Origin of the sequence: Aeromonas sanarellii (assembly GCF_000820085.1) — a bacterium.
GTDB classification, from domain to species: Bacteria; Pseudomonadota; Gammaproteobacteria; order Enterobacterales; family Aeromonadaceae; genus Aeromonas; species Aeromonas sanarellii.
This window is the reverse complement of sequence record NZ_CDBN01000021.1, coordinates 172,350-285,741: the sequence shown is the minus strand read 5'-3', so window position 1 is coordinate 285,741 and position 113,392 is coordinate 172,350. Positions and strand designations below refer to the sequence as shown.

The 113,392-nt window shown below is 63.6% G+C and carries 103 protein-coding genes (2 of these 103 only partly in view); 53 read left to right on the top strand and 50 right to left on the bottom strand.

Going from position 1 to position 113,392, the window contains the following annotated elements; all coding sequences use genetic code 11:
* The 8 genes from tyrR to pspA all read right to left on the bottom strand — a co-directional run.
* Positions 1–167: the 5' portion of a transcriptional regulator TyrR gene (gene tyrR / locus BN1132_RS04870; protein ID WP_042075514.1), read on the bottom strand. 1,381 nt of this gene lie to the left of the window's left edge; only the first 167 of its 1,548 coding nucleotides appear in the window; the start codon lies at positions 165–167; its stop codon lies off the left edge, out of view.
* Positions 168–309: 142 nt separating this feature from the next.
* Positions 310–648: a 4a-hydroxytetrahydrobiopterin dehydratase gene (locus BN1132_RS04865; RefSeq protein WP_042075512.1), complete on the bottom strand. Its 339-nt coding sequence runs from the start codon at positions 646–648 to the stop codon at positions 310–312.
* A 42-nt stretch (positions 649–690) separates the two neighbouring features.
* Positions 691–1,485: a phenylalanine 4-monooxygenase gene (phhA, locus tag BN1132_RS04860; RefSeq protein ID WP_042075510.1), complete on the bottom strand. Its 795-nt coding sequence runs from the start codon at positions 1,483–1,485 to the stop codon at positions 691–693.
* 172 nt (positions 1,486–1,657) lie between these two features.
* A complete protein-coding gene (locus BN1132_RS04855) occupies positions 1,658–2,683 on the bottom strand; it encodes a YcjF family protein (RefSeq protein WP_042075508.1) in 1,026 nt (341 codons plus the stop codon).
* A gap of 30 nt (positions 2,684–2,713) precedes the next feature.
* Positions 2,714–4,120 (bottom strand): YcjX family GTP-binding protein, encoded by a 1,407-nt coding sequence (locus BN1132_RS04850; RefSeq protein WP_042075506.1) that lies wholly within the window; start codon positions 4,118–4,120, stop codon positions 2,714–2,716.
* Between the two features lie 71 nt (positions 4,121–4,191).
* Positions 4,192–4,596, bottom strand: coding sequence for an envelope stress response membrane protein PspC (gene pspC / locus BN1132_RS04845; protein WP_042075505.1), 405 nt, complete (start codon positions 4,594–4,596; stop codon positions 4,192–4,194).
* Positions 4,593–4,829 carry an envelope stress response membrane protein PspB gene (pspB, locus tag BN1132_RS04840; RefSeq protein ID WP_042075503.1) on the bottom strand — a complete coding sequence of 79 codons (237 nt, stop codon included), beginning with the start codon at positions 4,827–4,829 and terminating at the stop codon, positions 4,593–4,595. The genes pspC and pspB overlap by 4 nt, the downstream gene beginning before the upstream one ends.
* Positions 4,830–4,832: 3 nt before the next feature.
* Positions 4,833–5,507 (bottom strand): phage shock protein PspA, encoded by a 675-nt coding sequence (gene pspA / locus BN1132_RS04835; protein ID WP_042075501.1) that lies wholly within the window; start codon positions 5,505–5,507, stop codon positions 4,833–4,835.
* A 197-nt stretch (positions 5,508–5,704) separates the two neighbouring features.
* Here pspA and pspF point away from each other — a divergent pair, with 197 nt between their 5' ends.
* The 6 genes from pspF to BN1132_RS04805 all read left to right on the top strand — a co-directional run bounded on the left by pspF (position 5,705) and on the right by BN1132_RS04805 (position 12,695).
* The gene (gene pspF, locus BN1132_RS04830) at positions 5,705–6,751 is read left to right on the top strand and encodes a phage shock protein operon transcriptional activator (RefSeq protein ID WP_042075500.1); all 1,047 of its coding nucleotides are present in this window, start codon (positions 5,705–5,707) and stop codon (positions 6,749–6,751) included.
* Between the two features lie 141 nt (positions 6,752–6,892).
* Positions 6,893–8,488 (top strand): ABC transporter substrate-binding protein SapA, encoded by a 1,596-nt coding sequence (gene sapA / locus BN1132_RS04825; protein ID WP_042075498.1) that lies wholly within the window; start codon positions 6,893–6,895, stop codon positions 8,486–8,488.
* Between the two features lie 73 nt (positions 8,489–8,561).
* Complete coding sequence (locus BN1132_RS04820; protein WP_042075497.1) at positions 8,562–9,521, top strand: ABC transporter permease; 960 nt, start codon at positions 8,562–8,564, stop codon at positions 9,519–9,521.
* Between the two features lie 149 nt (positions 9,522–9,670).
* Positions 9,671–10,564, top strand: a complete 894-nt coding sequence (locus BN1132_RS04815) for an ABC transporter permease subunit (protein ID WP_042075494.1) — start codon at positions 9,671–9,673, stop codon at positions 10,562–10,564.
* A gap of 210 nt (positions 10,565–10,774) precedes the next feature.
* Positions 10,775–11,773 (top strand): peptide ABC transporter ATP-binding protein, encoded by a 999-nt coding sequence (locus BN1132_RS04810; protein WP_042075492.1) that lies wholly within the window; start codon positions 10,775–10,777, stop codon positions 11,771–11,773.
* Positions 11,774–11,909: 136 nt separating this feature from the next.
* Entirely contained in the window at positions 11,910–12,695 is a 786-nt protein-coding gene (locus tag BN1132_RS04805) for a peptide ABC transporter ATP-binding protein (protein WP_042075491.1), read from the top strand.
* Between the two features lie 131 nt (positions 12,696–12,826).
* On the opposite strand, the gene miaE is transcribed toward BN1132_RS04805, so the two are convergent.
* Positions 12,827–13,585: a tRNA isopentenyl-2-thiomethyl-A-37 hydroxylase MiaE gene (miaE, locus tag BN1132_RS04800; protein ID WP_042075489.1), complete on the bottom strand. Its 759-nt coding sequence runs from the start codon at positions 13,583–13,585 to the stop codon at positions 12,827–12,829.
* Positions 13,586–13,678: 93 nt separating this feature from the next.
* The gene (locus BN1132_RS04795; protein WP_042075487.1) at positions 13,679–14,689 is read right to left on the bottom strand and encodes a LacI family DNA-binding transcriptional regulator; all 1,011 of its coding nucleotides are present in this window, start codon (positions 14,687–14,689) and stop codon (positions 13,679–13,681) included.
* 254 nt (positions 14,690–14,943) lie between these two features.
* Here BN1132_RS04795 and ascF point away from each other — a divergent pair, with 254 nt between their 5' ends.
* Together ascF and BN1132_RS04785 are read left to right on the top strand one after the other, a co-directional pair.
* A complete protein-coding gene (ascF, locus tag BN1132_RS04790) occupies positions 14,944–16,398 on the top strand; it encodes a PTS cellobiose/arbutin/salicin transporter subunit IIBC (protein WP_042075486.1) in 1,455 nt (484 codons plus the stop codon).
* A gap of 30 nt (positions 16,399–16,428) precedes the next feature.
* A complete protein-coding gene (locus BN1132_RS04785) occupies positions 16,429–17,859 on the top strand; it encodes a 6-phospho-beta-glucosidase (protein ID WP_042075485.1) in 1,431 nt (476 codons plus the stop codon).
* Positions 17,860–17,961: 102 nt separating this feature from the next.
* Here BN1132_RS04785 and purF read toward each other — a convergent pair whose 3' ends face one another.
* From purF to lrp, 7 genes are all read right to left on the bottom strand, one after another.
* Positions 17,962–19,482 carry an amidophosphoribosyltransferase gene (purF, locus tag BN1132_RS04780; RefSeq protein WP_042075483.1) on the bottom strand — a complete coding sequence of 507 codons (1,521 nt, stop codon included), beginning with the start codon at positions 19,480–19,482 and terminating at the stop codon, positions 17,962–17,964.
* Between the two features lie 18 nt (positions 19,483–19,500).
* Positions 19,501–19,992, bottom strand: a complete 492-nt coding sequence (locus BN1132_RS04775) for a CvpA family protein (RefSeq protein WP_042075481.1) — start codon at positions 19,990–19,992, stop codon at positions 19,501–19,503.
* A gap of 182 nt (positions 19,993–20,174) precedes the next feature.
* Positions 20,175–21,470 carry a serine--tRNA ligase gene (gene serS, locus BN1132_RS04770; RefSeq protein ID WP_042075479.1) on the bottom strand — a complete coding sequence of 432 codons (1,296 nt, stop codon included), beginning with the start codon at positions 21,468–21,470 and terminating at the stop codon, positions 20,175–20,177.
* A 343-nt stretch (positions 21,471–21,813) separates the two neighbouring features.
* Positions 21,814–23,151 carry a replication-associated recombination protein A gene (locus BN1132_RS04765; RefSeq protein ID WP_042075477.1) on the bottom strand — a complete coding sequence of 446 codons (1,338 nt, stop codon included), beginning with the start codon at positions 23,149–23,151 and terminating at the stop codon, positions 21,814–21,816.
* Positions 23,152–23,182: 31 nt separating this feature from the next.
* On the bottom strand, positions 23,183–23,791 hold the full coding sequence (gene lolA, locus BN1132_RS04760; protein ID WP_042075600.1) for an outer membrane lipoprotein periplasmic chaperone LolA: 609 nt from the start codon (positions 23,789–23,791) through the stop codon (positions 23,183–23,185).
* A gap of 71 nt (positions 23,792–23,862) precedes the next feature.
* Positions 23,863–26,364: a DNA translocase FtsK gene (locus BN1132_RS04755; protein WP_042075475.1), complete on the bottom strand. Its 2,502-nt coding sequence runs from the start codon at positions 26,362–26,364 to the stop codon at positions 23,863–23,865.
* Between the two features lie 189 nt (positions 26,365–26,553).
* A complete protein-coding gene (lrp, locus tag BN1132_RS04750) occupies positions 26,554–27,045 on the bottom strand; it encodes a leucine-responsive transcriptional regulator Lrp (RefSeq protein WP_005300047.1) in 492 nt (163 codons plus the stop codon).
* Positions 27,046–27,195: 150 nt separating this feature from the next.
* Between lrp and ald the strand changes: the two genes are divergently transcribed.
* The 3 genes from ald to BN1132_RS04735 all read left to right on the top strand — a co-directional run bounded on the left by ald (position 27,196) and on the right by BN1132_RS04735 (position 30,742).
* Positions 27,196–28,311: an alanine dehydrogenase gene (gene ald, locus BN1132_RS04745; protein WP_042075473.1), complete on the top strand. Its 1,116-nt coding sequence runs from the start codon at positions 27,196–27,198 to the stop codon at positions 28,309–28,311.
* Between the two features lie 181 nt (positions 28,312–28,492).
* A complete protein-coding gene (gene trxB, locus BN1132_RS04740; protein WP_042075469.1) occupies positions 28,493–29,443 on the top strand; it encodes a thioredoxin-disulfide reductase in 951 nt (316 codons plus the stop codon).
* A 57-nt stretch (positions 29,444–29,500) separates the two neighbouring features.
* On the top strand, positions 29,501–30,742 hold the full coding sequence (locus BN1132_RS04735; RefSeq protein WP_042075465.1) for a diguanylate cyclase: 1,242 nt from the start codon (positions 29,501–29,503) through the stop codon (positions 30,740–30,742).
* Positions 30,743–30,842: 100 nt separating this feature from the next.
* Here the strand turns inward: BN1132_RS04735 and BN1132_RS04730 are convergent, their stop codons facing one another.
* Positions 30,843–31,313: an outer membrane lipoprotein gene (locus BN1132_RS04730; RefSeq protein WP_042075463.1), complete on the bottom strand. Its 471-nt coding sequence runs from the start codon at positions 31,311–31,313 to the stop codon at positions 30,843–30,845.
* Between the two features lie 17 nt (positions 31,314–31,330).
* Here BN1132_RS04730 and aat point away from each other — a divergent pair, with 17 nt between their 5' ends.
* From aat to infA, 3 genes are all read left to right on the top strand, one after another.
* On the top strand, positions 31,331–32,038 hold the full coding sequence (gene aat, locus BN1132_RS04725) for a leucyl/phenylalanyl-tRNA--protein transferase (protein WP_042075598.1): 708 nt from the start codon (positions 31,331–31,333) through the stop codon (positions 32,036–32,038).
* On the top strand, positions 32,035–32,751 hold the full coding sequence (locus BN1132_RS04720; RefSeq protein ID WP_042075462.1) for an arginyltransferase: 717 nt from the start codon (positions 32,035–32,037) through the stop codon (positions 32,749–32,751). Before aat ends, BN1132_RS04720 begins: the two co-directional genes overlap by 4 nt.
* A 68-nt stretch (positions 32,752–32,819) precedes the next feature.
* On the top strand, positions 32,820–33,038 hold the full coding sequence (gene infA / locus BN1132_RS04715) for a translation initiation factor IF-1 (RefSeq protein WP_005300033.1): 219 nt from the start codon (positions 32,820–32,822) through the stop codon (positions 33,036–33,038).
* A 69-nt stretch (positions 33,039–33,107) separates the two neighbouring features.
* Here the strand turns inward: infA and clpA are convergent, their stop codons facing one another.
* Together clpA and clpS are read right to left on the bottom strand one after the other, a co-directional pair.
* Positions 33,108–35,360, bottom strand: coding sequence for an ATP-dependent Clp protease ATP-binding subunit ClpA (gene clpA / locus BN1132_RS04710; protein WP_042075460.1), 2,253 nt, complete (start codon positions 35,358–35,360; stop codon positions 33,108–33,110).
* Positions 35,361–35,420: 60 nt separating this feature from the next.
* Positions 35,421–35,738 carry an ATP-dependent Clp protease adapter ClpS gene (gene clpS / locus BN1132_RS04705; RefSeq protein ID WP_005325410.1) on the bottom strand — a complete coding sequence of 106 codons (318 nt, stop codon included), beginning with the start codon at positions 35,736–35,738 and terminating at the stop codon, positions 35,421–35,423.
* Positions 35,739–35,966: 228 nt separating this feature from the next.
* Here clpS and cspD point away from each other — a divergent pair, with 228 nt between their 5' ends.
* Positions 35,967–36,185, top strand: coding sequence for a cold shock-like protein CspD (cspD, locus tag BN1132_RS04700; protein WP_005300025.1), 219 nt, complete (start codon positions 35,967–35,969; stop codon positions 36,183–36,185).
* 131 nt (positions 36,186–36,316) lie between these two features.
* Here cspD and asd read toward each other — a convergent pair whose 3' ends face one another.
* Positions 36,317–37,429, bottom strand: coding sequence for an aspartate-semialdehyde dehydrogenase (gene asd, locus BN1132_RS04695; protein WP_042075458.1), 1,113 nt, complete (start codon positions 37,427–37,429; stop codon positions 36,317–36,319).
* Between the two features lie 337 nt (positions 37,430–37,766).
* Here asd and sugE point away from each other — a divergent pair, with 337 nt between their 5' ends.
* Positions 37,767–38,081 (top strand): quaternary ammonium compound efflux SMR transporter SugE, encoded by a 315-nt coding sequence (sugE, locus tag BN1132_RS04690; RefSeq protein ID WP_042075456.1) that lies wholly within the window; start codon positions 37,767–37,769, stop codon positions 38,079–38,081.
* A gap of 123 nt (positions 38,082–38,204) precedes the next feature.
* Here sugE and BN1132_RS04685 read toward each other — a convergent pair whose 3' ends face one another.
* Positions 38,205–38,903: a B3/B4 domain-containing protein gene (locus tag BN1132_RS04685; protein WP_042075453.1), complete on the bottom strand. Its 699-nt coding sequence runs from the start codon at positions 38,901–38,903 to the stop codon at positions 38,205–38,207.
* 291 nt (positions 38,904–39,194) lie between these two features.
* On the opposite strand from BN1132_RS04685, the gene ycaO reads away from it, so the two are divergent.
* The 3 genes from ycaO (at position 39,195) to pflB (ending at position 44,510) form a co-directional block, all read left to right on the top strand.
* Positions 39,195–40,955 carry a 30S ribosomal protein S12 methylthiotransferase accessory factor YcaO gene (gene ycaO, locus BN1132_RS04680; protein WP_042075451.1) on the top strand — a complete coding sequence of 587 codons (1,761 nt, stop codon included), beginning with the start codon at positions 39,195–39,197 and terminating at the stop codon, positions 40,953–40,955.
* Between the two features lie 382 nt (positions 40,956–41,337).
* Positions 41,338–42,186, top strand: a complete 849-nt coding sequence (gene focA / locus BN1132_RS04675; RefSeq protein ID WP_042075449.1) for a formate transporter FocA — start codon at positions 41,338–41,340, stop codon at positions 42,184–42,186.
* A 41-nt stretch (positions 42,187–42,227) separates the two neighbouring features.
* On the top strand, positions 42,228–44,510 hold the full coding sequence (pflB, locus tag BN1132_RS04670) for a formate C-acetyltransferase (protein ID WP_042075596.1): 2,283 nt from the start codon (positions 42,228–42,230) through the stop codon (positions 44,508–44,510).
* Positions 44,511–44,798: 288 nt separating this feature from the next.
* Here the strand turns inward: pflB and BN1132_RS04665 are convergent, their stop codons facing one another.
* Entirely contained in the window at positions 44,799–45,233 is a 435-nt protein-coding gene (locus BN1132_RS04665) for a YcgN family cysteine cluster protein (protein WP_042075447.1), read from the bottom strand.
* Positions 45,234–45,575: 342 nt separating this feature from the next.
* Between BN1132_RS04665 and BN1132_RS19890 the strand changes: the two genes are divergently transcribed.
* On the top strand, positions 45,576–45,788 hold the full coding sequence (locus tag BN1132_RS19890; RefSeq protein WP_157005320.1) for a hypothetical protein: 213 nt from the start codon (positions 45,576–45,578) through the stop codon (positions 45,786–45,788).
* A 227-nt stretch (positions 45,789–46,015) separates the two neighbouring features.
* Here BN1132_RS19890 and sucD read toward each other — a convergent pair whose 3' ends face one another.
* The 8 genes from sucD to sdhC all read right to left on the bottom strand — a co-directional run bounded on the left by sucD (position 46,016) and on the right by sdhC (position 55,594).
* The gene (sucD, locus tag BN1132_RS04660) at positions 46,016–46,888 is read right to left on the bottom strand and encodes a succinate--CoA ligase subunit alpha (protein WP_005300222.1); all 873 of its coding nucleotides are present in this window, start codon (positions 46,886–46,888) and stop codon (positions 46,016–46,018) included.
* On the bottom strand, positions 46,888–48,054 hold the full coding sequence (gene sucC, locus BN1132_RS04655; protein WP_042075444.1) for an ADP-forming succinate--CoA ligase subunit beta: 1,167 nt from the start codon (positions 48,052–48,054) through the stop codon (positions 46,888–46,890). The genes sucD and sucC overlap by 1 nt, the downstream gene beginning before the upstream one ends.
* A 104-nt stretch (positions 48,055–48,158) precedes the next feature.
* Positions 48,159–49,349, bottom strand: coding sequence for a 2-oxoglutarate dehydrogenase complex dihydrolipoyllysine-residue succinyltransferase (odhB, locus tag BN1132_RS04650; protein ID WP_042075442.1), 1,191 nt, complete (start codon positions 49,347–49,349; stop codon positions 48,159–48,161).
* Positions 49,350–49,436: 87 nt separating this feature from the next.
* Complete coding sequence (gene sucA / locus BN1132_RS04645) at positions 49,437–52,247, bottom strand: 2-oxoglutarate dehydrogenase E1 component (RefSeq protein ID WP_042075441.1); 2,811 nt, start codon at positions 52,245–52,247, stop codon at positions 49,437–49,439.
* A 118-nt stretch (positions 52,248–52,365) separates the two neighbouring features.
* Positions 52,366–53,082 carry a succinate dehydrogenase iron-sulfur subunit gene (locus BN1132_RS04640; RefSeq protein WP_042075439.1) on the bottom strand — a complete coding sequence of 239 codons (717 nt, stop codon included), beginning with the start codon at positions 53,080–53,082 and terminating at the stop codon, positions 52,366–52,368.
* A gap of 16 nt (positions 53,083–53,098) precedes the next feature.
* Complete coding sequence (sdhA, locus tag BN1132_RS04635; protein WP_042075436.1) at positions 53,099–54,865, bottom strand: succinate dehydrogenase flavoprotein subunit; 1,767 nt, start codon at positions 54,863–54,865, stop codon at positions 53,099–53,101.
* Position 54,866: 1 nt separating this feature from the next.
* Positions 54,867–55,211, bottom strand: a complete 345-nt coding sequence (gene sdhD / locus BN1132_RS04630; protein ID WP_042075434.1) for a succinate dehydrogenase, hydrophobic membrane anchor protein — start codon at positions 55,209–55,211, stop codon at positions 54,867–54,869.
* The gene (sdhC, locus tag BN1132_RS04625) at positions 55,205–55,594 is read right to left on the bottom strand and encodes a succinate dehydrogenase cytochrome b556 subunit (protein ID WP_042075432.1); all 390 of its coding nucleotides are present in this window, start codon (positions 55,592–55,594) and stop codon (positions 55,205–55,207) included. Before sdhC ends, sdhD begins: the two co-directional genes overlap by 7 nt.
* A gap of 423 nt (positions 55,595–56,017) precedes the next feature.
* Here sdhC and BN1132_RS04620 point away from each other — a divergent pair, with 423 nt between their 5' ends.
* From BN1132_RS04620 to BN1132_RS04610, 3 genes are all read left to right on the top strand, one after another.
* Positions 56,018–57,304 (top strand): citrate synthase, encoded by a 1,287-nt coding sequence (locus tag BN1132_RS04620; protein ID WP_042075430.1) that lies wholly within the window; start codon positions 56,018–56,020, stop codon positions 57,302–57,304.
* Positions 57,305–57,400: 96 nt separating this feature from the next.
* A complete protein-coding gene (locus BN1132_RS04615) occupies positions 57,401–57,715 on the top strand; it encodes a DUF4377 domain-containing protein (RefSeq protein ID WP_042075428.1) in 315 nt (104 codons plus the stop codon).
* Between the two features lie 104 nt (positions 57,716–57,819).
* A complete protein-coding gene (locus BN1132_RS04610; protein ID WP_042075426.1) occupies positions 57,820–58,314 on the top strand; it encodes a GNAT family N-acetyltransferase in 495 nt (164 codons plus the stop codon).
* 71 nt (positions 58,315–58,385) lie between these two features.
* Here BN1132_RS04610 and fabB read toward each other — a convergent pair whose 3' ends face one another.
* Positions 58,386–59,597 carry a beta-ketoacyl-ACP synthase I gene (gene fabB, locus BN1132_RS04605; protein ID WP_042075423.1) on the bottom strand — a complete coding sequence of 404 codons (1,212 nt, stop codon included), beginning with the start codon at positions 59,595–59,597 and terminating at the stop codon, positions 58,386–58,388.
* 90 nt (positions 59,598–59,687) lie between these two features.
* Between fabB and mnmC the strand changes: the two genes are divergently transcribed.
* Positions 59,688–61,718 carry a bifunctional tRNA (5-methylaminomethyl-2-thiouridine)(34)-methyltransferase MnmC2/FAD-dependent 5-carboxymethylaminomethyl-2-thiouridine(34) oxidoreductase MnmC1 gene (gene mnmC, locus BN1132_RS04600; protein WP_209428949.1) on the top strand — a complete coding sequence of 677 codons (2,031 nt, stop codon included), beginning with the start codon at positions 59,688–59,690 and terminating at the stop codon, positions 61,716–61,718.
* Between the two features lie 70 nt (positions 61,719–61,788).
* Here mnmC and BN1132_RS04595 read toward each other — a convergent pair whose 3' ends face one another.
* On the bottom strand, positions 61,789–62,394 hold the full coding sequence (locus tag BN1132_RS04595; protein ID WP_042075419.1) for a DUF922 domain-containing protein: 606 nt from the start codon (positions 62,392–62,394) through the stop codon (positions 61,789–61,791).
* Positions 62,395–62,715: 321 nt separating this feature from the next.
* Between BN1132_RS04595 and dcuC the strand changes: the two genes are divergently transcribed.
* The 5 genes from dcuC to BN1132_RS04570 all read left to right on the top strand — a co-directional run bounded on the left by dcuC (position 62,716) and on the right by BN1132_RS04570 (position 69,236).
* The gene (gene dcuC, locus BN1132_RS04590; protein WP_042075417.1) at positions 62,716–64,068 is read left to right on the top strand and encodes an anaerobic C4-dicarboxylate transporter DcuC; all 1,353 of its coding nucleotides are present in this window, start codon (positions 62,716–62,718) and stop codon (positions 64,066–64,068) included.
* A gap of 88 nt (positions 64,069–64,156) precedes the next feature.
* Positions 64,157–65,806, top strand: a complete 1,650-nt coding sequence (locus BN1132_RS04585) for a bifunctional metallophosphatase/5'-nucleotidase (RefSeq protein ID WP_042075414.1) — start codon at positions 64,157–64,159, stop codon at positions 65,804–65,806.
* Positions 65,807–66,080: 274 nt separating this feature from the next.
* Positions 66,081–67,724 (top strand): hypothetical protein, encoded by a 1,644-nt coding sequence (locus tag BN1132_RS04580; RefSeq protein WP_042075411.1) that lies wholly within the window; start codon positions 66,081–66,083, stop codon positions 67,722–67,724.
* Between the two features lie 173 nt (positions 67,725–67,897).
* Entirely contained in the window at positions 67,898–68,401 is a 504-nt protein-coding gene (locus BN1132_RS04575) for a M48 family metallopeptidase (protein ID WP_042075408.1), read from the top strand.
* Positions 68,402–68,423: 22 nt separating this feature from the next.
* Positions 68,424–69,236, top strand: a complete 813-nt coding sequence (locus BN1132_RS04570; protein WP_084202579.1) for a DUF2927 domain-containing protein — start codon at positions 68,424–68,426, stop codon at positions 69,234–69,236.
* Between the two features lie 158 nt (positions 69,237–69,394).
* On the opposite strand, the gene BN1132_RS04565 is transcribed toward BN1132_RS04570, so the two are convergent.
* Entirely contained in the window at positions 69,395–69,649 is a 255-nt protein-coding gene (locus BN1132_RS04565; RefSeq protein WP_042075405.1) for a DinI family protein, read from the bottom strand.
* A 226-nt stretch (positions 69,650–69,875) separates the two neighbouring features.
* On the opposite strand from BN1132_RS04565, the gene BN1132_RS04560 reads away from it, so the two are divergent.
* The gene (locus BN1132_RS04560; protein ID WP_042075404.1) at positions 69,876–70,145 is read left to right on the top strand and encodes a type B 50S ribosomal protein L31; all 270 of its coding nucleotides are present in this window, start codon (positions 69,876–69,878) and stop codon (positions 70,143–70,145) included.
* A complete protein-coding gene (gene ykgO, locus BN1132_RS04555) occupies positions 70,142–70,267 on the top strand; it encodes a type B 50S ribosomal protein L36 (RefSeq protein ID WP_010674479.1) in 126 nt (41 codons plus the stop codon). The genes BN1132_RS04560 and ykgO overlap by 4 nt, the downstream gene beginning before the upstream one ends.
* A gap of 68 nt (positions 70,268–70,335) precedes the next feature.
* Here ykgO and araC read toward each other — a convergent pair whose 3' ends face one another.
* The 4 genes from araC to BN1132_RS04535 all read right to left on the bottom strand — a co-directional run bounded on the left by araC (position 70,336) and on the right by BN1132_RS04535 (position 74,975).
* Entirely contained in the window at positions 70,336–71,247 is a 912-nt protein-coding gene (gene araC, locus BN1132_RS04550) for an arabinose operon transcriptional regulator AraC (RefSeq protein ID WP_042075403.1), read from the bottom strand.
* Between the two features lie 132 nt (positions 71,248–71,379).
* The gene (araH, locus tag BN1132_RS04545; RefSeq protein WP_042075402.1) at positions 71,380–72,381 is read right to left on the bottom strand and encodes an L-arabinose ABC transporter permease AraH; all 1,002 of its coding nucleotides are present in this window, start codon (positions 72,379–72,381) and stop codon (positions 71,380–71,382) included.
* A 48-nt stretch (positions 72,382–72,429) separates the two neighbouring features.
* Complete coding sequence (gene araG, locus BN1132_RS04540; protein WP_042075401.1) at positions 72,430–73,926, bottom strand: L-arabinose ABC transporter ATP-binding protein AraG; 1,497 nt, start codon at positions 73,924–73,926, stop codon at positions 72,430–72,432.
* 65 nt (positions 73,927–73,991) lie between these two features.
* A complete protein-coding gene (locus BN1132_RS04535) occupies positions 73,992–74,975 on the bottom strand; it encodes an arabinose ABC transporter substrate-binding protein (RefSeq protein WP_042075400.1) in 984 nt (327 codons plus the stop codon).
* Positions 74,976–75,335: 360 nt separating this feature from the next.
* On the opposite strand from BN1132_RS04535, the gene BN1132_RS04530 reads away from it, so the two are divergent.
* The 3 genes from BN1132_RS04530 to araA are packed head-to-tail and all read left to right on the top strand — an operon-like array spanning position 75,336 to position 79,236.
* A complete protein-coding gene (locus BN1132_RS04530; protein ID WP_042075398.1) occupies positions 75,336–77,027 on the top strand; it encodes a ribulokinase in 1,692 nt (563 codons plus the stop codon).
* Positions 77,024–77,722 carry an L-ribulose-5-phosphate 4-epimerase gene (locus BN1132_RS04525; protein WP_042075397.1) on the top strand — a complete coding sequence of 233 codons (699 nt, stop codon included), beginning with the start codon at positions 77,024–77,026 and terminating at the stop codon, positions 77,720–77,722. Before BN1132_RS04530 ends, BN1132_RS04525 begins: the two co-directional genes overlap by 4 nt.
* Positions 77,723–77,736: 14 nt before the next feature.
* The gene (gene araA / locus BN1132_RS04520; protein WP_042075395.1) at positions 77,737–79,236 is read left to right on the top strand and encodes an L-arabinose isomerase; all 1,500 of its coding nucleotides are present in this window, start codon (positions 77,737–77,739) and stop codon (positions 79,234–79,236) included.
* 71 nt (positions 79,237–79,307) lie between these two features.
* On the opposite strand, the gene BN1132_RS04515 is transcribed toward araA, so the two are convergent.
* On the bottom strand, positions 79,308–80,198 hold the full coding sequence (locus tag BN1132_RS04515; RefSeq protein WP_042075394.1) for a LysR family transcriptional regulator: 891 nt from the start codon (positions 80,196–80,198) through the stop codon (positions 79,308–79,310).
* A 114-nt stretch (positions 80,199–80,312) separates the two neighbouring features.
* On the opposite strand from BN1132_RS04515, the gene BN1132_RS04510 reads away from it, so the two are divergent.
* From BN1132_RS04510 to BN1132_RS04485, 6 genes are all read left to right on the top strand, one after another.
* Entirely contained in the window at positions 80,313–81,464 is a 1,152-nt protein-coding gene (locus BN1132_RS04510) for a methionine aminotransferase (protein WP_042075393.1), read from the top strand.
* Positions 81,465–81,472: 8 nt separating this feature from the next.
* The gene (locus tag BN1132_RS04505; RefSeq protein ID WP_042075392.1) at positions 81,473–82,288 is read left to right on the top strand and encodes a carbon-nitrogen hydrolase family protein; all 816 of its coding nucleotides are present in this window, start codon (positions 81,473–81,475) and stop codon (positions 82,286–82,288) included.
* 53 nt (positions 82,289–82,341) lie between these two features.
* The gene (locus tag BN1132_RS04500; RefSeq protein WP_042075391.1) at positions 82,342–83,112 is read left to right on the top strand and encodes an ABC transporter substrate-binding protein; all 771 of its coding nucleotides are present in this window, start codon (positions 82,342–82,344) and stop codon (positions 83,110–83,112) included.
* Between the two features lie 198 nt (positions 83,113–83,310).
* Positions 83,311–84,021 (top strand): metallophosphoesterase, encoded by a 711-nt coding sequence (locus BN1132_RS04495; protein ID WP_042075389.1) that lies wholly within the window; start codon positions 83,311–83,313, stop codon positions 84,019–84,021.
* Between the two features lie 210 nt (positions 84,022–84,231).
* On the top strand, positions 84,232–85,659 hold the full coding sequence (gene sbcB, locus BN1132_RS04490; protein WP_042075593.1) for an exodeoxyribonuclease I: 1,428 nt from the start codon (positions 84,232–84,234) through the stop codon (positions 85,657–85,659).
* A gap of 148 nt (positions 85,660–85,807) precedes the next feature.
* Positions 85,808–86,314, top strand: a complete 507-nt coding sequence (locus tag BN1132_RS04485) for a hypothetical protein (protein ID WP_042075388.1) — start codon at positions 85,808–85,810, stop codon at positions 86,312–86,314.
* 73 nt (positions 86,315–86,387) lie between these two features.
* Here the strand turns inward: BN1132_RS04485 and BN1132_RS04480 are convergent, their stop codons facing one another.
* Positions 86,388–88,103: a glycoside hydrolase family 36 protein gene (locus BN1132_RS04480; protein WP_042075387.1), complete on the bottom strand. Its 1,716-nt coding sequence runs from the start codon at positions 88,101–88,103 to the stop codon at positions 86,388–86,390.
* A 131-nt stretch (positions 88,104–88,234) separates the two neighbouring features.
* On the opposite strand from BN1132_RS04480, the gene BN1132_RS04475 reads away from it, so the two are divergent.
* The 3 genes from BN1132_RS04475 (at position 88,235) to cdd (ending at position 90,446) form a co-directional block, all read left to right on the top strand.
* The gene (locus BN1132_RS04475) at positions 88,235–88,594 is read left to right on the top strand and encodes a CidA/LrgA family protein (protein ID WP_042075385.1); all 360 of its coding nucleotides are present in this window, start codon (positions 88,235–88,237) and stop codon (positions 88,592–88,594) included.
* Between the two features lie 58 nt (positions 88,595–88,652).
* A complete protein-coding gene (locus BN1132_RS04470) occupies positions 88,653–89,339 on the top strand; it encodes an LrgB family protein (RefSeq protein ID WP_042075382.1) in 687 nt (228 codons plus the stop codon).
* Positions 89,340–89,564: 225 nt separating this feature from the next.
* A complete protein-coding gene (cdd, locus tag BN1132_RS04465; protein ID WP_042075380.1) occupies positions 89,565–90,446 on the top strand; it encodes a cytidine deaminase in 882 nt (293 codons plus the stop codon).
* Between the two features lie 79 nt (positions 90,447–90,525).
* On the opposite strand, the gene BN1132_RS04460 is transcribed toward cdd, so the two are convergent.
* From BN1132_RS04460 to BN1132_RS04450, 3 genes are all read right to left on the bottom strand, one after another.
* The gene (locus tag BN1132_RS04460) at positions 90,526–92,190 is read right to left on the bottom strand and encodes an AMP-binding protein (protein WP_042075377.1); all 1,665 of its coding nucleotides are present in this window, start codon (positions 92,188–92,190) and stop codon (positions 90,526–90,528) included.
* A 99-nt stretch (positions 92,191–92,289) separates the two neighbouring features.
* On the bottom strand, positions 92,290–92,568 hold the full coding sequence (locus BN1132_RS04455) for a YfcL family protein (protein WP_005332956.1): 279 nt from the start codon (positions 92,566–92,568) through the stop codon (positions 92,290–92,292).
* A gap of 107 nt (positions 92,569–92,675) precedes the next feature.
* Complete coding sequence (locus BN1132_RS04450) at positions 92,676–93,791, bottom strand: ATP-NAD kinase family protein (protein ID WP_042075375.1); 1,116 nt, start codon at positions 93,789–93,791, stop codon at positions 92,676–92,678.
* 118 nt (positions 93,792–93,909) lie between these two features.
* Here BN1132_RS04450 and BN1132_RS04445 point away from each other — a divergent pair, with 118 nt between their 5' ends.
* The gene (locus tag BN1132_RS04445) at positions 93,910–94,632 is read left to right on the top strand and encodes a TerC family protein (protein ID WP_408853338.1); all 723 of its coding nucleotides are present in this window, start codon (positions 93,910–93,912) and stop codon (positions 94,630–94,632) included.
* 95 nt (positions 94,633–94,727) lie between these two features.
* On the opposite strand, the gene aroG is transcribed toward BN1132_RS04445, so the two are convergent.
* The 5 genes from aroG to BN1132_RS04420 form a co-directional block, all read right to left on the bottom strand.
* Positions 94,728–95,783, bottom strand: coding sequence for a 3-deoxy-7-phosphoheptulonate synthase AroG (aroG, locus tag BN1132_RS04440; RefSeq protein ID WP_042075370.1), 1,056 nt, complete (start codon positions 95,781–95,783; stop codon positions 94,728–94,730).
* Between the two features lie 197 nt (positions 95,784–95,980).
* Positions 95,981–97,264, bottom strand: a complete 1,284-nt coding sequence (gene aroA, locus BN1132_RS04435; RefSeq protein WP_042075368.1) for a 3-phosphoshikimate 1-carboxyvinyltransferase — start codon at positions 97,262–97,264, stop codon at positions 95,981–95,983.
* A 172-nt stretch (positions 97,265–97,436) separates the two neighbouring features.
* A complete protein-coding gene (gene serC / locus BN1132_RS04430; protein WP_042075365.1) occupies positions 97,437–98,525 on the bottom strand; it encodes a 3-phosphoserine/phosphohydroxythreonine transaminase in 1,089 nt (362 codons plus the stop codon).
* Positions 98,526–98,749: 224 nt separating this feature from the next.
* On the bottom strand, positions 98,750–99,679 hold the full coding sequence (locus BN1132_RS04425) for an electron transfer flavoprotein subunit alpha/FixB family protein (RefSeq protein ID WP_042075363.1): 930 nt from the start codon (positions 99,677–99,679) through the stop codon (positions 98,750–98,752).
* 97 nt (positions 99,680–99,776) lie between these two features.
* Positions 99,777–100,526 (bottom strand): electron transfer flavoprotein subunit beta/FixA family protein, encoded by a 750-nt coding sequence (locus BN1132_RS04420; protein ID WP_042075592.1) that lies wholly within the window; start codon positions 100,524–100,526, stop codon positions 99,777–99,779.
* A 126-nt stretch (positions 100,527–100,652) separates the two neighbouring features.
* On the opposite strand from BN1132_RS04420, the gene BN1132_RS04415 reads away from it, so the two are divergent.
* The 3 genes from BN1132_RS04415 to BN1132_RS04405 all read left to right on the top strand — a co-directional run bounded on the left by BN1132_RS04415 (position 100,653) and on the right by BN1132_RS04405 (position 104,284).
* On the top strand, positions 100,653–102,296 hold the full coding sequence (locus BN1132_RS04415; protein ID WP_042075360.1) for an electron transfer flavoprotein-ubiquinone oxidoreductase: 1,644 nt from the start codon (positions 100,653–100,655) through the stop codon (positions 102,294–102,296).
* 445 nt (positions 102,297–102,741) lie between these two features.
* Entirely contained in the window at positions 102,742–103,689 is a 948-nt protein-coding gene (gene corA / locus BN1132_RS04410; RefSeq protein WP_042075357.1) for a magnesium/cobalt transporter CorA, read from the top strand.
* Positions 103,690–103,822: 133 nt separating this feature from the next.
* On the top strand, positions 103,823–104,284 hold the full coding sequence (locus tag BN1132_RS04405) for a DUF2919 domain-containing protein (RefSeq protein ID WP_042075354.1): 462 nt from the start codon (positions 103,823–103,825) through the stop codon (positions 104,282–104,284).
* Here BN1132_RS04405 and BN1132_RS04400 read toward each other — a convergent pair.
* Entirely contained in the window at positions 104,278–105,030 is a 753-nt protein-coding gene (locus BN1132_RS04400; RefSeq protein WP_042075353.1) for a hypothetical protein, read from the bottom strand. The two genes, BN1132_RS04405 and BN1132_RS04400, sit on opposite strands and share 7 nt — an antisense overlap.
* Positions 105,031–105,244: 214 nt before the next feature.
* Here BN1132_RS04400 and BN1132_RS04395 point away from each other — a divergent pair, with 214 nt between their 5' ends.
* From BN1132_RS04395 to BN1132_RS04375, 5 genes are all read left to right on the top strand, one after another.
* Positions 105,245–106,480 carry an MFS transporter gene (locus tag BN1132_RS04395; protein WP_042075351.1) on the top strand — a complete coding sequence of 412 codons (1,236 nt, stop codon included), beginning with the start codon at positions 105,245–105,247 and terminating at the stop codon, positions 106,478–106,480.
* Between the two features lie 60 nt (positions 106,481–106,540).
* The gene (locus BN1132_RS04390) at positions 106,541–108,514 is read left to right on the top strand and encodes a siderophore amonabactin TonB-dependent receptor (RefSeq protein ID WP_042075349.1); all 1,974 of its coding nucleotides are present in this window, start codon (positions 106,541–106,543) and stop codon (positions 108,512–108,514) included.
* Positions 108,515–108,592: 78 nt separating this feature from the next.
* Entirely contained in the window at positions 108,593–109,609 is a 1,017-nt protein-coding gene (locus BN1132_RS04385) for an amonabactin ABC transporter permease subunit 2 (RefSeq protein WP_042075347.1), read from the top strand.
* 12 nt (positions 109,610–109,621) lie between these two features.
* Positions 109,622–110,671: an amonabactin ABC transporter permease subunit 1 gene (locus BN1132_RS04380; protein ID WP_042075346.1), complete on the top strand. Its 1,050-nt coding sequence runs from the start codon at positions 109,622–109,624 to the stop codon at positions 110,669–110,671.
* 43 nt (positions 110,672–110,714) lie between these two features.
* Positions 110,715–111,518 carry an ABC transporter ATP-binding protein gene (locus tag BN1132_RS04375; RefSeq protein WP_042075343.1) on the top strand — a complete coding sequence of 268 codons (804 nt, stop codon included), beginning with the start codon at positions 110,715–110,717 and terminating at the stop codon, positions 111,516–111,518.
* A 75-nt stretch (positions 111,519–111,593) separates the two neighbouring features.
* On the opposite strand, the gene BN1132_RS04370 is transcribed toward BN1132_RS04375, so the two are convergent.
* Entirely contained in the window at positions 111,594–112,325 is a 732-nt protein-coding gene (locus BN1132_RS04370) for a 4'-phosphopantetheinyl transferase family protein (protein WP_042075340.1), read from the bottom strand.
* A 185-nt stretch (positions 112,326–112,510) separates the two neighbouring features.
* Between BN1132_RS04370 and BN1132_RS04365 the strand changes: the two genes are divergently transcribed.
* Positions 112,511–113,392, top strand: the 5' portion of a protein-coding gene (locus BN1132_RS04365; protein WP_042075338.1) for an ABC transporter substrate-binding protein. The gene runs 57 nt beyond the window's last position; only the first 882 of its 939 coding nucleotides appear in the window; the start codon lies at positions 112,511–112,513; the stop codon falls past the right edge of the window.

Here is a 113,392-nt window from a genome sequence, read left to right as displayed (position 1 = left end):
GGCATCAGGTGCTGGAAGTCGCGAAACTCCAGCTCGGGAAAGTTGAGATAGATGATGCCTGAGGTATCGATTTCGATGCCGCGCAGATCGATGTTGTGCTCCACCAGTCGGTCGAGCAATTCCCGGGTCAGGCCCAGACGGTCTTCACAGCTGACTTCAAGACGCATTCGGCACACACTTCCTAGCTAACATTCTGAATGACCGGATAATACAGACTCGATCCCGCCAGTGCGAGCGCTGCCCCATAAAAATGCGGGCCCGCCCCGTTTTCACCGGGCAGGCCCATCTTGTGCCGTGTTTTGGCGGCGATTACTTCAGCAACTCGTCGGTGCGTGCCGCCATGATGAAGTCGTTGCGATGCAGCCCACCTATCTTGTGGGTCCACCAGCTGACGGTCACCCTGCCCCACTCCGTCAGGATCGCCGGGTGGTGAAACTCCGCCTCCGCCAGCTCGCCGAGCCGATTGGTGAAGGCCAGCGCCTCCTTGAAGTTGCGAAACACGAATTCGCGCCTCAGCTGCAGCTCGCCGTTGACCACCAGGGGCTGCCAGTCGGGGATGAGGTGCATCAACTCGCCCAGCTCCTCGTCGCTCACCTTGGGGGCGTCGGCGCGGCACGCCTCGCATCGTTGACTCGCCAGTTCAGACATTCGGGACTCCTTTCATTACTGCATCGTGGGGATGGAAACGGGTTAGCTCGCCTGCTTGCCGGAAACGGGCGCAAAGCGGGGCGGACGCAGGCCGAGGCGACGGGCCTGGGCGACGGCGTCCATGATGGACTGGGGTGCCAGACGATAGAGGGTATCCAGGCTAGGCAGCACGAAATAGACGGGCTGCATGATGTCGATGCGATAGGGGGTTCGCAGTATTTCCAGCAGATCGAAGGGTTGCAGCTCGGGTTTGCCGGAAAGCGCGTAGGCGGTCTCGCCGATGGAGGAGAGGATACCGCCGCCGTAGATACGCAGCCCCTCGCCCCCCTGCAAGAGCCCGAACTCCACCGTAAACCAGTAGAGCCGAGCCAGAAAGACCCGCTCCTCCTTGCTGGCACCGAGCCCGAGCCGGCCATAGAGGTGGGTGAAATGGGCGAAGGCAGGGTTGGTCAGCATGGCGCAGTGGCCGAAGATCTCGTGAAAGATGTCGGGCTCCTGCAGGTAATCGAGCTCGTCCCGGCGCCGGATGAAGGTGGCCACCGGAAACTGGCGATCCGCCAGCAGGGCGAAGAAGCGGTCGAAGGAGATGAGCGCGGGCACCGCAGTCACCGACCAGCCGGTGGCTGGGGTCAGGGCGGCGTTGATCTCGCCCAGCTGCGGGATGCGATCCCGGGGCAGCGCGAGTCGCGCCAACCCTGCCCGGTATTCGTCACAGGCCTTGCCCTCCAGCGCCGCGAGCTGGCGTTCGATCAGGATCTGCCAGGTGCCGTGCTCCTCGTCCGTGTAGTGGACCCTGCCCTGTGCATCCGGTTGATGCGCCGTGTAGAGACTTGCCATGAATGCTTCCATCCTCTGGGTGCCGACCCCGCCCTTCGGGCGGTGACTCGCCTGCGAGCCATGGGATCATGGTAACGGTTTGCCCCCCAAAAAAGCAGCCGACCCAAGGGTCGGCTGCTGCGGACATTTGTAAATAATTTGTGACAACCACAATCGACCCCTGGCCCGCCACTCACCCCTTGTTGAGGTAGCCCGCCAGCTGGCCGATCAGCCGCTTGCGCAGCTCGCCCAACTTCGGCTTCTCGTCCGCGCACCAGGGCAGCGGGCGACACGCCTCCATGGTGCGCAGGCCCAGACGGGCGGTGAGCAGCCCTGCCCCCACCCCCTGCGCCGCGCGGGCGGAGAGCTTGGCGGTGAGCTCGGCGCCCAGCAAGTCCATGCCCACCTCGGTCACCAGCTCGGTGGCGCCCGCATAGAGCATGTTGCGAAACACCTGGCGAATGAGGCGAATGCGGCTCCAGTAGCCGAGCTCGATGGCGTAGACGTCGGCGATGTCCTCGATCATCCGCAGGTTGCGCCACAGCATCAGCATCATGTCGACGGTGGCGAGCGGGCTCAGGGCCACCAGCACGGCGGCCTCCCCCGACCATTTCGCCACCCTGGCCTGTGCCAGCCTGTCCCGCTCGGTTAGCACCAGCTGGCTGTAGAGGGTCAGCACCTCCCGATCGCTGTGGCTCTCGTCGAGCTGGGCGAGCCAGGTGCGATACCCCTCCCGCCCCTTGTCACCACTGCGCTCGGCCAGCTGCTCGCAGAATGCCTGCCCCTGCCCGACACCCTGATGGGCGAGCAGGTCTTCGGCCCGCGAGCGCACGTCCTGGCGTTTTTTAAGGGTGCGCAGACGCAGCCATTCGCGCCCTGCCACGCCGGCCGTGCCCACCGCCACCAGGCAGCTGGCGAGCAGCCAGGCGCCGCCCCAGAACGGAGACGAGGCAAACTGATCGACGAGGAAGGTGCCGAACTGGCCCAGGGAGAGCAGACCGACCGCCCCCAGCCCCCAGGCTAGCAGGCGGTGGCGGCGGCGCGGCCTGGGGGTGAGGGCGGGCTCGACCTCGGTGAGTTCGTCCAGCGCCTCGAGACGCTCGAAGCTCGCCTCCTCCAGGCGCTGGGCGGGAGCCGGTGGCCGCTCTTCCTGCGCCGCCAGGGCGGGTTCCAGGATCACCTTGCCTTGCAGCGGTGCCGGTTTGATCTGATCGTTCATCTTGTTGTCTGCTCCTTCGGACGATGCCGGTTATTCGAGGTGATCCCCGAGCAGAAACTCCAGCGCCGCGTCGAGCCGGATATGGGGCAGCGCCTGATGGGCGCTCATGGGCAGCGGGCGAAATGCCTGAAAATCGAAGCCCTGAGTGTGCCACCACTGGGCCGGCGGTATCTGGGAGGGCACCTCCCCCGGGAAGACGAGCAGCGGCTCGCCGGCGAGGCTGGTGCCGCGAATGGCCGGGAACTCGCGGCCATTGGCCATCCCCTTGCCGACCTCGGTGGCCTTGATGGCGGCGAGCGCCAGACACTCGGTCTCTATCCCCTCGAAGCGGGCCTGACCCCGGCCGCGACTCACCAGGTGCTGCAAGAGGGAGACCAGGGGAGCGTGCTGCTCCGGGGTGACGTGATCCGCCTTGCTCGCCACGAACAACAACTTGTCGATGCGCGGGGCAAACAGCCGCCGCCACCAGTTGCTCTTGCCGTAGGCGAAGCTCTCCATGATGCGGGCGATGGCCTGCTGCATGTCGCCGAAGCTGGCGGCGCCGGCATTCAGGGGTTGCAGGCAGTCCACCAGCACGATCTGGCGATCAAAGCCCGCGAAGTGCTGCTCGTAGAAGCCCTGCACCAGGTGCTGCTTGTACTGCTCGAAGCGCTGCTTGAAGGTGGCGTAGAGGGTACCGTCGGCCGGGGTCCGGGCCGGGGCATCCCAGACCCAGGGCACGAACTGCAGCAGCGGCGCACCGGCATACTCCCCCGGCAGCACGAAGCGCCCCGGCTGGATGAGGTGCAACCCGAGCTCCCGCTTGCAGGCGTGCAGATAGTCGGTGTAGCGGGCCGCCAGCTCGCTGGCCGCTCGCTCCTCTAAGGGCTGATCCGCCTGCCAGCCGGGCGTCAGCCAGCCCGAGGCCAGGGCCTGCAGCTCGGGGCGGCGCAGTTGCCCACGCACCTGCTCGCTCCACTGCTCGTAGTCGAGATCCAGCAGCGGCAAGTCCAGCAGCCACTCCCCCGGGTAGTCCACCAGATCCACATAGAGGGTGGAGATCTCCCCCAGGTGCCGACGCACCGGGTGGCGGGTGCGATAGCGGATCTCGAGGCGCACCTCGGCCACCCCGCGGGTGGGCTCCGGCCAGGCGGGCGGCTCGCCAAACAGGGCGTCCAGGCCCCGCTCGTAGGGAAAGGTGGGGATGTGGGCGTTTTGCTGGGGCACCCGGCGGGCCCCCAGGATCCGCCCCTGGCGCTGGGCATCCCAGAGCGGCAGCCGGCCGTCGATGGCCGCGTGCTCCAGCTGGTTCACCAGCGCCGTGATGAAGGCGGTCTTGCCGCTGCGGGAGAGGCCGGTGACCGCCAGCCGGATGTGGCGATCCCGGGCCCGGTTCACCACCTCGAAGGCCTTATGCTGCAGCACGGACCAGGAGTGTTCGAGTTTGTTACGTATCAAGGCGGGTCTTTGCCTCCTTGTTGTCAGGTCGGGCGCAGGGGCCACGAGGCATCACCCTCGGGCCCAGGGCATTACAGCTTGCTGAACTCCCGCTGCAGGGTGAACTCCTTGGAGGTCACCAGCTTCTCGAGGCGCTGCACCCTGGGCTCCAGGCTGTCGAGCTCACGGGCGATGCGGCCCAGGGCCTGATGGGGGGTGATCCCCGCCTGCCAGCTGCGCGCCTTCATGCGCACCTCGGCAAACTCCTCCTCCTGCTCCCCGTAGAGGGTGACCGGCTTCTTGTCGAGCAGGAACCAGGCGGCGATGTAGGCGGTGAAGGTGATGAAACCGGCGAAGATGAGGCCGCTGATAGCCAGCAGCCGCACTATCCAGGTCTCGACGCCGAAGTAGTCGGCAAGACCGGCACAGACGCCCGCTATCTTGCCCCGCTGGGGGTCACGATAGAGATTGCGTTTCTCTCTGCTCCACTGTGTCATACCCTGCTCCTCCAGCCCGGGACTTCAGCGTCCAGAATCGACTCCAACGCCCCGACCCGCTCCTGCATCTTCTCGGCACGGGCCAATAACCCCTGCAACTGTTCCCGCTCGCTGTCGGCAAGGCCTGCACCGATCCGCCCCTTGGCGCGGTAGTGCAGCACCAGCCAGATGGGGGCCACCACCACCATGAAGACCACCATGGGAACCATCAACACACCCAGCAGATCTTCCATCTGTTACTCCCCCTGTTTGCTGTCGCTCTGACCGAGTTTCTGGCGCATGGCCTCGAGCTCGCGGCTGATCTGATCGTCGGCTTCCAGCTCGGCAAACTGCTGGGCGAGCGCCTTGTCGGACTGGCCCAGATCGGCGCGGGCCTCCATCTCGTCGATGCGGCGCTCCATGCGCTCGAACTTGCTGACCACGGACTGGCTGCCGCCACGGGCCACCTGGCTCTGGACGTTGAGGCGGCTGCTGGCCGCTTCGCTGCGAATGGCCATCGCCTTCTGGCGGGCACGGGCGTCTTCCAGCTTGGCTTCCAGCTGGCGGATCTCCTCCCCCAGCTTGTCGATGCCGCTGTTCACCGCCTGCAGCTCCCGTTCGAGGGTGTCGGCGAGCTCGGTCTGCTTGCTCTTCTCGATGAGGGCGGCCCGGGCCAGATCCTCGCGCCCCTTGGTCAGGGCCAGCTCCGCCTTGCCCTGCCACTCGGCGACCCGCTCCTGATGGCGGCTCACCTGGCGGCCGATCTCTTTCTGGTTGGCGAGGAAGCGGGCCAAGTTGGAGCGCTCCTTCACCAGTTCATCTTCCATCTCCTGGATGATCAGACGCACCATCTTCTGGGGATCTTCCGCCTTGTCGAGCAGGGACGTCAGATTGGAATTGATGATGTCGGCCAGGCGGGAAAAAATGCTCATGATTGTACTCCTGTGATAGGCATCGGGTTGTTTCTCCATTGACAATGGCAACTTGTGTGCCAATCTGGAACAATTATTAACTTGTTGATTTATATGGGCACTCCCGTTGACATTCAAGTGCCCCAGAAACAAGAGATGATTAAAATAACCAACTTTTGGTAAGATTAACCAGATTTTTCAACGATACAGGGGCAGGGATGACCACGGCCACGGAAAGTCTGTTGGGTGAATCCAACGCGTTTCTAGAAATCATCGAGCAGGCCTCGCGCCTCGCGCCCCTGCGCAAGCCCGTGCTGATCATCGGCGAGCGGGGGACCGGCAAGGAGCTCATCGCCCACCGCCTACATTATCTCTCGGATCGCTGGGATCAAAGCTTTGTCACCATCAACTGCGCCACCTTGAGCGAGAGCCTGCTGGAGACCGAGCTGTTCGGCCACGAGGCGGGCTCCTTCACCGGCGCCGCCAAGCGCCATCAGGGCCGCTTCGAGCGGGCCGACGGCGGCACCCTCTTCCTCGACGAGCTGGCCACCACCAGCGCCCGGGTGCAGGAGAAGCTGCTGCGGGTCATCGAGTACGGGGAGTTCGAGCGGGTGGGTGGCGCCAAGGCGCTCAAGGTGGACGTGCGGCTGGTGTGCGCCACCAACGAGGATCTGCCGGCGCTGGCCGACAAGGGGCAGTTTCGCCACGATCTGCTGGACCGGCTCGCCTTCGACGTCATCACCCTGCCCCCGCTGCGGGAGCGGCGCGAGGACATCCTGATGCTGGCGGAGCACTTCGCCCACGGCATGACCCGGGAGCTGGGCTATCCGCTGTTTGCCGGTTTCTCCCGCAAGGCGACCCAGTTGCTGCTGGACTACCCCTGGCCCGGCAACGTGCGGGAGCTGAAGAACGTGGTGGAGCGCAGCCTCTATCGCCAGGGCAACCCCCAGTTGCCGCTGGCCGAGCTGGTGCTCAACCCCTTTGACTCCCCCTGGCGCCCCAATGCCACCGGCAAGACCGTGGGCGCAGCCCCCGAGCCGACACAGGTAAACGGTGCCCCTGCCCCGAACCTGCCGCTGGATCTCAAGGGGGCGGTGGCGGAATACGAGATTAATTTACTCAAGCAAGCGATGCAGCAATCCCAGTATAATCAGCGCAAAGCGGCCCAGTTGCTGGCCCTGAGCTACCACCAGTTCAGGGGCATGCTGCGCAAATACCAACTGCTCGACGGGGATGACAACAGTGGCAACCTGGAGCTGGGCTGATGCCCAAGGCCAGGTCTGTGCGTGTGGACTGCGCAGCGCGACGCACGCCAACCCCGATGGGAATGCCCGCCCGGCAGGCTCCCGCAACGCGCCCGCCCCATGGCGGGCAACTTTGTCTGACAACATGGTTCCAACATGAGAATGCTCACCCCCCTGCTGATCGGTGTCCTGGTACTGGTCGGCGGCTGTCAAAAACGCGATGAGGCCTCCAAAACCGGGCTCATCTATTGCGCCGAAGGGGCTCCCCGGACCTTCAACCCGCAACTGGCCAACTCGGATGCGACCCTGGATGCCAGTGCCCGCCCCCTCTACGATCGCCTGCTCGAGGTCAATGCCAACACCCTGGACATCGAGGGAGGGCTCGCCACCCGCTGGCGGGTGAGCGAGGACGGCCTCTCCTATACCCTGACCCTGCGCAAGGGGGTGACCTTCCACCACACCCCCTGGTTCAATCCGACACGCCACTTCAACGCCGATGACGTCCTGTTCACCTGGCAGCGCCTGCTGGACGAGCAGCACCCCTTCCATCACGTCTCCGGCGGCGAGTACCCCTATTTCTACGGGCTGGGGCTCAGCAGCCTCATCAAGCGGGTCTACAAGAAGGGCCCCCGGGAGGTGGTGTTCGAGCTCAGCCGGCCTGACGCTTCCTTCCTCGCGACCCTGGCCAGCGACTACGCCATCGTGCTGTCGGCGGAGTATGCGCAGCAGATGCAGGAGGCCGGCACCCCGGACCTGCTGGACAGCAGGCCCGTCGGCACCGGCCCCTTCAGCTTCAAGGAGTACCGCCACAACGAGTTCGTGCGCTATCTGCGCCATCCCGGCTACTGGGGGGGCGAGGCCAGGATGGAGCAGCTCGTCTACGACATCACCCCCAAATCCTCCAAGCGGCTCGCCAAGCTGCTGACCGGCGAGTGCGACGTCATGAGCACCCCCTCCGCCAGCCAGCTGTCGGTGATCGACAAGGACTCCCACCTGGATCTGTCGGTGCAGTCGGGGATGAACGTCGCCTTCCTCGCCCTCAACACCCGCAAGGCGCCCTTCAACAAGGTGCAGGTGCGCCAGGCGCTGGCCAACGCCATCAACGTGCAGAACCTGCTGCAGGCGGTCTATTTCGAGACGGGCCAGAGCGCCGCCAGCCTGTTGCCGCCGCTCTCCTGGGGTTACAACCCCTCCCTGCCCCAGCGCAAGCAGGATCTCAAGCTCGCTCGTCAGTTGCTCAAGGACGCGGGCTACCCGAACGGCTTCGAGATGCAGGTGCTGGTGCAGCCCGGCGCCCGCCCCTACAACCCGGACGGCCTCAAGACCGCCCAGCTGATGCGCAGCGATCTCGCCAAGATTGGGGTGAGCCTCAAGATAGTGCAGCAGGCCTGGCCGGTCATCGAGACCCGGCTCGCCAAGGGGCAGTACGACAGCCTGCTCTCCGGCTGGATCGCCGACAACGCGGATCCGGACAACTTCTTCCGCCAGTTGCTGAGCTGCGCCGCCGTCGAGCGGGGCAACAACTACAGCCGCTGGTGCAGCCCGGCCTTCGATCAGCTGCTGGACGACGCTGTGACCACCCCGCAGCTCGCCTTCCGCCTGCGCAACTATTACTATGCCCAGTCCCTGCTCAACGAGCAGTTGCCGCTCATTCCGCTGGCCCATGCCCTGCGCACCCAGGTGAGTCGCAACGACATCCAGGGGCTGAGGCTCATGCCCTTCGGGGGCACCACCTTCAACCAGGCCTATCGGGAGTGACGATGACTGATACCCATCCCATCGGCGGCGGCCGTCGGCGCCCATCGGCGCAGCCGCACCTGGAGGCATAAGCATGTTTTTCTATATTCTGCGCCGCATCACCCTGCTGGTGATCACCCTGCTGGTGCTGACCCTGGGGGCCTACCTGCTGGAGTTTCGCCTCGTCACCCAGGTGCTGGACTTCTGGCACGGCTATCCTGACTTCCTGCTGCGGATCTTCGCGGGGGACTTCGGCCTCTCCAGCGTCTCGGGCCAGCCGGTGCTGGACGAGATCCGCCACTATTTCCCGGCCACCCTGGCGCTCTGTCTCGCGGCCTTCGCCATCTCGCTGCTGGTGGGGATCCCGCTCGGAACCCTGGCGGCCATCTACCAGGGGCGCGGACTGGATCTCTCCATCATGGCCGCCGGCCTCGTCGGCTATGCCGTGCCCGTCTTCTGGCTGGCCCTGCTGATGGTGATGTTCTTCTCCCTGGATCTCGGCTGGCTGCCCTCTTCCGGCCAGATCAGCCTGCTCTACGACGTCCCCTCCATCACGGGGATCGCCATCGTCGACGTGCTGCTGAGCGAGGAGCCCTGGCGGGAAGCGGCGCTGCATGACGCCCTGCGCCACCTGGTGCTGCCGTCTCTGGTGCTGGCCGTGGTGCCCACCACCGAGGTGATCCGCCACGTACGCAGCTCCCTCATCGACGTGATGAAACAGAACTACATCAAGGCGGCGGCGAGTCGTGGCCTCTCCCGTCGCCAGATCGTCTGGCGCCACGGCCTCAAGAATGCCCTGCCACCCGTACTGCCCCTGCTCGGGCTGCAACTCGGCAGCGTGCTCACCTCCGCCATGATCACCGAGGTGGTGTTCGACTGGCCCGGCATCGGCCGCTGGCTGGTGAGCAGCATCGCCCTGCAGGACTATGCCGCCATCCGCGGCGCCTCCCTGGTGGTGGCCAGCTTCGTCATCTTCATCAGCGTCAGCACCGAGCTGCTGACCACCATCATGTATCCGGCACGGCGCAAAGAACTCTATGCACGACAAGACTGAACACAGCAGCCGAATGACGCCTTTCGGCACCAGCGCCACCCGCTCAGCACCGCACGGCTCACCAACATCATGCGGTATCCGGCACGGTGCAAAGAACGCTATGCACGACAAGACTGAATCCGCTGACGGCCAGGGCGGGAGCCTGCATCATGCACGATAAATCGAACATCTATCCGGAGCTCAGGATCCTCTCCCCCCTCGAGCAGACCTGGGCCTCCTACCGGCGCAACCCGCTGGCCATGGCGGGGCTCTGGTGCTTTGGCCTGCTGCTGCTGGTCACCCTCATCGGGCCCCTGGTGATCCCCTACGGCATCGACGATCAGCACAGCAACCGCCTGCTGCTCGCCCCCTCCTGGGCCAGCACGGGCAACATCGACTACTTCCTCGGGACCGACGATCTGGGTCGCGACATCCTCTCCCGCCTCGTCGCGGGCGCCCGCCTCACCTTCGGCAACGCCCTGCTGGTGGTGGTGATCGCCCTCGTCGTCGGCTCGGCCATCGGCATCCTCGGCGGCATGAGCAAGGGGGTGAAGTCGAGCGTGCTCCATCATCTGCTCGACACCCTGCTCTCCATCCCCTCCCTGCTGCTGGCCATCATAGTGGTGGCCATCCTGGGGCCTGGATTGTTCAACACCCTGATCGCCATCACGCTGGCGCTCATTCCCCCCTTCATCCGGGCGACCTACAACGCGGTCCACGCCGAGATGCAGAAGGAGTACATCATAGCCAGCCGCCTCGACGGCTCGCCGCCCCTGCGGATCATGCGCCTGGCCATACTGCCGAACATCGTCGAGACCCTGGTGACCCAGACCACCCGTACCCTGTCCGCCGCCATCCTCGACATCTCGGCGGTGGGTTTCCTCGGCCTCGGGGCCCAATCCCCCCAGCCGGAGTGGGGCGCCATGCTGGCCGACTCCAGCGATCTCATCTACCTCGCCCCCTGGACCGTGACCCTGCCGGGCATGGCCATCCTGTTCAGCGTGCTGGTGACCAACCTGGTGGGTGAAGGCATTCGCGAAGCGCTTAAAGAGGGGAACGACTGATGCAATGTTCTATGCCGAAGAAAGGCATGTTCACCCTTGTTCTCCGCCCATTGCCGTACGGCGTGCTGGTCAACCCATCGCTGGTGGGCGAAGGGATCCGCGAAGCGCTCACAGAGGGGAACGATTGATGATACTGCGGCTCTATACCATAAAGGACGGCATCACGCCGATGCAGCACGCCGTGCCACACCCTCATGAGGAGCGCCACTGATGCCCTTGCTCGACATACGCAACCTCACCATCGAGATTGACACCCCCCAGGGCAAGGTCAAGGCGGTGGACAGGGTCAGCCTGACCCTGAACGAGGGGGAGATCCGCGGCCTGGTGGGGGAATCCGGCTCCGGCAAGAGCCTGGTCGCCAAGGTGATCGTCGGCATCCAGAAGGACAACTGGACGGTGCGCGCCGACCGGATGCGCTTCAACGACATGGACCTGCTGACCATGGCCCCCAAGGAGCGGCGCCGCATCATGGGCCGGGAGATCGCCATGATCTTCCAGGACCCCATCAGCTGTCTCGACCCCTCGGAGGAGATCGGCACCCAGCTCGAGGAGGCCATCCCCACCAGCGCCTTCGCCGGCAAGTTCTGGCAGCGCTTCCAGTGGCGCAAGAAGCGGGCCATCGCGCTCTTGCACCGGGTCGGGGTCAAGGATCACCGCAAGGTGATGCGGGCCTATCCCCACGAGCTGTCGGACGGCATGTGCCAGAAGGTGATGATCGCCATGGCGATCGCCAACCAGCCGCGTCTGCTGGTGGCGGACGAGCCCACCAGCGCCATGGAGTCCACCACCCACTCCCAGATCCTGCGTCTGCTGGACAAGATGAACAAGCTGGGCAACACCACCATCCTCATCATCAGCAACGACATCGCCGCCATCGCGAACCTGACCGACACCATCAACATCATGTACTGCGGCCAGATGGTGGAGGTGGGCACCCGGGAGCAGATCCTCGAATCCCCCCACCACCCCTATACGGATGCCCTGCTCAAGTCCATCCCGGACTTCGACAAGCTGGTGCGCCACAAGTCCCGGCTCGAGACCCTGCCCGGGGTAATACCGCCGCTGCAGCACCTGCCCATCGGCTGCCGTCTCGGCCCCCGCTGCCCCTATGCCCAGAAGCAGTGCGTGCAGACGCCGCTGATGAGCAAGGTGAAGGGGCATCAGTTCAGCTGCCACTTCCCGCTGAACATGGAAGAGCAGAAGAAATGAGCCGGGGTCATCACCAGCCCATGTCCGCCCGACAAGCCCAAGGGGCATCCATGCCCCAGCTGCCGCGTCCCCCTGAACATGGAAGAATCGAAGAAATGAGCCCGACCATGAGTGTCACCATAAAGGAGCCAAGCCTGTGATCGAACCCGCCCTGCTGCAGGTCAGGGGCCTGTGCAAGACCTATCAGAATCGTACCGGCCTGTTCCGGCGCCGCGCCGTGGAGGCGATCAAGCCGCTCTCCTTCGATCTCGGCGTCGGCCAGACCCTGGCCATCGTCGGGGAGGCGGGCTCCGGCAAGAGCACCCTCGCCCGTATTTTAGCGGGCATGATAGAGCCGAGCGGCGGCGAGATCGCCGTCGAGGGGCAGCCCCTGGTCCACGGCGACTACCAGACCCGCTGCAAGCTGCTGCGGATGATCTTCCAGGATCCCAACACGTCGCTCAACCGCAAGATCCGGGTCGGCCAGATCCTGGAGACGCCGCTGCGCCTCAACACCGAGATGACCGAGGAGGAGCGCCGGGAGAAGGTGATCCAGACCCTGCGCATGGTGGGCATGCTGGCGGATCACGCCCTCTTCTACCCCCAGATGCTCTCCGCCGGCCAGCAGCAGCGGGTGGGGCTGGCGCGGGCGCTGATCCTCAACCCGAAAATCGTGGTCGCGGATGAGGCTCTCTCCACTCTGGACATCTCGGTACGCTCCCAGATCATCAACCTGCTGCTGGAGATGCAGGAGACCATGGGGCTGAGCTATGTGCTGGTGGCCAACGATCTGGGCATCGTCAGCCACATCAGCGACGAGGTGCTGGTGATGCACGAGGGCCGGGTGGTGGAGCGCGGCAAGACCCTCAAGGTGTTCGCCGATCCCCAGCACGAGGTGACCCGGCGCCTCATCCAGAACTACAACAACGAGTACCGCCGCTGATCCCCGCCGCGCCCCCTTCCCCCCTAGCGCAGACATAAAAAAACCCGGCTTGCAGGCCGGGTATTGCGCTCAAAAAAGTGATTGCGTCGCTCGTAGTAGGAACAGGGCAATGGTAGGCAGCCCCCGTCACCTCAACAACTGTCAGATCTGACAGGCAGTCCGCTATGGAACCTGAACTGCGGATCCGGCGAGCGGATGAGCTCCGCCTCCAGCTGGCCGAAGAAGGCCACCCGTTCGCTGATGTCCTCTCCCGCATACTGCTCCGCCAGGGCCAGATAGTCCTGATAGTGGCGCGCCTCCGAGCGCAGCAGGGAGACGTAGAAGCGGCCAAGCTCCTCGTCCAGATGGGGCGCCAGCCTGGCAAAACGCTCGCAGGATCGCGCCTCGATATAGGCGCCGATGATCATCTTGTCCACCACGGCGGCCGGCTCGTAGGTGCGCACATGGGCCAGCAGGCTGCGGGCGTAGCGGGAGGCGGTGACGGGGCCGTAGGGAATGCCGCGGGCCTGCATGATCTCCAGCACCTGCTCGAAGTGGTGCAGCTCCTCCTGGATGAGCCGCACCATGGGGAACAGCAGGGGATTGCGCTCCAGCTCGGCGAACACAGTGCGCTCGGCCTCGCCCATGGTGCGCTTGCCGAGGATCTCCGCCTTCTCGGGGATGGCGTCCAGCTCCCGGTAAAACGCGAGCTTGGGCAGCAGGTGGCGCTTCTCCTTGGGCAGGCAGTAGCGGCGCACCAGGCTGTGGGCGGTCAGGGCCGCCTTGTTCTCGCAGTTGGCGTGATCGATGAGCAGGGTCGGCAATTGGGCGGGATCCCGCGCCATCTCCACCCACTCATCCGGGGTCTCGCAATGCAGGAATTGGCGCACGGGGGCTAACAGGTCATCCATCTGAACTCTCATCTGTTGATACGACACGCGGCGCCGGGACGCCGGGGCGCCTATGCTAACGGATCCCGCAGGGCCTGCCCACCGCCATCATGATCACCTCGTCAAGCGCCTGAGAGAGTCACGGCTGATCAGGGTGCCGCTGAACGAGAGCAGTGCGTCACTCCCCCCCTCCTCCACCATGGTGATCAAGCGGCTGATGGTCTCCTGGATCATCCCGGTCACCGGCATCTTGACGCTGGCAAGCGAGGGAATGACATAGGGAGCCAGGGCGATGTCGTCAAACCCCACCACCGAGACTGCATCAGGCACAGCCACGCCAGACTCGTGCAGCCGTTTGATGGCGCCGATCGCCATGTCATCGTTGCTGGCCACCAGGGCGCTGAAACGGATCCGCCGCGCCAGCAGGGTCGAGACGGCGGCCGCGCCGCAGGCGGGTGTCCATCTGCCGGGCGCGATCAATGCGTCCTGCACGGGGATGCCGTGCCGTATCAGCGCCTCGCGGTAGCCGGCCAGACGCTCGACGCCGGTGGGCGAATCCGCCGAACCGGCAATGAAGGCGATCTCCCTGTGCCCCATGGCCACCAGCGTGTCCACCACGGCCGCCGCCGCCGCCTGCTGATCCGCATAGACGCAGTGGGCAGGATGACGTGGCAAGCGCCGGTTGAGCACCATGATGGGCTGGGGATGCTGCTCGATGATCTCGTCCATCTCCTCGACGCTGAGAAAACGCGGATAGATGATGACGCCGTCGCAGCGTGAGTCGAGCAGGTACTGGATGGCCTGGCGCTCCTCGTCGGCGCTGTGCTTGCCATCCGCCAGGATGAGCTGCCGCCCCCGCTCCTCCGTCATCCGTGCCGCATGGGAGAGCAGCTCGCTGAAGTAGACGCCGTGGTAGAGGGTGTTGGTGACCACCAGCCCCAGGGTCTGGGTATTCTTGGTCGCAAGCTGCCTCGCCACCAGATTGGGACGATAGCCGCTCTCCTCAATGGCCTGAAACACCCTGTCCCGGGTCTCCTGGCTGGTATAACCATTGCCCGACAGCACGCGGGAGACCGTCGCCTTCGACACCCCTGCCCGCTTCGCCACCTCCAGCATCGTCGTCATTCTTGTCCCCCTTGCGTTCGACGGGTCGCAGTGTACTGCACCCTCGCCGGCTTGTCGTAGCAAGAATGGCGCCATGGCCCGGGTTCAGTGATCCCATTCACGGATCTGCACAATGGGGGGCGGCCGTCTTGTGTCCCGACAGGAAACTGCGCATGCTATGTGGAACCGGTTCCACATTCAGTTTCATGCCTTCTCGCTCGCCATCAGCTGCGGCGAGCACGAGCGGGCCCACTTGGTTAAAAGGATCAACCTCGATGTCAAAGAACTATGCGGCCCTGGCCAGCACCGTCATCACCGCACTCGGCGGCGCCGACAACGTCGTCGCCGTGACGCACTGCATGACGCGGCTGCGCTTCGTGCTCAGCGACCCCGCCCGGGTCAACGCCCCCGCCCTGAAAGCCACCCAGGGCGTGCTCGGCGTGGTGCAGGCCGACAACCAGTGCCAGGTGATCATCGGCAACACCGTCTCCCACGCCTACCGCGAGGTACTGGCCCTGCTGCCCCAGGGCGGACAGACGCCGCCCCCCGCCCCCGCACGTGGCTGGAGCCTGCGACGCATGGGCGCCGCCATCCTCGACGCCCTGATCGGCACCATGTCGCCGCTGATCCCGGCCATCATCGGCGGCTCCATGCTCAAGCTGCTGGCCATGGTGCTGGAGATGACCGGCCTGCTGGAGAAAGGCTCCTCGACCCTCACCATCCTCACGGTGGCCGGGGACGGCGCCTTCTTCTTCCTGCCCCTGATGGTGGCCGCCTCCGCCGCCGTCAAGTTCAAGACCAACATGTCGCTCGCCATCGCCATCGCCGGCGTGCTGGTGCACCCCAGCTTCATCGAGCTGATGGCCCGGGCCGCCGAGGGGGAGCAGGTGACCTTCGCCCTGATCCCGGTCACCGCGGTGAAATACACCTACACAGTGATCCCGGCCCTGGTGATGACCTGGTGCCTCTCCTACATCGAGCGCTGGGTCGACCGCATCACCCCGGCGGTCACCAAGAACTTCCTCAAACCCATGCTGATCGTGCTCATCGCGGCGCCGCTCGCCATCCTCTTCATCGGCCCCGTCGGCATCTGGATCGGCACCGCCATCTCGGGCCTGGTCTACACGGTTCACGACTACCTAGGCTGGCTGTCGGTGGCCATCATGGGGGCGCTCTGGCCGCTGCTGGTGATGACCGGCATGCACCGCGTCTTCACCCCGACCATCATCCAGACCATCGCCGAGACCGGCAAGGAAGGCATGGTGATGCCCTCCGAAATCGGCGCCAACCTCTCCCTTGGCGGCTCCTCCCTGGCGGTCGCCTGGCGCACCCGAAACCCTGAGCTGCGCCAGACCGCGCTCGCGGCGGCCGCCTCCGCCATCATGGCGGGGATCTCGGAACCCGCCCTCTACGGCGTGGCCCTGCGCCTCAAGCGCCCGCTCATTGCCAGCCTCATCAGCGGCTTCATCTGCGGCGCCGTCGCCGGCATGGCCGGCCTCGCCAGCCACTCCATGGCGGCCCCCGGCCTCTTCACCAGCGTGCAGTTCTTCGATCCGGCCAACCCCATGACCATCGCCTGGGTGTTCGGCGTGATGGCGCTCTCCGTGGTGCTCTCCTTCGTGCTGACCCTGGTGATGGGGTTTGAGGACATCCCGGTGGAGGCCCCCGGCGAGAACGGTTCTCCCCAGCCCGTCGCGGCCAGCCAGGCACAGGCCACCGCCGGCGCGTGACTCCCTATCAGACATGACAAGAGGTAACCAATGTCGTTAGCAAGATTTCCCGAAGGCTTCCTGTGGGGCGGCGCCCTGGCCGCCAACCAGGCGGAAGGCGCCCATCTCGAGGGGGGCAAGGGCCTGACCACGGTGGACATGATCCCCCACGGCCCGAACCGCATGGCGGTCAAACTCGGCCAGGAGAAGCGCTTCTCCCTGCGGGAGGACGAGTTCTACCCGAGCCACGGGGCCATCGACTTCTATCACCGTTACAAGGACGACATCGCCCTGATGGCCGAGATGGGCTTCACCGTGTTTCGCACCTCCATCGCCTGGAGCCGGATCTACCCCAGGGGGGACGAGCGGGAGCCCAATGCCGAGGGCATCGCCTTCTACCGCGCCCTGTTCGAGGAGTGCAAGAAGCACGGCATCGAACCCCTGGTGACCCTGTGCCACTTCGACGTGCCCATGCACCTGGTGACCGAATACGGCTCCTGGCGCAACCGCCAGATGGTGACCTTCTTCACCCGCTACGCCCGCACCTGCTTCGAGGCGTTCGACGGCCTGGTGAAGTACTGGCTCACCTTCAACGAGATCAACATCCTGCTGCACAGCCCCTTCTCCGGGGCCGGGCTGGTGTTCGAAGAGGGGGAACACCAGGAGCAGGTGAAGTACCAGGCGGCCCACCACGAGCTCATCGCCAGCGCCCTGGCGACCCGGATTGCCCACGAGGTCAATCCGGCCAACCAGGTGGGCTGCATGCTGGCGGGGGGCAGCTTCTACCCCTACTCCTGCAAGCCGGAAGATGTCTGGGCCGCGCTGCAAAAGGAGCGGGAGAACCTGCTGTTCATCGACGTGCAGGCCCGGGGCACCTACCCGGCCTATGCGGCTCGCGTGTTTCGCGACAAGGGGGTGGTGCTGGTCAAGGAGCCGGGTGACGACGAGCTCCTCCAGCACACCGTCGACTTCGTCTCCTTCAGCTACTACGCCTCCCGCTGCGCCGCCGCCGACATGAACCAGGGCAACACCAGCGAGGCCAATGTAGTCAAGTCCCTGAAAAACCCCTACATCGAGGTAAGCGAATGGGGCTGGGGCATAGATCCTCTGGGCCTTCGCATCACCATCAACGCCCTGCACGACCGCTACCAGAAACCGCTGTTCCTGGTGGAGAACGGCCTGGGGGCCGTGGACGAGGTGAACGAGCAAGGAGAGATCGAGGACGACTACCGCATCGCCTACCTGCGGGAACACATCCAGGCCATGGGGGATGCCATCGAAGACGGCATCCCCCTCATGGGCTACACCAGCTGGGGCTGCATCGATCTCGTGTCCGCCTCCACCGGCGAGATGAGCAAGCGCTACGGCTTCGTTCACGTGGACAGGGACGACGCCGGCCGGGGCACCCTGGCGCGCAGGCGCAAGAAGTCGTTCTGGTGGTACAGGAAGGTGATCGCGAGCCACGGGGAAGACCTGGCCTGATCACGCATCGCCCGGGCATCCCGGGTGATGTACTAATGCAGTGGAAAATAACATGGGGGCCCAGGGCCCCCATGTGTTGTTTCAGCGCGACGCGGAAAACGTTTAACTGCCTTCGTTGAAAATTTCCAGGTTGCTGGTCCCTTCCTGCCACTCGCGCACCGCCTTGTTGTCGTCGCTGCGCAGGGCATTGAGGTGGTCCAGATAACCCTGATCCACGTCCGAGGTCACGTAGTGGCCGTTGAACACCGAGGTCTCGAAGTGGCGCAGCTCGGGGTTGATCTCCCGCACCGCCGCTTCCAGATCTTCCAGATCCTGGAAGATGAGGCCGTCGGCGCCGATGAGCTTGCACACCTCTTCCACTTCCCGGCCGTGGGCGATCAGCTCGTTAGCAGTGGGCATGTCGATGCCGTAGACGTTGGGGAAGCGAATTTCCGGCGCCGCCGAGGCGAAGTAGACCTTGGCTGCCCCCGCCTCGCGGGCCATCTGGATGATCTGCTCCGAGGTGGTGCCGCGCACTATGCTGTCGTCCACCAGCAGCACCTTCTTGCCCTTGAATTCGGAGCTGATGGCGTTGAGCTTGCGACGCACCGACTTCTTGCGCTGGGTCTGGCCCGGCATGATGAAGGTCCGGCCGATGTAGCGGTTCTTCACGAAGCCCTGACGATAGGGCAGACCCAGGGTGTGGGCGATCTCCAGCGCCACGTCGCAGGAGGTCTCGGGGATGGGGATGACCACGTCCACGTCGAGATCGTCCCACTCCCGGGCGATCTTCTGGCCCAGCTTGCGACCCATGTTGAGGCGGGCGGCATAGACGGAGACCTTGTCGATGCAGGAGTCGGGGCGGGCGAAGTAGACGTACTCGAAGATGCAGGAGCTCATCTGCGGGTTCTCCGCGCACTGCTCGGAGAAGAGCTGGCCCTGCTCGGTGATGTAGATGGCCTCGCCCGGCGCGACGTCACGCACCGTCTCGAAACCGATGGCGTCGAGGGCCACGCTCTCGGAGGCGAGCATGTACTCCACCTGGCCCTGCTCGTCGACCCGGCGACCCAGGATCAGCGGGCGGATGCCGTTGGGATCGCGGAACCCGATGAGACCGTGGCCGATCACCAGGGAAACCACGGCGTAGGCGCCGCGGATCTGCTGATGCACCTTGCGCACTGCGGAGAAGATGTCCTCCGGGCGCAGCGCCATCTTGTCGCACAGGTCCAGCTCGTGGGCCAGCACGTTCAGCAGCACTTCGGAGTCCGAGGTGGTGTTGATGTGGCGGCGGGCCACCTTGAACTGCTGCTCCTTGAGCTCCTTGGCGTTGGTGAGGTTGCCGTTGTGGGCCAGCACCATGCCGTAGGGGGAGTTCACGTAAAACGGCTGGGCCTCCGCGGCACTGGAGCTGCCGGCGGTGGGATAACGGACGTGTCCTATGCCGATATTCCCCTTGAGCCGCTGCATGTGGCGCACTTCAAACACATCCTTCACCAGACCGTTGGCCTTGCGTTGCCGGAAGTTTCCACTGTCAATGGTCACGATCCCGGCGGCATCCTGTCCCCTGTGCTGCAACACCGTCAAGGCGTCGTAGAGGGCCTGATTGACGGGGGTGGTGCCAACTATACCGACAATACCGCACATGTCTTTGCTACCTCGATGTCACTGTACCTGTTGAAGAAAACTGGACGAGTTCATCATGAACCCGAAAAACCACTGGATCACCGGCTTGAACTCGGGAACCAGCCTGGACGCCGCCCACCAGTCGCTCTGGGAGAGGCTGGTGAAGGTATCCATGAAAAACAGCAGGGCGCTGACGATCAGCACCCCGCGAATGGCGCCAAAACAGACCCCCAGCACCCGATCGGTCCCCGAGAGCCCCGTCTTCTCCACCAGCAGGCCCACCACGTAGTTGACCACGCTGCCAAGGATCAGGGTCGCCACGAACAGGGCCGCGATGGCGAGGCCGTTGCGCACCATGGCGTCGGAGAAGGAGGTGAAGTAGACGGCGAGATCGGGATAGAAACGGCTGGCAATGAAAAAGGCGACGAACCAAGTGACGAGGGACATGGCTTCCTTGAGGAAGCCCCGCACCAGGCTGATGAGGGCGGAAAAACCGACGATGCCCATGATGGCGTAATCAATCCAGACCATAGAAAAAGATGTCCTGCGAAATTGCGGCGCAGTCTAACAAAAACGATTGCGCAATGCTTGATAAAAATGTGTTAAACGCACGACGGGCGTGCCGGGACGGCGATGGGGCCCCGCTCACGCGGCCGGCGCCAGAATGCACAACGCCATGGCAAAGCCATGGCGTTGTCGTCTGCAACGAGCGCTTACCCGATGTGGGTCAGGCCGCCCATGTAGGATTGCAGCGCCGCCGGGATGGCGATGCGGCCATCTTCCTGCTGGTAGTTCTCCAGCACCGCCACCAGGGTGCGACCCACCGCCAGGCCGGAGCCGTTCAGGGTGTGGATCAGCTGCGGTTTGCCGTCGATGCGCACGCGAGCCTGCATGCGGCGCGCCTGGAAGTCGGTGCAGTTGGAGACAGACGAGATCTCGCGGTAGGTGTTCTGGGCCGGCAGCCAGACTTCCAGATCGTAGGTCTTGGCGGCGCAGAAGCCCATGTCACCGGTAGAGAGCGCCATCACGCGATACGGCAGCTCCAGCAGCTGCAGCACCTTCTCGGCGTGGCCCACCATCTCTTCCAGAGCATCCCAGGACTTCTCGGGGTGCACCAGCTGAACCATCTCGACCTTGTCGAACTGGTGCATGCGGATGAGACCACGGGTGTCGCGGCCATAGGAGCCCGCTTCGGAGCGGAAGCAGGGGCTGTGGGCGGTCATCTTGATGGGCAGTTCCTGCTCGTCGAAGATCTCGTCGCGGGCCATGTTGGTGAGCGGCACTTCGGAGGTCGGGATCAGGGAGAACTTGCGCATCTTGCCCTCGTCTTCCCCTTCCCCTTCGATACCGGTGTTGAACAGATCCTGGGAGAACTTCGGCAGCTGGCCGGTGCCGTACAGGCTGTCCGGGTTGACCAGATAGGGCACGTAGCACTCGGTGTAGCCGTGCTGCAGGGTGTGCAGGTCCAGCATGAACTGGGCCAGTGCGCGGTGCAGGCGGGCAATCTGGCCCTTCATCACCACGAAGCGGGCGCCGGAGAGCTTGACGCCGTTCTTGAAGTCAACGCCCTTGGCCGCCTCACCCAGATCGATGTGATCGCGCACCGGGAAGTTGAACTCGCGCGGGGTGCCCCAACGGCGCACTTCCACGTTGTCGTTCTCGTCGCGGCCCACCGGGGTGGTGTCGCTCGGCAGGTTGGGGATGGCATCGGCAATCCCCTTGAGCTGGGCCAGCAGGGCGTCCAGCTCGACCTTGCTGGTCTCCAGCTCGTCGTTGATCTTGGTCACCTGGGCCTTGAGCGGGGCAACATCTTCACCGCGACGGGCAGCCTCACCGATGGACTTGGAGCGGGCGTTGCGCTCGGCCTGCAGCTCCTGGGTACGGGACTGCAGATCCTTGCGTTTCTCTTCCAGAGCGTTGACCGCCGCTACGTCCAGAACGTAGCCACGTGTCGCCAGACGAGCGGCAGCTTCATCGATGTCGCTGCGCAGATATTTGGGATCCAGCATGGTTTACCTACTTTTTTTAATGGGATCTGGGCCCGGGTCGTCGTAACCGGGCCGGGAAACAGATCCGGAAGTTAACATCGGTTGGCACACCCCTGTCGTCTTTTGCATCGGGCCAGCAAGATGGGGCCTTCGAAATCAAGAAGATGGCACCAGGCCAAGACAAGCGGGGTCAGACGGGCAGTGTAGCAGACCGCCCCCCCGCCCGAACAGGGACTATTGCGGTCGTTTTGCCCTGTTTTCCGGGGGATGGCGACCCCGATGGAATCGGTTGGCCAATTAACGCACAATCGGTCCGGCCGGCCAGGCGCAGACCGCTCGTAGCGGGCCGACCCCGGCCTTGCCGCTATTTTTCCCGCCGCTTCGGGCTCTGCCTGTCCAGCTCGCGCAGGTAGTCGAGCTTCTGGCCGATCTGCTTCTCCAGGCCCCGTTCGGTGGGCTGGTAGTAGTGCTTGCCGGCGAGCTCGGGGGGGAAGTACTCCTCCCCCGCCGCATAGGCCCCCGGCTCGTCGTGGGCGTAGCGGTACTCGGCGCCGTAGCCGAGCTCGCTCATCAGCCTGGTGGGTGCGTTGCGCAGGTGCGGCGGCACCTCGAAGTCCGGCAGGTTTTTGGCGTCCGCCAGCGCCGCCTTCCAGGCGGTGTAGACCGCATTGCTCTTGGGCGCGCAGGCGAGGTAGACGATGGCCTGGGCGATGGCCCGCTCCCCTTCAGCCGGCCCGATACGGTGGAAGCAGTCCCAGGCCGAGAGCGCCACCTGCATGGCGCGGGGGTCGGCGTTGCCCACGTCTTCCGAGGCTATGGCCAGCAGCCGGCGCGCGATGTAGAGGGGATCGCAGCCGGCGCTCACCATGCGGGCATACCAGTAGAGGGCCGCATCCGGCGCCGAACCACGGATGGACTTGTGCACCGCCGAGATGAGGTCGTAGAAGTGATCGCCGCCCTTGTCGAAGCGTGCCACGTGATCCCCCACCACGGCGGCGAGCAGGGCGCTGTCGATCTGCTTGTGGCCGCTGCCGTCGAGCTCCGCCATGTCTGCCAGGAGCTCCAGGTAGTTGAGGGACTTGCGCCCGTCCCCGTCCACGGCTTTTGCCAGCGCCTCCTTCACCCCGGTGGCGAAGGTGAGGCTGGGGTCATTGAGGCCGCGGGGATCGGTCAGCGCCTGATCGATCATGGCGAGGATGTCCTCCTCCTCCAGCCGTTTGAGCAGATAGACCCGGGCCCGGGAGAGCAGCGCGTTGTTGAGTTCGAACGAGGGGTTTTCGGTGGTGGCGCCGATGAAGGTGATGGTGCCGTCTTCGATGTGGGGCAGGAAGACATCCTGCTGGCTCTTGTTGAAGCGGTGCACCTCGTCCACGAACAGGATGGTGCGCACCCCGCGCCAGCCGTTCTCCTTCGCCTTGTCGATGGCGGCGCGGATCTCCTTGATGCCGGAGGTGACGGCGGAGAGGCGCTCCACCTCCGCCTGGCAGTAGTGGGCCATCAGCTCCGCCAGCGTGGTCTTGCCGGTGCCGGGCGGGCCCCAGAGGATCATGGAGTGGCAGTGGCCGGCCAGGATCGCCTTTCGCAGGGGCTTGTCGGCCCCCAGGATATGCTGCTGGCCGATGTACTGATCCAGGGTCTGCGGCCGCATGCGAGCCGCCAGCGGTCGAAAGTCAGCGGAAAAGTCCAGCGACAGGTTGCTCATCGGCGTGGCTCGCTTGGGGTGATGCGGGTCATCAGCGCTGGTCGTCCAGCGCGACCCCCTTGGGGATCTTGAACACGAACTCGTTGCCCTTGAGCACCGGCTTGCGGTTGAAGTTGCTCAGGGTGAATTCGCTCCACTGCCCCTGGGCCTCCTTCACGTCGAAGCGGCTGATGTTGTTCTGGCGATCAAACGTGATGCGGAAGGAGGCGATCAGCTCGTCCTGGCTGCGGCTGGTGACGGTGTAGACATCCCCTTCCTGGGTCACGTCGTAGTTCTTCCAGAGGCTGTTGTCGTTGCCGGCGATGAGCACGAAGGGGGTGTTGAGCACGGCGTCCTTCATCTTGAGAGCGGTCACCTGCTCGACGAAGGGATCATAGACCCAGACGTCCTTGCCGTCGGCCACGATCAGGCTCTCGTCCGGGGAGGTGGTGTGCCAGTTGAAACGGTTGGGTCGCTGCACCAGCAGGGAGCCGCTCGCCTTTTGCAGCTCCTTGCCCTTGCTGTCATAGACGGTCTGGGCAAACTTGGCGGAGAAGAGGCTCACCCCTGCCAGCTTCTGCTTGAGATCGCTGGCCGTATCGGCCCACACCTGGCTGCTGGCGACCAGCAGCACGGAACCCATCAACAGTTGTTTTTTCATCAGGCTCTTCATAAAGACGTTCTCGATAAAAGGCCACGCCCGCAGAGGGCATGGCCAGGATGATGTGAGGCTTAATCCCGCACCGGCGGCGGTGCCAGCACGTCGCGCTGGCCGTTGCCACCCGGGGCGCTGACAATGCCCTGGTTCTCCATCTGCTCGATGAGACGAGCCGCCCGGTTGTAGCCGATCTTGAACTTGCGCTGCACGCTGGAGGTGGAGCCGCGGCGGGATTCCACCACGAAGGCCACCGCCTCGTCGAACAGGGGATCGAGCTCCTCGTCGCCACCGCCGCCGTAGTCGCCGCCACCGCCCTCGCCGTCCGACTCGCCGGAGAGGATCTCGTCGATGTAGTCCGGCTCGCCGCGCAGTTTCCAGTCCGCCACCACCTTGTGCACCTCGTGGTCATCGACGAAGGCGCCGTGGACCCGGGTCGGGTTGGAAGTACCGGCCGGCATGTAGAGCATGTCCCCCATGCCGAGCAGGGATTCGGCCCCCCCCTGATCCAGGATGGTGCGAGAATCTATCTTGCTCGACACCTGGAAGGAGATCCGGGTCGGGATGTTGGCCTTGATGAGGCCGGTGATCACATCCACAGACGGGCGCTGGGTCGCGAGGATGAGATGGATGCCAGCCGCCCGCGCCTTCTGGGCGATGCGGGCGATGAGCTCTTCCACCTTCTTGCCGACGATCATCATCATGTCGGCGAACTCGTCCACCACCACCACGATGTGGGGCAGCTTCTCGAGCTCCGGCGGCATCTGATCCATGGAGTCGCCCGGACGCCACAGGGGATCGAGCAGGGGATCGCCCGCCTCGATGGCGGCCAGCACCTTGTCGTTGTAGCCCTTGAGGTTGCGCACCCCGACCGCGGACATCAGCTTGTAGCGGCGCTCCATCTCGCCCACGCACCAGCGCAGGGCATTGGCGGCATCCTTCATGTCGGTCACCACCTCGGTCAGGAGGTGCGGGATCCCCTCGTAGACCGAGAGCTCCAGCATCTTGGGGTCGATCATGATGAAGCGCAGATCCTCGGGGGAGGACTTGTAGAGCATGGAGATGATCATGGTGTTCACCCCCACCGACTTGCCCGAGCCCGTGGTACCGGCCACCAGCAGGTGCGGCATCTTGGCGAGGTTCACCACCACGGGCTCCCCCGCGATGTCCTGGCCCAGCCCCATGGTCAGCGGATTGCGGCTGTCCCGAAACGCCTCGCAGTCGAGGGTCTCACGCAGGTAGACGGTCTGGCGCACCCGGTTGGGCAGTTCGATGCCGACATAGGTCTTGCCGGGGATCACCTCCACCACCCGCACGCTGCTGGCGGAGAGGGAACGGGCGAGATCCCGCGACAGGTTGGTGATCTTGCTCGCCTTCATGCCCGGCGCCAGATCCAGTTCGAAACGGGTGATGACGGGGCCCGGATAGACACCGACCACCTTGGCCTGCACGTTGTAGTCGGCGAGTTTCGCCTCCACCAGCCGGCCCATGCGCTCCAGCTCGTCCTTGCTCATCATCTGGGTCTTGGCAGGCGGCCTGTCCAGCAGCTCGATGCTCGGCAAGGGAGCCAGACCGGGCTGGGGACGGCGCTTGGCCTTGACCGGCGCCGGGGCGACCGGTGCCTCGGGTTCATCGTCCCCCTCGGCCCAGGGCAGATCGAGGTCGTCCTCATCCTCCTGGCTCACCACGGGGCGCTGACGGCCGCTGGCCACGCGTTTGCCCTTGGGGGCCGGGGTCTCGTCCTCATCTTCGTCGTCAAACTGTGGCTCGAACTGGAAGGTGTCCTCATCCAGCTCCGGCAGCCACTCGTCAGATTTTGTCTTTTGAGCCCGATTTTTAGCCTTGGGATTGCGCGTCCAGCTACCGTGGGGCTCGTCTTCGTCGTCCTGGTCGAAGGCGCCCACGCCCCCTTCCAGCAGGGGATCCGGCCCCTCATAACGGGGCTGACGCCAGCCCCCGGTCAGCCAGCGCCCCAGGGTGGTGGGGAAATGGTAGATGGCGCTGACGCTGCCGGTGCAGGCGGCACCGATCCGCTCGACTATGGTGAGCCAGGACCAGCCGGTGAACAGGGTGATGCCGGTCGCCACGAAGCAGAGCAGCATCAGGTTGGCTCCCACCCCGCCGAACAGCGGCACCACGGCGGAGGCGATCACGTCGCCCACCAGGCCGCCGGCGGAGAAATTCTGCAGGTCGTTGAAGTTCATGCTGGCGATGGCGGACATGCCGAGCACGGTGAGGATGAAGCCGATGATCCGCACCGACAGAGTGAGATAGTCCACCTCCAGCAGCTTGCTCGGCCGCCAGAACAGGCTCCAGCCAAGCAGCACCGTCAGCGGCGGCACCAGGTAGGAGAACGCCCCGAAGGTAAACATGGTGATGTCGGCGAGCCAGGCCCCGGCGCTGCCTGCCAGGTTCTTCACCTCCCCCTGCCAGGAGGTCTGGGACCAACCGGGATCGGCGGGGTGATAGGTCAACAGGGCAAGCAAGAGATAGGCAGCCATCAGGGTGATGGCGATCAATACGGCCTCGAAGATCCGTTGTGTACCTGATAAAGGAGTAAACAGCTTTTTATCGGCCAAACTCCGGCTCCTTTGTGAAAACATGAATGCGGGATAGGGGGCCTAGTATCCCTGAAAAGCCCACCGGTTGTCAGCCAGTGCCTGAAGGCGGGCCGTGAAACAGCAATAATGAAGAAACGAGCGGACCGGCCGCTCGTTTCTGACTATCGTGACTCGTCATGGAACGAGCAAGTCACAGCACAACCCCGCTTATCGGGTGCTGATCACCAGACGACTGCTCTGTTTGACCTCTTCCATCACCACATAGGTGCGGGTGTCGTTGACGCCGGGCAGACGCAGCAGGGTTTCCCCCAGCAGGCGGCGATAGGCGGACATGTCGCTGACGCGGGTCTTGAGCAGATAATCGAAATCACCGGACACCAGATGGCACTCCTGGATCTCCTCGAGCACCTGCACAGCCTTGTTGAACTGTTCGAACACGTCGGGGGCGCCGCGATTGAGGGTAATTTCCACGAATACCAGCAGAGACGCGTCCAGATAATGAGGGTTCAGAATGGCGGCATATCCTTCGATATAGCCTTGTCGCTCCAGGCGACGAACCCGTTCCAGACACGGTGTGGGACTCAGGCCAACTCGTTTGGACAACTCAACGTTCGAAATCCTGCCATCCTTTTGCAGTTCATTCAGAATGTTGCGGTCAATCCTGTCCAAATCCTTTAGCCGACTCTTAGCTTCCATCATTTAATTCCATCCTTTGGCTATTTTTTGGTAAGAATCACCAGTCATTTTATAATAATGGTCACAAATCCTGTCAATACCTGAATATACTAGGCGCAAATGTCGCTTAACATCTAGGCAACATAAACCACCAATCGATAGACGAGGGATAGCATGATTATCGGTGTACCTAAGGAAATAAAAAACCATGAATATCGCGTAGGCATGGTTCCGGCCAGTGTACGTGAACTGACAGCACGAAACCATACCGTTTTCGTCCAAAGCGGCGCAGGAAATGGCATTGGGTTCAGTGACGCAGATTATCTGGCTGCCGGAGCCGAGATCCTGGCCTCTGCGGCAGACGTTTTCGCCAAGGCGGAGATGATCGTCAAGGTCAAGGAACCCCAGGCGGTCGAGCGCGCCATGCTGCGTCCGGGCCAGACCCTCTTTACCTACCTGCACCTGGCGCCAGACCTGGCCCAGACCCGGGAGCTGGTGGACAGCGGCGCTATCTGCATCGCCTACGAAACCGTCACCGACGGCCGTGGCGGCCTGCCCCTGCTGGCCCCCATGTCGGAGGTGGCCGGACGCATGTCTATTCAGGCCGGTGCCCAGGCGCTGGAGAAATCCCGCGGCGGTAGCGGCGTGCTGCTCGGCGGCGTGCCCGGCGTGGAACCGGCCAAGGTGGTGATCATCGGCGGCGGCGTGGTGGGCTCCAACGCAGCCCGCATGGCCATCGGCCTGCGTGCCGACGTCACCATACTCGACAACAACATCGATACCCTGCGCCGTCTCGACAGCGAGTTCCAGGGCGCCGCCAAGGTGGTCTACTCCAACCGCGAGACCCTGGAGCGCCATCTGCTGGCGGCAGACCTGGTCATCGGTGGCGTGCTGGTACCGGGCGCCACTGCGCCAAAACTTGTCAGCCGTGACCACATTGCCCGCATGAAGCCGGGGTCGGCCATCGTGGACGTGGCCATCGATCAAGGCGGCTGCGTCGAGACCTCCCATGCCACCACCCATGAGGATCCCACCTTCATCGTCGACGACGTGGTGCACTACTGCGTGGCCAACATGCCGGGCGCCGTGGCACGCACCTCCACCGTGGCCCTGAACAACGCCACCCTGCCCTTCATCATCAAGCTGGCCGAACAGGGCTATCGCAACGCACTGCTCAGCGATCCCCACCTGCGGCACGGCCTGAACGTGATGGCGGGCAAGATCACCTGCAAGGAGGTCGCCGTGGCCCACAACCTGGCCTACACGGATCCCCTGACCCTGTTGAACTGATCGCGTCCCCGCGAGGGGAGGTAGATGAGTGAAAATCCGCCCGCGATGGGCGGTTTTTTTATGCCTGCCATCCCCCCTGCCCCTCTCTTTGGCGATTGCCCCAATCGATGCGCCGGCCTTTGACCGCGGATCACGAATTACCTACAATCGCGCAAACTCATCACGTCTCGGAAATCACATCATGAGCCAAGTCACTCACAGCAAACTGCTGATCCTGGGATCCGGCCCGGCAGGTTACACCGCGGCCGTCTATGCCGCCCGCGCCAACCTCAATCCCCTGCTCATCACCGGCATGCAGCAAGGTGGCCAGCTGACCACCACCACCGAAGTGGAAAACTGGCCGGGGGATGCGGAAGGGCTGACCGGCCCGGCCCTGATGGAGCGCATGAAAGAGCATGCGGAGAAGTTCGATACCCGCATCCTCTTCGATCACATCAATGAAGTGACGCTGACCGAACGCCCCTTCCGCCTCAAGGGCGACAACGGGGAATACACCTGCGATGCGCTGATCCTCGCCACCGGCGCCTCCGCCAAGTACCTGGGGCTGCCCTCCGAGGAGGCGTTCAAGGGCCGCGGCGTCTCCGCCTGCGCCACCTGTGACGGCTTCTTCTACCGCAACCAGGAAGTGGCCGTGGTCGGCGGCGGCAACACCGCCGTGGAAGAGGCGCTCTATCTGGCCAACATCGCCAAGAAGGTGCACCTCATCCATCGCCGCGACGAATTCCGCGCCGAGAAGATCCTGATCAAGCGCCTGCATGACAAGGTCGAGAGCGGCAACATAGTGCTGCACACCCACCAGACTCTGGACGAAGTGCTGGGGGACGACATGGGCGTGACTGGGGTGCGTCTGCGCAGCACCCGGGATCACTCCACCTCCGAGCTGCCGCTGATGGGGGTCTTCATCGCCATCGGCCACCAGCCCAACACCCAGATCTTCGAGGGCCAGTTGGCCATGGAGAACGGCTACCTGAAGGTGCGTGGCGGCCTGGAAGGGTTTGCGACCCAGACCAGCATCCCCGGGGTGTTCGCCGCCGGCGACGTGGCCGACCACGTCTATCGTCAGGCGATCACCTCGGCCGGGACCGGCTGCATGGCCGCCCTCGATGCCGAGCGATATCTGGACGCCCAGTAACCATAAAGATATAAAGGGCATGCCAACCGGCATGCCCTTTTCTTTTTAAGGAGCAGAATGAAACGGAAAATCATGATTGTGGAAGACAGCCTGACGGTTCGCCGCATGCTGACCCAGGCCATTGCGCAGCAGACCGGGCTGGAAATCGATGCGTTCGACACCCTGGAAGGGGCACGCGACTGTCATGGCGAAGAGTACGTGGTCGCCCTGGTAGATCTCACCCTGCCTGACGCCCCCGGCGGGGAAGCCGTCAACGTACTGCTGGCTCGCGGGTTGCCGGTGGTTATCCTCACCGCCGACATCAGCGAGGAGAAGCGGGAGGCCTGGCTGGAGGCCGGGGTGCTGGACTACGTGATGAAGGATTCACGCCACTCCCTGCAATACGCCGTCAGCCTGGTGCACCGCCTCTACCTCAACCAGGCCATCGAAGTGCTAGTGGTCGATGACTCGCTCACCTCCCGCCATCGCACCGCGGCCCAGCTGCGCAAGCAACTGCTGCAGGTTCACGAGGCCAACTGTGCCCGGGATGCCCTGGCCCTGCTCGAGCAGCATCCCGCCATCCGGCTCATGCTGGTGGACTACTACATGCCGGAGATCGACGGCATCAGCCTGGTGCGGATGCTGCGCGAACGCTACAGCAAGCAGCAGCTCGCCATCATCGGCATCTCGGTGTCGGACAAGCACGGCCTCTCGGCCCGTTACCTCAAGCAGGGGGCGAACGACTTTCTCAACCAGCCGTTCGAGCCCGAGGAACTGCAGTGCCGGGTCAGCCACAATCTGGAGGCACTGGAACAGTTCACCAGCATTCAGGAGTCGGCCAATCGCGACTACCTGACCGGGCTCTACAACCGGCGCTACTGGTTCAACGAGGGACAGAAGTGGTTCGAGGAGCATCAGCGTCAACAGGCACCGCTCGCCCTGTGCGTGCTGGACGTGGATCATTTCAAGCAGGTTAACGATCACTGGGGCCACGCCATCGGCGATCAGTTGCTCTGCCACCTGACCCGGCTGCTCACCCAGTTCTTCCCGGATGCCATGATAGCCCGCTTCGGAGGCGAGGAGTTCGCCCTGATGGTGCCCCACTGCTCCGTCCCCGTGCTGCTCAAGCGGCTGGAGGGATTGCGGCAACAGATGCGCCAGCAACCGTTGTCACGGGAGACACCGCTGTTTGTGCGCGCCAGTTTTGGCGTCATCAATGTCGGGCGGCTCTCCATGGACGAGGCGCTCTGCGAGGCCGATCGCCAGCTGTATCAGGCCAAGAACACCGGGCGCGACAAGATAGTCGCCCAGAACGCCTGACAATGCCTCACGAAAGACACTCCGTGTAGTTCCGCCCGGCGCCCCTTGCGGTGGCCGCCGGGTCATTTTCCTTCCCCAGGGCTCCCTGCCCACCGAGTCGTCAGTAAGTCTTGTCGACCCGCACCCCATCGTTGAAATAGAGGATGCGCACCTTGTCTCCCTGTGCAAACACCATGGCCGGATCGTAATCCTGGATCACGTTGATGAGCCTGTCCTGATCGCTCCTGATCAGGAGTTCCACCAGCTTGTTCTCCACCACGCTGCCCCCGGACTGGTAATGTTGCACCGCGGCCGCCCCCGCCAGCGCCCCGACGGCAGTGGCAATCTCACGCCCGTGGCCGCCGCCAAACTGATTGCCGAGCAGGCCGCCGAGCACGGCACCTCCCAGGGTCTTCCAGCCGGTATGCTCGGACTCCACCACCTGGCGCTGGGTGATGTTGCGCACCGTATCGACCTGGCCAAAGACCACCTGCTCCACCGGACGCGCCGTGTTGCGCTCATACACGGCGCCCCAGGCGGGTGCCGTGACAAAGCCAAGCAAGCTGGATACTATCAGGATAATGGCCTTCATCTATGAACCTCTGCCTTATGTCTCGCTATCTTACCGAACTGGATGATGAGCTGTGCTGGTTTCCCTCCCCCAGCCATGCGCTGGAAGAGCCCAACGGGCTGCTGGCGATAGGGGGGGATCTCTCCCCTGCTCGATTGCTGGCAGCTTACCACAGCGGGATCTTTCCATGGAATGAACCCCATCAGCCATTGTTGTGGTGGTCACCGGACCCCAGGGGAGTCATCGTGCCCGACGAACTCCACATAGGCCGCAGCCTGCAGAAGTGCATTCGCCGCACGTCCTTCGAGGTGTTCATCGATCGTGCCTTCGACGAGGTGATCGCGGCCTGCGCCGCCCCTCGTCGCGGTGCCAGCGGCACCTGGATCAGTGCCCCCATGATCGACGCCTATCGGCAACTGCATCGGCTCGGCCATGCTCACTCCGTCGAGATCTGGCAGGATGATCGGCTGCAGGCTGGGCTCTATGGTCTCTCCCTTGGCCGCCTCTTCTGCGGTGAATCCATGTTCAGCCGCATCGACAACGGCGCCAAACTGGCCATGGTGGCACTCTGCCGTCATTTCGCCCACCATGGCGGCGCCCTCATCGACTGCCAGATGCAGAACCCTTTTCTGGCCACCCTGGGGGTCCAGGAATGGCCCAGACACCGCTTTCTGGCCACATTGGCAAACCTGACCCGGCAACCACTGCGGGACGGTTGCTGGCAACCGAGGAGAATCAGCCTGTGAGTGAAGAAGTGATCCTCAAGGTAGGCCTGACCCCCCGGCATCCTTGCAGCTACCTGGGCCACGAGCAGGAGCAACTGCTGGTGCTGATGGACCATGAGCTGCTCAATGCCGCAGGCTATGAGCGGCTGCTGACAGCCGGATTCCGGCGCAGCGGCAACGACATCTACCGCCCTCACTGCCCGGCCTGCAGCGCCTGCCAGTCCCTGCGCATCCACAGCGAACGCTTCGTACCCAGCCGGAGCCAGAAACGCATCCGCCAGCTGAACCGTGACCTCGAGCTGGTGCTGAGCTACGACGACAAGCCCGAGTATTACCAGCTCTATGAACGCTACATCCGCGAGCGCCACCGGGATGGCAGCATGTATCCGCCGAGCCGTACCCAATATAAAGGCTTTTTGCACTGCGACTGGATGCCGCCTCTCTACATGGAGATACGCAAGGAGGGACGCCTCATCGGGGTGGCGACCACGGATCTGCTCCCCCATTCCCTGAGCGCCATGTATACCTTCTTCGATCCCGATTATGCCGACCGGTCGCTCGGCACCTTCGCCATCCTGAGCCAGCTGGAACTTGCCAGGCGCACCGGTCGCCAGTGGCTGTACTTGGGCTATCTGGTGGAGGCGTGCCGCAAGATGAATTACAAACGCCAGTACCTGCCCCACGAGTTGCTGGTGCAGGGGGAATGGAAAAAATTCGACGCCAAGCCCGAGTAAACTTTACACATAGCCTTAAATCCGGCATGATCCAGCGGTTTTTTGTTGTGGCTTATCAAGAGGATTCAATGGCTAAAGAAGACAGTATTGAGATGCAGGGTACCATTCTCGAAACCTTGCCCAATACCATGTTCCGTGTGGAACTGGAAAATGGTCACGTGGTTATCGCTCATATTTCCGGCAAGATGCGCAAAAACTACATCCGTATCCTGACTGGAGACAAAGTAACGGTGGCTCTGACTCCGTACGATCTCTCCAAGGGACGTATTGTTTTCCGCTCTCGCTAAGCCAGGAATTCAGCAAAAAACCCCAGCCTTTCGGTTGGGGTTTTTTGCTATTGCTGGCACTCGCACAGGTTAGTGGGATACAGCTTCAACGTTGACCTGAAAATCAAAGCTGAGGCTGTTGTTCACCAGTTCGACCCTCACCACACCGCCATCGACCAGTGAACCGAACAGGATCTCGTTGGCCAGAGGCTTCTTGAGGTGTTCCTGAATGACCCGTCCCATGGGTCTGGCTCCCATTGCCCGATCATAGCCCTTCTCGGCCAGCCAGTGTCGCGCCTCTTCCGATACCTCGAGCGAGACTCCCTTGGCGTCCAGCTGAACCTGCAGCTCGACGATGAACTTGTCGACGACCTGATGGATCACCGCCATGTCCAGATGGTTGAACCAGATGATGTGATCCAGCCGGTTGCGAAACTCCGGGCTGAAGGTCTTGTTGATCACCGCCATGGCATCGTGGCTCATGTCCTGCTGCTGGAAGCCGATGGACTTGCGCTGGGTCTCCTGCACCCCTGCGTTGGTGGTCATCACCAGGATCACGTTGCGAAAATCGGCCTTGCGCCCGTTGTTGTCCGTCAGGGTGCCGTTGTCCATCACCTGCAGCAGCAGGTTGAACACGTCCGGGTGCGCCTTCTCGATCTCGTCAAGCAGCACGACCGAGTGCGGGTGCTTGAGCACGGAGTCGGTCAGCAGGCCGCCCTGCTCGAACCCCACGTAGCCGGGAGGCGCCCCGATCAGGCGGGAGACGGTGTGACGCTCCATGTACTCCGACATGTCGAAACGCAGCACCTCGACCCCGAGCGCCTTGCCCAGTTGCTGGGTGACCTCGGTCTTGCCCACCCCGGTCGGGCCGGCAAACAGGAAGCAGCCGACAGGACGGCGCTCGTTGCCAAGGCCGGAGCGGGACAGACGGATGGCATCGGTCAATACCATGATGGCCTTGTCCTGGCCGAACACCACCATCTTGAGGTTGCGCTCCAGGTTCTTCAGCACTTCCTTGTCGGAAGAGGAGACGGACTTTTCGGGAATGCGGGCAATCTTGGCAACGATGGCCTCGATTTCCGGCACATTGATCACCTTCTTGCGCTTGCTGACCGGCAGCAGGCGTTGCCCAGCCCCCGCCTCGTCGATCACGTCGATGGCCTTGTCCGGCAGGTGGCGATCATTGATGTACTTGGCGGAGAGCTCCACGGCGGCACGGATCGCCTTGACGGTATAGCGCACGCCATGGTGAGACTCATAACGGCTCTTGAGCCCCATCAGGATGCGGGTCGTGTCATCCAGGCTCGGCTCGACGATGTCGATCTTCTGGAATCGACGGGCCAGGGCACGGTCTTTCTCGAAGATCTGGGAATATTCCTGGTAGGTGGTCGAGCCTACACAGCGCAGCAAGCCATTGGAGAGCAGCGGCTTGATGAGGTTGGCCGCATCCAGCTGGCCGCCGGAGGCTGCCCCTGCCCCTATGATGGTGTGGATCTCGTCGATGAAGAGGATGGCCCCTTCCTGGCGCTCAATCTGCTTGAGCAGCACCTTGAGGCGCTTCTCGAAGTCACCGCGGTATTTGGTCCCCGCCAGCAGGGAGCCCATGTCCAGGGAATAGATGGTGCTGCCCGCGATCACCTCGGGCACATCGCCCTTGACGATGCGATAGGCCAGCCCCTCGGCGATGGCTGTCTTGCCCACCCCGGCCTCCCCCACCAGCAGCGGGTTGTTCTTGCGACGGCGGCACAGCACCTGAATGGTGCGGTTGAGCTCCTGATCGCGGCCGATGAGCGGATCGATACGCCCCTCCAGTACCAGCTGGTTGAGGTTGGTGGCAAAACTCTCGATCTGGGCGGAAGAGACCTCATCGTCGGACTCGGCATTGCCGCCACCACTCTCGGGCTTGCTGTCTTTGCGCACCCCGTGGGAGAGGAAGTTCACCACATCGAGTCGGCTGACTTCGGCCTTTTTCAGGAAATAGGCCGCCTGGGACTCCTGCTCGCTGAAGATGGCGACCAGCACATTCGCACCGCTCACCTCGGTGTTGCCGGAGGACTGGACATGGAACACGGCCCGTTGCAGCACGCGCTGGAAGCCCAGGGTCGGCTGGGTTTCCCTGTCTTCATCATCACGGGGAATGAGCGGGGTCGTTTGATTGATGAATGCGCGGATCTCCTTGCGCATCTGCTCCACGTCCGCACCACATGAACTCAGCGCCTCATGGGCTGAGCTGTTATCCAGCAGGGCTAACAACAGGTGCTCGACGGTCATGAATTCGTGGCGCTCGTCACGGGCCAGCTTGAAAGCCTCGTTCAGCGTCTTTTCTAGATCTTTGTTCAACATAGGCACCTCCCCTCAGTACAGCAACAATGCGGTGTCGTTATCGCCATCAAGTCATCAGCTTCAAGCCTTTTCCATGGTACATAGCAGTGGATGTTCGTTGTTACGTGAATAGGTGTTGACCTGGACCACCTTGGTTTCGGCAATTTCGGCGGTAAAGGTGCCGCAGACTCCCTTACCACTATAATGCACGCTCAGCATCACCTGAGTGGCCTTCTCCAGATCCATACCAAAGAACCTTTGCAGCACCTCCACCACGAACTCCATCGGTGTGTAGTCATCGTTGTTCAGGACAACCTTGTACATGGGTGGCGGTTGCAGCTTCGTTTTCTCTGCTTCTGCAATCTCTTCATTAGCAAAGAGTTCTTTCTGCTTGCTCATAATTGTGCTTTGGTACCTCTAGATTACTACCGTCTCGTTCTCGATTGTCAATAGACTTGTTAACCAGATCACATCGGTTGTTAACAACTTCTTGACTCGCTTAAAAGTTGGACTAGATTGGTTACTTGCTAATCGGCGCCCGTCTGCTATGGGGTCATGCCCTAGTTATATAAGGCCGGCGCAGGTTACTCAACGACTTCAGGGTAATCAATAAAAGGATGTAGATGTATGGCAACCGGAACAGTCAAGTGGTTCAACAACGCAAAAGGATTTGGGTTTATCTGTCCGGAAGGCGGTGGTGAAGATATCTTCGCTCACTACTCCACGATTCAAATGGAAGGTTACAAGACCCTGAAAGCGGGTCAGGCAGTCAATTTTGAACTGCAGCAGGGGCCGAAAGGAAATCACGCCTCTGTCATCGTGCCAAACGAAGCACAGAACATGTAAGAGTCAGACTGGATAAATTGAAAAACGGCATCCTGCAGGGATGCCGTTTTTTTATTGGCCTTGCCGCCTCACACAACAAGAAAGGCCAGGCCTTCCTTGCTGTGCTTCGGGGACTTGCTCGCGGCCTATGCTCAGCGGGCCAACAGGATGTTGAGCATGCGGCGCAGCGGTTCGGCTGCGCCCCACAGCAGCTGGTCGCCCACGGTGAAGGCGGCCAGGTATTCCGGCCCCATGTTGAGCTTGCGCAGACGACCCACCGGGATGCTGAGGGTGCCGGTGACGGCGGCCGGGGTCAGCTCGCGGGCAGTGATGTCGCGATCGTTGGGGATCACCTTGACCCAGTCGTTGTGGGCAGCCAGCAGGGTTTCGATCTCGGCCAGCGGCACATCCTTCTTCAGCTTGATGGTGAACGCCTGGCTGTGGCAGCGCAGGGCGCCGATGCGCACGCACAGACCATCAACCGGAATGGCGGCGTCTTCTAGCCCAAGGATCTTGTTGGTCTCGGCCTGGCCCTTCCACTCCTCGCGGCTCTGGCCGTTGTCGAGCTTGGTGTCGATCCAGGGGATGAGGCCGCCGGCCAGCGGCACGCCGAAGTTGTCCACCGGTAGGGTGCCGGAGCGGGTCTTCTCGGTGATCTTGCGCTCGATGTCGAGGATGGCGGAGGCGGGATCCGCCAGCTCCACCGCCACTTCATCACGTAGAAGCCCCATCTGGGTAACCAGCTCGCGCATATGGCGCGCGCCCCCGCCGGAAGCCGCCTGATAGGTGGCCACGCTCACCCACTCCACCAGATCGGCCTTGAACAGACCGCCCAGGGCCAGCAGCATCAGGCTGACGGTACAGTTGCCGCCGACGAAGGTCTTGACGCCGTCATCCAGCGCCCGCTCGATGACGTCACCGTTGACCGGATCCAGGATGATGACCGCGTCCTTCTCCATGCGCAGGGAGGAGGCGGCGTCGATCCAGTAGCCCTGCCAGCCGGCGGCTTTCAGGCGCGGATAGACATCCTTGGTGTAGTCGCCGCCCTGGGCGGTGATGATGACGTCCTGTGCGGCCAGTGCCTCGATGTCGAAGGCATCCTGCAGGATGCCGGCATCGACGCCGAAGTTGGGGGCGGCCTCACCGGCCTGGGAGGTGGTGAAGAAGGTGGGTTGAATGCGGGCAAAATCCTTCTCTTCCTGCATCCGGCTCATCAGGACCGAACCCACCATGCCACGCCAACCGACCAAACCTACTTTTTTCATAATGTCCTACCCTGGATAGCTGCTATAGAAACCGTGTGTTGCACCCGTGCCCCTCGCCCGGCGCAGGCCGTTTACAAGGTGTTCACAAAATATGGGTTGCGAAGAATGTGTCTGTCCACATTACGGATTGTGACGGCGGGCGCAAGTCGAATTGCGCAATATTCTGTGCCGTTCGTTGCAATATCCGCCAGCCTGGCGTGTGGCCGAGCAACCCGCTGGCATCCGGTATCGTCTTGGGGCATCATTGAGACCGACCGGCAGCCCCGCTGCCCCTCGGGGACGACCCCGAGGCCTCCTGATGCGCAGGGACGACCCTGCTCCCTGCGGAACCTTCCTTATGTCCTGGTTGCTCCTGCTGCTGGCCGGCCTGTTCGAGGTCGCCTGGGCCATCGGCCTCAAGTACACCGACGGCTTCAGCCGCCCTCTCCCCACCCTGCTGACCCTGAGTGCCATGGCCGTGAGCGTGCTGCTGCTCGCCATGGCGGTCAAGCAACTGCCGCTCGGCACCGCCTACGCGGTCTGGACCGGCATAGGCGCGGTCGGCACCGTGCTGATGGGGATTTGGCTGTTCAACGAGCCGGCCACCCTGGCCCGGGTGCTCTGCCTGCTGCTGATCATCGGCGGCATCCTGGGGTTGAAGCTGATCGGTTGAGCCGCGGCGCTGCCCACGAAGTCAGACTCGAAAAACCACAACAAGCCGCGGGCGGTCAAAGCAGCCCCCCGCGGCTTGTGAGAGATATCTTTCTTGCCAGTGAGGCGGCAAGAGAAGCGCTGGTCATGCCCCGCCAGGCTCACCTATCAGGGTTCTCTCGATCCGGGCCTGCGGCATCATCTGCAGCAACCCCTCGATCAACCGATCTCCGGCCTGGTGCAACGCAGCCAGCGGCATGGATGGTAGGCTCTCCAGGATGAACCACATCTGCCCGCACTCCACACTGAGCCGGGTACGGACCCCCTGACGCCAGTTCCAGCGGCGACAGGTCACCCCTCTGTCGTCCCGCCACACCACTTCCCCGGGCTCAGGCCTCTCCTGGGCTGGCAGCCCTTCCTTTATGGTGTCAAAGCGTTCGCTGCCATCGGCGATCACCAAGCGGGGCTCCCCTTCATAGGCCGCCAGATTTTCCCCACCCACAGGAATTGCATATTCGATGCTCACCGCGTTGTAGAGATCGACCACGGGATCGATGCTGGGCATGACGCCATCGCGCAGCACCCGCTTGCGCAGTGCCTGCGCCGAACAGGGGGTACGCTGGGGTTTGGCACCAAACGACTTGAACACCTCGTCCCAGGCAGACAGATGCGCCTGAGCCCAGGGTGCCTCCCCTGCCTGCACGGCCTTGCACGCCCGCGCCAGGGCGGCGGCGCCGATCTCGGGGTGCGTCACCCCAGGAGTCTCCACCAGAATACTGAGGGCTCTGAATCCGGACACCAGGTGGGCGACGTCAGGGGCAATACGGGGGATCATGAAGGACATGGCGACTCCCGGTCAGCAAACGATGACCAATAACGAGAAAACACGGGGTGGCGAGGGGCAGCCCTCGCCACCAGACGAGGCGCCATGATGGAAGAAGCCTTCACGCAATCAAATCGACTTTCTCTTAAGGCACTTCAGAAAAACTGATGCGCCTCCCCCTTAGCGATGAATCCTTCATCACCCTGGCGCCGTGCAAGCGCGCGACGCGACCGCATTGCCCTGGCCGCTTTCCCCGTCACTCATGCTATTATCTGCGTCCAAACATGAGCCCATAAGAATCAGGATATTGTGATGACCGACCACACTTTTATTCCCGGCAAGGACGCGGCGCTGGAAGACTCCATCGAACGCTTCCAGACCAAGCTGCAAGCCCTGGGGTTTGATATCGAGGAGGCTTCCTGGCTCAACCCCGTGCCCAACGTCTGGTCCGTGCACATCCGGGACAAGGAGTGCGCCCTCTGCTTCACCAACGGCAAGGGCGCCAGCAAGAAGGCCGCGTTGGCCTCGGCCCTTGGCGAATACTTCGAGCGTCTCTCCACCAACTACTTCTTCGCCGACTTCTATCTGGGGGAACAGGTAGCGAACGGCGACTTCGTCCACTACCCGAACGAGAAGTGGTTCCCCATCGAGGGGGCTCAACTGCCGGCCGGCCTGCTCGACTCCTTCACCCGTAAGTTCTACAACCCGGACGGGGAAGTGACCGCCGACATGCTGGTGGATCTGCAATCCGGCAACGAGGAGCGCGGCATCGTCGCCCTCCCCTTCGAGCGCCAGTCCGATCACCAGACCGTCTACATCCCGATGAACATAGTGGGCAACCTCTATGTCTCCAACGGCATGAGTGCCGGCAACACCAAGACCGAGGCCCGCACCCAGGGCTTGTCCGAGGTGTTCGAGCGCCACGTGAAGAACAAGATCATCGCCGAGGCCATCAGCCTGCCGGAGATCCCGGCTGAGGTCATCGCCCGCTACCCCGGCATCAAGGCTTCCATCGATGCGCTGGAGGCCGAAGGCTTCCCCATCTACAGCTTCGATGCCTCGCTCGGCGGCCGCTACCCGGTCATCTGCGTGGTGCTGCTCAACCCGAGCAACGGCACCTGCTTCGCCTCCTTCGGCGCCCACCCGCGCTTCGAAGTCGCCTTCGAGCGCACCGTCACCGAGCTGCTGCAAGGCCGCAGCCTCAAGGATCTGGACGTCTTCGTACCGCCGTCATTCGACAACGAGCAGGTGGCAGACCATCACAACCTGGAGACCCACTTCATCGACTCCTCCGGCCTCATCAGCTGGGATCTGTTCAAGCAGGAGTCCGACTTCGAGTTCGCCGACTGGGACTTCCGCGGCAGCTCCCAGGAGGAGTTCGACCACCTGATCGGCATCTTCCACGAGCTGGAGCAGCCGGTCTATATCGCCGACTACGAGCACCTCGGTGTCTATGCCTGCCGCATCCTGGTGCCCGGCATGTCCGACATCTATCCGGTTGAAGATCTGCTGCTGGCCAACAACACCATGGGCGCCCACCTGCGGGAAACCATACTGGCGCTGCCGTCGCTTAAGTGGGACGCGGAGCAGTACATGGCGCTGTTCGACCAGCTGGATGAAGAGGGTCACGACGAGCGGACCCGGGTGCGCGAGCTGCTCGGCGTCGCCGCCGCCAAGGGCACCGCCCTGCACACCCTGCGGGTCGGTGAGCTGAAAGCCATGCTGGCGCTGGCCGCCGGTGAGCTGGAGAGCGCCCTGGATCTCATCGACTGGACCATGGAGTTCAACCAGTCGGTGTTCCCGGCCGATCGCGCCGCTTACTACCGCGCCCTGCGCGCCTGCGTCGAGCTGTTCCTGGACGAGGATCGCGACCCCGAGCAGTACCGCCCGGTATTCGCCCGCATGTTCGGGGAAGAGACCCTGGCACAGGCCTGGGCCAATGCCCGCGGCGAGGCGCGCTTCCACGGTCTGGAAGCCGCCGATCTGTCCCTCTCCCAGTTCCCGTTGCACCAGAAACTGCTGGCCGCTTACGAGAAATTGCAAAAAGCCAAACGAATCCATACCTGGAACTGATATGCTAGTGTGACGAAGGGGCCTTATGGCCCCTTCTGTTTTATGGTCTACGCTTTGGCTGGCCTTTATTCAAAGATGAAATAAAAGACAAAAAATACCTCTTAGGGGGTTGTTAATTTGATGCCCATGGGGCAGGGATTCCGCAAAGGTGCCTTGCCGGTACTTTTTTAGAGATGCCGTTTATAAGTTATTAAAAATCATAATATTAATAAACGCTTCACTTCTGTTTCACCTGAAACCTGGTGTAAAGAGAAGCTTCCGGACGACGAAAAATCCTGTAGTAAAATTACATTCACAATCTGTAATTCTTGATCGGAGTCAATTTTGGGGATCTGCCCCTTTGTTATGATTTCCACAGGCAAAATATGCAGGTACATGAGAATTGAAAGCAGAATCACCCTTTGATTGTCTCAAGCCCGAAGCCATCGCCGCACTGGCCGAAGACATTACCTATGCCAAGGCCACCAAGCCCGCATACAAGACTATTCCTCTGGCCATCACGGCAGGCGCCTTCATCGCCATCGCCTTCGTCTTCTATATCACCGTCACTACCGGCTCAAGCGGCATGTCCTGGGGTATGGCCAAGCTGGTCGGTGGTCTCTGCTTCTCCCTCGGCCTCATCCTCTGTGTGCTGCTCGGTGCCGAGCTGTTCACCTCCACCACCCTGACCCTGGTGGCCAAGGCGGCCAATCGAATCAGCTGGGCCCAGCTGCTCAAGAACTGGGGACTGGTCTACTTCGGCAACCTCATCGGCGGTCTCATCATCGTCGGGCTCATCATCATGTCGGCGGAATACACGGCGGCGGATGGCCAGTGGGGGCTGAACGCCATGAAAGTGGCCCAGCACAAGATCCATCACTCCTTCTTCGAGGCCGTGGCCCTCGGCATTCTCTGCAACCTCATGGTGTGTCTCGCCGTGTGGATGGCCTTCGGCGCCCGCAGCGCAACCGACAAGGTGATGGTGATGTTGCTCCCCGTCGCCATGTTCGTGGCCTCCGGTTTCGAGCACAGCATCGCAAACATGTTTATGATCCCGGTCGGTATCGCCATCCACAGCGTCGCGAGCCCGGAATTCTGGCAGGCCATCGGCCAGGATCCGGCGACCTTTGCCGACCTGACCGTGTCCAACTTCGTCCTGCACAACCTCATCCCTGTCACCATAGGTAATATCATTGGTGGTGGCGTCATGGTTGGGCTGACTTACTGGTTTATCTTCCGTCGCCATCATTAAGGATGGCGGCAGACACATAAATACCTTGAGAGGTAATGAAAATGGCAGAACTTAACGAACAGTTCCAAAAAGCATGGGAAGGCTTCGCAGCCGGTGAATGGCAGACCTCTGTCAACACCCGTGACTTCATCCAGAAGAACTACACCCCGTATGAAGGTGACGAGTCCTTCCTGGCTGGCGCGACCGAAGCCACCACCAAGCTGTGGGACAAGGTCATGGAAGGCATCAAGATCGAGAACCGCACTCACGCGCCGGTCGATTTTGATACCGACCTGCCCTCCACCATTACCGCTCACGATGCCGGCTATATCGATCAGAGCCTGGAGCAAATCGTTGGTCTGCAGACCGACAAGCCGCTCAAGCGCGCCATCATCGCCAACGGCGGTATCAAGATGGTCAAGACCTCTTGCGAAGTGTACGGTCGTCAGCTGGACCCCATGGTCGAGAAGATCTTCACCGAGTACCGCAAGACTCACAACCAGGGCGTGTTTGACGTTTACACCAAAGACATCCTGAACTGCCGCAAGTCCGGCGTCATCACCGGTCTGCCGGATGCCTACGGCCGTGGCCGTATCATCGGTGACTACCGTCGTGTTGCCCTGTATGGTATCGACTTCCTGATGGCCGACAAACTGGCCCAGTTCAAGTCCCTGCAGGCCGACCTGGAAAACGGTGTCAACCTGGAAGCCACCATCCGTCTGCGCGAAGAGATCTCCGAGCAGCACCGTGCCCTGGCCCAGATGAAGGTGATGGCTGCCAAATATGGCTGCGACATCTCCGTTCCGGCCAAAAACGCCAAAGAAGCCGTACAGTGGACCTACTTCGCCTACCTGGCGGCAGTCAAGTCCCAGAACGGTGCCGCCATGTCCTTCGGCCGTACCTCCAGCTTCCTGGACATCTACATCGAGCGTGACCTGCAGAAGGGTCTGATCACCGAGCAAGAAGCCCAGGAGCTGATGGACCACATGGTCATGAAGCTGCGTATGGTTCGCTTCCTGCGTACCCCGGAATACGATTCACTGTTCTCCGGCGACCCGATGTGGGCTACCGAGACCCTGGCTGGTATGGGCGTTGATGGCCGTACCCTGGTCACCAAGAACAGCTTCCGTATGCTGAACACCCTGTACACCATGGGCCCGTCCCCTGAGCCGAACCTGACCATCCTGTGGTCCGAGAAGCTGCCGGTCGGTTTCAAGAAGTACTGCGCCAAGGTATCCATCGAGACCTCTTCCGTTCAGTACGAGAACGACGACCTGATGCGTCCGGACTTCAACAACGATGACTACGCCATCGCGTGCTGTGTGTCCCCGATGATCGTCGGCAAACAGATGCAGTTCTTCGGTGCCCGTGCCAACCTGGCCAAGACCATGCTGTACGCCATCAACGGCGGTATGGACGAGAAGCTCAAGATCCAGGTCGGCCCGAAGACCGAGATGATCAAGAGCGAGTACCTGGACTACAACGATGTGATGGACCGTCTGGATCACTTCATGGACTGGCTGGCCAAGCAGTACGTCGCCGCCCTGAACATCATCCACTACATGCACGACAAGTACAGCTACGAAGCCTCCCTGATGGCGCTGCACGACCGTGACGTCTATCGCACCATGGCCTGCGGCATCGCCGGTCTGTCCGTGGCCGCCGACTCCCTGTCTGCCATCAAGTACGCCAAGGTTAAGCCGGTACGTGATGCCGATGGCGTCTCCATCGACTTCGAGATCGAAGGCGAGTACCCGCAGTTCGGCAACAACGACGCTCGCGTCGATGACATTGCCTGTGACCTGGTCGAGCGCTTCATGAAGAAGATCCAGAAGCTCAACACCTACCGCGGCGCCGTGGCGACCCAGTCCGTGCTGACCATCACCTCCAACGTGGTGTACGGCAAGAAGACAGGTAACACTCCGGATGGTCGTCGCGCCGGTGCGCCGTTCGGCCCGGGTGCCAACCCGATGCACGGTCGTGACCAGAAGGGTGCCGTTGCTTCCCTGACTTCCGTCGCCAAGCTGCCGTTCGCCTACGCCAAAGATGGTATCTCCTATACCTTCTCCATCGTGCCGAACGCCCTGGGCAAAGACATGGAAGCCCAGAAAGCCAACCTGGCCGGCCTGATGGATGGTTACTTCCACCACGAAGCCAACCTGGAAGGTGGTCAGCACCTGAACGTCAACGTGATGAACCGTGAAATGCTGCTGGACGCCATGGAAAACCCGGAGAAATATCCGCAGTTGACCATCCGCGTATCCGGTTATGCCGTTCGCTTCAACTCCTTGACCAAGGAACAACAGCAAGACGTCATCACCCGTACCTTCACCGCCTCTCTGTAATAGAGTCTCGGTGAACAAAAACCGGCGCCCAGGCGCCGGTTTTTTTATGCCTGCTCACCCTGGCCTGCCGACTTGGAGGCTGAGAGGCATCTGTTCTTTTATCCCTTCCCCATTATCAAGGGGAGGCAGGGAGGAAGCCGCCTTTCACTCAGCCACGGAATGCTGCGAGGACCAGGATGAGAGTCACAACCCTGTTCGTCCTCGTGACCACTGAATGCCACAGGGGCAGAAGAGTCTCCTCCCCTGCCCCTGTGGCAAATAGATGCTGTGGATGGCCTGAGCAGCCGCTTAGCTGGCCCAGGTGATGATATGGTCGGCCCAGTCACCGGCATAGGCTTCGTGCACCACCTTGCCGCGTACCGACTGGCCGGCCTGGTGCATGGCGCTGCGGCTGCCGGTGATGAGCGGATGCCATTCGGGCAGGCTCTGCCCTTCCGCCAGCAGGCGGTAGGCGCAGGTCGAAGGCAACCAGTTGAACTCGGCGATCTTGTCGTGGGTGATCTGCAGGCAGTCCGGCTCTTTTTTGAAGCGGTTGACGTAGTCGGAGCACTGGCAGGTCTTGGTATTGAGCAGGTTGCAGGCCACGTTGGTGAACACCAGCTCCTCGGTGTCCTCGTCGATGAGCTTGTTCAGGCAGCACTTGCCGCAGCCGTCGCACAGAGACTCCCACTCGGCCATGGTCATCTGCTGCAGGGTCTTTTCCTGCCAAAAAGGAGTTTGCATAGAAGGCTCGCTAAATACACTGACAAGCGCGTGGTTATACGCCCTATGGCCCGATTTTTCAAGGCAGAGGGTCAAGCCCAACGCCCATCGGCACTAAGCCTGCGCAGGCTGGGTTGACCGGCATCGACATCCAAAGTGGCACAATGGATCCACCTTTAATCATTTCATCGCATTTTTTGGCAAATTTGCCATGACGTTCTTGCCGTTGATTTCATAAGAGATCCCCATCATAAAGCCTCAAACGACTAGGGTTAGTGTCACCTCGGGTGCATTGTGACCCCTCAACAGGGCCTAAACTGATAACTCGAAGTCCAGCCCATTAGCTGGACAGAGGACGTTGTCATGAAGACGTTGAAACTTGCATTGCTGATAGCGGCATCGCTATTGCTCACGTCCTGCTCCTCCTCGGTGATCCCGGGAGAAGCGCCCGCAGCTGGAGGTGCCCTCCCATCAGGAGGAATGGAGCCTGCTTACGGCAAGGGAGGGGGTCGCAACAACTTTGCCGCCACCATGCCGCAGCATGGTCAGCAGGACATCTCTGTTTTAACCGAATAAGTGCACAGCCCTGGCCGCTTCCCCGGGGCCTCTTCCACCCGCACTTCAGGCAATGATCCATCGAACCGGCGTTTGCACTCTCATTCCGGCCCCATGCAGGTCGAGCTCCACCGATAGAACGAGGCATGATATCGGTTGGCACCCAGAGGCATGGAAACCCAGGACCATAAAAAAATGCCGGCCCCAGGGCCGGCATTTTTCTCTCGGTGAGAACGGGCTAGAACATCTTACCAGCCGGTCACTTCACGCAGGGCCTTGCCGATATCGGCAAGCGACCGCACGGTTTTCACGCCGGCATCTTCCAGGGCGGCAAATTTCTCGGCCGCTGTGCCTTTACCACCGGCGATGATGGCGCCCGCATGACCCATGCGCTTGCCAGCCGGAGCGGTGACACCCGCGATGTAGGAGACCACCGGCTTGGTGACGTGGGCCTTGATGTAGGCAGCCGCGTCTTCCTCGGCGTTGCCGCCGATCTCGCCGATCATCACGATGGCTTCGGTCTGCGGATCGTTCTGGAACATCTCCAGAATGTCGATGAAGTTGGAACCCGGGATGGGGTCGCCACCGATACCGACGCAGGTGGACTGGCCGAAACCCTCGTCCGTGGTCTGCTTGACCGCTTCATAGGTCAGGGTGCCGGAGCGGGAGACGATGCCCACCTTGCCCGGCTTGTGGATGTGACCCGGCATGATACCGATCTTGCACTCACCCGGGGTGATGACGCCCGGGCAGTTCGGCCCGATCATGCGCACGCCGGTCTCCTGCAGCTTCACCTTGACGTCCAGCATGTCCAGGGTCGGGATGCCTTCGGTGATGGTGACGATGAGCTTGATGCCGGCATCGATGGCTTCCAGGATGGCGTCCTTGCAGAACGGGGCCGGAACATAGATGACGGAGGCGGTGGCGCCGGTGGCTTCCACGGCGTCACGAACGGTGTTGAACACCGGCAGGCCCAGGTGGGTGGTGCCGCCCTTGCCCGGCGACACGCCGCCGACCATCTGGGTACCGTAGGCGATGGCCTGTTCGGAGTGGAAGGTACCCTGACCGCCGGTGAAGCCCTGGCAGATCACCTTGGTGTCTTTGTTGATCAGAACGCTCATTATTTGGCCTCCGCTGCTTTAACCACTTGCTGAGCTGCGTCAGTCAGACTCGTTGCGGCGATGATATTGAGGCCGCTGTCGGCCAGTTTACGGGCACCCAGTTCGGCATTGTTGCCTTCCAGACGCACCACCACGGGCACTTTCACCCCCACTTCCTTCACGGCACCTATGATCCCTTCCGCGATCATGTCGCAGCGCACTATGCCGCCGAAGATGTTGACCAGCACGGCTTGTACCTTGCTGTCGGACAGGATGATCTTGAAGGCCTCGGTCACGCGCTCCTTGGTGGCGCCGCCGCCGACGTCCAGGAAGTTGGCCGGTGAGCCGCCGTGCAGGTTGACGATGTCCATGGTACCCATGGCCAGGCCCGCGCCGTTGACCATGCAGCCGATGTTGCCGTCGAGCGCCACGTAGTTCAGCTCCCACTGGGCGGCGTGCGCTTCACGGGGGTCATCCTGGGACGGGTCGTGCATCTCGCGCAGCTTGGGCTGACGGTACAGGGCGTTGGCGTCGATGTTGATCTTGCCGTCCAGGCAGTGCAGGTTGCCCTTGTCGGTGATGACCAGGGGGTTGATCTCCAGCAGGGCGAAGTCGCAGTCCAGGAACATCTGGCCCAGACCCATGAAGATCTTGGTGAACTGCTTGATCTGATCGCCGACCAGACCCAGCTTGAAGGCCAGCTCGCGGGCTTGATAAGGCTGCGGGCCAACCAGGGGATCGATGGCGGCCTTGTGAATGAGTTCCGGGGTTTCGTGGGCGACTTTCTCGATCTCCACGCCACCTTCGGTAGAGGCCATGAAGACCACGCGGCGGCTGCCACGGTCTACCACGGCGCCCAGGTACAGCTCCTTGGCGATGTCGGTGCAGGATTCCACCAGGATCTTGGTGACCGGCTGACCGTTGGCGTCAGTCTGGTAGGTCACCAGGTTCTTGCCGAGCCAAGCTTGCGCGAAGGCGCGGATCTCGTCCTTGCTCTTGGCCAGCTTGACGCCGCCCGCCTTGCCGCGGCCACCAGCGTGGACCTGGCACTTGACGACCCAGGTATTACCGCCAATCTTGTCGGCCGCTTCGGCCGCTTCCTGCGGGGTGGCACAGGCATAACCTTCGGAGACCGGCAGGCCATACTCGGCAAACAGCTGTTTTGCCTGATATTCATGCAGATTCATAGATGCTCTATCCGTGTTGTAGGTATTTCCGTCCGGGGCTCGTGTTTCTCAATCCCCTGTGAATGGGGGCCTGGGCGGCCCCTCGTTATCTTTCAGTCAGTTGCTCAGACATCCAGCAGCAGACGGGTCGGATCTTCCAGCAGCTCCTTGACGGAGACCAGGAAGCCCACGGACTCGCGGCCGTCGATGATCCGGTGATCGTAGGAGAGCGCCAGGTACATCATCGGCAGGATCTCGACCTTGCCGTCGACGGCCATGGGACGGTCCTGGATCTTGTGCATGCCCAGAATGGCGCTCTGGGGCGGGTTGATGATGGGAGTGGACATCAGGGAGCCGAACACGCCACCGTTGGTGATGGTGAAGTTGCCGCCGGTCAGTTCGTCCACGGTCAGCTTGCCGTCACGGCCCTTGCCGGCCAGATCCTTGATGGCCTTCTCGATGTCCGCCAGGCTCATGCTGTCGCAGTCGCGCAGCACCGGGGTCACCAGACCGCGGGGGGTGGAGACGGCGATGCTGACGTCGAAGTAGTTGTGGTAGACGATGTCGTCACCGTCCAGCGCCGCGTTCACTTCCGGGTAGCGCTTCAGGGATTCGACCACCGCCTTCACATAGAAGGACATGAAGCCGAGCTTGATGCCGTGCTTCTTCTCGAAGATCTCACCGTACTGCTTGCGCAGCTTCATGATGGGCGCCATGTTGATCTCGTTGAAGGTCGTCAGCATGGCGGTAGTGTTCTTGGCCTCCAGCAGACGCTCGGCGATGCGCTTGCGCAACCGGGTCATGGGCACGCGCTTCTCGGTGCGACCGGCCAGGGGGGCAATGGGCGCAACCGGTGCGGCTGCCACGGCGGCGACGGGGGCTGCCGGCTTGCCCAGGTTCTTGATGAAGGCTTCCACGTCTTCCTTGGTGACGCGACCGCCCTTGCCGGTACCGGTCAGCTTGGCCACGTCGATGTCGTGCTCGGCCACCAGACGGCGCACAGAGGGGCTCAACCCCTCGCCGGCGTCATCGGCCACGGCCTCCACCGGCTTCTCCTTGGTCTCTTCGCCGGCCACCGGGGCAGGCTTGAGCATGGCGATCAGCTGGCGGGAGAGCACGGTGGCCCCTTCGCTCTGCAGGATGTCGCCCAGCACGCCGGCTTCCGGCGCGGGCACTTCCAGCACGACTTTATCGGTTTCGATGTCAACCAGCACTTCGTCGCGGGCAACCAGATCACCCGGTTTCTTGTGCCAGGTCGCGATGGTGGCATCCGCCACGGATTCCGGCAGGTCCGGTACCTTGATCTCGATAGTCATGTAATCAGTTCCTTGTTACTTCTTGGCCAGCAGGCTTATTCCAGGTCAGAGAGGGTCCCGACACGGGCCCCCTCATCCGCAACTCGTTTATTCCAGGGTCAGCGCGTCTTCCACCAGGGCTTTCTGCTGCTTGGCGTGGACGGACATGTAACCGACGGCCGGTGAGGCCGAGGCCGGGCGACCGGCGTAACGCAGACGGGCATGGCTTGGCAGCACGCTGTCGTAGTGATGACGGGTGCTGTACCAGGCGCCCTGGTTCTGCGGCTCTTCCTGGCACCAGACGAAGTCGGTGACATGGCTGTAGTCTGCCAGGATGGCGCGCACTTCCTCTTCCGGGAAGGGATAGAGCTGCTCAATACGCACCAGGGCCACGTCCTGCTGCTCGGCCTTGCGACGGGCATCCAGCAGGTCGTAGTAGACCTTGCCGGAGCAGAACACCACGCGTTTGACGCCCTTCGGATCCAGCGCATCGATCTCGCCGATGGCGTTCTGGAAGGTGCCTTGTGCCAGCTCTTCGAGCTTGCTCACCGCCAGCGGGTGGCGCAGCAGGGATTTGGGCGTCATCACGATGAGCGGACGGCGCATCGGGCGCACCACCTGGCGACGCAGCATGTGGAACACCTGCGCCGGGGTGGAGGGCACGCACACCTGCATGTTGTGCTGGGCGCACATCTGCAGATAGCGCTCCAGACGGGCGGAGGAGTGCTCCGGGCCCTGGCCCTCGTAGCCGTGGGGCAGCAGCATGGTCAGGCCGCACATCCGGCCCCACTTCTGCTCGCCGGAGGAGAGGAACTGGTCCACCACGACCTGGGCGCAGTTGGCGAAGTCGCCGAACTGGGCTTCCCAGATGGTGAGGCCGGCCGGCTCCGCGCTGGCGTAGCCATATTCAAACGCCAACACCGCGTTCTCGGTCAGCACGGAGTCGTAGATCTCGAACGGACCCTGCTCGTCGTGCAGGTTGCACAGCGGGGTGTAGGTGCTGGCATCGGTCTGGCTGTGCAGCACGGCGTGACGGTGGAAGAAGGTGCCACGGCCGGAGTCTTCGCCGGTGAAGCGAATGCGGGACCCCTTGTCCACCAGGGTGGCGTAGGCCAGGGTCTCGGCAAAGCCCCAGTCCACCAGCTTCTCGCCGGCGGCCATCAGACGGCGGTCTTCGTAGATCTTCTCGACCTGGCGCTGCAGCACATGGGTGGCCGGGTACTGGCTGATGCGCTCACCCAGGGCCTTCAAGTGATCCATGGGCACTGTGCTGTCATAGGCCATGGCCCAGTCGTGACCCAGATACGGGGTCCAGTCCACGGAGTGCAGCTCCATGGGGCGCCACTCCTTGCTCACCCGCTCGCCCCGATCCAGGGTGTCGCGATAGTCGTTCACCAGGGTGGTGGCCAGCTCCGGCGTGATGCTGCCTTCGGCGATCAGCTGATCGGCGTAGATCTTGCGCGGGGTCGGGTGCTGCTTGATCTTCTGGTACATCAGGGGCTGGGTCGCGCTCGGCTCATCCGCCTCGTTGTGGCCGTGACGGCGGTAGCAGACCAGCTCGATCACCACGTCGCGCTTGAAGGTGTTGCGATAATCCAGGGCAATCTGGGTCACCAGCACCACGGCTTCCGGGTCGTCCCCGTTGACGTGCAGCACAGGCGCCTGCACCGCCTTGGCGATGTCGGTGCAATATTCGGTGGAGCGCAGGTCACGCTGATAGGAGGTGGTGAAGCCCACCTGGTTGTTGATGACGATACGCACAGTCCCGCCCACGCCATAGGCACGGGTCTGGGACATGTTGAAGGTCTCGGCCACTACCCCCTGCCCCGCGATGGCGGAGTCACCGTGGATGGTGATGGGCAGGACGCTGGAGCCGTCCTTGTCGCCGCGTCTGTCCATGCGGGCACGCACGGAGCCGATGACTACGGGGTTGACGATCTCGAGGTGGGACGGGTTGAAGGCGAGCGCCAGGTGGACGTTGCCGCCCGGGGTGGCGAAGTCGGAGGAGAAGCCCATGTGGTACTTCACGTCCCCGGTACCCCAGGATTCGCCGTGCTTGCCGGCAAACTCGTCAAACAGGTCCTGGGCGCGCTTGCCCAGCACGTTGATCAGCACGTTCAGGCGACCGCGGTGGGCCATGCCGATGACGGCCTCCTTGCAGCCCTGCTCACCGGCGCGGCGGATAAGCTCTTTCAGCATGGGTACCATGGCATCGCCCCCTTCCAGGGAGAAACGCTTGGCCCCCGGGAACTTGGCACCCAGGTATTTTTCCAGCCCTTCGGCGGCGGTCAGGCTCTCGAGGAAGCGGGTCTTCTCCTCGATGCTGTAGCTGCCCTTCCCTTCGATGGATTCGAGCCTGTCCTGCAGCCAGCGCTTCTCCTCGGTGGAGGTGAGGTGCATGTAGTCGGCACCTATGCTGCTGCAGTAGGTCTTCTTGAGCGAGGCGTAGAGTTCGGAGAGCACCATGGTCTCGCGACCGATGGCGTAGGAGCCCACGTTGAAGGTGGCCTCCATGTCGGCCCCCTGCAGGTTGTGAAACGCGGGATCGAGCTCGGCGACCGGTTCGCGCTGCCACAGACCCAGGGGATCCAGGTTGGCATTCTGATGGCCACGGAAACGGAAGGCGTTGATCAGTTGCAGTACGCGGACCTGCTTGGCATCCACCTGGGGATCGGAGACGGGGGCGCTGTAACGGGAGGGTTCCTTGGCCAGGCGGCGGAAATAGTCGCGGACCTGGGAGTGGGGTTGTTCGACTGCATGTCCATTGACCTGGGGCAGCGCCTGGAACAGGCTGCGCCACTCGTCGGCCACGGAGTCGGGGTTTTCCAGGAAGGATTCGTACAAATCCTCAATGTAGCTTGCATTCGCACCAGCCAGGTGAGATGACTCCAACCAGGCCTTCATCACGCCGTTATGCATTTCTATCCCTTGTACATCTTGTTCACTGCAGCGCAGCTTGTAGGGTCATAGCCATCCCACCAGGGACGGGATGGCTATCCAGAGGTCGGGCCCGGCGCGTGGCGCCCTGGCCCTGATACTAAACAGCCCGGTTGAGCAGCATCGACTTGATCTGACCGATGGCCTTGGTCGGATTCAAGCCCTTGGGACAGACGTTCACGCAGTTCATGATGCCGTGGCAGCGGAACACGCTGAAGGCGTCGTCCAGGTTGCCCAGTCGCTCGGTCGCGGCGGTGTCGCGGCTGTCTGCCAGCCAGCGATAGGCGGCGAGCAGACCGGCCGGACCGATGAACTTGTCCGGGTTCCACCAGAAGGAGGGGCAAGAGGTGGAGCAGCAGGCACAGAGAATGCACTCGTACAGGCCGTCCAGCTTGGCGCGCTCTTCGGGGGATTGCAGGTGCTCACGCACGGGCGGCAGTTTGTCATCGTTGATGAGGAAGGGTTTGACCTTCTCCCACTGGGTGTAGAACTGGGTCATGTCGATCACCAGATCCCGGATCACCGGCAGACCGGGCAAGGGCCGGATGACGACCTTGTTGCCCTTCTTCAGCAGATCGGAGAGCGGGGTGATGCAGGCAAGACCGTTCTTGCCATTCATGTTGAGACCGTCTGATCCACAGACCCCTTCGCGGCAAGAGCGGCGGAAGGCGAGCGTGGGATCCAGCTCCTTGAGCTGGATCAGTGCGTCGAGCACCATCATGTCGGAACCTTCAGGAATATCAAGACGATATTCCTTCATATGCGGGACGTTATCAACGTCCGGATTGTATCTGTAGACAGAGAATGTGACGTTCATTGTGCTGGCTCCGCAATCAGTAAGTCCGGACCTTGGGCGGGAACGCCTCACGGGTCTTGGGTGACATGTTGACAGCGCGACGGGTCATGGACTCGGTGTCCGGATGATAGAGGCTGTGGCACAGCCAGTTTTCGTCGTCGCGATCCGGGAAGTCGAAGCGGCAGTGGGCGCCCCGGCTCTCGGTGCGGAAGTTCGCCGCCACCGCGGTGGCAAACGCCGTTTCCATCAGGTTGTCCAGCTCCAGGCACTCGATGCGCTGGGTGTTGAACTCCCTGGAGGTGTCGTCCAGACGGGCGGACTTGAGGCGCTCACGAATGACCTTGAGCTCCTCGAGCCCTTCGGCCATGGCATCCCCTTCACGGAACACGGAGAAGTTGTTCTGCATGCAGCGCTGCAGGTCCTTGCGGATCTGCACCGGATCTTCGCCACTGCGGGTATTTTCCCAGCGGTTGAAGCGGGCCAGGGCGGCATCGAGATCAGACTCGGAGGCATCGCGACCGTGATCCATCTCGCCCAGGGTGTTGACCAGGTGCATGCCGGCGGCACGACCGAACACCACCAGATCCAGCAGGGAGTTGCCGCCGAGGCGGTTGGCACCGTGCACGGACACGCAGGCGATCTCCCCTACCGCGAACAGACCGACCACCGGCACGTCGTTGCCGTTCTTGTCCTGGGTCAGGCACTGGCCGTTCACGTTGGTCGGCACGCCGCCCATCATGTAGTGGCAGGTCGGGATGATGGGGATGGGCTCTTTGACCGGATCCACGTGGGCAAAGGTGCGAGAGAGCTCGCAGATGCCCGGTAGGCGGGATTCGAGTACGTCCTTGCCCAGGTGATCCAGCTTGAGCTTGATGTGCGGGCCCCAGGGACCGTCGCAGCCGCGGCCTTCGCGGATCTCGATCATGATGGAGCGGGCCACCACGTCGCGACCGGCGAGATCCTTGGCGTTCGGCGCATAACGCTCCATGAAGCGCTCGCCGTCCTTGTTCAGCAGGTAGCCGCCTTCACCGCGGCACCCTTCGGTCACCAGCACCCCTGCCCCGGCGATGCCGGTGGGGTGGAACTGCCACATTTCCATGTCCTGCACGCCGACCCCGGCGCGCAGCGCCATGCCGACGCCGTCACCTGTGTTGATGTGGGCGTTGGTGGTGGACTGATAGATGCGACCGGCGCCGCCGGTGGCGAGCACAGTGGCCTTGGCCTTGAAGTAGACGACCTCGCCACTCTCCATGTCGATGGCGGTGCAACCCACCACGTGGCCGTCCTGGTTCTTCACCAGATCCAGGGCATACCACTCGGAGAAGACGGTGGTCTGGTTCTTGACGTTCTGCTGATAAAGCGTGTGCAGCAGGGCGTGGCCGGTACGGTCGGCCGCCGCCGCGGTACGGGCGGCCTGCTCACCGCCGAAGTTCTTGGACTGACCGCCGAAGGGACGCTGGTAGACGGTACCGTTGTCAAAGCGGGAGAAGGGCAGGCCCATGTTCTCCAGTTCATAGATGGCCTCGGGGCCGGTCTTGCACATGTACTCGATGGCTTCCTGATCACCGATGTAATCGGAGCCCTTGACAGTGTCGTACATGTGCCACTGCCAGTTGTCGTCGTGGGCATTGCCCAGGGCGACCGTGATCCCGCCCTGGGCGGAGACCGTGTGGGAACGAGTCGGGAAAACCTTGGAAAGCAGTGCGCAGCTCTTGCCGGATTGGGCAATCTGCAGCGCGGCGCGCATGCCGGCACCACCGGCACCGATCACGACCGCATCAAATTCACGAGTTGGAATAGTCACCTTACACACCCCACAGCACGACGAAACCCGTCATCACATAGACAAACAGCACCACCACCAGCACGAACTGCAGCGCACCGCGCAGCCCGACCGGCTTGATATAGTCGGTCAGTACCTGCCACAGACCGATCCAGGCGTGGATCAATACGCACAGGAGCGTCAGCAGGGTGAAGACCTTGGTGAAGGTGTTGGCGAAGAAGCCGGTCCACACCTCGTAGGTGATGTCGTTGAACGCGACGAAACCCACCAGATAGAGGACGTAGCACGTCATGATGAGGGCGGTAGCGCGGATCAGAATGTAATCGTGAACGCCGCTGCGCCCGAAAGTTGCAGAATTGGTTACCATACCAGCACCCCCGCCAATACCGCCAAAACCGCGGTGATCACGAAGGCCACACGGGCGCTCTGATTACCGGATTCCAGCTCTTCCCAATAGCCCATGTCCATGACCAGGTGACGCAGACCGCCCACGATGTGGTAGGCCAGCGCGGTCAGGATCCCCCACAGCACGAACTTGACCAGGACGTTGTCCATGATGGCAACGACAGATTCAAATCCTTCGGGAGAGGCGAGTGAAGTACCAAGCATCCACAGCAAGATGGCCAATGCCACAAAGGTGATGACCCCTGAGACACGGTGCAAGATGGAAGCGATGGCGGTGACAGGAAAGCTGATCGTCTGTAGGTCGAGGTTTACAGGTCTCTGTTTGTTTTTCACGGCTTTGCCCACTCAGCTCCATTGAGCACGTTAGTTATTGTTTTCACACGCTTTGAGGGCTAGGAGTGGCATTTGTTAGGTTTTTGTTACCAAAACAACTCAGGAAAGCCAAAAATAACATTTTAGATATCACATCTGGCTTTGCGAAAGCGTTTCAAACACCGACGACCATCACCCACGTGGCGCAGTATATCGGCGGCCTTAACCAATGACAATCAAATAGCTACACAGAAAATCCAAAACCGTAAACCAGATCCCACAACAGCTTTAACAAGTCATTAATGATCTTCCAGCAAAATTGACAAAGCTGTGGTTCTCTGGTTCAAATAGGGCGCTCCAGCCGCCGTGGTACGGGTAAGAACCTTTGCCAGCGTCATGAAAGTCGTAATAAAGTAGGGCTGGAACCAAATTATAAAAGAGCAAAGGAGACGTGCTATGGCTGATAAGATAGCCACCTTACATCTGCCCGGAAAAGAGCCGGTTGAACTACCGATCCTGTCCGGTACCGTTGGACCCGATGTGATCGATGTCAGAAAGCTGGGCGCGCAAGGGTACTTCACCTTCGACCCCGGATTCATGGCCACCGGTTCTTGCAAATCCTCCATCACCTACATCGATGGCGACCAGGGTGTCTTGCTGCACCGCGGTTACCCCATCGCCCAGTTGGCCACCCAGGCCAGCTACCTCGAAGTCTGCTACATCCTGCTGTACGGCGAAGCCCCCACCAAGACCCAATACGCGGAGTTTGAGCGTCTGGTGACTCGCCACACCATGGTGCACGAGCAGATCGCCTTCTTCTTCCGTGGCTTCCGTCGCGACGCCCACCCCATGGCCGTCATGTGCGGTGTGGTCAGCGCGCTGTCCGCCTTCTATCACGATGCCCTCGACATCAACAACGAGGAGCATCGCGAGATCTGTGCCTTCCGTCTGCTCTCCAAGATGCCGACCCTGGCCGCCATGTGTTACAAGTACTCCATCGGCCAGCCCTTCATGCAGCCGCGCAACGCCCTCTCCTATGCAGGCAACTTCCTGCACATGATGTTTGGCGTGCCGACCGAAGAGTACAAGGTCAACCCCATCGTCGAACGCGCCATGGACCGCATCTTCACCCTGCATGCGGATCACGAGCAGAACGCCTCTACCTCCACCGTGCGTCTGGCCGGCTCCTCCGGTGCCAACCCGTTCGCCTGTATCGCCGCGGGGATCGCCTCCCTGTGGGGTCCGGCCCACGGCGGTGCCAACGAAGCCTGCCTCAAGATGCTCGAGGAGATTGGCTCCGTGGATCGCATCCCCGAGTATATCGGCCGCGCCAAGGACAAGAACGACCCCTTCCGCCTGATGGGCTTCGGCCACCGGGTCTACAAGAACCACGACCCCCGTGCCACCGTGATGCGCGAAACCTGCCACGAGGTACTGACCGAGCTGCAGATCAAGGATCCGCTGCTGGACGTGGCCATGGAGCTGGAGCGCATCGCGCTGTCCGACCCCTACTTCATCGAGAAGAAGCTCTACCCGAACGTGGACTTCTACTCCGGCATCATCATGAAGGCCATCGGCATCCCCATGTCCATGTTCACCGTGATCTTTGCCATCTCCCGTACCATCGGCTGGATTGCCCACTGGAACGAGATGCACTCCGACCCGGACCAGAAGATCGGCCGCCCGCGCCAGCTCTACACCGGTCTGCCGCAACGCGAGTTCACCCCACTCGACCAACGCTGATCCGGCGTACCGACATGGTTTGTTACAAAGGCGGTCATTGACCGCCTTTTTATTTGCCGCTTTAATCGCGCCCTTTCGCACCAAGGAGAGACCCTGATGAAAGCCCCCCTGCTACTCTGTTCCACCCTGTTGCTCAGCGCCTGCCAGAGCACCCCGACCACCGAGACCCTCTATGTCCAGGACAAGCTCGCCGACTGCATCGGTGTCGCCCCCATGAAATGCATGCAGGTGCGCGGCCAGCCCGGCGAGAGCTGGAGCCTCTTCTATCAGCAGATCGAGGGCTTCACCTTCGAGCCCGGCTACCGTTATCAGCTGGAAGTCACCAAGGAGCAGCTGACCGATGTGCCGGCGGATGCCTCCTCTCTGCGCTACCGACTGATCAAGGTGGTGAGCAAGGAAGCCGTTCGCTGAACCTATAAGGGCGTCATATAACCCATTCCTGTTCAACTAATCAGCACCTTATGCTAGTCTGGCGTCCCGTCATGGATTGACCCACCGCAATAGCGCCACAGGTTATGATTAACATCCGCACCATAGGGATCCCCGACTGGCCAGCCATCATGGCCATCCAGCACCAGTGTTATCACCTGTTCGATCCCGAGCCCCTCGAGGTGATGCAGAACAAGACCGAGCTGGCCCCGGCCTGCTGCTGGGTCGCCGAGCACAGGGGCAAGGTGCAGGGCTACCTGCTCTGCCACCCCTGGCGTGCCCACGAGCCCCCGCCCCTCTCGGTGCCCATGCAGGGACTGGCTGGTGACGAGGAGTTCTATCTGCACGATCTCGCCGTCGCCCCCGAGGCGCGCGGCATAGGGGTGGGTCAACGCCTGCTCGCCACGGCGCTGGATTTCGCGAGCCGAGAGGGTTACCGCCATGCGGGTCTGGTGGCGGTACAGGATGCCCCGGCCTTCTGGCGCAGACAGGGCTTTATGCCCGCCGCCACGGAGAAGTCGCTGGCAGAGTATGGGGAGGGCGCAGTCTATATGCGCCTGCCCCTGGCCGAGCCGTGCTGAGCGTGCTGATGGCAAAAAACCAATAAAAAAGGCGCCTTTCGGCGCCTTTTTCCATCTCGACTCGGTGAGCATCAAGCCTTGAACTTGCTGAACACCAGGGAGGCGTTGGTACCGCCGAAGCCGAAGCTGTTGGACATGACGGTATTGAGGTCAGCCTCTTCGTACTCGCGCACTATGGGCAGGCCCACCGCCTTCTCGTCCAGGTTCTCGATGTTGATGCTGGGGGCGATGAAGCCGTGTTCCATCATCAGCAGGGAGTAGACGGCCTCGTGCACGCCGGCGGCGCCCAGGGCGTGCCCGGTCATCGCCTTGGTGGCGGAGAGCTTGGGCGCATCCGCACCGAACAGGGTCTGGATGGCTTCCAGCTCCTTGGTATCGCCAACCGGGGTGGAGGTACCGTGGGTGTTGATGTAGTCCACCTTGCCGACACCCTGCATCGCCATCTTCATGCAACGCACCGCGCCTTCACCGCTCGGGGCCACCATGTCGTAGCCATCGGAAGTGGCGCCGTAGCCGGTGATCTCGGCATAGATGTGGGCACCGCGGGCCAGGGCGTGTTCCAGCTCCTCGACCACCAGGATGCCACCACCACCGGAGATGACGAAGCCGTCGCGATCCGCATCATAGGTGCGTGACGCTTTTTCCGGGTTGTCGTTGTACTTGGTGGAGAGGGCGCCCATGGCGTCGAACTGGATGGTGGAAGACCAGTCCAGCTCCTCGCCGCCGCCGGCGAAGACGATGTCCTGCTTGCCGAGCTGGATCAGTTCCAGGGCGTGACCGATGCAGTGGGCAGAGGTGGCGCAGGCGGAGCTGATGGTGTAGTTGACACCCTTGATCTTGAACGGGGTGGCGAGGCAGGCGGAGGTGGTGGAGGACATGGTGCGCGGCACCATGTAGGGCCCCACGCGCTTGACCCCCTTCTCACGGGCGATGTCCGCGGACTCCGAGGTGTTCTTGCCGGAGGCGCCGCCGGAACCGGTGACGATGCCGGTGCGCTCGTTGGAGACCATCTCCTCCGGCAGGCCCGCATCTTCGATGGCCTGCTGCATGGAGAGGTAGGCGTAGGCCGCGGCGTCACCCATGAAACGCATGACTTTACGGTCGATCAGTTCAGACGGTTCGAGTTTGATGTTACCCCAGACACGGCTGCGCAGGTTGTACTGTTCAAACTGCTCGGAATAGGTGATGCCGGATTTGCCTGCTTTCAGGGAGGCCAGCACCTCTTCCTTGTTGTTGCCGATACTGGAGATGACGCCGATACCGGTGATCACTGCTCTTCTCATTAATTCATCTCGTCTGGAAAAACTGGCACCGAGTCTACCCGCTTTCGGCTGCCAAACTGGTCTGCTTTCACGTAGAATGCCCGCGATTTTGTGACGCGAGCAGAGGAAAACGTGAGTCAAACATCCTTACAACATGCCCGATTGGACTGGAATGAAGCGGGAACTCCAGTCTCCAGTGAGTTCGGGGATGTGTACTTTTCCAATGATAACGGTCTAAGTGAAACCCGCTACGTCTTTTTGCAGCAAAATCGGCTGCCGGAACGATTTTCGCATCACGATAGTGACAATTTCGTGATTGGTGAAACAGGTTTCGGCACGGGTCTTAACTTTCTGGCGACAATGGCGGCCTTTCTGGAGCAGGCGCCTCCCTCGGGCAAGGGCTCCCGGCTGCACTTCATCAGCTTCGAGAAATTCCCCCTTGCCCAGGACGATCTGCGCAAGGCCCTGGCGGCCTGGCCCGAGCTCGCGCACCTTAGCCAGCCGCTCATCGCCCAGTGGCCCCTGCCGGTATCGGGCTGCCACCGCCTGCTGTTTGCGGGCGGCCGCATCCGCCTCGACCTCTGGTTTGGCGACATCAAGGAGATGCTGCCCCAGGTGCCCCATCCGGCAGACGGTCTGGTGGACGCCTGGTATCTGGATGGCTTCTCCCCCGCCAAGAATCCCGAGATGTGGACCCAGGCGCTGTTCGACGGACTGGCCCGTCTCGCCCGCCCCGACGCCACTCTCTCCACCTTTACCTGTGCCGGCTTCGTGCGCCGCGGGCTGATCGCCGCGGGCTTTGCCATGAAGAAGGTGAAGGGCCACGGCAGCAAGCGGGAGATGCTGGCGGGCGCGCGGGAGGGCAAGTCCCCCGAGCAGAGCCTGGCCCCCTGGTATGCCAGGCCCGCCGGTCGGGACGGCGAGGTGCTGATCATCGGCGGCGGCATCGCCTCGGCCATGACGGCGCTCTCCCTGGTGGAGCGGGGCCGCAGGGTGACCCTATTGTGCCAGGATGGCGAGCCGGCAACCGGCGCCTCTGGCAACCGCCAGGGGGCCCTCTACCCCCTGCTCAACGGCGAACACGATGCGCTCTCACGCTTCTATTCCCTCGCCTTCGGCTTTGCCAGAAACCGGCTGCTGGCACTCGCACAGCGCCATCCGGTCGCGTTCGACCTGTGCGGTGTGGTACAGCTCGGCTATGACGACAAGTCCGCCGCCAAGCTCGCCAAGATGAGCCAGGGCCCCTTCCCCCCCGAGATGATGCACCCACTCTCGGCAGCGGAGGTTGAGCAGGTGGTCGGCCTGCCCTGCGGCGCGGGTGGCGTCGGCTATCCCCTGGGGGGCTGGCTCTGTCCGGCGGAGCTCACCCGCGCCGCCATCGAGGAGGCGCAGGCCAGCGGGCTGCTGGAAGTGGTGTTCAATGCCGCTGTGACCAGCATTGCCGAGGAGGACGATGGCTGGCACCTGGAGAGCCGGGATGGCCGCCAGTGGCACGCCCCCAATCTGGTGGTGGCGGCCGGGCATCAGTTGCCAGCCCTGCTCCCCTTTGCCGAACTGCCGCTCTATCCGGTGCGCGGCCAGGTGAGCCATGTGCCGACCACGGCCAGCTTGAGCCTCCTCAAGACGGTGCTCTGCTACGACGGCTACCTCACTCCGGCCCAGGGTGGCGCGCACTGCATCGGCGCCAGCTATGGCCGCAACCAGACCGATCTGGCGTATCGTCCCGAGGAGCAGGCCCAGAACCGGGACAGGCTGCTGGCCTGCCTGCCGGGCGAGACCTGGCCAAACGAGGTGGATGTGAGCGGCGGCGAGGCCAGGGTGGGGGTGCGCTGCGCCAGCCGGGATCACCTGCCGGTGGCGGGGCCCGTCGCCAGACTGGCGGCGTTGGCGGATCACTATCCGAAGGCACCTTGCGATCAGCAGAGTGCCCCCGCCCTGCCCCTGTATCCCGGCCTCTATGTGCTGGGCGCATTGGGTTCACGGGGTCTCTGCTCGGCCCCCCTGTGCGGGGAGCTGATCGCCGGCGAGATCTGCGGCGAGCCGCTGCCGCTGTCGACCGATCTGCTGGAGGCGCTGCATCCCGCCCGCTACTGGGTGCGCCGGCTGCTCAAGGGCAAGCCCCTGCGCGATCCGGCATCCTGAGCAGGGCCGGACCTCAGACAAAACGGGCTGCCCCTCTGGGCAGCCCGTTTTTGTTGTCCACCGACCCTGTTCAGGGTCGCTCTGGCCAGATGACCCCGAGCTTGCGCCCCCCATCGGTCTGCCTGGCCAGGGTGGCGAACCGCTCGCGGGTCGCCTCCAGCACCTCCTGCCCCGCCCGCCAGCCCTGATGCTGCAAGGCGGCACAGTCCTTGGTCACCGGCAACTGGGCGAGGCGCGTGCCGAGCTGGCTGACGCTCTCGAGCAGGATGTCCTTGTGACGACTCTCGTAGTCGAACATGGCCGCCACCAGCTTGTCCCACTTCTGGCGCTCCTTCGCGGGCGCCCTGGCCTTGTCCATCCAGTTCGGCACCCTGACCCTGATCCTGGCCGTCACGCTGGCCCGATCCAGCTCGCAGCGCGCCACCGCAGACCTCGTCTGCAACTGCCAGGAGAGCTGATAGCTAGCCCTGCCGATGTGGCCGTCCGCCTGGGCGGGGGACAAGGCGGTGATCTGACGCATCACGGCGGCCACATCGGCACCGGACACCCGGTAGAACTGGAAGTCGACCTTGATGTCAGGCGCCACCCGAATGCCTTCGTAATGGGATGGCACTGCACCGATCGACGCGGCATACATGAGGGTCGCCATCACCCCTGTCTTGCTAAAGAGTCCCATCTGCCCGCGACCTTGCCCCTTGTGAGTCCCAGCTTAATTTCAATTAATAATCAATGAATTAATAGTCAGATTGGGAGATTAACCGCGATCCCGGGCGCTGTCACCTGCTGTCGGCAGCGGGATGGTACAAAGGTGGGAAATATCACCCCGGTCGGGCGGGGATTTGCAGGCGAGATCACAGGCAGCCACCTAACCCGTGGTGAAATACTCCTTATGAGGTAATAATTCTGGCGTTTTTGTTGGCCCGTGTCGATGTAACCAGCACAACCCCCGGTTATCCCGTGACAGGCCCGGCATCACTTCACTCTCAGGAACCTGCATATGATGGAACTCCTTATTGGCACCCTGGTCACCCTGGCCGTGGGTCGCTACATCTTCAAGGGCTACTCGGCCACCGGAGTATTGCTCAGCGGCGGCCTGCTGCTGCTGGTCATCACCGCCCTGATGGGCAAGGCGGTGCTGCCCGCCAGCGTCACTTCCACCGGTCACGCGGCCACCGACGTGTTCGAGTACGTGCGCTTCCTGCTGGTGGACAGGGGCGGTGGTCTCGGCATGCTCATCATGGTGCTGTGTGGCTTCGCCGGCTACATGAGCCACATCGGCGCCAACACCATACTGGTGAAGCTGGCCAGCAAGCCGCTCGGCGTCATCAAGTCCCCCTACATCCTGCTGGTAGCCGCCTACCTGGTGGCCTGCGCCATGTCGCTCGCGGTGAGCTCCGCCACCGGCCTCGGGGTGCTGCTGATGGCCACCCTGTTCCCGCTGATGGTCAACATGGGGATCTCCCGCGGCGCCGCGGCGGCGGTGTGCGCCTCCCCGGCCGCCATCATCCTCTCCCCCACCTCGGGGGACGTGGTGCTGGCCGCCCAGGCCGCCAACATGGAGCTCATCGACTTCGCCTTCAAGCTGACCCTGCCCATCTCCCTCACCGCCATCGCCGCCATGGCGGTGACCCACTTCTTCTGGCAGCGCTATCTGGATGGGAAGTCCGGCGAACACAACGCGCCGGTCGCCCCGAGCGATCTCGTCACCGATGCCCCCGGCTTCTACGCCATCCTGCCCTTCACCCCCATCATCGGCGTGCTGCTGTTTGACGGCAAGCTGGGACCCAAGCTCGAGATCGTCACCATCATCGTCATCTGCCTGGTGCTGACCGCCCTGCTGGAGCTGGCGCGCAAGCGCAACGGCCGCGAGTTGCTGGACGGGCTGCAGGTGTGCTGGCGCAGCATGGCCGACGCTTTCGCCGGCGTGGTGATGCTGCTGGTGGGAGCCGGGGTCTTCGCCCAGGGGCTGATGGGGCTCGGCTTCATCGCCAACCTGCTGGATCTGGCCCAGAGCTTTGGCACCGGCGGCATCGTCATCATGCTGATGCTGGTGGTCATCACCACCCTGGCTGCCTTCACCACGGGCTCGGGCAATGCCCCCTTCTACGCCTTCGTGGAGCTCATTCCCCATCTCGCCACCAGCCTCGGGGTCAATCCCGCCTACCTGGTGATCCCCATGCTGCAGGCCTCGAACCTGGGCCGCACCATCTCGCCGGTTTCCGGGGTGGTGGTCGCCTGTGCGGGCATGGGCAACCTGTCGCCGTTCGAGGTGGTCAAGCGCACCTCGTTGCCGGTCGCGGTCGGCCTGCTGGTGGTGATCCTCGCCACCCAGATCATGGTACCTGCCTGACTGGTCGCCAGCCCGGCACCCGCCGGGCTGGCATCCCCCCCGCCCCATGCAGTAGACTCGGTGCTCTTTTTCTCTAGGGAGGACCGAAATGAGTATTACGGTTCAACTTGCCCACTTCAGCGACTGCCACTCCCACTTCGACGGCGCCCCCATGCGCTTCTCCCCCGTCGGCGAGTCCGAGTGGCGCACCCAGTGTGGCGGCTACGCCCGCATCCTGAGCAGGCTCACCACCCTGCGCCAACAGGCCGAAGCGGCCGGCCAGACCTGCCTCTTCCTGCACGGCGGCGACACCTTCCAGGGCTCCCTCTATTTCAACCGCTTCAAGGGGCGGGCCAACGCCGATCTGCTCGCCTTGCTGCGGCCGGATGCCATGGTGATCGGCAACCACGAGTTCGATCTCGGCAACGGTCCCCTGGTGGAGTTCCTGCGCCAGCTCGACTTCCCTGTGCTGGCGGCCAACCTCGACAGTCGCCAGGAGCCCGCCGATGCACCCCTGCGGCTACAGGGGCTGCCGAGGCTCCATGACGCCAGCCGCCCCTGGCACAGGCGCGTCATCGACGGCGTTCCCTTCGCCCTGCTCGGCATCACGCTGCCGCAGATGGCGGCCATCGCGAATCCGGATCCCCACACCCGCTTCCACGGCATCGAGGAGACCCTGGACGCCGCACTCGGCGAGATCAGGGCCGAGGGGATCCAGCACATCATCTTGCTGAGCCACCTGGGACTTGAGCAGGACAGGCGGCTGGCCGAGCGCTTCCCGGCCCTCAGCCTCATCGTCGGTGGCCACACCCACAGCCTGCTGGGGGATCTGGCCCCCCTCGGGCTCGAGAGCGAGGGGGAATACCCCTTGATGGTCAACGACGTCGCCATCCTGCACGCCGCCCACAGCGCCCTCTGCCTCGGGGTGTGCGAGCTGGCGTTTGACGAGCACGGCCGTGTGAGGCGAAGCCGCGGCCGGCTGGAGTGGCTGCCCTGGCAGCCCTGGCCGTTCGACTCCAAGCCCCCCGCAGGGCTGCACTTCTGTGAGCCGGCCCCCGAGATAGAGCAGCATCTGGCCAGGCGCTATCGCCCCGAGCTCGAGACCATGACCCAGCGCGTGGTGACTCGGCTCGACGGACCCCTGCACCATCAGCGCCTGCCCGATACGACCCTGCCCGCCGGCAGCCAGGTGGCGCCCCTGGTGGCGCAGGCCATGCTGACCGCCGCCCGCGAGCAGGTGGGGCAGGTGGACTTCGCCCTGCACAACGCCGGCGGCGTGCGCTGTTCCCTCGAACCCGGGCCGCTCAGCGAAGCGGACATCGCCGGTCGCCTGCTGCCCTTTGCCATCCCCCTCACCCTCTACCGGGTGCACGGTCACGAGCTGGCGGAGGCGCTGGAGGGGGCCATCGACAACGCCACCAACAACGGCGTGGTCGGCAACGGCAGCGGCAGCTTCCCCTACACCGCCGGGGTGCGCTTCTGCTATCGGGCCGACAGGCCGAAAGGGAGCCGGATCACCCGCCTCGAATGGGAGGCGAGCCCTGGCCAGTGGCAAGGGATCGAGCCACAGGCCATCTACCGCGGCGTATCCAGCGCCTACACCGCCTCCGGCAAGGAGGGTTACACGGCGCTGGCACGCACCCTGACCCAGCACAATCAGGAGCTCGGCATCACATTGGCGGATGCCTTCATCCGCTGGGCCCGTCACCTGCCCGAGCTCGCCCCCCTGCCGGCGCTGGTGGAGTACCAGGGCCACTGAACCGGGGCCGGGCCTCGGGTCCGGCCCCCTGTCACCGTCCGTCGGCAACCAGACCACGGGGGGCGACTGGCGAATGTGCCGGGCGCCAGCGCTTTCCTGCCTCATGCGGCTCGGCAAGGCCAGGGCAAGCCCCGCCTTTCTTGTGCGTGACGGCACTGAAAACGTTACTTTTGCGAATTATTTCAGGCGCCTACTCTTCTTCCATTGCATCGTGCCGCCCGGCTCGGCAAGATAAGCCCGCTTTTTCAGTCTTTCCCGCAGGAACAGGTCACCCATGAATCACGCCATCCACTTTACCCCGCAACGCCACAATCCCGGGATCCGGCCGCTGGTTGTCCTGCTCACCGCCCTGATGGCGTTGCTGTTCTGCCTGCGCAATCCGCTGTTTCACGCCATGGCGCCGGGCTTCGATGCCTCCCTGTTTGCGGTCATGGGCAAGATGTGGAGCGAGGGGGGCGTGCTCTATCGGGACATGATCGACATCAAGGGCCCCATGATCTTCGCCCTCGATGCCCTCGGCTACTCCCTGGGCGGCTTCTTCGGGATCTGGCTGCTGGAGTGGGCGCTCTGCTGGCTGGGGCTGCTCGCGAGCTGGCAGGCCTTCGCCCAGCTCGGCCTCTCCCTGCGCGCGCGCCTTGGCAGCATGCTGGCGCTGCTGGCGCTCTACGGCACCCGCTACTACTACGGCAACATGACCGAGGACTGGACGTTCCATCTGGCCCTCATCGCCCAGTGGGCCTTCATCACCCTGCTGCTGGACAAGCGATTCAGCTGGGGACCGGCCCTGGTGGCCGCGCTCACCTTCGCCGTCGTGGCCTGGATGCGCACCAACAACGGCGCCTTCTGGGGCGCCTGGTATCTGGTGCTGTTCTGCCACTGGTGCCTGCGCGAGCAGTGGCGCTGCGCCTTCGCCCTGCTCTTCTCCAGCCTGCTGGGACTGGCAGTGATCGGCGGCCCGTTGCTCGCCTACTTCCAGCACCATGGCCTCTTGGCCGAGTTCCAGTACTACGCCTTCGGCATCTTCTTCGAGGGCAGCTACGGCAACGGCTTCTCGCCGGAGGTGGGGGCCGTCGGCCTGCTGCGCACCGGCCTCGTCATGCTGCTGCCAGCCTTCATTCTGCTGATGATGAGCCGGCGCCAGGAGTGGTATCTGCCTGTCCTGTGCGCCACCCTGTTCGGCGTGCTGTTCACCCTGGTCGCCAACTCGGTCTCCGGCCATGTGTTCGACCACTACGACGTGCTCTATCTGCAGCTTGGCCTGTTGCCGCTGGCCTGCCTGCTGGATCGCAGCGAACAGCACTCCGATGCCCTGGGCCTGCTCTGCATCTCCCTGGTGGTGCTGACCGCCAGCTGGCTCTTGGCCCAGCAGCTCGGCTACGGCTGGAGCACCAAGGAGTGGTCCCTGGAGCGGGTGCGCGAGGTGCTCGGCAACAGCCTGCTGTGGGCCCTGCCGGTGCTGATCCTGGTGCCGCTCTGGCGCGCCTGGGACGTGCGCAGCGCCACCCCCTGGCTCGCCTCGCTTGCCATGCTGGCGCTGCTGGTCAACAACGCCTGGGAGGGCAACCTCAAGGGCAGGCCGTTCAATCCGCCGGCCCAGGTGCGGGTCGACCGCATCAAGGCCGAAACCGGACCAACCGACAAGATCTGGGTGGACGGCATCCAGCCGCAATATTACCTCTGGACCGATCGCCAGCCGGCCTCCGCCTATCTGTTCTTTGCCAACGTCAACCCGCCCTATGACGTGCGCGAACGGGTGCTGGCCGACATCCAGCGCCAGTCGCCCAAGTTCATCATCGCCAAGCCGGAGCGGGTGGCACAAGAGCTCAAAGAGCCGAGCTCCCCTTCCCATCTCGCCTTCTACCAGTATCTGGTGGGCCGGTATGAAGAGGTGGATCCAGGCCTCTATCGCAGGCGCTGAACAGACACCCTGCACCGATAAATATCAGATAAGGGCCGTCATCATGACGGCCCTTATCATTGGATGAAGGCGCAGATCGTGCCGGACGAGGGGATGCTCGCCATCACGCCGGGTATCCAAGGCCCGGCACCGCGATTACAATGGCGCTCTTTTTCGTGGCAGAGGGAGGAATCATGGCGGAACTGACCTATCTGGGGGGCTACCCGGACCCGCTCAAGGCCCAGGTTCAGCAGTTGATCGCGGCGGGCAAGCTCGGCGAGATGCTGGCTAAACGCTATCCGGAGACCCACCTCGTCCAGAGCGACAAGGCGCTCCTAGCCTACACCATGGAGCTGAAGAACCGCTATCTCAAGAGCTCGGCACCGCTCTCCAAGGTGATCTTCGACGGCAAGATCAACGTGATCAAGGATGCCCTCGGCCTGCACACCTATGTCAGCCGGGTGCAGGGCAGCAAACTCAAGGCCAAGAACGAGATCCGCATCGCCGCCCTGTTCAAGGAGGCACATCCCGCCTTCCTCAAGATGATAGTGGTGCACGAGCTGGCCCACCTGAGGGAGAAGGATCACAACAAGGCTTTCTATCAGCTCTGCCAGCACATGGAACCGGACTATCATCAACTGGAGTTCGATCTCAGGCTCTGGCTCACCTGGCGTGACATCGAACGCGCCAGCCGCTGATCCCAGTTTGCAAGGAGGCAAGATGCGCCCTTGGCCATGCCATCACCAGCCCGCTCGCCATGGGGCCTGGCTCGCCCGGGGGCTGGTGCTCTGGCTCCTCTCCCTGCCACTCTTCGCGGTGGAGCGCTGGCAGCGCGATGACTACCTGCTCCAGAGCTTTATGGAAGTCGCCATGAAGCGGGAATATGGTCATGAGGCCCAGATACGCTTCTCCCGCTGGCAAGCCCCCATCCGCCTCAAGCTCATCAACGAGTTCGGCGACAAGCCGCTGCAGGCCGAGGTGGTCAGGGTGCAGAGCCAGCACCTTGCCAGGATCACCGGCCATCCCATCGAGATCGTCAGCAGCAACCCCAATCTCACCCTCGTCATGACCCGGCACCAGCAGATGGCGAGCTGGGCCGCGCGCACCATGCGCCAGGACGAGTCGGTGCGCATCGCCCTCAAGGAGGGGATCTGCCTGGCCAACTTCGCCACCAACGGCCGCTTCGAGATCACCCGTGCCACCATCATCATCCCGGTGGATTACAGCCGGGCCAAGGGCCGCTTTCTCGACTGCGTGGTGGAAGAGCTGACCCAGGTGATGGGGCTGCCGAACGACTCGGACAAGGTGTTTCCCTCCATCTTCAACGACAACAGCGTCGACAGCTTTCCCACCGGGCTCGATTACCTGCTGCTCAAGCTTGCCTATCACCCCGCCCTTCATGCCGGCATGACGGCCGAGGAAGTCCGCGCAGCCCTGCCCATTGCCCTCAAGGCGCTTCGCGCCAATGGCGACATCGTAGGGGCCAACCAGCGGGTACAGAGCGGCAGCCTCAAGCTCTGGGCGGGGCTCTAACGGTCCGCTTGGAGCCTGCCTTTCCCTCTACTTCTCCTGCAGGCTCACCCATCAATGCAAAACGCAGCCATTGGCTGCGTTTTTTTCGAAGCGATGCGAGCGGTGGGCAGATCTCGACCCGGCTGACACTTGTGCCCGGACAGTTTGCCGGCGCCTTGTCAGGCCTCCACGGCCTCTTCTTCCGGCATCCAGCTGTCGGCGTTCTCCCACACCTCCTGCACCATGGCCTCGGCCAGCTCCTTCTCCTCCTTGCTGGCGCGACTGACCGTCAGGGCCATGGCGCTGCCCGGCGCGACCCGCACATGCAGATCGGGAAAGCGCTCACCCAGTTGCTTGAGCAGTTCCTGGCGCAAGGCCTCCATGGTCGAGGTGGGGATCTGGTGTTTTCTGTCGATGATGATTTCCAGGCGCATAGGGTACGTCTCCATGATGAATAACTGTATTTTTATACAGTAATTTTAAAAAGTAAAGACGGCTCCCTCACTTCGGTCACCATAGCGCATCAGGCCCCGTGAACGTTGTGCTGCCGGTATGCCCCGCATTTCCTCGCATCCCCTTCATCATGGAAAAAACAGTTGATATTGATTCTCATCCATAGCATCATTTTAGGCATGATATAACATAACAAAAGAAACAATCATGCGCCCCAATATCCACCCTGAATATCGCAAGGTTCTGTTCCACGATCTCGCCAGCAACACCTGCTTTCTGATCGGCTCCACGCTGGCCACCGATCGCACCAAGGAGTGGGAAGATGGCAACACCTACCCCTATGTGACGCTGGATGTCTCCAGCGCGTCCCACCCCTTCTATACCGGCAAGCAGAAGCAGGTCGGCAAGGAAGGGCAGGTCGCCCGTTTCGGTCAGCGATTCGGTCACTTCTTCAGCAAAGGAAAAGATCAAAAATGAAGGTTCTCGCCTCCCTGAAATCCGCCAAGTCACGTCATCCGGACTGCCAGATCGTGCGCCGGCGCGGCAAGCTGTTCGTCATCTGCAAGAGCAACCCCAGGTTCAAGGCTCGCCAGGGCTGATAGCGCATCCGCCCCTCATGGATAACAAAAGCCCTCGTCACGAGGGCTTTGTCATCTCTGGATCATGCTCACAGCGGGGTGGCGCACTTGCGGTACTCGGTGGGGCTGACCCCCACCCGCTTTCGGAACACCCGCGAGAAGTAGAGCTGATCGTCATAGCCCACCTGCTGGCCTATGGTGGCCACCGACAGCGGCGTGGTCTGCAGCAGCAGCTTGGCCCGCATGATGCGCTGATCCTCGCGCCAGCGCACTATGCTCACCCCCACCTGCTCGCGAAACAGGTGCGCGAGGCGCGAGGGGGACAAGAATACCTGTTCCGCCAGCGCCTCCACCGAGATCTCGGCCGACAGCGACTCGCTCAGGATCTGGCACGCCTGGTGGACCCTGTGATCGATGGCGGGGTAGGCATCCTGGGAGGAGGCCTCGTAGCAGCGGATCAGCAGCCGCTCCAAGAGGTTCATGGCGAGCTGCTCCGACATGGGCCTCAGCTGCTGGTGGGTCTCCTCGATGTCGAGGAAGAGGGCATCAAACTCGGCGAGCAGCTGACTGTCCGCCAGTTGCAGTCGCCCCACCCGCTCCGTCACCTGGGGCCACTTGAGCCAATCTGCCCAGTAGGCCCGCGGCCGGAAATAGACCCAGCGGTGATACCACTCCCGGGCATCCGGCGCCCGGCCGTAGTAGTGCACGGCGGCGGGCGGAAACAGCAGCAGGTCGCCGGGCTCCACGGTGAAGGCCTTGTCCCCTTGGAAGATCTGCCCCTTGCCCCTGATGGTCAGATTGACGATAAACCCCTTCATGCCGTGGGGGCGGTCGATGATGAAATCGAGGGCGCTGCCCTGCTCGATGGGGGTCATGCCCGAGACCAGGAAGACGTCGAAGGCGTAGCCCGGCAGCAGGGGGTTCAGTTGTTTCGGCTTCTCTTTTTGCATCGAGGACATGACGGAAAACAGGGTTTCGGTAAAAAAGTCGACATGGGCCATTGTAGAGATCCGGCGTTGGAACACCCTATGCTTGCAAGCTGCCTGTTGTGAAATTGTTGAACTGGCTCACAGCTTGCCGGGGAAAACACCGGGCCGGCGCGGGGCCGGCCTGGTGAGGAGGAGAAAAACCACTCAGAGACGGGCCTTGCGCACCTGCTTGTAGCGATCGAACAAGACGGCGGCGAGCAGGATGAGGCCGCGCACCACGTACTGGGCAAACGGGGAGATGTTGAGCAGGTTCATGGCGTTCTCCATCAGCCCCAAAATCAGCACCCCGGCGATGATGTAGGAGATCTTGCCGATGCCCCCCTTCATGGAGACCCCCCCCAGCACGCAGGCGGAGATCACCACCAGCTCGAAGCCGATGGAGGTCATGGGCTGGCCCGAGGTCATGCGCGAGGCGAGTATGATGCCGGCGATGGAGGCAATCAGTCCTGTCATGGTGAAGATGATGATCTTGGTGCGCACCACGTTGACCCCGGCCAGGCGCGCCGCCTCCTCGTTGCCCCCCATGGCCAGGGTGTTGCGACCGAAGGTGGTCTTGTTGAGCAGCAGGCCGAAGAGCACAAAGCAGACGGCGGTCAACCAGACCGGGGTCGGGATCCCCAGCAAGGCGGAGTTGCCGAGCTCGAAGAAGCCCTCCTCGACGATGCCCACCGCCTTGCCGTCGGAGATGATGTAGCCCACCCCGCGCGCCATCTGCATGGTGGCGAGGGTGGTGATGAGGGCGTTGATCTTGAACTTGGCCACGACTATGCCGTTGACGAGGCCAAAGAAGAGGCCCACCGAGAGGCCGGCCAGGATGCCGACCGTGATGCTCTCGGTGGCGTTGATGCCGACCGCGCAGGCAACACCGGAGCAGGCCACCACGGAGCCGACCGACATGTCGAATTCGCCGGAGGCGAGGCAGAACAGCATGCCGCAGGCCACCATACCCGACATGGAGACGGCGAGCCCGAGCCCGCGCATGTTGATCAGGCTGGCAAAGTTGGGTACCAGCACGCAGGCCAGCAGGAACAGGATGGCGAAGATCACCAGCATGCCGTACTGATCCCAGACGCGGGCCAGTTGCAGTCGGGAGCCTGTCGCCGTTGCGGCGCTGGCGGCCTGGCCGACAGAGGTAGTAGTTGTCATGGTATTTCTCCTGAAAATTCCGGGTGCTATCTCGTTGCGGTCAGCGAGTCAACGGGCCGGCATGGCCAGATTGAGTGCCTTGACCTCGTTGGCTTCGTCATGGGAAAGCTCGCCGGCGATCTCCCCCTCCCGCATAACCATGATCCGATCCGCGATGCCCAGCACCTCCGGCAGCTCGCTGGAGACCACCACCACGGCGATGCCCACCCTGGCCAGATCGTAAATCACGTTGTAAATCTCGTTCTTTGCCCCGACGTCGATGCCCCGGGTCGGCTCGTCGAGCAGGATCACCTTCATGTCTTCCGACAGCCAGCGCCCCAGGATGGCCTTCTGCTGGTTGCCGCCGGAGAGGTTCATGATGGCCTGCTGGGGAGACGGGGTCTTGACCCGCATGTCGCGGATCCGCAGCCTCGCGTTCTCGTCCTCCCACTGCTGGTTGATCCAGAAGCCTCCCCACGCGTGGTGACGGCGGGCGCTGATGTTGATGTTCTCCTGCACCGAGTGGATGGGAATGATGCCGAGGGCCTTTCTGTCCTCGGTGCAAAGCATGATGCCGCTGCGAATAGCGTCGATGGGATTGCGGATCACCACCGGCTTGCCGAACACCGAGATCTCGCCGCCGCGGGGCGTCTCGGCGCCGAAGATAAGCTTCATCAGCTCGCTGCGACCGGCTCCCACCAGCCCGAAGATGCCGAGGATCTCCCCTCTCTTTACCTCGAGCGACACCGGCGCCTTGAGGCCGGGCCCCATCAGGTGCTCCACCTTGAGGCCCGCCTCGCCAAGCGGCCTTGGGCTGTAGCCATAGATGTCGGTCAGCTCGCGCCCCACCATGGTCTTGACCAGCAGATCCCGGTCCACCTCGGCCATGGAAGCGAAGGTGCGCACGAACTGGCCATCCTTGAACACCGTGATGGCATCGCACAGGGCGAAGATCTCGTCCATGCGGTGGGAGACGTAGAGAATGACCTTGCCCTCGTCCCGCAACTGGCGGATGACCCGAAACAGCTGCTCAATCTCGCGGGACGACAGGCTGCTGGTCGGCTCGTCGAAGGCGATGACGCTGGCGTCCCGGGTCAGGGCCTTGGCGATCTCCACCATCTGCCACTGACCCAGGGACAGGTACTTGAGCGGCGTCTCGGGGGAGACGTCCATCCCGAGGCGTGCCAGCTGCCTGGCCGCATCCTGATAGAGCTTCTCCCGATCGATGACGCCGCGCCGGGTCGGCAGCTGGCCGAGGTAGATGTTCTCGGCCACCGTCATCTCGGGCACCAGGTGCAACTCCTGATAGATGATGGCGATCCCGCTCTCCAGCGCATCGACCGTGTTTTGAAACTGCTTCTCCTGGCCGGCCAGCTTCACCACCCCGGCGGTAGGGGCCTGGAAGCCGCTCAGGATTTTGAGCAGGGTGGATTTGCCGGCGCCGTTTTCCCCCATCAGCGCGTGTACCGTGCCCTGCTGGCAGGAGAAGGAGACGTTCTGCAGCGCCTTGACGCCGGGAAACTCCTTGCTGATGCCGCAAAACTCCAGATAAGGAACTTGATTCATGACATGACTCCAACTAGCCGGCACGGCGCAGGGCACCGTACCGGCATGGGTATCAGGGATGGCGATTACAGCCCTTTCTTCTGCAGCTCGGCCTTGAAGTTGTCGCGGGTGATGAGCACCACGTCGGTCACCTCGGTGAACTTGGCAGGCTCGGTATCGTTGACGACCCAGTCGTGCAGCATCTGGACGCTCTTGTAGCCGTGCACGTCCGGGCTTGGCAGCAGGGAGCCGAGGAAGCCGGTGGCGCTGGACTTGGAGAGCTCGTTCACCGCATCCACCCCGTTGATGCCGATGCCGATGACATTCTCGGCCTTGAAGCCCTGCCCTTCGGTGGCGCGCACGCCGCCGAGCACGGTATTGTCATTCATGCCGACGATGAGCCAGTTCTTCACCTCGGGGTGCTGCACCAGCATGGAGTTGGCGGCATCCAGCGCCCCCGGAATGTCGTTGGCCTTGGTCGGCGAGCGGTAGATCTGCGCCTCGGGGAAGCCGGCGGCCTTGAGCGCGCTCAGGGAGCCCTCGACCCGGCGACGGGCGGTGTCGAGCTCGTCGGCGGTGATGGCGAGCACGGCGGTGCTCTTCAGGTCCCACTGGCGTTTTTGCATCTCCTTGTAGAGCTCCTGGCCCTGGCGTTCACCAATCTTGGTGGCGGCCATCATCACCAGGGGCACCTGTTCCATGGGCTGGCCCTTGGCGTTGACGAACTGGTCATCCACCGTGATGACTTTCAGATCCATGCTGTTGGCCTTGGCCATGATGGCGGCCCCGAGCTTGGGATCCGGGGTGCAGATGACGAAGCCCTTGGCGCCATTCGCCGCCAGGCTGTCGATGGCATTGAGGGTCTTCTCGCCATCGGGCACGGCTATCTTGATCACCTCGAAGCCCAGATCCTTGCCCGCCTTGTCGGCGAAGCTCCACTCGGTCTGGAACCAGGGCTCCTCCGGCTGCTTGACCAGATAGCCCAGCTTCAGTGCCTCGGCCGAAAAAGCAGAATTTGCCATACCAAGGGCGAACCCCATTGCGATCATGCCTTTAACGATTTTGTTCATGCGAATGTCTCCAACGGTTCTATCAATCCATGTATCCACGCAGTGCTGCTCCTTGAGTCCATCAAGTCACAGCCATATAAAAACATGCTTAAACAGGACGTTATTGTTGTTGCTAGTTGAGCGAGACAAGTTGTAATCGTTTTCACATGGAAAAATGGAGAGCAGGATCACGCCATGAAATTGCAGCCATTTCGTCTATATAATTAGCAAAATTGTCACATATCCAATTCTGGATGGCCGTCACCCTGTCGCACTGACAGCGTTAAAATCCATATTTCCAGCAGCCAATGGCTAACCGCCCCTCCTGCCCATCTCCTATGGTTCCCCCCAGTCACCCCTCATTGATGGTCAGGAGCACTTATGTCTGAGCACCCCAGGTCCGAGCAGATCACCATCGGACTCGATTTCGGCAGCGACTCGGTCAGGGCACTCGCCGTGCGCTGCCAGGACGGCGCCGAGCTGGCGACCCAGGTCGTCTATTACCCCCGCTGGCAGGCAGGCCACTACTGCCAGCCGGTCAACAACCAGTTCCGCCACCACCCCCTCGACTATCTGGAGTCCATGGAGCAGGCGGTGGTGGCGGTGGTGAGCCAGCTCACCCCGAGTCAGCGCACCGCCGTGCGCGGCATAGGGGTGGACAGTACAGGCTCCACCCCCGCCCCCATCGACAGAGAGGGGCGCGTGCTGGCCCTGCGCCCGGAGTTTGCCGACAACCCCAACGCCATGTTCGTGCTGTGGAAGGATCACACCGCCATCGAGGAGGCGGAGGCCATCACCGCCCTGTGCCACGGCGGCCAGTTCCCCGACTACAGCCGCTACATCGGCGGCATCTACTCCTCCGAGTGGTTCTGGGCCAAGATCCTGCACGTCTCCCGAGCCGATGCCGCCGTGCGCGCCGCAGCCTGCAACTGGGTCGAACTGTGCGACTGGGTGCCCGCCATCCTGAGCGGCACCCAGGCTCCAGCCACCCTCAAGCGCGGGCGCTGCGCCGCCGGCCACAAGTCCCTCTGGCACCCGAGCTGGGGCGGCCTGCCTCCCGCCGACTTCCTCAACGCCCTGGATCCCCTGTTGACAGAGGATCTCGACTATCCCCTCTTTACCGACAGCTGGACCGCCGATCTGCCGGTCGGCACCCTGACCCCGGAGTGGGCGGAGCGGCTGCACCTCTCCTGCGAGGTGGTGATCGCCGGCGGCGCCTTCGACTGCCACATGGGGGCGGTGGGAGCCGGGGCCGGCAACAATGCCCTGGTCAAGGTGATAGGCACCTCCACCTGCGACATCCTGATCGCCGACGAAGCCACCATAGGCGATCGGGCCATTGCCGGGATCTGTGGCCAGGTGGATGGCAGCGTGGTGCCGGGCAGGGTGGGGCTGGAGGCGGGACAATCGGCGTTCGGCGACATCTATGCCTGGTATCTGCGCCAGCTCGGCTGGCCCCTTGACAGCCTCGCCGCCCAGTATCCGGAGCTTCGCACCGCCATCGAGGCCCACAAGCGGGAGCTGCTGCCAAGCCTCGCCGCCGCCTGGGAGCAGCAGCGCGATCTCGCCCACCTCCCGGTGGTGCTCGACTGGTTCAACGGCCGGCGCACCCCCTATGCCAACCAGCGCCTGCAAGGCACCCTCACGGGGATCAACCTCGGCACCGATGCCCCCGATCTCTTCGGCGCCCTGGTGGCCTCCACCGCCTTCGGCGCCCGCAGCATCATGGAGTGTTTGACCCACCAGCAGGTGCCGGTGGAGCAGGTGATCGCCCTTGGCGGCATCGCCCGCAAGTCCGCCACCGTGATGCAGACCTGCGCCGACGTCATGAACCGGCCCATCCAGGTGGTGGCCTCGGATCAGTGCTGCGCCCTGGGGGCGGCCATCTTCGCCGCCGTGGCGGCCGGGATCCATCCCGATGTGGCCAAGGCCCAGCGCCACATGGCGAGCGCCGTGGAGCGTACCCACCAGCCGGATCCGGTGCGGGTCGCCGAGTATGAGCGTCTCTACCAGCGCTACCTCGCCTGGGGCGCCGCCGCCGAACCGCTCTACAACCGGGGGGGACAGGCATGAACCTCAAGATCCTCAAGGAGCAGGTGCTCGCCGCCAACCTGGATCTGCCGCGCCACGGCCTGGTGACCTTCACCTGGGGCAACGTGAGCGGCATCGACAGAGCGCGCAATCTGGTGGTGATCAAACCGAGCGGCGTCAGCTACGAGCGGATGCGGGTCGAGGACATGGTGGTGCTGGATCTGGCGGGCAAGCAGGTGGAGGGGGACCTTCGCCCCTCCTCCGACACCGCCACCCACCTGGTGCTCTATCACACCTATCCGGAGCTGGGCGGCGTGGTGCACACCCACTCCACCCACGCCACCGCCTGGGCCCAGGCGGGGCGCCCCATCCCCATTTTCGGCACCACCCAGGCCGACTACTTCCACGGCGAGATCCCCTGCTCCCGCCTGCTCACCCCCGGCGAAGTGGAGGAGGACTACGAGGGGCTGACCGGTCATCTCATCGTCGAGACTCTCAAACAGACCCCCATCCTCACCATGCCGGGGGTGCTGGTGGCCAACCACGGCCCCTTCAGCTGGGGCAAGGACCCCGAGGACGCGGTACACAACGCCGTGGTGCTGGAAGAGGTGGCCCGCATGGCCTGGCTCACCGGCCAGATCAACCCGGGGGCCCGCCCCCTGCCCGATTACCTGCTGGAGAAGCACTACCAGCGCAAGCATGGCAAGCACGCCTATTACGGCCAAACAAAAGCCTAAAAGAGGACAAACTCATGGAATTGATGAAACAGCTGGAAGTGTGGTTCCTGGTCGGCAGCCAGCACCTGTATGGCGCCGCCACCCTGAAGCAGGTGGCCGATCACGCCCACACCATCACCAGCCAGCTCAACGAGGGGGCGAACCTGCCCCTCAAGATAGTGCTCAAACCCACCGGTACCACCCTGGATGAAATCAGCGCGGTAGCCCGGGATGCCAACCACGACGAGCGCTGCGCCGGGCTCATGGTGTGGATGCACACCTTCTCCCCCGCCAAGATGTGGATCCCGGCCCTCAGTCAGTTGCAAAAACCCCTGCTGCAGTTCCACACCCAGTTCAACCGGGATCTGCCGTGGAGCGAGATCGACATGGACTTCATGAACCTGAACCAGACCGCCCACGGCGGGCGCGAGTTCGGCTTCATGGGGGCTAGGCTGCGGCTGCCGCGCACCGTGGTGGTCGGCCACTGGCAGGATGAAGAGGCCAGACAGAAGATAGGCAACTGGATGCGGGTCGCCGCCGCCATCCACGACAGCCGCCACCTCAAGATCGCCCGCTTCGGCGACAACATGCGCAACGTGGCGGTCACCGAGGGCGACAAGATTGAGGCCCAGATCCAGTTCGGCTATCAGGTGAACTACCACCCGGTCGGCGATCTGGTCAAGGTGATCGACGCCGTGCCCGCAAGCGACATCGAGGCGCTGCTGGCCGAATATGAGGCGACCTACACCCTGACCGAGGCGGTGCAGGCGGGCGGGGGGCTTCGTGCCTCCCTGTATGAGGCGGCGCGCCAGGAGCTGGGGATGAAGAAGTTCCTCACCGACGGTGGTTTTGGCGCTTTCACCACCACCTTCGAAGATCTCTATGGTCTGCACCAGCTACCGGGCCTCGCCTGCCAGCGCCTGATGGAGCAAGGCTTCGGTTTTGGGGCAGAAGGGGACTGGAAGACCGCGGCCCTCTTGCGCACCCTGAAAGTGATGGGATATGGCCTGCCGGGGGGTGCCTCCTTCATGGAGGACTACACCTACCATCTGGAGGCGGGCAACAATCTGGTGCTGGGGGCCCACATGCTGGAAGTCTGCCCCTCCATCGCCGCAGGCAAACCCGTGCTGGACGCCCAGCACTTAGGCATAGGCAAGAAGGCCGATCCGGCCCGCCTGCTGTTCGCCGCCCCGGCGGGCAAGGCGGTCAACGCCAGCCTCATCGATCTCGGCAACCGTTTCCGCCTGGTGGTCAATCAGCTGGAAGTGGTGGACCTGCCAGAGGCCATGCCGAAACTCCCGGTGGCCAGCGCCCTGTGGAAACCCCTGCCGGACCTGCAGACCAGTGCCGAGGCCTGGATCCTGGCGGGCGCCGCCCACCACTCGGTGTTCACCCAGGCGGTGGACATCGAGCAGCTGCGCACCTTCGCCGACATCATGGGTATCGAGTTTGTGGTCATCGACGAGTACACCCGCATCCCCGCGCTCAAGGAGCAACTGCGCTGGAACGAGGTCTACTACAAGATCTGCCAGTGACCCCTTAATCGGCCAGCGGCCATCACAATGACAACAGCCCCGCCCGCGGGGCTGTTTCATTTCGCGCCCCCTCAGGGATGACCATCCCCCTCCAGCAGCCAGTGACAGACTCGCTGCACCCCGTGGCGCTGGCTGTCGGGCCGGGCGAGCAGGGCGTATTCGTGATCCGTCTCCAGCACGGGGGCAAAGGGGGCGACCAGGGCGCCACTCTCCAGCTCCTCGGCCACGATTGTGGGATCCCCGAGGGAGAGGCCGAACCCCTGCAGCGCGGCGTTCATCGCCAAGTCCAGGGTATCGAACAGCTGCCCCCCCTGGGGCTGCCAGGGAATGTCGAGGAAGGCGGCAAACCAGTTGCGCCAGTCCCGCCGATCGGCGCTGGCATGGATCAGGGGCAGCAGGGGCAGCTCGTTCAGATCGCGCTCGAACAGACGGTGCTTGGCGGCAAAGGCGGGGGCGCAGACCGGGGTCAGCCGTTCCCGGAACAGGGGCTGGCTGTGGGGATAGCGCCCCAGGCAGGGCTGGTAGACGATGGCGAGATCGAAGGGCTCCCGGGAGAAGTCGATGCCATGGCTGTGGCTGCCACGCACCTCCACCGCCTCCCCCTCGAACGCCTGCAACCGCCGCAGCAACCAGCGGCTGGCGCAGGAGGGCACCTTGATGCTGATCGCCTGCTCGTGGGGCAGGGTCTGCAGGGCGCTGAGCCCCTCCCCCATGCGGGCCAGCCCTTCGCGAACGAAGGGCAGCAGCCGCTCGGCGGCCGGGGTCAAGGTGAGGCAACGGGTGCCGCGCACGAACAGCAGGTGGCCCAGGCGTGCCTCCAGCTGGGCGATCTGCTTGCTCACCGCCCCCTGGCTCACGCACAGCTCGTCGGCGGCCAGGGTGAAACTCAGGTGGCGGGCAGAACACTCGAAGACCTGCAGGCCATAGAGGGGCAGCTGAGTGCGCGGCTGGGTGGACAACATACAAGCCTCCATGCTTGAGAAAAACTCATGCATACCATGCCGAATAATCCGTTGTCCGGCAAGCCTTGGGGGGGCTAAAAAGGGACCTCTTTCACACACGCAGGTGACGGCGCCATGTCCATCCCCCAGGTTTCCAGCAAACTGCCCCAGGTGGGCACCACCATCTTCACCGTGATCGGGGATCTGGCCGCCCGCCACCCCAGCATCAACCTCTCCCAGGGGGCACCGAGCTTCCCCTGCGATCCCGAGCTCATCCGGGTGACCCACGAGGCCATGCTGGCCGGTGAAAACCAGTACGCCCCCATGACGGGGCTGCCCGCCCTGCGCGAACAACTGGTAGCCAAGATTGCAGCCAGCTACGGCCATCACTATGACGCGGGCGAGGAGATCACCATCACCGCCAGCGCCAGCGAGGCCCTGTTCTGCGCCATCACCGCCCTGGTTCACCCCGGCGACGAGGTGATCATGTTCGAGCCGGCGTTTGACAGCTACCGCCCCATGATCCAGTTGCAGGGGGCCACCCCTGTGGTGATCGCCCTCAAGGCGCCGGATTTCGCCATTCCCTGGGACGAGGTGGCCGCCCGCATCACCCCCCGCACCCGCATGATAGTGCTCAACACCCCCCACAACCCCACCGGCACCGTCTGGCAGGCAGGGGATCAGGAGCGCCTCGCCCGCCTGGTGCGCGGCACCGACATCCTGATCCTCTCGGACGAGGTGTACGAGCACGTGGTGTTCGACGGCGCCCTGCACCAGAGCGTCATCCGCTATCCGGAGCTGGTGGAGCGCTCCGTCGCCGTCTTCTCCTTCGGCAAGACCTTCCACGTCACCGGCTGGCGGGTAGGCTACTGCGTGGCCCCCCGTCCCCTGATGGAGGAAATCCGCAAGGTGCACCAGTTCGCCATGTTCGCCGCCGACACCCCCATGCAGTACGGCTTCGCCCACCTGTTGCAGCAACCGGCCCACTACCAGGGGCTGGCCGCCTTCTACCAGCGCAAACGCGACCTGCTGGTCTCGGCCCTGGCAGAGTCGCGCCTGACCCTGCTCCCCTCGGCGGGCAGCTTCTTCATGCTGGCGAGCTACGAGCGGGTAAGCGACGAGCCGGACAGCCTCTTCGTGCAGCGGCTCATCCGCGATCACGGGGTCGCCACCATTCCGGTCTCCGCCTTCTATCACGACGGCACGGATCAGCGGGTCATCCGCCTCTCCTTCTCCAAGGACGACGACACCCTGCTGGCGGGCGCCGAGCGCCTGTGCGGCGTCTAGGGGGTACCATGGATTCACTGCGCGTTGCCGTCCTCCAGATGGTCTCCGGGGATGACCTTGACCACAACCTGACCCAGGCCGAGGCGCTGCTGCGCCAGGCGGCGGCCGAGGGGGCCGAGCTGGCCCTGCTGCCCGAATACTTCTACCTGATGCCGGAAAATGAGCGGGCGCGGGTGGTCCTGGCCGCCCCCGTGAGCGATCATCCCCTGCTGGCCTGGGCCCAGGGGCTGGCCCGGGAGCTCGGGATCTGGCTGCTGGCGGGCACATTGCCGCTCGCCAGCGACGAGCCCGGCAAGATGCACAACAGCAGCCTGCTCATCGACCCGCAAGGGCAGCTCGCGAGCCGCTACGACAAGCTGCACCTGTTTGGCTTTTGCACCGGGCAGGAGCAGTATGACGAGGCCGCGACCATGAGCCCGGGCCGGGAGGTGGTGAGCCATCCCCTGCCTTGGGGCGTGCTGCGCGTCGGGATCTGCTACGACCTGCGCTTCCCGGAGCTGTTTCGACTCGATCCGGCCCCCGATTTCATCGCCCTGCCCGCGGCCTTCACCCACACCACTGGGCTCGCGCACTGGGAACTGCTGCTGCGGGCCAGGGCGGTTGAAAATCTGGCGTTCGTGTTCGCGTCTGCTCAGGGCGGTGAACACCCAAGTGGACGGCGCACCTTCGGCCACAGCATGATCATCGACCCCTGGGGCCGGATACTGGCCCAGGTAGAGGAGGGTCAGGGCCTTGCCATCGCCACCCTGGATCTGGCTGCCCAGCGCACGGTGCGCAGCCAGTTGCCGGCCCTCACCCATCGCAAGATAGCCGTCGGCCCTTGAGGCCGGCACCCTTTAGCACGCTAGGAATGACACCACACTTCAAGGGACTGACCATGAAACTCAACACCGCAATGATGCTGATGGCCCTGGCCACCGCGGGCCAGGCCGCCGCCAAACCCCTGGTGATCGCCACCGACGCCACCTACCCTCCGTTCGAGATGGTCGACAGCAACGGCAAGCTCGGCGGCTTCGAGGTCGATCTGGCCTATGCCCTGTGCGCGGCCATGAAGACCGAGTGCGAGGTGATCAACCAGCCCTGGGATGCCCTGCTGCCGGGACTGCAAGTGCGCAAGTACGACGCCATCATGTCCTCCATGAACATCACGGACGAGCGGCGCCAGAAGGTGGACTTCAGCCAGGTCTACTACATGATGCAGAACCGCTTCGTGGGGCGCAGCGACAAGGCCGCCGACTTTGCCGACGATCCGGCCCACTTCAAGGGCAAGGTGATCGCCGTACAGGAGGGCACCCCCCAGGACAACTTCGTCACCGCCCGCTATGGCGAGGTGGCCAAGATCAAGCGCTACGTCAACGCCCAGTCCCCCATGCTGGATCTGCAGTCCGGCCGCGCCGACTACACCTTCGGCAACATGGTGCAGTTGAAGGTGGGCTTCCTCGACAAGGAGATGGGCAAGCAGTTCGCCTTCGTCGGTCCCCAGTTCAACGGCACCCAGGACAAGAGCCTCGGGGAAGGGGTGGCGGTGGCCCTGCGCAAGAACGATGACAAGCTCAAGGCCCGCTTCGATGCCGCCATCGAGAGCGTCAAGGCCGACGGCACCTTCAACACCCTGCTCAAGAAGTACCAGCTCGAAGATCTGCTCTGATCCCGACGTCGGACCGCCATCACACCATGCCAGTCGACATTGACTGGCATTTTTTATCCCTGAGATGCGCCGCCACGGGGCGATGCATTTGCCTCTTCAAGGTCGCGACCAAGCGTGCCATGCTGCACCTGTATGGGTCATGCCCGGGCATAGCACACCCAGCGTGACAGCGCACCGACTCAGGCAAGGAGGCAAGCCATGACACCCTCGCCCCTCATCAGGCGCTTCGCGCCCAATCCGCAGGGGCGCGATCTCGCCGTCGGCGACATCCACGGCCATTTCGCGCTGCTGCGGCTGGCGCTCCAGGAGGTGGAGTTCGATCCTGCCCGGGATCGCCTCTTCTCCGTGGGGGACCTGACCGATCGCGGGCCCGAGTGCGGCGAGGTCCTCCACTGGCTGGCAAGCCCCTGGTTTCACCCCGTCTGCGGCAATCACGACGACTACGTCTGCCGCTACGAGAGCTGCGATCGGGAGAACTGGCTCCAGAACGGCGGCGCCTGGTTTCAGCGCCTGACCCCGGCCGAACAGGCGCAGTTCGCCATCCACTATCGTGCCCTGCCGATCGCCATTGAGGTGGCGACCCCGGCCGGGCCCGTCGGGCTGCTCCACGCCGATTGCCCTTTTTCCTCCTGGCAGGGCCTGCTGGACCAACTCGATGCCGGGGTAAGCGGCGGGAGGCTTCGGGCCATCAAGAACGTCTGCCTCTGGTCAAGGCGCCGCATCGAGCGGCTGGACGAGAGCGGCGTCGCGGATCTCGTCGCCCTGGTGGTGGGCCACACCCCGGTGAGCGTCCCGGCACGCCTTGGCAATGTGTACTACATCGACACCGGCGGCTGGTACCCCGACGAGGGCGGCTACTTCACCCTGCTGGATCTGGGCAGCCTGACCCCTCTCTTCCCCCTGCCCTGAACCGGGGCCGCTCAAGCCATCGCTCATCGGGTAGCGCAGAGCCTGGGGGCTATCGCCAGATAGCCTCCCCGTTGCCCATTAAAGCGCCAGGCAGACGCCCCGTGCTTCGCTCCGCCTGCGCTATGGTTTACCATGCTGACCATTGTGGTGCCTGGCACCCCCACCCCGGCGCCTGACGCCGCCGTCACCGGATACCCCATCTCGAACAACATGAGCAACACAGCGCACCCGGCCAGCGGGCCCACCTTCTACTTCCACGACTACGAGACCTTCGGCATCAGCCCGGCGAAGGACAGGCCGGCGCAGTTCGCGGGCATTCGCACCGACGCCGATTTCAACGTCATCGGGGAGCCCCTGGTCATCTATTGCAAGCCGCCCTCGGATTATCTGCCGGACCCCGAAGCCTGCCTCATCACCGGTATCACGCCGCAGAAGGCGATGAAGGACGGATTGTGCGAGGCAGACTTCATCCGCCAGATCCACGGGGAGTTCGCCACCCCGGGCACCTGCGTGCTCGGCTACAACAGCATCCGCTTCGATGACGAGGTGACCCGCTACACCCTGTATCGCAACTTCTACGACCCCTATGCCTACGCCTGGCAGAACGGCAACTCCCGCTGGGACATCCTCGACATGCTGCGGGCCTGCTACGCCCTGCGCCCCGAAGGGATAGAGTGGGCCTTTGACGAGGAGGGCAAGCCGAGCTTCCGACTGGAGAAACTGACGGTGGCCAACGGCGTGACCCACGCCAACGCCCACGATGCGCTCTCCGACGTGCTGGCCACCATAGAGATGGCCAAACTGGTGAAGAAGGCCCAGCCCAAGCTGTTCGGCTATCTCTTTGAGCTGCGCAACAAGAACAAGGTGAAGGCCCTCATCGACGTGGTGACCATGAAGCCCCTGGTGCACGTCTCCGGCATGTTCTCCCCCTGGCAGGGGTGCGCGAGCTGGGTGTCGCCGCTCGCCTGGCACCCGAGCAACCAGAACGCGGTGATCATGGTGGATCTGACCCGCGACCCCACCCCCCTCATCGAGCTCACCAGCGAGGAGATCAGGGAACGCCTCTACACCAGGAAAGAGGACTTGGGGGAGCTGGCGGCCATTCCGGTGAAACTGGTACACATCAACAAGTGCCCGGTGCTGGCCCCGGCCGCCACCCTGACGGCGGAGCGCGCCGACGAGCTGGGCATCGATCGGGAACAGTGCCGCAAGAGCCTGGATCTGCTGCGCGCCCACCCCGAGGTGCGGGAAAAACTGGTGGAGGTGTTCAACCAGGAGTTTGCAGGCCAGAGCGATGCGGATCCCGATACCCAGCTCTACGCCGGCTTCTTCGGCCACGGCGACAAATCCACCATGGATCTGGTGCGCGCCACCCCGGCGGATCTGCTGGGGGAGCGGGAGTTTGCCTTCACGGATCCACGGCTGCCGGAAATGCTTTTCCGCTACCGCGCCCGCAACTGGCCCCACACCCTCAGCGAGGCGGAGCAGAAGCGCTGGCGCCTGCACTGCAGCGACTACTTCAGCCGCCGCCTGCCGGACTATGTGCCCCGCCTGGAAGCCCTGGCCGAACAGAATCAGGGGAACGAACGGAACTTTGCGATTCTAAAGAGTCTCTACCGCTATCTGGAAGATCTGTGAGATGTGAGCCGATTCACAGTTAAATCCCTGTGCCGACCCCGCGGGCGAGACATAATGAGCACGGGGCCCAAGCTCCTGATAGTTTGATAATTACGATGCGCTACCGGCATGGATGCCGTGCTCTCGACCGTTGGGGATCTCTCGTCTTATGCGTTCAGCTCTGCCTGCTTTGACACTCGTCGCCTGTGCCTTGCTGCCCTCGGCCGCCCTGGCCGGCGTGCGTTTCGAGGTGCCGGACTACCTGCTGCGCCTGCCGGAGCAGACCTATCGGCTGATCGAGCGCAACTTCAATACCCTCTACCAGCAGACCGACTTCACGCCCCAGATCACCAACAGCTACTTCAACCACTCGGATCTCTACCGCTTCGCCGGCATCCCCCTCGCCATCACGCCGCAGAACGGCTTCCAGATGGAGGTGTTCGGCCAGCTCTACAACAAGTCGTCGCAGATCTATGCCCAGATGAGCCAGGATCTCTCCCTCTATCGCACCCTGCGGGTCGACATGATGGGGGATCAGAGCGACGAGATCGCCATCGGCATGGGGCTCGGCATTCCCCTCAGCAACCGCCTGACCGTCAAGGCGCTCGCCTCCAGCAACGAGATCCCGGGCTATGGCTCCGCCAACTACGCCATCGGCGTGGAGTGGCACTTCTAGGGATCAGCGCCCCTTCCGGCAAAAAGGCTCCCTTGGGAGCCTTTTTCATGCCTGTCCCGGCCCTTGACCGGGATCAGCCGTAGCGGATCACTCGCCCCTGGCCCCCCTGCAGCACCAGCCCCTCTGCCTGGGGAGCATCATCCCAGAAATCCACTCCCCCCGGCGGCAGCGCGACCCGTGTGGCTTGTTCACCCCAGTTGAACAGGCAGAGCAGCTCGCCGCCCCCGGGCAGCGCCACCCGCCCGCGCGCAAAGCCCATGTCGTCGAAGCGGGCCGCCGGGGCACGCCCCTCGCACAGGGCCAGCAGCTTACCAAGGTGCGCTCCCTGCGCGTCGTCCAGATCCTGCAGCCTGTCTCCCGCGAGCACCATGCCGCCGCTCGCCACCAGGGCGGCCAGGTGGAAGTCGTACTCCGCGCGGCTGGCGTGCTGGCCCGGGATATCCCGCAGGCAGACACAGTCGGGATCCAGCGCCCAGAGCCGGTCGTTCTGCCAGGCGCGGCAGAAGGCTTCCCGCGCTATCTGGCGAAAACGGGCTCCCTGGCGCTCCACGTCGTCGCTCACCCGCATGCCGTGCACCAGGCCGAGACTGGGCCACAGTGGCGCATTGCAACCGAGCAGGAAGGCCCCCTCCCCGGCGCCGCGCAGGATGGCGGCCATGCCACGGCGATAGGCCTCCACCCGGGTGGCGTCAGGGTCGTGGAAGCGGCCGCCGTGAATGGCGCCCCAGAAGTTCGCGTCCAGCTTGAAATAGTGGATGCCCCACTGCTCGCGCAGGGTGTGGAACAACTGCTCCAGGTGGGCCTGCACCTCGGGATGGGTGCCGTCCAGCACGTACCAGGGGGTGCAGCGCCAGCCGCCGTAGGTGACCCGCTCGGAGGGGAGCGGCAGGCCGTCTTCCCCTTTCACGAACCACTCCGGGTGCTGCTGGAACACCCGGGAGCCGGGCTCGGCGATGAAAGGGGCGACCCAAAGCGCGGGCTCGCAGCCGGCGGCGAGGATATCCTGTGCTAGCGCGGCCACCCCCTGCTCGAACTTGGCGGAAGGGGTGAGCCAGTCCCCCATCCTAGCATGATAGCCGTCGTCGATCTGCACGTAACGCAGCTCGGGAAAGCGGCTGGCCCGTGTCCCCAGGTTCTCGCGAATGTCGTCCGCGCTCACCTGGGCATAGTAGTGATACCAGGAGCACCAGCCGCTCGGGCGCGCCTTGACCCCGCAGACGAGAGTCCCGTGTTCGGCCTCGATATAGTCCGCCAACGCCGCGAGCAGGGCCTCCCTGTCCGGCCCCTCCAGGCAGATCAGCGCCTCGCTCTGCCAGTGCTGCCCGGCGGGCAAGGCGCGCCCCTCGGCGTTCATCACTATTTCGAGGCACCCGTCCGGGTAGAGGCGAAACTCGCCGCCAAAGCGTTGGCAGCTTGCGAACGCCAGCAGCAGCCAGCCCCCTTCCTGCGCCACCAGCAGCAGGTTGTGGACGGTGTGATAGCCGTCGTCGTCGGTGATGCGGTAGACAGAGGCGTCCGGGCAGCGCCCCACCGGCTCGGGGGCCTGCCAGCTACCCATGGTCTGGGCCAGCATCTGGAACCCCTCCCCGTAGATGGCCGAGGCGGGATCGATGCCGAGATCCCCCTCGAACAGCCGCCACCGGTGCACCGACTCCGCGGTGCTGCCCGTGTTGTCGAGCCTCACCCGGCACAGAGGGCCCTCCCACTGGCGGGTCTGCAACAGCCGGGATGACAGGGCGGGATCGGCGGGCAGCTGGCGCAGCCTGGCCAGAAGAGAGGGGTACGACATGGGATCTCCTGCTTGTGGATTGGGGACTATGCTGGGGCCATTGTATCCCCTGCGGGTCAGTTGACCCTGTTCCATGCCCCCCGCGCCTGTTAAACTGCGACCTCGCTCACAGTTGCCAAGATGAGGCCCCCGTGCTGCTCCGACGCACCCTGCTCTACCTTCGTGATTTTCTGGTCATCATCGCCTGCCTCCTCGCCGGCAAGGCCCTGGCCGCCCTGCTGCCCTTCGCCTTCCCCGGCAGCATCCTCGGCATGCTGCTGCTGTTCGTGCTGCTCTCCTTGCAGCTCATCCGCTTCTCCTGGGTCGAGCTGGGGGGCGGCCTGCTGCTGCGCCACATGGGCGTCCTGTTCGTGCCGGTGGCGGTCGGTCTCGTGGCCTGGCTCGAGCCCCTGCGCCAGTCGTTTGGCCTCATCATGCTCTGCGTGGTACTCGGCATAGTGCTGATCCTGGCCGCCGTCGGCCACCTCTATCAGAGGATGAACCGATCATGATGCTCTGGTTCGCCCTGCCGCTCACGTCACCTCACCCTGTCATCACAAGGATGCAGCCATGATCTTCTGGTTGGCCATTCCCCTGACCCTGGCGCTCTATTTCATGACCCGGGCCCTCTACCGCCGCCTGCCCTGGCCCGTCATCAATCCGGTGCTGATCCCCACCGCCGTCATCATCGGCCTGCTGCTCTGGCTCGATCTGCCGCTGACGCAATATCAGGGCGGCGCCGCCCCCCTCACCGCCCTGCTGGAGCCCGCCGTGGTGGCCCTGGCCCTGCCCCTCTACCAGCAGGCGCGCCAGATCCGGGACAAGCTCAAACCCATCCTCCTCTGCACCCTCACCTCTGTGCTCATCTCGGTCTGCACCACGCTAGGGATTGGCCACCTGATGGGGGCGGATCCGGCGCTGCTCGCCTCCATCGCCACCAAGTCCATCACCACCCCGCTCGCCATGAGTGTCAGCCAGTCCCTCGGCGGCATTCCCGCCATCGCCGCCGCCGTGGTGGTGGTGGTGGGGATCCTGGGGGCCCTGGTGGGCTACCCCCTGCTCCGCCTGATGCGGGTGACCGACCCCGAGGCCCAGGGGCTCGCCATGGGAGCCTGTGCCCACGCCATCGGCACCGCCGCCTCCGCCGAGCAGGGGATCACCCAAGGGGCCTTCTCGTCGCTCGCCATGGTGGTGTGCGGCGTGCTGACCGCGGCCATCGCCCCCCTGCTGTTCGCCCTCTACCACTGGCTGACCTGATCCCCGCTGCCATGGCCGCCCCTGCGGCCATGGCCTCTGTGCCCATTCACCATCTCCATACGATACCCTCACCCCCTGATGCCGGGAGCTGGCGCACAGATTGCGAAAGACAAACGTTTCCTTTACCATCCCCGGCCCTTTGCCCATCAAGGCGTGAGCGCGCTCACACATTTCGCCGCGCTTGCTCCCTACAATGGCCCCCCAATTGGCCTTTGAGGACACAGTATGCATCCCCGCTTTGCCAAGCCATTCGAGACCCTTTCCGCCCCGCTCCAGGCCAGTCTGCGCCCCATGCTGGGGGACGATTTCCAGGCCCGTTTCACCCCCAGTCAGGTGGCGACCCTGAAAGCCGCCACCGGGCTGGATGACAGGGCCCTGCGCCTGGCCCTGCTGCCGCTGGCGGCCGCCTGCTCGGTGGCGCCCATCTCCAGGTTCTTTGTCGGTGCCATCGCCTGCGGCCTGAGCGGTACCTGGTATTTTGGCGCCAACATGGAGTTCGCGGGCCAGGGGCTGTTCCACTCGGTGCACGCCGAGCAGTCCGCCATCTCCAACGCCTGGCTCGGCGGCGAGACCGGGATCTCGGAGATCACCGTCAACTACACCCCTTGCGGCCACTGCCGCCAGTTCATGAACGAACTGAGCACCGCCAAGATCCTCAAGGTCTCCCTGCCGGACGACCTGAGCGAGCTGCAATCCTTCCTGCCCCACTCCTTCGGCCCCGCCGATCTCGAGATCACCGACGCCCTGATGAGCCCCCAGGCCCACGACGAGCTCAAGCTCGAGAGCGACGATCCCCTGTGGCAGGCCGCACTGGCCGCCGCCCGTCAGAGCTATGCCCCCTACAGCCAGGGCTATGCCGCGGTGGCGCTGCAGTTCGAGGACGGGCGCATCTTCTGTGGCCGCTATGCCGAGAATGCCGCCTTCAACCCCAGCCTGCCGCCGATGCAGATGGCCTGCGCCCACGCGGTGCTGAATGGCGAGGATCTCGCCACCGTCCGCCGCGCCGTGCTGCTGGAGAGCAAGGATGGCCAGATCAGCCAGCGGGATTCGGCCCAGTCCACCCTCAAGGCCCTGGGCGCCGTCCAGCTGGAGTACCTGGCGGTCTGATCCCGCGCCGGAACGAATCAGGGGAGCCATTGGCTCCCCTGTTTGCATGTGTCTTCCAGATACCGCTCTCTCTCCCCTGTCAGGACTCCCACAGGATGCGCTGACTGCCGGACCAGCGTTCGCCGATGTCCGCGTACTTCTGCTCCAGCAGGTGGCGGCGGATCTTCATGGTGGGGGTCAGCACCCCGTTCTCGATGTTCCAGGGGGTCTTGACCACCAGGATGCCGCGCAGGCGGGCATGGGACTCCAGCTTGTCGTTGACCCGATCGAGGGCGGCCTCCAGCTCGGCGTCCACCCCGGCCCTGTCGGCCTTCATGGCGCTCTCGGCGAGCTGCACCAGGGCGACCGGCTGCGGCATGCCGTAGCCGATGACGCACAGCTGCTCGATGATGGGCTCCTGCCCCAGCATCCCCTCGATGGGCACCGGGGCCACGTACTTGCCCTTGGCGGTCTTGAAGACGTCCTTCATGCGCCCCGTGATGGTGAGGTAGCCCTCCCGATCCAGCTTGCCCATATCTCCGGTGTGGAGCCAGCCTTCCTCGTCGATGGCCTCGCGGCTGTGCTCTGGATCCTTGTAGTAGCCCACCATCATGCCGTCGCAGCGACAGAGGATCTCCCCTTCCTCGGAGATCCTGATGGTCACCCCTGGCCCCGCCTTGCCGACGGTGCCTATCTTGTCCGCCCGGAAGGGGTAGTTGAGGGTGGAGTAGGCGTGGTTTTCGGTCATGCCCCAGGCCTCGGTGATATTGAGGCCGATGCTGTGATACCACTCGAGCAGGGCCGGCGCCACCGGCGCCGAGCCGCAGCCCAGCACCCGCGCCTGATCCAGTCCCAGCCCCTTTTGCAGCTTGCCTTTCACCAGGCCGGAAATGAACGGGATCTTGAGCAGCAGATCGAGCTTCTTCTGGGGCAGCTTCTCGTGGATCTTGATGCGGAACATGGCCCAGAGCCGCGGCACCGAAATGAAGACAGTGGGACGGCAGCGCTTGACGTCCTCGATGAAGGTGTCGAGGGACTCGGGGAAGGCGATGGTGGCACCGCTGAACAGGCTGCCGCCGTAGATGTAGACCCGCTCAGTGATGTGGGCGAGCGGCAGATAGGAGAAGCCGCGATCCTCCGCGGTGAGGGAGACCGCCTCCACCAGCTTCTCGCAGGACCAGGCGTAACGCTCCACGCTCAGCATGGCCCCCTTGGGCTTGCCGGTGCTGCCGGAGGTGTAGACCAGGCTCAGCAGGGCATCCGGCGCCTGCACCGGGCTATCCGGGATGGGGTCGTATTGCGCCAGCAGATCGTCCCACTGGTGGGCCGCCGGCATGGTGTCATAGGGGAAGGCGATGCGCAGCAGGTCGCCGGGCACCCCCGCCTCCTGGCTCTTCCAGTCGTCCAGCTTGCCGACGAAGATCGCCCTGGCCTCGCTGTGGCGCAGCACGTATTCGATGGTGTCGACGTTGGCGGTGGGGTAGATAGGTACGCTCACGTAGCCCCCCATCTGCATCGCCAGATCGGCGATGAACCACTGGGCACAGTTCTTGGAGAGCAGGGCCACCTTGTCCCCCGGGGCCAGCCCCAGGGCACGCAGTGCCGTCACCATGCGTCGCGCCTCGTCGGCGACCTCACCCCAGGTGAAGTCGACGTACTCGCGGTGGATGGTCTGGCGAAGGTAGATCCGGTCGGGACACTGCCGCTCCCAGTGATAGAGCATCTCGAGCGGCAGTTTGTTGGCAATGCGTGCGGAGGAGGCCATGGTTTAATCCCTGAAACAAAAGGCGAGCCTCATTATTAACCTTTTGATAACACTCAGGGAAGCAGATTACTTAAACTTGTGTTTGAACTGCGAATGGGATCAAGCTTCCGCCTGCTGTTGCAGACGCTTCCACATCTCCTGCACCAGCACCTCGTCCTGCTCGGAGAGCTCCCCCTGCAGGATGGCCTCGTTCAGGCTGCGCAGCACATAGCTCTTGACGTCCCGCACCAGCGTCTTGCCCTCCAGCTCGGCACGGGCCACCGCGAGGGAGATGTGACCCCGCAGATAGCCGCCCGCAAACAGCTCGTCTTCGCTGGCCGTGGCGACCATGGCGTCGATCAGTCCCAACAACTTGTGTTCAAAATCGTGAATCGTCATTTAACGCAGCCTCATTTCCGGGGTTGCCGGCAAAAATTCGGGGGAGTGGAACCGCGATCCGGTTGATCGCGGCTCTCTGGCGCCAGGCCAGCCGCATCCTTGATGTCCTATTCCGGGTTGGCCACCGGGTAGATGACCTGATCCTTGTATCCCGTGGTTATGCGCAGATAACCACTCAACGACCGGTTCAGTGCCGGGTCATCGGTATCCACCACCAGCGGACGGCCATCGAGGGCCGCCAGCTTGGTCTTGGTCGCGAGCACCTGGATATGGTCTCGCCCGACGGCCCGGATCACGTCTGGACTCAATTGCTGATTTCCGCGCCCGAACAGATGTCCCTGACCGCCGATCAGGGTGATGATCAGACGGCAGCGACGGCCGCGGATCCGGGTCAGGATATCCGCGGCGGACAGATCCTGCCCGATAAGCCGGCCATTTTCCACCAGATCCACACCGAGCAATGTATTTTCGAGACCCAGCTCCGCCATGCAGGCGGCCACCGTGCTCCCCGACCCCATCAGGTAGAGGGTATCGGGTTCCATCTGCTCCACCACCCCGGCGGCGAGATCGGCGAGCACCAGCTCCTCGGACTCCTTTCCGCCCTGCTTGGTCGCCTGCACGTAGCGCAGATCCCCGGGCACCAGCAGCTGGCCGTAGTGGCGGGCACGCACCTTGCCCGCCCGGAACGCCTCCTCGTCGATGTCCATCACCTCGGCATCCACCAGGCTCAGCAGCTCGCCGGCGATCATCCGTGCCACCACCCGGCCGCTCGCCGCCGGCGTCACCCCGTAGACCCCGGAGTGGATCTTGCACCCCGCCGGGATGCCGAGCACATGGCAGGACTCCCCCACGGCGGCGCAGATGTCCCGGGCGGTGCCATCGCCACCGGCGAAGAGCAGCAGATCCACCCCGGCCTCGCGCAGAGCCAGGGCGGCGGCCCGGGTGTCCTCGGCGCTCGTCTGGGCCCCGGCGGGCTGGTAAACGATGCGATGGGGCAGGTTCAGCTCGGCGGCGAGCCCGGCCCCCATCTCCCCGGCCACCGTCAGCAGCTCGAATGGCGTGGTCAGCTCGCACAGGGGCAACAGGGCCTGGCGTGCCCGCTCCCGGGCCTTGGGGACGGCGCCCCGCGCCAGCGCCTCGGCGACCATGCCGTCGCTGCCCTTGAGACCGACGGCCCCGCCGATGCCGGCGACGGGGTTGATGATGAGCCCTAATCGAAACATGTTTCCCTCCTGTTGGATCGCCGCCATTTTTATCTTTTCCCGCCACTGGGACAAGCCATAACCCCCTGCTAGAATGCGCGACTTCACCCCTCAACCAAAGTTCAACCAAGGTTCAATCATGCTGGAATGGATTGCTGACCCCTCCGCCTGGGTCGCGCTCGCCACCCTGACCCTGCTCGAGATCGTGCTGGGTATCGACAACATCATCTTCATCTCCATCCTGGTGGGTCGCCTGCCGGAGGCGCAGCGCCAGAAGGCGCGGATCCTGGGGCTGGGGCTCGCCATGGGCACCCGCATCCTGCTGCTGCTCTCCCTGGCCTGGGTGATGCGCCTCACCGAGCCGCTGTTCAGCGTGCTGAATGAGGCCATCTCCGGTCGGGATCTGATCCTGCTGGTGGGGGGCTTGTTCCTCATCGCCAAGAGTACCCACGAGATCCACCAGAGCCTGGAAGGGGCCGCCGAAGAGGCGGGGGTGGTGAGCAAGACCGCCGGCTTCCTGTCGACCCTGGTGCAGATCGCCATCCTCGACATCATCTTCAGCCTGGACTCCGTCATCACCGCGGTCGGCATGGCGGATCACGTGCCTGTCATGGTGCTGGCCATCGTCATCGCCGTCGGCGTCATGATGTTTGCCGCCAAGGCCATCGGCGACTTCGTCGACACCCACCCCACCATCAAGATGCTGGCCCTCGCCTTCCTCATCCTGGTCGGGGTCGCCCTGATGGCCGAGGGGCTGGATCTGCACATTCCGAAGGGTTACATCTACTTCGCCATGGCCTTCTCGCTGGTGGTGGAGATGATCAACATCCGCCTGCGCGGCCATCAGGAGCGGGCCAAGTAAGCCCCCTCTTCAAGAGCCAACAAAAAGCGCGACCCGAGGTCGCGCTTTTTTATTGTCTGTTCATCGCCATGGGCGGGCAGGGCCTGCCCGTCGGCTCAGAGGGCGTTGCGGGTAGCCACGGCATCCGCCAGGTTGCGCAGCAGCACCTCGGTATCGGCCCAGCCGATGCAGGCGTCCGTGATGCTCTGGCCGAAGGTGAGCTCGCACCCTTCCACCAGATCCTGGCGACCCTCCACCAGGTGGCTCTCCACCATGACGCCGAACACCGCCTTGCTGCCGGCACGCAGCTGACCGGCCACGTCTTCGGCCACCAGCATCTGGTTCTTGAACTGCTTGCTGCTGTTGGCGTGGCTGAAGTCGATCATCACCTTCTGGGGCAGACCGGCCTTCTCCAGCCCCTTCACCACCTCGCCCACGTGGGCGGCACTGTAGTTAGGCTCGCGGCCACCGCGCAGTATGATGTGGCAATCCGGGTTGCCCCGAGTCGAGACGATGGCGGAGTGGCCGTATTTGGTCACCGACAGGAAGTGGTGCGGGGCGCTGGCGGCGCCGATGGCGTCGATGGCCACCTTGATGGTGCCGTCAGTGCCGTTCTTGAAGCCCACCGGGCAGGAGAGACCTGAGGCCAGCTCGCGGTGTACCTGGGACTCGGTGGTGCGGGCGCCGATGGCCCCCCAGCTCATCAGATCCGCCACGTATTGCGGGGTGATCATGTCGAGGAATTCGGAGGCGGTCGGCAGCCCCATGTCGTTGAGATCCAGCAAGAGCTTGCGCCCCAGGCGCAGGCCGTCGTTGATCTGGCAGCTGTTGTCGAGGTAGGGGTCGTTGATGAGCCCCTTCCAGCCCACAGTAGTGCGCGGCTTCTCGAAGTAGACCCGCATCACTATCTCCAGCTGATCTTTCAGCTCGTCGCGCAGCACCTTGAGGCGCTTGCCGTACTCCAGGGCGGCAACCGGATCGTGGATGGAGCAGGGGCCGATCACCACCAGCAGGCGCCGATCCTCGCCGGCCAGGATGTTGTGGATGGCCTGACGGGATTCAAACACGGTATTTGATGCGGTCTCGGTCGCCGGAAACTTCTCAAGCACCGCAACCGGGGGCAATAACTCTTTGATTTCACTGATACGAACGTCGTCGGTTTGATGCTGCATGACCAAGTTTCCTGCTAGATGACTGCGATGAAGAGATCCCAATCTAGCCCTCTGCCGGGACGGTGTAAATAGAAAATTACATTCTCCTATAAAGAATTTTATTGCGTAACCTTGCAAGTTTTATCAATGCTGCTACTGGCGGGAGGCTGGCGGGGAGCTGAAACGAAAAGGCCCGCACCAAGGCGGGCCCGACGGGCTTAAACGGCCTGACTGACGCTGGCCAGCTTGTCGAAGTAATCCGGGAAGGTCTTGGAGGTACAACCCGGATCGTTGATGGTGACCGGGGTGTCCGACAGGGCCACCAGGGAGAAGCACATGGCGATGCGGTGATCGTTGTAGGTGTCGATGGCCGCGTGCTTGAGCTGCTCTGGCGGGGTGACGGTGATGAAGTCGTGCCCCTCCTCCACCTCCACGCCCAGCTTGCGCAGCTCGGTGGCCATGGCGTGCAGGCGGTCGGTCTCCTTCACACGCCAGTTGTAGATGTTGCGGATGGTGGTGGTGCCCTTGGCGAACAGCGCCGTGGTGGCGATGGTCATGGCCGCATCCGGGATGTGGTTCATGTCCATGTCGATGCCGTGCAGCTCGCCCTGCTCGGCCTCGATGAAGTCGTCGCCCCAGGTGATGCGGGCGCCCATCTTCTCCAGCACGTCGGCGAAGTGGATGTCCCCCTGGATGCTGTGCTTGCCGATGCCGGTGACCCGCACCTTGCCCTTGATGGCCCCCGCCGCGAGGAAGTAGGAGGCGCTGGAGGCATCCCCTTCCACCAGGAAGTCACCCGGGCTGACATAGCTCTGGTTGCCCTTGATGTAGAACACCTTGTAGTCGTCGTGCTCGATGACCACCCCGAACTGCTTCATGATGTGCAGGGTGATGTCGATGTAGGGCTTGGAGACCAGCTCCCCCTTGATGTGGATGCGGGTGTCGCCGGCCGCCATGGGGGCCGCCATCAAAAACGCCGTCAGGAACTGGCTGGAGACGGAGCCGTCGACGTGGACGTCGCCACCCCAGAGCCCCTTGGCATCCACCACCAGGGGCGGATAGCCGTCTTTCTTCAGGTACTGGATGTGGGCGCCCGCTTCGCGCAGGGCATCCACCAGATGACCGATGGGGCGCTCTTCCATGCGTGGCTCGCCGCCCAGGGTGTATTCGCCGGAGCCCAGACACAACGCGGCGCACAGCGGTCGCATGGCGGTGCCGGCGTTGCCGAGGAACAGGTTGACCGGATCCTTGACCGCGAAGCTGCGACCCAGACCGTGCACTGTGCACTCCGTCTTGTCGGCGGAGAGCTTGTACTTCACGCCAAGCTGGGTCAGCGCCGCCAGCATGTGGCGGATGTCGTCGCTGTCGAGCAGGTTGGTGAGCCGGGTGGTGCCACGGGCCAGGGCTGCCAGTAGCAGGGCCCGGTTGGACACGCTCTTGGAGCCGGGCAGATTGACCACCCCGGCCACGCTAGAAATGGGTTCCAAACGCAACGAATTCATAGACTTCCTGTACGATCTCAAGTAAATCACCTGACCGGACGTTAGCAGCCCGCGCCCCGCGCGGCAAGACCGGCGGCGGCACAAAACCGGGACGAGAACGTCGGCGGTCAGGATCTTCTGGAAAAACAGACGCCGGGCATTCCCGGCGTCAATGCTATCGGGGAAACACGCCTCAGCCGTGGCGTTTGGCGAAGTCATCCATGAAGCTCACCAGGGCCTTGACCCCTTCCAGCGGCATGGCGTTGTACAGGCTGGCACGCATGCCACCGACAATGCGGTGCCCCTTGAGCGCCAGCAGGCCGGCGGCCTCCGATTCGGCCAGGAAGAGTCCGTCCAGGGCCTCGTTCTTGAGCTGGAACGGCACGTTCATGCGGGAGCGGCAGGCCGCATCCACCTTGTTGCCATAGAAGCTGGACTGATCCAGGTAGCCGTAGAGGAAGTCGGCCTTCTCCTTGTTGCGCGCCTCCATCGCTTCAAGCCCACCCTGCTCCTTGAGCCACTCGAACACCAGGCCGGCCAGATACCAGGCGTAGGTGGGCGGCGTGTTGAACATGGAGTCGTGCTTGGCGGTGAGCCGGTAGTCGAAGACAGAGGGCACGTCGGCGCGGGCCTGGTTCAGCAGATCGTCCCGTACTATGGCGATGGCCAGGCCCGAGGGGCCGATATTCTTCTGGGCGCCGGCATAGAGGATGCCGAAGCGGCTCACGTCGAGGGGACGGGAGAGAATGGTGGAGGAGAGATCCGCCACCAGGGGTACATCGCCGGTGGCCGGGATGTCGAACATCTCGATGCCGTCGATGGTTTCGTTCGGGCAGTAGTGCACATAGGCCGCGTCGGCGCGAAACGCCGGGGTCGGCAGCAGGTGGGACACTCCCTGCTCGTTCTTGGCCACCCCCTGGAAGGTCTGGATGTCGCCATATTTCTGGGCTTCATCCACGGCGCTCTGGGCCCAGACGCCGGTCACCAGGTAATCCGCCTTCCTGTTGGCGCCCCCCAGCAGGTTCATGGGCACGGCGGAGAACTGGCCCCGGCCGCCGCCGTGCATGAAGAGCACCTTGTAGTTGTCCGGCACGGACAGCAGGTCGCGCAGGTCCGCCTCGGCCTTCTCGGCGACCGCCATATAGGGCTTGCCACGGTGGGACAGCTCCATGACCGAGGCTCCCAGCCCCTGGAAATTACAAAATTCGCGCTGGGCGCGCTCCATGACTTCAACCGGCAGCATGGCGGGGCCGGCGCAGAAGTTGTAAATCTGTTTGCTCATGACGCTTTCCGTGAGTGGATGAGAGTGATCGATGACTCGAACGTTTTTACACGACAGGCCCCCGTGGGGGCAAAGGCTTTTTGGGATCCGGCGCAAGCTTTTGCCCCCGCGCCGCCGGGCACCGACCAGAAAAAAGCCCTGAACGAGTCAGGGCTTGCAGAGAACATGCGTGGATATGGGAGCAAGCGCGCACCATTGACGCCTCCCGCCCCGCGTCGACAGATTTACAGCTTGGCGGTGAGCTCCGGCAGCAGGGTGAAGAGATCCCCCACCAGGCCGTAGTCCGCCACCTGGAAGATGGGGGCCTCGGCATCCTTGTTGATGGCGACGATCACCTTGGACTCCTTCATCCCCGCCAGATGCTGGATGGCGCCCGAGATGCCCACCGCGATATAGAGCTCGGGGGCCACCACCTTGCCGGTCTGTCCCACCTGCAGGTCGTTGGAGACATAACCCGCATCCACCGCCGCCCGCGACGCCCCGACCGCGGCCCCCAGCTTGTCCGCCAGGGCGTCGATAAGGGCAAACTGCTCTTTCGAGCCGAGCGCACGCCCGCCGGAGACCACCACACGGGCCGCCCCGAGCTCGGGCCGTGCCGAGCGCACCGCACGCCGCTCGATGAGGCGGGTACGGCAGCACACCTCGGTCACCGGCAGACGCTCTATCACGGCGTGACCGCCGCCGGGCCCGGCCTTGGCGAAGGCGGTGGGCCGCACGGTGAGCACCTTGACGGGGGCACTGCTCGCCACCCGGGCAACGGCGTTGCCCGCATAGATGGGGCGCAGGAAGGTATCGGGCCCCTCGATACCGATCACCTCAGCGATCATCTCGACGCCGAGCCGCGCCGCCACCCGCGGCAGCAGATCCTTGCCCTGGCTGCTGGCCGCCATCAGGCAGTGCTGGTAGTCCTTCACCACGCTGGCCAGCAGCTTGTCGACCCCGTCGTTCAACTCCTCAGCCAGCATGGGGTGCTCGGCCAGCAGCACCCGGCTCACCCCCGTGAGGGCGGCGGCCTGCTCGCCCGCCTCCGTCAGCCCCTGCCCCAGCAGCAGGAGGTGCACCTCGCCCCCCAGCAGCCCCGCCGCCGTGACCAGCTGGGCCAGGTTGTCGGCGATCCGCCCCTGATGATGTTCCGCAATCACAAGTACGCTCATGGCAGCACCTTAATGTCATCCATTGATCTCGCGCTCCCCGGGGCCCTTGCCCCACGCACGGCGCCCTGGCCTGCGGGAGGCATCCCTACCCCGCCCATCAGAGCACCCCGGCTTCGTGCTTGAGCTTGTCCAGCAGCTCGTCCACCGAGCCCACCTTGATGCCGGCACGGCGCACCGGCGGCGCCATCACCCCGAGCTGCCGGGTCTGGCCGGCCGGTACCACCCCGAGGGCGGTAAACGGCTGGCTCTCCAGCGGCTTGCGCTTCGCCTTCATGATGTTGGGGAGCGAGGCAAAACGCGGCTCGTTGAGGCGCAAGTCCACGGTCACCACGGCGGGCAGCTCCATGCCGAGGGTCTCGAGGCCGCCGTCTATCTCGCGGGTCACCTGCAATTCCCCCTCCACCAGCCTGATAGCAGAAGCGAAGGTGGCAAGTGGCCAGTCATTGAGGGCGGCGAGCATCTGCCCCACCTGATTGTTGTCCGAATCGATGGACTGCTTGCCGAGCAGCACCAGACTGGGCTGCTCCTGCTCGCACACCGTTTGCAGCGCCCTGGCCACGGTGAGCGGGGTCAGGATCTCGTCGGTCACATAGTGCAGCGCCCGATCCGCCCCCAGGGCCAGGGCGTGGCGCAGTTGCTCGGCCGCCGCCTCGGGGCCCAAGGTCACCACCACCAGCTCGCTCGCCACCCCGGCTTCCCGCAGCCTGACCCCCTCCTCCACCGCGATTTCACAAAACGGGTTCATACCCATCTTCACATTGGCGAGCTCCACATCGGAGCCATCGCCCTTGACCCGGATCCTGACGTTGTAATCAACGACCCGTTTGACTGCGACCAGCAGCTTCATGGCGGTCATCCCTCGTGCCTGTTGTGTGGGTCCACCTTGTCGTCACTCACTTTTCTGCTGACAAAGTGGTTTACGTTTACGTAAACTACCAGCACTACCCTAGGCCAAGTCGAGTGCAGAGGCAAGATGGAACGCGAAGCAATGGAATTTGATGTCGTCATCGTCGGTGGCGGCCCGGCAGGCCTGAGTGCCGCCATCGCACTGAAGCAGCAGGCCCCGGCCCTCTCGGTCTGCCTGCTGGAGAAGGGGGCGGAGATCGGCGCCCATCTGATCTCCGGCGCCCTGTTCGACCCCGTCGCCCTCAAGGAGCTGCTGCCGGATACGTGGCAACAGGCTCCGCTCGGAGTCGAGGTCAACGACGATCAGGTGCACCTGCTGCAAAGCGACAGCCGCGCCCTGCAACTGCCCCACTGGGCGGTGCCGCCGCGCATGCACAACGACGGCAGCCACATCATCAGCCTCGGCAACCTCTGCCGCTGGCTCGGCAAACAGGCCGAGGCCCTGGGGGTGGAGATCTACCCGGGCTTCGCCGCGAGCGAGCTCATTCTGGAGGCGGGAAGGGTGAGAGGCGTGATCACCGGTGATCTCGGGCTGGATCGGGAGGGCAACCCCAAGGGGGATCACGTGCCCGGCATGGCGCTATATGGCCGCTACACCCTATTCGCCGAGGGGGCCCGCGGCCACCTCGGCAAGCAGTTGATCGACGCGTTCAACCTGGAGAGCAGGATCCAGCCGCAACATTACGCCATCGGCTTCAAGGAGTTGTGGCAGGTGCCGGCGAGCCAGTCCCACCCTGGCCGGGTGCTGCACGGCAGCGGCTGGCCGCTCGGCGAGGGGAAGGGCAGCAAGAGCCAGGGGGGCTTTTATCTCTATCATCTGGCCCAGGATCAGGTGGCGGTCGGTCTCATCGTCGATCTCAACTACCAGAATCCCTGGCTCAGCCCCTTCGACGAGTTCCAGCGCCTCAAGCACCACCCGCTCATCGCGCAGACCCTGCAGGGGGGCGAGCGCATCAGCTACGGTGCCCGCGCCATCGCCAAGGGGGGCTGGCACTCCTTGCCGCGCATGCACTTCCCCGGCGGCCTGCTCATCGGCTGCGACGCCGGCACTCTGGATTTCTCCCGCATCAAGGGGATCCACACCGCTATGAAGTCCGGCATGTTGGCGGCCAGCACGGTCGCCATGGCCCTGCGCGGGGGCGATGAAGGGGGGCGGGATCTGGCCGAGTATCAGGACGCGCTGCAACAGAGCTGGCTGGCCCGGGAGCTGATCGCAGCCCGCAACTTCGGCGCCGCCCTGCACCGCTTCGGCCCCTGGCTGGGCGGCGCCTTCAACTGGCTGGAGCAGCGCCTCTTTGCTCGCAATTCCCCCTTCACCCTGAAGGATCGGGAGCCGGACTACCGCCAGCTGCGCCTGGCGAGCCGCTGCCAGCCCATCGACTATCCCAAGCCGGACGGGCGGCTCAGCTTCGACAAACTCTCTTCCGTTTATCTTTCCAACACCAGCCACGACGAGGATCAACCCTGCCACCTGAGGCTCCAGGACGCGCGCATTCCGGTCGAGGTCAACCTGCCCACCTGGGCCGAACCCGCCCAGCGCTACTGCCCGGCCGGCGTCTTCGAGATCCTGGATGAAGAGACCCGGCCAAGGCTGCAGATCAACGCAGCCAACTGTATCCACTGCAAGACCTGCGACATCAAGGACCCCAGTCAGAACATCGTCTGGACCCCGCCTCAGGGGGGCTCGGGGCCCAACTATCCCAATATGTGAGGAGACCCGCTATATCCAGGATGCTCGGTGCCAGAATACAGTCCCGGCCCGCCCCAGGGGGCTCGGAGCCCCACTATCCCGATATGCGAGGAAGCCGGCGGCCTTGAGGATCCACCGCCTGCGGCCCCTTTGCGGCTGGGACGCCCCACAACCCACAAGAAGACGGCTCCACCTCCCCCATGGGGGGATAGGAAAGGGCGGCGCCAGGATCCCCGCTTTCGCGGCCGGATCCGCTGCTCCGACCTCGCCGCTTTTTTGAGCAAACAGGCTGAACCCCCGATGAATAGGCCCTGACAAGCGGGGCCCGCCCCTGTATAGTTCGCCGCATTCAGGTTGTCCATCGGCCTCGTTATGCTATTTCATGGGATCGCTTTCCGTGCGATCTAAGGCCGCATGAACCTGTGCAACCATCCCTGATTACCCATGACTTCTTAAGGGGGGACAGATGATCACCGCCTACATTCTCAACAACAAGGTGCTGGACATAGTCACGCTCGGACCGGACGACATCGTCCCCGACAACACCGTCTGGCTGGATGCCTACAAGCCGGATACAGCGGAGCGAGAATGGTTGACGGGCCTGTTCCTGGAGGAGGTCCCCGACAAGGAGGAGCTGGACGACATCGAGGCGTCCGCCCGCTTCTATTGGGACACCGACGGTCTGCACATCCACTCCCTGTTTCCCCAGCGCATCGGCCGCGACACCAAGGGGGTGCACGTCTCCTTCACCCTGCGCAACAACCTGCTGATCAGCATCCGCGAGGATGACATCGGCCTGGTGCGCCTGCTGCGCCACTACATGCGCCAGGACAGGCTGGAGGTCGAAGACGCCCTCGACATCCTGCTGGAGGTGCAGAACCTCAAGGTGGAATATCTCTCCGACCTTATCGAGGATGGGTACAAGACCCTGGAGAACACCGCCGATCAGATCTTCGAGCCGGATCAGATCAACCCCATGCTCAAGGAGCTGATGGCCCAGGAAGAGGCCAACGGCCAGATCCGCCTCTCCCTGCACGATACCCGCCGCGCCCTGCGCTTCCTCAAGCGCAGCCTGCGCCAGCGCATGACGAGCGAGCAGAACAAGTGGATCGACGAGATGCTGCACGACGTGGAGTCCCTGCTGCCCCACACCCAGTTCCTGTTCGACAAGATCAACTTCCAGCTGGAGGCCTCCATGGGGGTAACCAACCTGGAGCAGAACAAGGTGATCAAGATCTTCTCGGTGGCCGCGGTGATCTTCCTGCCGCCGACCCTGATCGCCAGCATCTACGGCATGAACTTCGGCCGCATGCCGGAGCTCGCCTGGGAATATGGCTACGCGATGTCCCTGGTGCTGATGGTGATGTCGTCCCTCGGCACCGGCCTCTTCTTCAAGCGCAAGGGCTGGCTGTAACGGCCATCCGGGCACCGGACAAGACAGACGTGGATTGGGGGGCAGGGCCCCCCGATTAATTCCCCCGCCTTGCAAAGGGCAGACCCCCGCCCCATATCCCCAGCATCAATAGTTCAACCCCGGAACGGGCCTTATGACCCTCTACCCCGAACACCGCTACGACGATCACGGCCAGTTGCGCCCGCCGCTCTGGTTCTGGCCCATCGCCCTGCTGCTGACCCGCTCGGTCTGGCTGTTTCTGATGGCCGGCGTCACCCGGGAGAGCGGCAGCGCCATCCTGACCCTCTTCTACCCGGACAGGATCACCCTCTATCTCAGCCTGCTCACCGACCTGCCCGCCATGCTGGCGCTGCTCGCCTGCGGCGGCACCTATCGCCAGACCCGAAGCCCGCGCGCCTGGCTCAGGCGCCACAGCCGCGCCCTGTTGCTCTGCTCCACCGCGAGCGGCCTGGTGATGCAGTTGCACAGCCTCAACCTGCAGCAGTGGTCGTTCAGCTGGCCCACAGCCCTGGTGCTGATCGCCAGCCTCTGGGCGCTCTGGTATCTGCTAAAGAGCCGCCAGTTGCGGGATTACGCCGTGGATCAGCCTCATTGACGGGTGACCCGGATCTGCAGGGTCTGGCGCTCGCTGCCGCTGGCCGTGTTTATGCCTGATGGGTTGGCGATCGCGGCCCCCTGGCTTCCCTGGGTGGTGGAAAGCTCCCCCACCGTCAGCCACTCGCCCGGCACGCCGCTCACCTCGGTGGCACTCTGGCCTGTCTTGATATCCCCTCTCTCCAGACGAGCCTGCTCGCTGCTGAGCGCCACCTGCACCCTCTCCCCTATCAGGGTCGCGGTGGCGTAGAGGCCGTTCACCAGCGGCATCATGGCCACCACCCTCCCCCCCTGCCACCGGTAGAAGGTGACCGGCTGATAGGAGCCCATCTGCAGCAGTACGGGCCGCCCTGAGAGGCCGCGTACCTGCCAGTTGTCCTGCTGGGTGTGCTGGTAATCCTGGGCGCCGCCCTCCACCAGCCACTCTCGTCTGGCATTGTCATTGCCAACACCCACTCCCAGTTGCCGGCTGCTCGAGGCGCCATCCACCCGCCACTCGATCAGCAGGCTCTGGGGGGGCTGGTTGAGCTGGGCCAGGGTTGCCTCGGCCTCCTGCAACCGGGCCGCACTGCCACTCAACACCAGCTGGTTGCCCATGGCGCTCACCCCGAGATCCGGGTAGATCTCCTTGAGGGTCTGCACCATGGCCTGCGCCTCAAACACCGGGATCACCTTGACCTCGGCCCGCAGGGGCTGGGCCCAGAGCCAGCAGCCCCCGAGCACCCCATATAACCACACTCTCGTCATCGCCTTCCCCTCGCATCCATCACTCCTGCCATCATGGGCCATGGCGCCCCGATTGCAATGAACGTGCTCGTCCAGACTCCCGCCGGATGGCGGGAGCCTCCTTCACAAAGACTCATTGAGAGACCACTCAATACAAATAAAAATGGTTATCATTTGTTGTCACATCAAAAACCCTCGGATACAATTCGGACTCATTTTTTCGAGTCAGCCTCTGATGAAGCCAGAACCCGTCGTCCCCACCCCTGCTGCCATCCATCTGGCCCTGCTGATCAACATGCTCTCCATGGGCAGCATGATGATGGTGATGCCCCTTGGGCCGGATCTGGTGACGAGTCTCGGCATGGCGCCGGAGCAGACCGGTGACTTCAGCGGCGGCGCCACCCTGGCCGCCGCCCTGATGGGGCTCCTGGCCGCCCCCTGGCTGGATCGGGTCAATCGCAAGCCCGCCCTGCTGGTGCTACTGACCTTGCGTTTTCTGCTGCTGATGGCCTGCGCCCTGGCCGAGGATAGCCAGACCCTGCTGCTGCTCTTTATCCTGTCCGGCTGCGTGGCGGGCCCGCTCTCCGCCATCCTGATGGCGGCGGTGCTGGATCTGGTGCCCCCAAGCGATCGCGGACGCCGCCTCGCCTACGTGGGCATGGCGTTCTCCCTGGCCGCCATCCTGATCGTGCCCGCGGCCCTGGTGCTGGCCCAGTGGCTCGGCTGGCAGAGCCCCTTCCTGCTGTTTGGCGCCAGCGGCCTGCTGCTGGCCCTGTTGTGCACCCGGCTGCTGCCGTCCCTGCCGGTCAACCGGGCCCCGCAGGGTCAGGGGCTGCGCCAGTTGCTGGGGTCGCCGCTCTGCCAGGGGGCGCTGTGCATTCTCTGTTTGCAGATGTTCGGCCACTTCCTGCTGATCCCGCACTTCGCGAACTACTTCCAGTTCAACCTGGGTTTCCCGCGCGAGCAGATCGCGACCCTCTACCTGTGCGGCGGCCTCGCCAGCATGGCCACCATGCGCCTGTGCGGCGGCTGGATTGACCGCGGCCGCGCCCAGGGCGCCATCCTCATCACCAGCCTGCTGCTGGCCCTGGTCACCCTGCTGGGCTTCGCCCTGCCGGCAGGCCTGCCCGTCTATCTGCTGTTTACCCTCTTCATGGCGCTGAGCTCCGCCCGCGCCAGCACCACCCTCGCGGTCACGGCGGCCATTCCGGCCCCCCATCAGCGCGCCGCCTTCATGTCCTTCCAGGGCACGGTCACCAATGTGGCGGCCGGGCTCGGCAGCCTGCTGTCGGCCAGATACCTGGTCTCCGACGAGCGGGGCGCCCTGCACGGCTTCGCCACCCTGGCCTGGATCAACATCGCCTGCGGCCTCCTGGCCTGCGCCGGCGTCTGGCTCCTCATCCGGAGCCTGAAGAGCACAAGAGATAACAATAATCCTGCCTCTGGTACTGCCAGACAAGGAAGTCAGTGAGCACCGGATCAGAAGAATCCGGACCCCATAACCCTGGTTTTATTCATGGAGTTTTTGACAATGCAGTTGCAGCACGGCCCGTTTAAATTGAACCCCATCCTGCTCTCCCTCGGCCTTATCGCTCTGCCGGGCCTGGCCCAGGCCGAGTCCGTCAAGGCCAACGAGACTGTGGTGGTCACCGCCACCCAGACCCAGCACACCGAGCTGTCCGCCCCGGCCAGCGTCTCAGTGGTGACCCGTGCCGATCTGGACAAGATGAACGTCAACAACATCGGCGATGCCCTCAAGCACGTGCCCGGCGTCAACATCATCGCCACCAACCCCACGGGTCGCAACGAGATCAAGATCCGCGGCATGGGCGGCGACTACACCCTGCTGCTGATCAACGGCAAACGGGTCAACGCCCGTGAGACTCTGGGCAGCGCCTACGGCAACGACTTCGACCTGAGCTCCATCCCCATGGCCGCCATCGAGCGCATCGAGGTGATCCGCGGTCCCGTCTCCTCCCTGTACGGGGCCGATGCCCTGGGGGGCGTGGTCAACGTGATCCTGCGCCAGGCCAAGGAGAAGACGGAAGCCGCCGTGGGTTACACCCACAGCATGCCCACCAAGGGGGAAGGCGGCGATGCCAACCAGGGCAGCGCCTTCGTCTCCGGCGCCCTCATCGACGACAAGCTGCTAAGCAGCGTGGTAGTGGAAGGGTATCAGCGCGACAACTGGAAGAGCGATCAGTCCAACAACCCGGACGCCGACGCGCTGGAGAAGCGCGAGGTGGTCAACGTGCTGACCAGCCTGAAGTGGCTGGTGGCGGACAACCAGGACATCGACTTCGATCTGGGTTACAACCAGAACGACATGGACAGCTACTTCAACAACGTGCCGCGCGCCCCGACCGCACCGGCCACCCCGCACAACGTGCAGAAGCTCGATCGCCTGAGCCTGGGGCTGACCCACAACGGCCGCTGGGAGCACTTCGACAGCCGAGCTCGTTACTACTTCGAGCAGACCGATCTGATGGACGACTCCCAGCTCAATGGCGGTGCCGCCGACATCACCCAGACCAACAACACGGTGGACGGTCAGCTCAGCGGTTACCTCGGTGATCACCTGCTCACCTCGGGCGCCGAGCTGCGCAAGACCGAGCTGGAGCACAGCCGCAACATCGCCAATGGCAGCGTGGATGCGACCCAGAGCGCCGTCTACCTGCAGGACGAGTTCGGCTTCGGCGATCTCGCGCTGACCCTCTCCGGTCGTCTGGATCACCACGAGACCTATGGCTCCGAGTTCAGCCCCCGTGCCTATGCCCTCTACACCCTGACCGACGAGTGGGTGATCAAGGGTGGCGCCGGCAAGGCGTTCAAGGCACCGACCCTGGCCCAGTCCAGCGAAGGCTTCTCCACCACCGCCTGCCGCGGCGCCTGCCAGGTGATCGGCAACCCGGATCTGAAGCCGGAAACCGCCGTCAGCTATGAGCTCGGCACCGCTTACGAGGCCGCGCGCTTCGGCGCCGGGGTGACCGGCTTCCACAACGAGATCGAGGATCTGATCCAGAGCGATCAGTGGGGCCCGGGCTACCGTCCGACCGTGATGACCTACCTCAACGTCAAGGAGGCCCGCATCAAGGGTCTGGAGCTGACCGGCTGGGTCGACGTGCTGGACAACGTCAAGCTGACCGGCAACTTCACCCTGCTGGACTCAGTGGACAGGAGCACGGGGGACGATCTGGCCAAGACCCCGGATCACACCGGCAACCTCGGCCTGGACTGGCAGGCGAGCGAGCTCGTCAGCGCCAACCTGGCCTGGCAGTATGTCGGCAGCCAGGTGATCAAGGTGCCGGCCCGCAACGCCCAGGCGTTCACCTCCAAGCACTACCAGACCCTGGACGTCAACACCAACTGGACCGTCACCCCGGCCCTGGACTTCAAGCTCGGCATCACCAACCTCACCAACACCAAGCGTGACCAGGTGGCCACCGACGCCGACTTCATCCTGGAAGGACGTACCGTCTACGCCGGGGTCAATTACAAGCTGTAAGCCATCCTGTATGTGGGAGCCCCGGTCGCGGGGCTCCCTTTTTGCGTTTCTGCCTCCCCGAATTCAAGGAGTCATTGAGTGCTCAGATACCAAGCTCGGCTGTTCTGGCTCGGCGTGCTGCTCCTCTTCCTGCTGATTTGTCTGTCACTGGCCACCGGGGCCGGTGTCTATGGTGGCCGCGAGGTCGCCGGTTTCCTGCTGGGCGATCCCGCCCTGGTGGCCGATGAAAAGCTCGCCATGATAGTCCACACCCTGCGATTGCCCCGCACCCTGGCGGCCCTGGTGGTGGGGGCCTGTCTCGCGCTCGCCGCCTCCATGCTGCAGAGCGCCACCCGCAATCCCCTGGCCGAACCCGGCCTGCTCGGGGTCAACGCCGGCGCCGTGTTCGCCCTGGTGATAGGCCTCACCTGGTTTGGCGTCGAATCCGCCTACGGTTACCTGTTCTGGTCCGGCATGGGGGCCCTGCTCGGCAACCTCGTCGTGCTGGGCCTCGGCCTCATGGTGGGGCGCTCCAACCCCCTCAAGCTCATCCTGGTGGGGGTCGCCCTCTCCGCCACCTTCGGCGGTCTTTCCAACTTCCTGCTGCTTTCCAACCGGGTGGTGCTGGAGCAGTTCCGCTTCTGGAATCTGGGGTCACTTGCCGCCTCCAGCCTGGAAGCGGTACTCACCGTGATCCCCTTCGCCCTGGCCGCCCTGCTGCTGACCCTGGCGCTCTGTCGCCCCCTCACCCTGATGCAGATGGGGGATCACCAGTCCAGGGCCCTCGGCATCCGCCCCACCCGGGTGCGGATCGGCGTGCTCTTGGCCGCGACCCTGTTTACCGCCTGCGCCATCGCCATCGCCGGTCCCATCGGCTTCGTCGGCTTCCTCGCCGCCTACTGCGCCCGCCTGGTGGAGCCGGTGCGCCTCGCCATCCAGGTGCGCTTCTCCGCCCTGTTCGGGGTGCTCTTTCTGCTCGGTGCCGATGTGCTGGCCCGCTGGCTGATCCAGCCCTACGAGCTGCCCAACGGCGTCATTCTGGCGCTCATCGGGGCGCCCGTGCTCATCCTGGTGGTGCGCAGCGGCGGCTTCCGTTCCCTGCTGGCCGTCAAATAAGGTGCCACGCCCATGAAGAACTCTCTCTCACTCCCGAGCGGCACCCTCTGTCTGCGCCTCGGCCACCGCACCCTGCTGCTGGATCGCCGCGCCTGGCTCATCACGCTGGGGCTCCTGGTCGCCCTCACCCTGCTCTCCCTGCTGGCCCTCACCCTGGGTTCCGGCAAGATCACCATGATGGGGGTGATCCAGACCCTGCTCGGGGAGGGAAGCCGACTCGACCAGGTGACCGTCTTCAAGATCCGCCTGCCGCGCCTGTTGGCGGTGCTGGTGGCCGGCGCCGCCATGGGACTCTCGGGCTGCCTGGTGCAGACCCTGGTGCGAAACCGCCTCGCCACCCCGGACATGATCGGGGTCAACGAGGGGGCATCCCTTGCAATCATCATCTTCTCCCTCTATCTGACCCTGGGCAGCTGGCCCTGGTGGGCCGCCCCGTTCGGCGCCCTGTTTGCCGCCGCCGTGCTCTATGCCCTGTGCAACAAGCCGGGGGAGCAGGGCTACCTGTTCGTGGTGATCGGCATCGGGGTCTCGGAGCTGATGAACGCCCTCGGCCAGTTCGTCATGTCCACCCAGTCCCTGGTGCACCTCACCAGCCTCTATCTGTGGAACATGGGCAACTTCGTCGGTCAGGGCTATGGCACCCTGCTGCCGGTAAGCCTGCTGCTCCTGCTCATCTGCCCCTGGACCGTCTGTCTCTCCCGCTCCCTCGGCGTGCTACGCCTGGGACCTGTGACGGCCAGCACCCTCGGGGTCAACGTGAACCGGGTCCAGCTCGGGGTGCTGGCCCAGGCCATCATAGTCGCAGCCCTTGGCACCGCCATCGGCGGCCCCGTGGTCTTCATCGCCATGGCGGCCCCCATCCTCGCCTCCTGGCTCAGCCGGGATCGCATCGTGCCGCTCTGGATTGCCGCCCTGTGCGGCGCCCTGATGCTGCTCGCAAGCGACACCCTGGTGCGGGTGCTGGCCAGCCCCCACGAGGTGGCCACCGGCATCATGACCCGCATTCTCGGCGGCCTGCTGCTGCTCTTCATCCTGCTCAAAGATCGCCAGAAGGCCGACTGACCATGGCATTCATCCATTTCCAATACAGACCGAGGGCCGCCCGATGACGCTCACCGTGAACCGACTCCAGTTCGGCTACCCGCAAAAGACCATCTTCAAGGAGATCTCCTTCTCCCTCCCCCGGGGCAAGCTGGTGGGGATCGTCGGCCCCAACGGCGGCGGCAAATCCACCCTGCTCAAGCTCCTTGCGGGACAGGAGCAGCCCCGGTCCGGGGAGATCCTGCTCAAGGAGAAGCCACTCGGGGCCTATGGCGCCAAAGCCCTGGCTCGGGAGCTCGCCTATCTGCCCCAGCGTCCCCTGGTCCCCCCCGGTATCCTGGTGGAGCAACTGGTGCAATACGGCCGCCATCCCCATCAGGGCTGGTTCAATCAGTGGAGCGAGGAAGATGCCCGCATGGTGGACTGGGCCAGGGAGCGGATGCAGCTCGATGCCATCTGGCACCAGAGCGCCAGTTCGCTGTCCGGCGGTCAGGCCCAGCGGGTCTGGCTCGCCATGGTGCTGGCCCAGAATGCGGACATCATCTTGCTGGACGAGCCCACCAGCGCCCTGGACATCGGCCACCAGACCGAGGTGATGGAAGCCATCCACCGGGTCGCCGCCGAGGGGAAGACGGTGCTTATCGTCATCCACGATCTCGCCACCGCCGCCCGCTACTGCGACGAGCTGATCGCGCTGGGGGATGGCGCCATCCAGGCCATGGGCCCGGCCCGGGAGGTGGTGACCAAGCCCCTTATCGATCGCCTCTACCAGACCGATGTGGACATACTGCACGCCCCCGGCGATGGCGCCCCTGTCATAGTGCCCCGCCGGCGCCAGGATACGGCGCCGAGCAAGCAGTCGGCCTAAGAGAGATAGCAAGAAACCGCCTGATGGCGGTTTCTTTGTCTGGGCAGTGGCGAGGCACGGGAGTCCGGGCGCCGCTCACAGCAGCAAGAGGGTGAGCACCCCCCCCGGCAGGGCTTGCCAGTGCAGGGTGCAGCGCCAGCCGGCGGGCAGGGCCGGCGTCAGCGGGCATTTGAGCTCCAGGGTGAGAGTCTGCGCCGTTATGGCGAGCCAGCGGGCATCGAGAAAGTCAAAGTAGCGCCCCACCCTGGGATAGAGCCCCTTGAAGAGGCTCTCCTTGGCGGAAAACACCAGGGTCACGCCCTCTGCCAGGCTCAGCTGGGCGTCGTCGACACCTGCCTCCAGTCGCCTCCACTCATCCCCATCCATGATGCCGGGCCAGAGCTGCGCCCCTTGGTCGGCCTCGAGCCAGGCCTCCAGATCCAGCCCCATCCCCGCCTGGCCCGGGCGCACCGCACACAGGGCCACCCCCTCTCCCAAAAGCAGGCTGTGGCTGATGCTCCCCTCCACCCCTTCAGGCCAGAGTGGCTCCCGGGCCGCTCCGATGGCCACGCTGCATCCCGCAAGACCGAAGGGACGCAGGGCCTCACGGGCCGCGAGACGTCCCGCCAGAAACTCCCCGAGGCGCTTGGGGGCGGCCCCCTGCAATGAAGCAGGCAGGGTGATGCCCTGGGCCCCAAAGCACTCCGACGAGAAGGCGGCGGGATCGAAACAGACCCGATAAAGAGGCAGCGCCTCCAAACCCGGCAGGCACAAGGTATCGGATTGACGGACAAAGGACCCGTCGAGAGAGGGGCAAAGAGGCAACATGAAAGGTTCCTGACAGGGGCCTGCGATGGTACCAAAGCAAGCCGAGGTCAGGCCACAAATACAAATGACAACGCTTCTCACTTGCTTTGTGGTAGCATGTCCCCGCCCATTCGGGGCTGGCCGGGCGGCTCTCAGGCACTTTCCACAGACTCCGGCCCACCGATTTCACCCATAAGGATGTCACCATGAAGATCTTCTCCCCGCTGGCCACCTTGCTGATGCTGGCCAGCCTGACGGGCTTCCAGGCCCAGGCGGGCAGCCGCCAGGTCATCGATGCCAACGGCCAGCCCCAGACCGTCCCCGATACGCCCCGGCGGGTCGTCGTGTTGAGCGAACTCGATCTCGACAGCGCCCTGACCCTGGGAGTGCAGCCGGTCGGCACCGTCAACGGCCGCGGCCAGGGCACATTGCCCCGCTATCTGCTGGACAAGGCGGGCAAGGAGATCGCCGTGGTCGGGGATCTGGACAACCCCAATCTGGAGACCCTCATCGATCTGGAGCCGGATCTCATCCTCACCGGCCAGACCAAGCCCGAGCTGCTGGCCCTGCTCAAGGAGATCGCCCCCACCGTCGTCACCGGCAACTGGGGCGAGCCCTGGAAAACCGTGTTCGGCCGCAGCGCCGACGCGATGAACCGGGGTGCCGAGGCCAAGGCCTTCCTCACCCGGTATGAGGCCCGTCTGGCAGAGGCCCGCAGCAAGCTTGCCCAGCATCAGGGGGAACAGATGAGCATAGTGCGCTGGAACCCCAAGGGGCCGAGCTACATGCACGGCGGCACCTTTGCCAGCAGCGTGGTCACCGAGATGGGGCTCACCCGCCCCTCCCACCAGATTGGCGACAAGAGCCCCCACTCCCCGGCCCTGAGCCTTGAGTCCCTCAACCTGCTGGACGGTGACTGGCTGGTGATCGGCACCCTCAGCACCAGCGGGGATGCGGTGGATGCCATGAAGCAGGCCGAGCAGACCCCGGCCTTCCAGCAACTCGGCGCCATCAAGGGCAAGCGCTTCGGCGCCGTGGACGGGTCGCTCTGGACCTCCACCGGCGGCCCCCAGGCGGCCCTCAAGGTG

What these genes read in the sequence shown, in the direction of transcription:
- BN1132_RS04865 (WP_042075512.1), bottom strand. Translation starts at nt 648, where the DNA reads ATGTCTGAACTGGCGAGTCAACGATGCGAGGCGTGCCGCGCCGACGCC.
- phhA (WP_042075510.1), bottom strand. Translation starts at nt 1,485, where the DNA reads ATGGCAAGTCTCTACACGGCGCATCAACCGGATGCACAGGGCAGGGTC.
- BN1132_RS04855 (WP_042075508.1), bottom strand. Translation starts at nt 2,683, where the DNA reads ATGAACGATCAGATCAAACCGGCACCGCTGCAAGGCAAGGTGATCCTG.
- pspC (WP_042075505.1), bottom strand. Translation starts at nt 4,596, where the DNA reads ATGACACAGTGGAGCAGAGAGAAACGCAATCTCTATCGTGACCCCCAG.
- pspB (WP_042075503.1), bottom strand. Translation starts at nt 4,829, where the DNA reads ATGGAAGATCTGCTGGGTGTGTTGATGGTTCCCATGGTGGTCTTCATG.
- pspA (WP_042075501.1), bottom strand. Translation starts at nt 5,507, where the DNA reads ATGAGCATTTTTTCCCGCCTGGCCGACATCATCAATTCCAATCTGACG.
- pspF (WP_042075500.1), top strand. Translation starts at nt 5,705, where the DNA reads ATGACCACGGCCACGGAAAGTCTGTTGGGTGAATCCAACGCGTTTCTA.
- sapA (WP_042075498.1), top strand. Translation starts at nt 6,893, where the DNA reads ATGCTCACCCCCCTGCTGATCGGTGTCCTGGTACTGGTCGGCGGCTGT.
- BN1132_RS04820 (WP_042075497.1), top strand. Translation starts at nt 8,562, where the DNA reads ATGTTTTTCTATATTCTGCGCCGCATCACCCTGCTGGTGATCACCCTG.
- BN1132_RS04815 (WP_042075494.1), top strand. Translation starts at nt 9,671, where the DNA reads ATGCACGATAAATCGAACATCTATCCGGAGCTCAGGATCCTCTCCCCC.
- BN1132_RS04810 (WP_042075492.1), top strand. Translation starts at nt 10,775, where the DNA reads ATGCCCTTGCTCGACATACGCAACCTCACCATCGAGATTGACACCCCC.
- miaE (WP_042075489.1), bottom strand. Translation starts at nt 13,585, where the DNA reads ATGGATGACCTGTTAGCCCCCGTGCGCCAATTCCTGCATTGCGAGACC.
- BN1132_RS04795 (WP_042075487.1), bottom strand. Translation starts at nt 14,689, where the DNA reads ATGACGACGATGCTGGAGGTGGCGAAGCGGGCAGGGGTGTCGAAGGCG.
- ascF (WP_042075486.1), top strand. Translation starts at nt 14,944, where the DNA reads ATGTCAAAGAACTATGCGGCCCTGGCCAGCACCGTCATCACCGCACTC.
- BN1132_RS04785 (WP_042075485.1), top strand. Translation starts at nt 16,429, where the DNA reads ATGTCGTTAGCAAGATTTCCCGAAGGCTTCCTGTGGGGCGGCGCCCTG.
- purF (WP_042075483.1), bottom strand. Translation starts at nt 19,482, where the DNA reads ATGTGCGGTATTGTCGGTATAGTTGGCACCACCCCCGTCAATCAGGCC.
- BN1132_RS04775 (WP_042075481.1), bottom strand. Translation starts at nt 19,992, where the DNA reads ATGGTCTGGATTGATTACGCCATCATGGGCATCGTCGGTTTTTCCGCC.
- serS (WP_042075479.1), bottom strand. Translation starts at nt 21,470, where the DNA reads ATGCTGGATCCCAAATATCTGCGCAGCGACATCGATGAAGCTGCCGCT.
- BN1132_RS04765 (WP_042075477.1), bottom strand. Translation starts at nt 23,151, where the DNA reads ATGAGCAACCTGTCGCTGGACTTTTCCGCTGACTTTCGACCGCTGGCG.
- lolA (WP_042075600.1), bottom strand. Translation starts at nt 23,791, where the DNA reads ATGAAAAAACAACTGTTGATGGGTTCCGTGCTGCTGGTCGCCAGCAGC.
- lrp (WP_005300047.1), bottom strand. Translation starts at nt 27,045, where the DNA reads ATGATGGAAGCTAAGAGTCGGCTAAAGGATTTGGACAGGATTGACCGC.
- ald (WP_042075473.1), top strand. Translation starts at nt 27,196, where the DNA reads ATGATTATCGGTGTACCTAAGGAAATAAAAAACCATGAATATCGCGTA.
- trxB (WP_042075469.1), top strand. Translation starts at nt 28,493, where the DNA reads ATGAGCCAAGTCACTCACAGCAAACTGCTGATCCTGGGATCCGGCCCG.
- BN1132_RS04735 (WP_042075465.1), top strand. Translation starts at nt 29,501, where the DNA reads ATGAAACGGAAAATCATGATTGTGGAAGACAGCCTGACGGTTCGCCGC.
- BN1132_RS04730 (WP_042075463.1), bottom strand. Translation starts at nt 31,313, where the DNA reads ATGAAGGCCATTATCCTGATAGTATCCAGCTTGCTTGGCTTTGTCACG.
- aat (WP_042075598.1), top strand. Translation starts at nt 31,331, where the DNA reads ATGTCTCGCTATCTTACCGAACTGGATGATGAGCTGTGCTGGTTTCCC.
- infA (WP_005300033.1), top strand. Translation starts at nt 32,820, where the DNA reads ATGGCTAAAGAAGACAGTATTGAGATGCAGGGTACCATTCTCGAAACC.
- clpA (WP_042075460.1), bottom strand. Translation starts at nt 35,360, where the DNA reads ATGTTGAACAAAGATCTAGAAAAGACGCTGAACGAGGCTTTCAAGCTG.
- clpS (WP_005325410.1), bottom strand. Translation starts at nt 35,738, where the DNA reads ATGAGCAAGCAGAAAGAACTCTTTGCTAATGAAGAGATTGCAGAAGCA.
- cspD (WP_005300025.1), top strand. Translation starts at nt 35,967, where the DNA reads ATGGCAACCGGAACAGTCAAGTGGTTCAACAACGCAAAAGGATTTGGG.
- asd (WP_042075458.1), bottom strand. Translation starts at nt 37,429, where the DNA reads ATGAAAAAAGTAGGTTTGGTCGGTTGGCGTGGCATGGTGGGTTCGGTC.
- sugE (WP_042075456.1), top strand. Translation starts at nt 37,767, where the DNA reads ATGTCCTGGTTGCTCCTGCTGCTGGCCGGCCTGTTCGAGGTCGCCTGG.
- BN1132_RS04685 (WP_042075453.1), bottom strand. Translation starts at nt 38,903, where the DNA reads ATGTCCTTCATGATCCCCCGTATTGCCCCTGACGTCGCCCACCTGGTG.
- ycaO (WP_042075451.1), top strand. Translation starts at nt 39,195, where the DNA reads ATGACCGACCACACTTTTATTCCCGGCAAGGACGCGGCGCTGGAAGAC.
- pflB (WP_042075596.1), top strand. Translation starts at nt 42,228, where the DNA reads ATGGCAGAACTTAACGAACAGTTCCAAAAAGCATGGGAAGGCTTCGCA.
- BN1132_RS04665 (WP_042075447.1), bottom strand. Translation starts at nt 45,233, where the DNA reads ATGCAAACTCCTTTTTGGCAGGAAAAGACCCTGCAGCAGATGACCATG.
- BN1132_RS19890 (WP_157005320.1), top strand. Translation starts at nt 45,576, where the DNA reads ATGAAGACGTTGAAACTTGCATTGCTGATAGCGGCATCGCTATTGCTC.
- sucD (WP_005300222.1), bottom strand. Translation starts at nt 46,888, where the DNA reads ATGAGCGTTCTGATCAACAAAGACACCAAGGTGATCTGCCAGGGCTTC.
- sucC (WP_042075444.1), bottom strand. Translation starts at nt 48,054, where the DNA reads ATGAATCTGCATGAATATCAGGCAAAACAGCTGTTTGCCGAGTATGGC.
- odhB (WP_042075442.1), bottom strand. Translation starts at nt 49,349, where the DNA reads ATGACTATCGAGATCAAGGTACCGGACCTGCCGGAATCCGTGGCGGAT.
- sucA (WP_042075441.1), bottom strand. Translation starts at nt 52,247, where the DNA reads ATGCATAACGGCGTGATGAAGGCCTGGTTGGAGTCATCTCACCTGGCT.
- BN1132_RS04640 (WP_042075439.1), bottom strand. Translation starts at nt 53,082, where the DNA reads ATGAACGTCACATTCTCTGTCTACAGATACAATCCGGACGTTGATAAC.
- sdhD (WP_042075434.1), bottom strand. Translation starts at nt 55,211, where the DNA reads ATGGTAACCAATTCTGCAACTTTCGGGCGCAGCGGCGTTCACGATTAC.
- BN1132_RS04620 (WP_042075430.1), top strand. Translation starts at nt 56,018, where the DNA reads ATGGCTGATAAGATAGCCACCTTACATCTGCCCGGAAAAGAGCCGGTT.
- BN1132_RS04615 (WP_042075428.1), top strand. Translation starts at nt 57,401, where the DNA reads ATGAAAGCCCCCCTGCTACTCTGTTCCACCCTGTTGCTCAGCGCCTGC.
- BN1132_RS04610 (WP_042075426.1), top strand. Translation starts at nt 57,820, where the DNA reads ATGATTAACATCCGCACCATAGGGATCCCCGACTGGCCAGCCATCATG.
- fabB (WP_042075423.1), bottom strand. Translation starts at nt 59,597, where the DNA reads ATGAGAAGAGCAGTGATCACCGGTATCGGCGTCATCTCCAGTATCGGC.
- BN1132_RS04595 (WP_042075419.1), bottom strand. Translation starts at nt 62,394, where the DNA reads ATGGGACTCTTTAGCAAGACAGGGGTGATGGCGACCCTCATGTATGCC.
- dcuC (WP_042075417.1), top strand. Translation starts at nt 62,716, where the DNA reads ATGATGGAACTCCTTATTGGCACCCTGGTCACCCTGGCCGTGGGTCGC.
- BN1132_RS04585 (WP_042075414.1), top strand. Translation starts at nt 64,157, where the DNA reads ATGAGTATTACGGTTCAACTTGCCCACTTCAGCGACTGCCACTCCCAC.
- BN1132_RS04580 (WP_042075411.1), top strand. Translation starts at nt 66,081, where the DNA reads ATGAATCACGCCATCCACTTTACCCCGCAACGCCACAATCCCGGGATC.
- BN1132_RS04575 (WP_042075408.1), top strand. Translation starts at nt 67,898, where the DNA reads ATGGCGGAACTGACCTATCTGGGGGGCTACCCGGACCCGCTCAAGGCC.
- BN1132_RS04570 (WP_084202579.1), top strand. Translation starts at nt 68,424, where the DNA reads ATGCGCCCTTGGCCATGCCATCACCAGCCCGCTCGCCATGGGGCCTGG.
- BN1132_RS04565 (WP_042075405.1), bottom strand. Translation starts at nt 69,649, where the DNA reads ATGCGCCTGGAAATCATCATCGACAGAAAACACCAGATCCCCACCTCG.
- BN1132_RS04560 (WP_042075404.1), top strand. Translation starts at nt 69,876, where the DNA reads ATGCGCCCCAATATCCACCCTGAATATCGCAAGGTTCTGTTCCACGAT.
- ykgO (WP_010674479.1), top strand. Translation starts at nt 70,142, where the DNA reads ATGAAGGTTCTCGCCTCCCTGAAATCCGCCAAGTCACGTCATCCGGAC.
- araC (WP_042075403.1), bottom strand. Translation starts at nt 71,247, where the DNA reads ATGGCCCATGTCGACTTTTTTACCGAAACCCTGTTTTCCGTCATGTCC.
- araH (WP_042075402.1), bottom strand. Translation starts at nt 72,381, where the DNA reads ATGACAACTACTACCTCTGTCGGCCAGGCCGCCAGCGCCGCAACGGCG.
- araG (WP_042075401.1), bottom strand. Translation starts at nt 73,926, where the DNA reads ATGAATCAAGTTCCTTATCTGGAGTTTTGCGGCATCAGCAAGGAGTTT.
- BN1132_RS04535 (WP_042075400.1), bottom strand. Translation starts at nt 74,975, where the DNA reads ATGAACAAAATCGTTAAAGGCATGATCGCAATGGGGTTCGCCCTTGGT.
- BN1132_RS04530 (WP_042075398.1), top strand. Translation starts at nt 75,336, where the DNA reads ATGTCTGAGCACCCCAGGTCCGAGCAGATCACCATCGGACTCGATTTC.
- BN1132_RS04525 (WP_042075397.1), top strand. Translation starts at nt 77,024, where the DNA reads ATGAACCTCAAGATCCTCAAGGAGCAGGTGCTCGCCGCCAACCTGGAT.
- araA (WP_042075395.1), top strand. Translation starts at nt 77,737, where the DNA reads ATGGAATTGATGAAACAGCTGGAAGTGTGGTTCCTGGTCGGCAGCCAG.
- BN1132_RS04515 (WP_042075394.1), bottom strand. Translation starts at nt 80,198, where the DNA reads ATGTTGTCCACCCAGCCGCGCACTCAGCTGCCCCTCTATGGCCTGCAG.
- BN1132_RS04510 (WP_042075393.1), top strand. Translation starts at nt 80,313, where the DNA reads ATGTCCATCCCCCAGGTTTCCAGCAAACTGCCCCAGGTGGGCACCACC.
- BN1132_RS04505 (WP_042075392.1), top strand. Translation starts at nt 81,473, where the DNA reads ATGGATTCACTGCGCGTTGCCGTCCTCCAGATGGTCTCCGGGGATGAC.
- BN1132_RS04500 (WP_042075391.1), top strand. Translation starts at nt 82,342, where the DNA reads ATGAAACTCAACACCGCAATGATGCTGATGGCCCTGGCCACCGCGGGC.
- BN1132_RS04495 (WP_042075389.1), top strand. Translation starts at nt 83,311, where the DNA reads ATGACACCCTCGCCCCTCATCAGGCGCTTCGCGCCCAATCCGCAGGGG.
- sbcB (WP_042075593.1), top strand. Translation starts at nt 84,232, where the DNA reads ATGAGCAACACAGCGCACCCGGCCAGCGGGCCCACCTTCTACTTCCAC.
- BN1132_RS04485 (WP_042075388.1), top strand. Translation starts at nt 85,808, where the DNA reads ATGCGTTCAGCTCTGCCTGCTTTGACACTCGTCGCCTGTGCCTTGCTG.
- BN1132_RS04480 (WP_042075387.1), bottom strand. Translation starts at nt 88,103, where the DNA reads ATGTCGTACCCCTCTCTTCTGGCCAGGCTGCGCCAGCTGCCCGCCGAT.
- BN1132_RS04470 (WP_042075382.1), top strand. Translation starts at nt 88,653, where the DNA reads ATGATCTTCTGGTTGGCCATTCCCCTGACCCTGGCGCTCTATTTCATG.
- cdd (WP_042075380.1), top strand. Translation starts at nt 89,565, where the DNA reads ATGCATCCCCGCTTTGCCAAGCCATTCGAGACCCTTTCCGCCCCGCTC.
- BN1132_RS04460 (WP_042075377.1), bottom strand. Translation starts at nt 92,190, where the DNA reads ATGGCCTCCTCCGCACGCATTGCCAACAAACTGCCGCTCGAGATGCTC.
- BN1132_RS04455 (WP_005332956.1), bottom strand. Translation starts at nt 92,568, where the DNA reads ATGACGATTCACGATTTTGAACACAAGTTGTTGGGACTGATCGACGCC.
- BN1132_RS04450 (WP_042075375.1), bottom strand. Translation starts at nt 93,791, where the DNA reads ATGTTTCGATTAGGGCTCATCATCAACCCCGTCGCCGGCATCGGCGGG.
- BN1132_RS04445 (WP_408853338.1), top strand. Translation starts at nt 93,910, where the DNA reads ATGCTGGAATGGATTGCTGACCCCTCCGCCTGGGTCGCGCTCGCCACC.
- aroG (WP_042075370.1), bottom strand. Translation starts at nt 95,783, where the DNA reads ATGCAGCATCAAACCGACGACGTTCGTATCAGTGAAATCAAAGAGTTA.
- aroA (WP_042075368.1), bottom strand. Translation starts at nt 97,264, where the DNA reads ATGAATTCGTTGCGTTTGGAACCCATTTCTAGCGTGGCCGGGGTGGTC.
- serC (WP_042075365.1), bottom strand. Translation starts at nt 98,525, where the DNA reads ATGAGCAAACAGATTTACAACTTCTGCGCCGGCCCCGCCATGCTGCCG.
- BN1132_RS04425 (WP_042075363.1), bottom strand. Translation starts at nt 99,679, where the DNA reads ATGAGCGTACTTGTGATTGCGGAACATCATCAGGGGCGGATCGCCGAC.
- BN1132_RS04420 (WP_042075592.1), bottom strand. Translation starts at nt 100,526, where the DNA reads ATGAAGCTGCTGGTCGCAGTCAAACGGGTCGTTGATTACAACGTCAGG.
- BN1132_RS04415 (WP_042075360.1), top strand. Translation starts at nt 100,653, where the DNA reads ATGGAACGCGAAGCAATGGAATTTGATGTCGTCATCGTCGGTGGCGGC.
- corA (WP_042075357.1), top strand. Translation starts at nt 102,742, where the DNA reads ATGATCACCGCCTACATTCTCAACAACAAGGTGCTGGACATAGTCACG.
- BN1132_RS04405 (WP_042075354.1), top strand. Translation starts at nt 103,823, where the DNA reads ATGACCCTCTACCCCGAACACCGCTACGACGATCACGGCCAGTTGCGC.
- BN1132_RS04400 (WP_042075353.1), bottom strand. Translation starts at nt 105,030, where the DNA reads ATGACGAGAGTGTGGTTATATGGGGTGCTCGGGGGCTGCTGGCTCTGG.
- BN1132_RS04395 (WP_042075351.1), top strand. Translation starts at nt 105,245, where the DNA reads ATGAAGCCAGAACCCGTCGTCCCCACCCCTGCTGCCATCCATCTGGCC.
- BN1132_RS04390 (WP_042075349.1), top strand. Translation starts at nt 106,541, where the DNA reads ATGCAGTTGCAGCACGGCCCGTTTAAATTGAACCCCATCCTGCTCTCC.
- BN1132_RS04380 (WP_042075346.1), top strand. Translation starts at nt 109,622, where the DNA reads ATGAAGAACTCTCTCTCACTCCCGAGCGGCACCCTCTGTCTGCGCCTC.
- BN1132_RS04375 (WP_042075343.1), top strand. Translation starts at nt 110,715, where the DNA reads ATGACGCTCACCGTGAACCGACTCCAGTTCGGCTACCCGCAAAAGACC.
- BN1132_RS04370 (WP_042075340.1), bottom strand. Translation starts at nt 112,325, where the DNA reads ATGTTGCCTCTTTGCCCCTCTCTCGACGGGTCCTTTGTCCGTCAATCC.